98 protein-coding genes and 12 pseudogenes (2 of these 110 cut by a window edge) are annotated in these 114381 nt (G+C 63.1%); 35 read left to right on the forward strand and 75 right to left on the reverse strand.

The annotated features are described in order from the left end of the window. From ACSKB8_RS36620 to ACSKB8_RS36630, 3 genes and pseudogenes are all read right to left on the reverse strand, one after another. Nucleotides 1-2027 (reverse strand): annotated as a pseudogene (locus ACSKB8_RS36620) (peptidase domain-containing ABC transporter) (it extends 208 nt beyond the left edge of the window). 129 nt (nucleotides 2028-2156) lie between these two features. Then, the gene (locus tag ACSKB8_RS36625) at nucleotides 2157-2771 is read right to left on the reverse strand and encodes a class I SAM-dependent methyltransferase (protein ID WP_438110812.1); all 615 of its coding nucleotides are present in this window, start codon (nucleotides 2769-2771) and stop codon (nucleotides 2157-2159) included. Nucleotides 2772-2975: 204 nt separating this feature from the next. Further along, nucleotides 2976-3935, reverse strand: a complete 960-nt coding sequence (locus tag ACSKB8_RS36630; protein ID WP_249760912.1) for a calcium-binding protein — start codon at nucleotides 3933-3935, stop codon at nucleotides 2976-2978. 502 nt (nucleotides 3936-4437) lie between these two features. On the opposite strand from ACSKB8_RS36630, the pseudogene ACSKB8_RS36635 reads away from it, so the two are divergent. Continuing rightward, nucleotides 4438-5083: pseudogene (locus ACSKB8_RS36635) on the forward strand (AAA family ATPase). 99 nt (nucleotides 5084-5182) lie between these two features. Here ACSKB8_RS36635 and ACSKB8_RS36640 read toward each other — a convergent pair. Continuing rightward, the gene (locus tag ACSKB8_RS36640) at nucleotides 5183-5542 is read right to left on the reverse strand and encodes a transposase (protein WP_370986619.1); all 360 of its coding nucleotides are present in this window, start codon (nucleotides 5540-5542) and stop codon (nucleotides 5183-5185) included. 995 nt (nucleotides 5543-6537) lie between these two features. Continuing rightward, complete coding sequence (locus ACSKB8_RS36645) at nucleotides 6538-6849, reverse strand: hypothetical protein (RefSeq protein WP_438109394.1); 312 nt, start codon at nucleotides 6847-6849, stop codon at nucleotides 6538-6540. 145 nt (nucleotides 6850-6994) lie between these two features. On the opposite strand from ACSKB8_RS36645, the gene ACSKB8_RS36650 reads away from it, so the two are divergent. Further along, nucleotides 6995-7786 (forward strand): hypothetical protein, encoded by a 792-nt coding sequence (locus tag ACSKB8_RS36650; protein WP_438109395.1) that lies wholly within the window; start codon nucleotides 6995-6997, stop codon nucleotides 7784-7786. A 154-nt stretch (nucleotides 7787-7940) separates the two neighbouring features. On the opposite strand, the gene ACSKB8_RS36655 is transcribed toward ACSKB8_RS36650, so the two are convergent. The 13 genes and pseudogenes from ACSKB8_RS36655 to ACSKB8_RS36715 form a co-directional block, all read right to left on the reverse strand. Further along, on the reverse strand, nucleotides 7941-8390 hold the full coding sequence (locus ACSKB8_RS36655) for a tetratricopeptide repeat protein (RefSeq protein WP_438109396.1): 450 nt from the start codon (nucleotides 8388-8390) through the stop codon (nucleotides 7941-7943). Nucleotides 8391-8557: 167 nt separating this feature from the next. Then, nucleotides 8558-8959, reverse strand: a complete 402-nt coding sequence (locus ACSKB8_RS36660) for a hypothetical protein (RefSeq protein ID WP_438109397.1) — start codon at nucleotides 8957-8959, stop codon at nucleotides 8558-8560. A gap of 11 nt (nucleotides 8960-8970) precedes the next feature. Further along, nucleotides 8971-10592, reverse strand: a pseudogene (locus ACSKB8_RS36665) (type II and III secretion system protein family protein). A gap of 560 nt (nucleotides 10593-11152) precedes the next feature. Next, nucleotides 11153-11569 (reverse strand): TadE/TadG family type IV pilus assembly protein, encoded by a 417-nt coding sequence (locus ACSKB8_RS36670; RefSeq protein WP_438109398.1) that lies wholly within the window; start codon nucleotides 11567-11569, stop codon nucleotides 11153-11155. Beyond that, nucleotides 11569-12954: a pilus assembly protein TadG-related protein gene (locus tag ACSKB8_RS36675; protein WP_438109399.1), complete on the reverse strand. Its 1386-nt coding sequence runs from the start codon at nucleotides 12952-12954 to the stop codon at nucleotides 11569-11571. Before ACSKB8_RS36675 ends, ACSKB8_RS36670 begins: the two co-directional genes overlap by 1 nt. Before the next feature lie 532 nt (nucleotides 12955-13486). Then, nucleotides 13487-14134: a methyltransferase family protein gene (locus tag ACSKB8_RS36680; protein WP_438109400.1), complete on the reverse strand. Its 648-nt coding sequence runs from the start codon at nucleotides 14132-14134 to the stop codon at nucleotides 13487-13489. A gap of 2 nt (nucleotides 14135-14136) precedes the next feature. After that, the gene (locus tag ACSKB8_RS36685) at nucleotides 14137-15045 is read right to left on the reverse strand and encodes a type II secretion system F family protein (RefSeq protein ID WP_438109401.1); all 909 of its coding nucleotides are present in this window, start codon (nucleotides 15043-15045) and stop codon (nucleotides 14137-14139) included. Beyond that, nucleotides 15042-15761, reverse strand: a complete 720-nt coding sequence (locus ACSKB8_RS36690) for a type II secretion system F family protein (protein ID WP_438109402.1) — start codon at nucleotides 15759-15761, stop codon at nucleotides 15042-15044. The genes ACSKB8_RS36685 and ACSKB8_RS36690 overlap by 4 nt, the downstream gene beginning before the upstream one ends. A 209-nt stretch (nucleotides 15762-15970) precedes the next feature. Then, nucleotides 15971-17347: a CpaF family protein gene (locus ACSKB8_RS36695; RefSeq protein ID WP_438109403.1), complete on the reverse strand. Its 1377-nt coding sequence runs from the start codon at nucleotides 17345-17347 to the stop codon at nucleotides 15971-15973. Further along, the gene (locus tag ACSKB8_RS36700) at nucleotides 17344-18546 is read right to left on the reverse strand and encodes an AAA family ATPase (RefSeq protein ID WP_370986607.1); all 1203 of its coding nucleotides are present in this window, start codon (nucleotides 18544-18546) and stop codon (nucleotides 17344-17346) included. The genes ACSKB8_RS36695 and ACSKB8_RS36700 overlap by 4 nt, the downstream gene beginning before the upstream one ends. Further along, nucleotides 18546-19502, reverse strand: a complete 957-nt coding sequence (gene cpaB, locus ACSKB8_RS36705; protein ID WP_438109404.1) for a Flp pilus assembly protein CpaB — start codon at nucleotides 19500-19502, stop codon at nucleotides 18546-18548. Before cpaB ends, ACSKB8_RS36700 begins: the two co-directional genes overlap by 1 nt. A gap of 1 nt (nucleotide 19503) precedes the next feature. Then, nucleotides 19504-20007 (reverse strand): A24 family peptidase, encoded by a 504-nt coding sequence (locus ACSKB8_RS36710; RefSeq protein WP_370986605.1) that lies wholly within the window; start codon nucleotides 20005-20007, stop codon nucleotides 19504-19506. A 103-nt stretch (nucleotides 20008-20110) separates the two neighbouring features. Beyond that, on the reverse strand, nucleotides 20111-20320 hold the full coding sequence (locus ACSKB8_RS36715) for a hypothetical protein (RefSeq protein ID WP_370986604.1): 210 nt from the start codon (nucleotides 20318-20320) through the stop codon (nucleotides 20111-20113). A gap of 909 nt (nucleotides 20321-21229) precedes the next feature. Between ACSKB8_RS36715 and ACSKB8_RS36720 the strand changes: the two genes are divergently transcribed. The 4 genes from ACSKB8_RS36720 (at nucleotide 21230) to ACSKB8_RS36735 (ending at nucleotide 26681) form a co-directional block, all read left to right on the forward strand. Further along, a complete protein-coding gene (locus tag ACSKB8_RS36720) occupies nucleotides 21230-22624 on the forward strand; it encodes a hypothetical protein (protein WP_438109405.1) in 1395 nt (464 codons plus the stop codon). Nucleotides 22625-22875: 251 nt separating this feature from the next. Continuing rightward, nucleotides 22876-23334 (forward strand): hypothetical protein, encoded by a 459-nt coding sequence (locus ACSKB8_RS36725; RefSeq protein ID WP_091883555.1) that lies wholly within the window; start codon nucleotides 22876-22878, stop codon nucleotides 23332-23334. Nucleotides 23335-23475: 141 nt separating this feature from the next. Then, nucleotides 23476-25212, forward strand: a complete 1737-nt coding sequence (locus tag ACSKB8_RS36730; protein WP_438109406.1) for a type I secretion system permease/ATPase — start codon at nucleotides 23476-23478, stop codon at nucleotides 25210-25212. A 50-nt stretch (nucleotides 25213-25262) separates the two neighbouring features. Beyond that, the gene (locus ACSKB8_RS36735) at nucleotides 25263-26681 is read left to right on the forward strand and encodes an HlyD family type I secretion periplasmic adaptor subunit (RefSeq protein WP_438109407.1); all 1419 of its coding nucleotides are present in this window, start codon (nucleotides 25263-25265) and stop codon (nucleotides 26679-26681) included. A gap of 16 nt (nucleotides 26682-26697) precedes the next feature. Here ACSKB8_RS36735 and ACSKB8_RS36740 read toward each other — a convergent pair whose 3' ends face one another. The 5 genes from ACSKB8_RS36740 to ACSKB8_RS36760 form a co-directional block, all read right to left on the reverse strand. Continuing rightward, entirely contained in the window at nucleotides 26698-27480 is a 783-nt protein-coding gene (locus ACSKB8_RS36740) for a LuxR C-terminal-related transcriptional regulator (protein WP_438109408.1), read from the reverse strand. Nucleotides 27481-27688: 208 nt separating this feature from the next. Next, nucleotides 27689-28267: a hypothetical protein gene (locus ACSKB8_RS36745; RefSeq protein WP_438109409.1), complete on the reverse strand. Its 579-nt coding sequence runs from the start codon at nucleotides 28265-28267 to the stop codon at nucleotides 27689-27691. A gap of 254 nt (nucleotides 28268-28521) precedes the next feature. Further along, nucleotides 28522-29805, reverse strand: a complete 1284-nt coding sequence (locus ACSKB8_RS36750; RefSeq protein ID WP_438109410.1) for a hypothetical protein — start codon at nucleotides 29803-29805, stop codon at nucleotides 28522-28524. 35 nt (nucleotides 29806-29840) lie between these two features. Continuing rightward, nucleotides 29841-31895, reverse strand: a complete 2055-nt coding sequence (locus tag ACSKB8_RS36755) for an AAA family ATPase (RefSeq protein WP_438109411.1) — start codon at nucleotides 31893-31895, stop codon at nucleotides 29841-29843. A gap of 46 nt (nucleotides 31896-31941) precedes the next feature. Continuing rightward, the gene (locus ACSKB8_RS36760) at nucleotides 31942-33384 is read right to left on the reverse strand and encodes an FAD-binding oxidoreductase (RefSeq protein WP_438109412.1); all 1443 of its coding nucleotides are present in this window, start codon (nucleotides 33382-33384) and stop codon (nucleotides 31942-31944) included. Between the two features lie 658 nt (nucleotides 33385-34042). Here ACSKB8_RS36760 and ACSKB8_RS36765 point away from each other — a divergent pair. Together ACSKB8_RS36765 and ACSKB8_RS36770 are read left to right on the forward strand one after the other, a co-directional pair. Further along, nucleotides 34043-35461: a cytosine permease gene (locus ACSKB8_RS36765; protein WP_438109413.1), complete on the forward strand. Its 1419-nt coding sequence runs from the start codon at nucleotides 34043-34045 to the stop codon at nucleotides 35459-35461. A gap of 7 nt (nucleotides 35462-35468) precedes the next feature. Beyond that, a pseudogene (locus ACSKB8_RS36770) lies at nucleotides 35469-35633 on the forward strand (acetamidase/formamidase family protein); the annotation flags it as partial. A gap of 3 nt (nucleotides 35634-35636) precedes the next feature. On the opposite strand, the gene ACSKB8_RS36775 reads toward ACSKB8_RS36770, so the two are convergent. The 9 genes and pseudogenes from ACSKB8_RS36775 to ACSKB8_RS36815 form a co-directional block, all read right to left on the reverse strand. Continuing rightward, nucleotides 35637-36407, reverse strand: a complete 771-nt coding sequence (locus ACSKB8_RS36775; protein ID WP_438109414.1) for a polysaccharide deacetylase family protein — start codon at nucleotides 36405-36407, stop codon at nucleotides 35637-35639. After that, complete coding sequence (locus ACSKB8_RS36780) at nucleotides 36404-37249, reverse strand: polysaccharide deacetylase family protein (RefSeq protein WP_438109415.1); 846 nt, start codon at nucleotides 37247-37249, stop codon at nucleotides 36404-36406. The genes ACSKB8_RS36775 and ACSKB8_RS36780 overlap by 4 nt, the downstream gene beginning before the upstream one ends. Further along, nucleotides 37246-38787, reverse strand: a complete 1542-nt coding sequence (locus tag ACSKB8_RS36785; protein WP_438109416.1) for an ABC transporter substrate-binding protein — start codon at nucleotides 38785-38787, stop codon at nucleotides 37246-37248. Before ACSKB8_RS36785 ends, ACSKB8_RS36780 begins: the two co-directional genes overlap by 4 nt. Before the next feature lie 14 nt (nucleotides 38788-38801). Beyond that, nucleotides 38802-40410 (reverse strand): annotated as a pseudogene (locus tag ACSKB8_RS36790) (ABC transporter ATP-binding protein). After that, nucleotides 40407-41220: pseudogene (locus ACSKB8_RS36795) on the reverse strand (ABC transporter permease). Before ACSKB8_RS36795 ends, ACSKB8_RS36790 begins: the two co-directional pseudogenes overlap by 4 nt. Then, nucleotides 41217-42161 carry an ABC transporter permease gene (locus tag ACSKB8_RS36800; RefSeq protein ID WP_438109417.1) on the reverse strand — a complete coding sequence of 315 codons (945 nt, stop codon included), beginning with the start codon at nucleotides 42159-42161 and terminating at the stop codon, nucleotides 41217-41219. Before ACSKB8_RS36800 ends, ACSKB8_RS36795 begins: the two are co-directional and overlap by 4 nt. A 12-nt stretch (nucleotides 42162-42173) precedes the next feature. Further along, entirely contained in the window at nucleotides 42174-43121 is a 948-nt protein-coding gene (locus ACSKB8_RS36805; RefSeq protein ID WP_438110813.1) for an ABC transporter substrate-binding protein, read from the reverse strand. Then, nucleotides 43019-43738: an ABC transporter substrate-binding protein gene (locus tag ACSKB8_RS36810; protein ID WP_438109418.1), complete on the reverse strand. Its 720-nt coding sequence runs from the start codon at nucleotides 43736-43738 to the stop codon at nucleotides 43019-43021. The genes ACSKB8_RS36805 and ACSKB8_RS36810 overlap by 103 nt, the downstream gene beginning before the upstream one ends. Next, a complete protein-coding gene (locus ACSKB8_RS36815; protein WP_438109419.1) occupies nucleotides 43738-44901 on the reverse strand; it encodes a C45 family autoproteolytic acyltransferase/hydolase in 1164 nt (387 codons plus the stop codon). Before ACSKB8_RS36815 ends, ACSKB8_RS36810 begins: the two co-directional genes overlap by 1 nt. A gap of 100 nt (nucleotides 44902-45001) precedes the next feature. Here ACSKB8_RS36815 and ACSKB8_RS36820 point away from each other — a divergent pair, with 100 nt between their 5' ends. Beyond that, the gene (locus tag ACSKB8_RS36820; protein WP_370986588.1) at nucleotides 45002-45916 is read left to right on the forward strand and encodes a GntR family transcriptional regulator; all 915 of its coding nucleotides are present in this window, start codon (nucleotides 45002-45004) and stop codon (nucleotides 45914-45916) included. Nucleotides 45917-45939: 23 nt separating this feature from the next. Beyond that, nucleotides 45940-47280, forward strand: a complete 1341-nt coding sequence (locus tag ACSKB8_RS36825; RefSeq protein ID WP_438110815.1) for an aspartate aminotransferase family protein — start codon at nucleotides 45940-45942, stop codon at nucleotides 47278-47280. Between the two features lie 69 nt (nucleotides 47281-47349). Here the strand turns inward: ACSKB8_RS36825 and ACSKB8_RS36830 are convergent, their stop codons facing one another. The 11 genes from ACSKB8_RS36830 to dapA all read right to left on the reverse strand — a co-directional run bounded on the left by ACSKB8_RS36830 (nucleotide 47350) and on the right by dapA (nucleotide 56187). Further along, nucleotides 47350-48279 carry a dihydrodipicolinate synthase family protein gene (locus ACSKB8_RS36830; protein ID WP_438109420.1) on the reverse strand — a complete coding sequence of 310 codons (930 nt, stop codon included), beginning with the start codon at nucleotides 48277-48279 and terminating at the stop codon, nucleotides 47350-47352. An 18-nt stretch (nucleotides 48280-48297) separates the two neighbouring features. After that, nucleotides 48298-49089, reverse strand: a complete 792-nt coding sequence (locus ACSKB8_RS36835; protein ID WP_438109421.1) for an amino acid ABC transporter ATP-binding protein — start codon at nucleotides 49087-49089, stop codon at nucleotides 48298-48300. Then, complete coding sequence (locus tag ACSKB8_RS36840) at nucleotides 49086-49817, reverse strand: amino acid ABC transporter permease (RefSeq protein ID WP_061882212.1); 732 nt, start codon at nucleotides 49815-49817, stop codon at nucleotides 49086-49088. The genes ACSKB8_RS36835 and ACSKB8_RS36840 overlap by 4 nt, the downstream gene beginning before the upstream one ends. 19 nt (nucleotides 49818-49836) lie before the next feature. Beyond that, a complete protein-coding gene (locus tag ACSKB8_RS36845; RefSeq protein ID WP_438109422.1) occupies nucleotides 49837-50673 on the reverse strand; it encodes an ABC transporter substrate-binding protein in 837 nt (278 codons plus the stop codon). A 107-nt stretch (nucleotides 50674-50780) separates the two neighbouring features. After that, on the reverse strand, nucleotides 50781-51041 hold the full coding sequence (locus ACSKB8_RS36850) for a hypothetical protein (protein ID WP_438109423.1): 261 nt from the start codon (nucleotides 51039-51041) through the stop codon (nucleotides 50781-50783). Between the two features lie 69 nt (nucleotides 51042-51110). Then, a complete protein-coding gene (locus ACSKB8_RS36855; RefSeq protein ID WP_438109424.1) occupies nucleotides 51111-52052 on the reverse strand; it encodes a dihydrodipicolinate synthase family protein in 942 nt (313 codons plus the stop codon). Nucleotides 52053-52060: 8 nt separating this feature from the next. After that, nucleotides 52061-52492, reverse strand: a complete 432-nt coding sequence (locus ACSKB8_RS36860; RefSeq protein WP_011086090.1) for a MaoC family dehydratase — start codon at nucleotides 52490-52492, stop codon at nucleotides 52061-52063. A 3-nt stretch (nucleotides 52493-52495) separates the two neighbouring features. Then, the gene (locus tag ACSKB8_RS36865) at nucleotides 52496-52903 is read right to left on the reverse strand and encodes a MaoC/PaaZ C-terminal domain-containing protein (RefSeq protein ID WP_407112919.1); all 408 of its coding nucleotides are present in this window, start codon (nucleotides 52901-52903) and stop codon (nucleotides 52496-52498) included. A gap of 11 nt (nucleotides 52904-52914) precedes the next feature. Beyond that, nucleotides 52915-54078: an acyl-CoA dehydrogenase family protein gene (locus ACSKB8_RS36870; protein ID WP_438109425.1), complete on the reverse strand. Its 1164-nt coding sequence runs from the start codon at nucleotides 54076-54078 to the stop codon at nucleotides 52915-52917. Then, on the reverse strand, nucleotides 54075-55265 hold the full coding sequence (locus ACSKB8_RS36875; RefSeq protein ID WP_438109426.1) for a CaiB/BaiF CoA transferase family protein: 1191 nt from the start codon (nucleotides 55263-55265) through the stop codon (nucleotides 54075-54077). The genes ACSKB8_RS36870 and ACSKB8_RS36875 overlap by 4 nt, the downstream gene beginning before the upstream one ends. A 16-nt stretch (nucleotides 55266-55281) precedes the next feature. After that, nucleotides 55282-56187, reverse strand: coding sequence for a 4-hydroxy-tetrahydrodipicolinate synthase (gene dapA / locus ACSKB8_RS36880; protein WP_438109427.1), 906 nt, complete (start codon nucleotides 56185-56187; stop codon nucleotides 55282-55284). A gap of 187 nt (nucleotides 56188-56374) precedes the next feature. On the opposite strand from dapA, the gene ACSKB8_RS36885 reads away from it, so the two are divergent. The 6 genes and pseudogenes from ACSKB8_RS36885 to ACSKB8_RS36910 all read left to right on the forward strand — a co-directional run. Continuing rightward, a complete protein-coding gene (locus tag ACSKB8_RS36885; protein WP_438109428.1) occupies nucleotides 56375-57466 on the forward strand; it encodes a LacI family DNA-binding transcriptional regulator in 1092 nt (363 codons plus the stop codon). A 3-nt stretch (nucleotides 57467-57469) separates the two neighbouring features. Next, entirely contained in the window at nucleotides 57470-57838 is a 369-nt protein-coding gene (locus ACSKB8_RS36890) for a tautomerase family protein (RefSeq protein WP_438109429.1), read from the forward strand. 15 nt (nucleotides 57839-57853) lie between these two features. Further along, the gene (locus ACSKB8_RS36895; RefSeq protein WP_438109430.1) at nucleotides 57854-58996 is read left to right on the forward strand and encodes an acyl-CoA dehydrogenase family protein; all 1143 of its coding nucleotides are present in this window, start codon (nucleotides 57854-57856) and stop codon (nucleotides 58994-58996) included. Between the two features lie 4 nt (nucleotides 58997-59000). Beyond that, nucleotides 59001-60584, forward strand: a complete 1584-nt coding sequence (locus ACSKB8_RS36900) for an acyl CoA:acetate/3-ketoacid CoA transferase (protein ID WP_438109431.1) — start codon at nucleotides 59001-59003, stop codon at nucleotides 60582-60584. A 9-nt stretch (nucleotides 60585-60593) separates the two neighbouring features. Beyond that, the gene (locus ACSKB8_RS36905) at nucleotides 60594-61076 is read left to right on the forward strand and encodes a MaoC family dehydratase (protein ID WP_438109432.1); all 483 of its coding nucleotides are present in this window, start codon (nucleotides 60594-60596) and stop codon (nucleotides 61074-61076) included. A gap of 194 nt (nucleotides 61077-61270) precedes the next feature. Beyond that, nucleotides 61271-61915, forward strand: a pseudogene (locus ACSKB8_RS36910) (transporter substrate-binding domain-containing protein); the annotation flags it as partial. Nucleotides 61916-62026: 111 nt separating this feature from the next. Here ACSKB8_RS36910 and hydA (ACSKB8_RS36915) read toward each other — a convergent pair. Genes hydA (ACSKB8_RS36915) through ACSKB8_RS36935 form a run of 5 tightly spaced genes read right to left on the reverse strand, consistent with a single transcriptional unit; the run spans nucleotide 62027 to nucleotide 66805 of the window. Further along, the gene (gene hydA / locus ACSKB8_RS36915) at nucleotides 62027-63436 is read right to left on the reverse strand and encodes a dihydropyrimidinase (protein WP_438109433.1); all 1410 of its coding nucleotides are present in this window, start codon (nucleotides 63434-63436) and stop codon (nucleotides 62027-62029) included. Nucleotides 63437-63447: 11 nt separating this feature from the next. Beyond that, nucleotides 63448-64179, reverse strand: coding sequence for a maleate cis-trans isomerase family protein (locus tag ACSKB8_RS36920; protein WP_438109434.1), 732 nt, complete (start codon nucleotides 64177-64179; stop codon nucleotides 63448-63450). A gap of 10 nt (nucleotides 64180-64189) precedes the next feature. After that, nucleotides 64190-64966 carry an ABC transporter ATP-binding protein gene (locus ACSKB8_RS36925; protein WP_438109435.1) on the reverse strand — a complete coding sequence of 259 codons (777 nt, stop codon included), beginning with the start codon at nucleotides 64964-64966 and terminating at the stop codon, nucleotides 64190-64192. Next, complete coding sequence (locus tag ACSKB8_RS36930; protein WP_438109436.1) at nucleotides 64966-65817, reverse strand: ABC transporter permease; 852 nt, start codon at nucleotides 65815-65817, stop codon at nucleotides 64966-64968. The genes ACSKB8_RS36925 and ACSKB8_RS36930 overlap by 1 nt, the downstream gene beginning before the upstream one ends. Beyond that, entirely contained in the window at nucleotides 65801-66805 is a 1005-nt protein-coding gene (locus ACSKB8_RS36935) for an ABC transporter substrate-binding protein (protein WP_438109437.1), read from the reverse strand. Before ACSKB8_RS36935 ends, ACSKB8_RS36930 begins: the two co-directional genes overlap by 17 nt. Before the next feature lie 198 nt (nucleotides 66806-67003). Here ACSKB8_RS36935 and ACSKB8_RS36940 point away from each other — a divergent pair, with 198 nt between their 5' ends. The 3 genes and pseudogenes from ACSKB8_RS36940 to ACSKB8_RS36950 all read left to right on the forward strand — a co-directional run. Beyond that, nucleotides 67004-67711, forward strand: coding sequence for a GntR family transcriptional regulator (locus ACSKB8_RS36940; RefSeq protein WP_438109438.1), 708 nt, complete (start codon nucleotides 67004-67006; stop codon nucleotides 67709-67711). Nucleotides 67712-67713: 2 nt separating this feature from the next. Then, on the forward strand, nucleotides 67714-68463 hold the full coding sequence (locus ACSKB8_RS36945; protein ID WP_438110817.1) for an aspartate/glutamate racemase family protein: 750 nt from the start codon (nucleotides 67714-67716) through the stop codon (nucleotides 68461-68463). Between the two features lie 204 nt (nucleotides 68464-68667). Then, a pseudogene (locus ACSKB8_RS36950) lies at nucleotides 68668-69033 on the forward strand (amidase family protein); the annotation flags it as partial. A gap of 192 nt (nucleotides 69034-69225) precedes the next feature. Here ACSKB8_RS36950 and ACSKB8_RS36955 read toward each other — a convergent pair. Next, a complete protein-coding gene (locus tag ACSKB8_RS36955) occupies nucleotides 69226-69354 on the reverse strand; it encodes a hypothetical protein (RefSeq protein WP_370986557.1) in 129 nt (42 codons plus the stop codon). An 86-nt stretch (nucleotides 69355-69440) separates the two neighbouring features. On the opposite strand from ACSKB8_RS36955, the gene ACSKB8_RS36960 reads away from it, so the two are divergent. The 4 genes from ACSKB8_RS36960 (at nucleotide 69441) to ACSKB8_RS36975 (ending at nucleotide 74057) form a co-directional block, all read left to right on the forward strand. Further along, nucleotides 69441-69896, forward strand: coding sequence for an RbsD/FucU family protein (locus ACSKB8_RS36960; protein WP_128938430.1), 456 nt, complete (start codon nucleotides 69441-69443; stop codon nucleotides 69894-69896). Nucleotides 69897-70265: 369 nt separating this feature from the next. Next, on the forward strand, nucleotides 70266-71891 hold the full coding sequence (locus ACSKB8_RS36965; RefSeq protein WP_438110819.1) for a sugar ABC transporter substrate-binding protein: 1626 nt from the start codon (nucleotides 70266-70268) through the stop codon (nucleotides 71889-71891). Between the two features lie 83 nt (nucleotides 71892-71974). After that, nucleotides 71975-73108 (forward strand): carbohydrate ABC transporter permease, encoded by a 1134-nt coding sequence (locus ACSKB8_RS36970; protein ID WP_438109439.1) that lies wholly within the window; start codon nucleotides 71975-71977, stop codon nucleotides 73106-73108. A 43-nt stretch (nucleotides 73109-73151) separates the two neighbouring features. Beyond that, nucleotides 73152-74057: a carbohydrate ABC transporter permease gene (locus ACSKB8_RS36975; protein WP_438110821.1), complete on the forward strand. Its 906-nt coding sequence runs from the start codon at nucleotides 73152-73154 to the stop codon at nucleotides 74055-74057. A gap of 147 nt (nucleotides 74058-74204) precedes the next feature. Here the strand turns inward: ACSKB8_RS36975 and nikE are convergent, their stop codons facing one another. The 8 genes and pseudogenes from nikE to hydA (ACSKB8_RS37015) all read right to left on the reverse strand — a co-directional run bounded on the left by nikE (nucleotide 74205) and on the right by hydA (ACSKB8_RS37015) (nucleotide 84183). Next, nucleotides 74205-75866: a nickel ABC transporter ATP-binding protein NikE gene (gene nikE, locus ACSKB8_RS36980; protein WP_438109440.1), complete on the reverse strand. Its 1662-nt coding sequence runs from the start codon at nucleotides 75864-75866 to the stop codon at nucleotides 74205-74207. Next, the gene (locus ACSKB8_RS36985; RefSeq protein WP_438109441.1) at nucleotides 75863-76723 is read right to left on the reverse strand and encodes an ABC transporter permease; all 861 of its coding nucleotides are present in this window, start codon (nucleotides 76721-76723) and stop codon (nucleotides 75863-75865) included. The genes nikE and ACSKB8_RS36985 overlap by 4 nt, the downstream gene beginning before the upstream one ends. Continuing rightward, on the reverse strand, nucleotides 76720-77751 hold the full coding sequence (locus ACSKB8_RS36990) for an ABC transporter permease (protein WP_438109442.1): 1032 nt from the start codon (nucleotides 77749-77751) through the stop codon (nucleotides 76720-76722). The genes ACSKB8_RS36985 and ACSKB8_RS36990 overlap by 4 nt, the downstream gene beginning before the upstream one ends. 28 nt (nucleotides 77752-77779) lie before the next feature. Further along, nucleotides 77780-79399 (reverse strand): ABC transporter substrate-binding protein, encoded by a 1620-nt coding sequence (locus ACSKB8_RS36995; RefSeq protein WP_438109443.1) that lies wholly within the window; start codon nucleotides 79397-79399, stop codon nucleotides 77780-77782. Nucleotides 79400-79445: 46 nt separating this feature from the next. Further along, entirely contained in the window at nucleotides 79446-80963 is a 1518-nt protein-coding gene (locus tag ACSKB8_RS37000) for an NAD(P)-binding domain-containing protein (RefSeq protein ID WP_438109444.1), read from the reverse strand. Next, nucleotides 80960-81721 carry an SDR family oxidoreductase gene (locus tag ACSKB8_RS37005; protein ID WP_438110823.1) on the reverse strand — a complete coding sequence of 254 codons (762 nt, stop codon included), beginning with the start codon at nucleotides 81719-81721 and terminating at the stop codon, nucleotides 80960-80962. The genes ACSKB8_RS37000 and ACSKB8_RS37005 overlap by 4 nt, the downstream gene beginning before the upstream one ends. 1 nt (nucleotide 81722) lies before the next feature. Then, nucleotides 81723-82700, reverse strand: a complete 978-nt coding sequence (locus ACSKB8_RS37010) for an NAD-dependent epimerase/dehydratase family protein (protein ID WP_438109445.1) — start codon at nucleotides 82698-82700, stop codon at nucleotides 81723-81725. A gap of 12 nt (nucleotides 82701-82712) precedes the next feature. After that, nucleotides 82713-84183, reverse strand: a pseudogene (gene hydA / locus ACSKB8_RS37015) (dihydropyrimidinase). Nucleotides 84184-84336: 153 nt separating this feature from the next. Here hydA (ACSKB8_RS37015) and ACSKB8_RS37020 point away from each other — a divergent pair. Further along, nucleotides 84337-84999, forward strand: a complete 663-nt coding sequence (locus ACSKB8_RS37020) for an aspartate/glutamate racemase family protein (RefSeq protein WP_438109446.1) — start codon at nucleotides 84337-84339, stop codon at nucleotides 84997-84999. 16 nt (nucleotides 85000-85015) lie between these two features. Here ACSKB8_RS37020 and ACSKB8_RS37025 read toward each other — a convergent pair. The 10 genes and pseudogenes from ACSKB8_RS37025 to ACSKB8_RS37070 all read right to left on the reverse strand — a co-directional run bounded on the left by ACSKB8_RS37025 (nucleotide 85016) and on the right by ACSKB8_RS37070 (nucleotide 94724). Further along, nucleotides 85016-85661, reverse strand: a pseudogene (locus ACSKB8_RS37025) (flavin reductase family protein). An 18-nt stretch (nucleotides 85662-85679) separates the two neighbouring features. Next, nucleotides 85680-86609: pseudogene (locus ACSKB8_RS37030) on the reverse strand (N-carbamoyl-D-amino-acid hydrolase). A gap of 37 nt (nucleotides 86610-86646) precedes the next feature. Next, nucleotides 86647-88022 (reverse strand): annotated as a pseudogene (locus tag ACSKB8_RS37035) (amidohydrolase family protein). After that, nucleotides 88019-89602 (reverse strand): ABC transporter substrate-binding protein, encoded by a 1584-nt coding sequence (locus tag ACSKB8_RS37040; RefSeq protein ID WP_438110824.1) that lies wholly within the window; start codon nucleotides 89600-89602, stop codon nucleotides 88019-88021. The pseudogene ACSKB8_RS37035 and the gene ACSKB8_RS37040 overlap by 4 nt, the downstream one beginning before the upstream one ends. Nucleotides 89603-89622: 20 nt before the next feature. Next, on the reverse strand, nucleotides 89623-90513 hold the full coding sequence (locus ACSKB8_RS37045) for a polysaccharide deacetylase family protein (RefSeq protein ID WP_438109447.1): 891 nt from the start codon (nucleotides 90511-90513) through the stop codon (nucleotides 89623-89625). Next, nucleotides 90500-91315 carry an ABC transporter substrate-binding protein gene (locus ACSKB8_RS37050; protein WP_438109448.1) on the reverse strand — a complete coding sequence of 272 codons (816 nt, stop codon included), beginning with the start codon at nucleotides 91313-91315 and terminating at the stop codon, nucleotides 90500-90502. Before ACSKB8_RS37050 ends, ACSKB8_RS37045 begins: the two co-directional genes overlap by 14 nt. A 13-nt stretch (nucleotides 91316-91328) precedes the next feature. Continuing rightward, the gene (locus tag ACSKB8_RS37055; RefSeq protein WP_438109449.1) at nucleotides 91329-92093 is read right to left on the reverse strand and encodes an amino acid ABC transporter ATP-binding protein; all 765 of its coding nucleotides are present in this window, start codon (nucleotides 92091-92093) and stop codon (nucleotides 91329-91331) included. Then, nucleotides 92090-92947 (reverse strand): amino acid ABC transporter permease, encoded by an 858-nt coding sequence (locus ACSKB8_RS37060; protein WP_438109450.1) that lies wholly within the window; start codon nucleotides 92945-92947, stop codon nucleotides 92090-92092. The genes ACSKB8_RS37055 and ACSKB8_RS37060 overlap by 4 nt, the downstream gene beginning before the upstream one ends. Beyond that, the gene (locus ACSKB8_RS37065) at nucleotides 92944-93765 is read right to left on the reverse strand and encodes an ABC transporter substrate-binding protein (RefSeq protein WP_438109451.1); all 822 of its coding nucleotides are present in this window, start codon (nucleotides 93763-93765) and stop codon (nucleotides 92944-92946) included. Before ACSKB8_RS37065 ends, ACSKB8_RS37060 begins: the two co-directional genes overlap by 4 nt. A 35-nt stretch (nucleotides 93766-93800) precedes the next feature. After that, nucleotides 93801-94724 (reverse strand): N-carbamoyl-D-amino-acid hydrolase, encoded by a 924-nt coding sequence (locus ACSKB8_RS37070; RefSeq protein ID WP_438110826.1) that lies wholly within the window; start codon nucleotides 94722-94724, stop codon nucleotides 93801-93803. Nucleotides 94725-94911: 187 nt separating this feature from the next. On the opposite strand from ACSKB8_RS37070, the gene ACSKB8_RS37075 reads away from it, so the two are divergent. Beyond that, entirely contained in the window at nucleotides 94912-95799 is an 888-nt protein-coding gene (locus ACSKB8_RS37075; RefSeq protein ID WP_438109452.1) for a LysR family transcriptional regulator, read from the forward strand. A 461-nt stretch (nucleotides 95800-96260) separates the two neighbouring features. Continuing rightward, on the forward strand, nucleotides 96261-97157 hold the full coding sequence (locus tag ACSKB8_RS37080; RefSeq protein ID WP_438109453.1) for a LysR family transcriptional regulator: 897 nt from the start codon (nucleotides 96261-96263) through the stop codon (nucleotides 97155-97157). 8 nt (nucleotides 97158-97165) lie between these two features. Here ACSKB8_RS37080 and ACSKB8_RS37085 read toward each other — a convergent pair whose 3' ends face one another. The 3 genes from ACSKB8_RS37085 to ACSKB8_RS37095 form a co-directional block, all read right to left on the reverse strand. Next, complete coding sequence (locus ACSKB8_RS37085; RefSeq protein ID WP_438109454.1) at nucleotides 97166-98245, reverse strand: isocitrate/isopropylmalate dehydrogenase family protein; 1080 nt, start codon at nucleotides 98243-98245, stop codon at nucleotides 97166-97168. Nucleotides 98246-98382: 137 nt separating this feature from the next. Further along, on the reverse strand, nucleotides 98383-99864 hold the full coding sequence (locus tag ACSKB8_RS37090) for an aldehyde dehydrogenase family protein (RefSeq protein WP_438109455.1): 1482 nt from the start codon (nucleotides 99862-99864) through the stop codon (nucleotides 98383-98385). A gap of 87 nt (nucleotides 99865-99951) precedes the next feature. Next, a complete protein-coding gene (locus ACSKB8_RS37095; protein WP_438109456.1) occupies nucleotides 99952-100674 on the reverse strand; it encodes an NAD(P)-dependent oxidoreductase in 723 nt (240 codons plus the stop codon). Here ACSKB8_RS37095 and ACSKB8_RS37100 point away from each other — a divergent pair. Both ACSKB8_RS37100 and ACSKB8_RS37105 read left to right on the forward strand, forming a co-directional pair. After that, on the forward strand, nucleotides 100562-100948 hold the full coding sequence (locus ACSKB8_RS37100; protein WP_438110924.1) for a hypothetical protein: 387 nt from the start codon (nucleotides 100562-100564) through the stop codon (nucleotides 100946-100948). The genes ACSKB8_RS37095 and ACSKB8_RS37100 overlap by 113 nt on opposite strands. Before the next feature lie 502 nt (nucleotides 100949-101450). Next, nucleotides 101451-101948, forward strand: coding sequence for a hypothetical protein (locus ACSKB8_RS37105; protein WP_438109457.1), 498 nt, complete (start codon nucleotides 101451-101453; stop codon nucleotides 101946-101948). A gap of 154 nt (nucleotides 101949-102102) precedes the next feature. Here ACSKB8_RS37105 and ACSKB8_RS37110 read toward each other — a convergent pair whose 3' ends face one another. Further along, entirely contained in the window at nucleotides 102103-102615 is a 513-nt protein-coding gene (locus tag ACSKB8_RS37110; RefSeq protein ID WP_438109458.1) for an Lrp/AsnC family transcriptional regulator, read from the reverse strand. Nucleotides 102616-102751: 136 nt separating this feature from the next. Between ACSKB8_RS37110 and ACSKB8_RS37115 the strand changes: the two genes are divergently transcribed. Genes ACSKB8_RS37115 through ACSKB8_RS37140 form a run of 6 tightly spaced genes read left to right on the forward strand, consistent with a single transcriptional unit; the run spans nucleotide 102752 to nucleotide 109311 of the window. Continuing rightward, a complete protein-coding gene (locus ACSKB8_RS37115) occupies nucleotides 102752-103042 on the forward strand; it encodes a hypothetical protein (protein ID WP_438109459.1) in 291 nt (96 codons plus the stop codon). Then, a complete protein-coding gene (locus ACSKB8_RS37120) occupies nucleotides 103039-104271 on the forward strand; it encodes a 3-methyl-2-oxobutanoate dehydrogenase (2-methylpropanoyl-transferring) subunit alpha (RefSeq protein ID WP_370986530.1) in 1233 nt (410 codons plus the stop codon). The genes ACSKB8_RS37115 and ACSKB8_RS37120 overlap by 4 nt, the downstream gene beginning before the upstream one ends. 3 nt (nucleotides 104272-104274) lie before the next feature. Next, entirely contained in the window at nucleotides 104275-105288 is a 1014-nt protein-coding gene (locus tag ACSKB8_RS37125; RefSeq protein WP_249760880.1) for an alpha-ketoacid dehydrogenase subunit beta, read from the forward strand. Nucleotide 105289: 1 nt separating this feature from the next. Further along, nucleotides 105290-106561: a dihydrolipoamide acetyltransferase family protein gene (locus ACSKB8_RS37130; protein WP_438109460.1), complete on the forward strand. Its 1272-nt coding sequence runs from the start codon at nucleotides 105290-105292 to the stop codon at nucleotides 106559-106561. A gap of 4 nt (nucleotides 106562-106565) precedes the next feature. Next, entirely contained in the window at nucleotides 106566-107963 is a 1398-nt protein-coding gene (gene lpdA, locus ACSKB8_RS37135; RefSeq protein WP_438109461.1) for a dihydrolipoyl dehydrogenase, read from the forward strand. 16 nt (nucleotides 107964-107979) lie between these two features. Beyond that, nucleotides 107980-109311, forward strand: a complete 1332-nt coding sequence (locus ACSKB8_RS37140; RefSeq protein WP_438109462.1) for an MFS transporter — start codon at nucleotides 107980-107982, stop codon at nucleotides 109309-109311. A gap of 33 nt (nucleotides 109312-109344) precedes the next feature. Here the strand turns inward: ACSKB8_RS37140 and ACSKB8_RS37145 are convergent, their stop codons facing one another. Continuing rightward, on the reverse strand, nucleotides 109345-110979 hold the full coding sequence (locus ACSKB8_RS37145; protein ID WP_438109463.1) for a flavin-containing monooxygenase: 1635 nt from the start codon (nucleotides 110977-110979) through the stop codon (nucleotides 109345-109347). A gap of 43 nt (nucleotides 110980-111022) precedes the next feature. Further along, entirely contained in the window at nucleotides 111023-111553 is a 531-nt protein-coding gene (locus ACSKB8_RS37150; protein ID WP_438109464.1) for a nuclear transport factor 2 family protein, read from the reverse strand. Nucleotides 111554-111711: 158 nt separating this feature from the next. Here ACSKB8_RS37150 and ACSKB8_RS37155 point away from each other — a divergent pair, with 158 nt between their 5' ends. Further along, on the forward strand, nucleotides 111712-112512 hold the full coding sequence (locus ACSKB8_RS37155; protein ID WP_438109465.1) for an IclR family transcriptional regulator: 801 nt from the start codon (nucleotides 111712-111714) through the stop codon (nucleotides 112510-112512). A gap of 21 nt (nucleotides 112513-112533) precedes the next feature. Here ACSKB8_RS37155 and ACSKB8_RS37160 read toward each other — a convergent pair whose 3' ends face one another. Further along, nucleotides 112534-114033, reverse strand: a complete 1500-nt coding sequence (locus tag ACSKB8_RS37160; RefSeq protein WP_438109466.1) for a tripartite tricarboxylate transporter permease — start codon at nucleotides 114031-114033, stop codon at nucleotides 112534-112536. A gap of 12 nt (nucleotides 114034-114045) precedes the next feature. Then, a protein-coding gene (locus ACSKB8_RS37165) for a tripartite tricarboxylate transporter TctB family protein (protein ID WP_370988497.1) crosses the window boundary here: on the reverse strand, nucleotides 114046-114381 show its 3' portion. It continues 132 nt past the right edge of the window; 336 of the gene's 468 nt are visible here — the last part of the coding sequence; its start codon lies beyond the right edge, outside the window; it ends in the stop codon at nucleotides 114046-114048.

Genomic DNA, 114381 nt, shown 5'->3' on the forward strand with positions numbered 1-114381 from the left:
ATCAGCGTCCGGCCATGCGCGATGCGCGTTATGTTGGCGTTCACGATCGCCTCGCTGTCGGCGTCGAGCGCGCTTGTCGCCTCATCGAGAATCAGGATGGGCGGGTTGACGATCAACGCACGCGCGATCGCAAGCCGCTGCCGCTGCCCTCCCGAGAGGTTCGGCGAACCTTCATAGATATGCGTCTCGTAGCCACGCGGCAGCTTGTCGATGAATTCTTCGGCGCCCGCCAGCCTCGCCGCCCTGACCACATCATCGAATGACGCGTCCGGCTTGGCCGCGGTGATGTTTTCGCGGATGGTTCCACTGAACAGAAAATTCTCCTGGAGCACCACACCCACGTTACGACGGAGATGGTCGATGTCATACTCGCGAACGTCGATACCATCTATCTTGATCAATCCCTCATAATCGGAATGCAGCCGCTGCAGCAGACGCGTAATCGTGGTCTTGCCGGATCCGCTCTTGCCCATCACGCCCAAAGTAGTCCCCAGCGGGATTTCGAAGGAGATGTTGTTCAGCGTGGGCGATAGCGCTCCCTTGTATTTGAAGGTGACGCCGGAGAACTCCACCTTGCCCTCGAGCGGCGAACGCACGCCATGGCCGGAACGCCCCTCTTCCGCCGGCCGGTTGACGAGATTGCCGACGATTGCAACCGCACTTCGCGCCTCGTCGTATTGATTGATGAGCTGCGCCATCTGCATCAGCGGACCCGAGACGCGCTGCGACAGCAGCAGGAATGAGAACAGGGCCCCGATATAGACAGGATCGTTGCTTTCGAGCGCGAGATAGACGCCGAGCGCATAGGAGCCGCTGACGGCCAGCCGCTCCAGCGGACGCACCACCGACTGGATGGCGTTTCCAGTCATGCCTTCCACGAGCCGGGCCTTGGCAACGCGTGCGACCAGAACATCCCACATGTGGCGCTGCCGCGTATCGAGCGCGAGCGACTTGATCGTCCGGATGCCATTCAAGGTCTGAACCAAAAATGCGCCCTGCGCGCCCTCCGCGGCCAGCACCGCAGTCGACGCCTTGCGGTAATTCGGCAACATCAGGACGAGCCACGCGACGATCAATGCCGACAAGGCGAGAACCACGATCGTCATGACGGGGCTGAAGAAGAACATGACGGGCAGGAAGAATATCAGCGTCGTAGAGTTCGAGAATGGTGCCGAACAATTGCCCCATCAGGAACGAGCGAATGCGAAAGACTTCCCGAATGTCGCGCGCGACGAGGCCGACGGCCGTCTGCTCGAAATAGTCGATGGGAAGATTGAGGACCTTCTCGAAGACGTAGGTCGACAATTTGACGTCTAGCCTGGTCGTCAAGCGATGGACAAGGAACTGTCTCAAGAACGAGAAAGCCGCCTCGAAGGCTATGACCACCAGCATCGCGACGCAGAGCACATAGAACGTGTTGTACGCCTTGTAGAAGATCACCTTGTCGGACAACAAGCGCCAGAACATGATCGGCGCCAGGCCGAGAAGCCCGAGGATCACGGCGGCAATCGCGACGTCGCGGACCATGCGGCGTTCGCGGAACAACAGCGCGGCTACGAGGCCGAAACTGAACGGCTGCGCTTCGTCCGATATCTCGTAGTTGCGCTTGATCAGGACGAGATCGCCGGACCAAATATCTTCAAATCGTGGTTGGTCGATCACGAGCAGCGCGTCTTCCGCGGCATTCGGATCCCTCAGCACGATGCGCGTATTGTGTGCGCCTCCCTCGACACGCAGGAGCACCATATGGCTCCCATTGCGAAGCCGAACGATGACCGGGAGCGCCTTCTTGAGATGAGACAGTCCGCCCCAATCAGCTTGACGCACTTCGCGCGCATGCCCGCTTTCTCCGCGCAGCGGATAAGCTGATGGAGCGTGACGTTCTCGTCCGGCAGAAGGTTGTCTTGAATGAGCTGTGAGGACGTGAGGTGCAGCCCGTGCTGTCGTGCGACGATGATCAGGCACCCCAGTGCCGATGCCGGTGCTGCATCGGCAAGGTTCTGGTCATCGACACCGTGGACGGTCATGGATGTCAAGCTACCTGCCATCTATGTTAATACTTTCACATTCGACTGTGAGCATAACATTTTGTGGCAAAAAGGCCAGCAGCACTTATCGTTGAATTTGAGAAATGGTTGGCCACACTCGCAGATACGTCAGGACCGGGCTTCCTGAAAATTGAAGCCGGATTCTAACAAAGACCTCTGGATGGCCTCGCCGTCGGCCTCGGGCATGAGCGCGAGCGCACAGACCTCGAAATTTTGGGTGCTGACCGAAACGGTCGGAAAACCGGCCATCAGCAGGAGATTGCCGAGTCGCTCGGCTGTAAATCCGGTGCGGTGGGCCATGTGGACGCGCCCCTCCTCGATCGCGCGCGAATGGCCGTAGAGCATGTCGAGCGGCCTGATCGGCCCCGCCGGCGAATGATAGGCTATCGCGGCAATGCCATGCTCGACGATGAACTGAGCAACCAATTCCACATCCGGGCTCATAATTAAGGCGAATCCCCCTGGTTTCAGGACTTGGTGGAACTGACGCAGCGTCGGATAGACCTCGTGGGCATAGAGGTGTTCGAGCACGTGCGACGACCAAACCGCGTCGAAAGACTGAGACTCGAACGCACCGCTCAAACCAAGAATCGAGCCGAGCACATCTGGCTTGACGTCCGGGTCGATGTCGAACCGGGTCTCCTCCCAGCCATGGTCGACGATCATCCGGGCAATGCGCTGGGCCGTACCGGGTCCCGAGCCCGCATTGAGCAAGCGTTTCATCTTGGCAGACAAGATCTGTTCCTGGCATCGGGCGCCCGGTGAGCGCCAGGTGATAATATTAGCAAATCAGAACTTCTCCAGCATCGAAGCAAGACATGGCAATGATAAGACGACAGGAGGCGGAGGACGGCTTAACTCTCGAACTCCAAAGCAAAAGCCCCGCCGTGAGCGGGGCTTTCACACACGTAGCTTGCAGGAGCCGGATCAAAGCTTCGGCAGATGGACGTCCTGATCGGTGAAGTGGAGATCCTCGACGCCACTGACCGCGACCGTCTGGTTGTCGCTGAAGTGTAGGGTGTAGGTGCTCGTTTTCGCGTCGACGTCGATCTTCGTGACATCGAAGAAAGAGCGATTGGCAAAGTCCACGGTGTCCGTGCCGGTGCCGCCGACGATCGTATCGTTTCCGGTGTGGGTCTGGACGTGGAACGTATCGTCGCCGCTTCCGCCTTGCAGCGTCGAGTTCGCAGCAGCCCCGCCGCCGTAGACCCAGAACACGTCCTTGCCGTCACCGCCTTGGAAGACATCGCCCTGCGCGCCGACCAGCGTATCGTTGCCGTCGCCACCGGACAGCGTGCTGTGCCCCGACGCCAGATCTTTCAGGAAGTCGTTGCCACCGTCGCCTTCGAGCAACTGAGCGCCGGAGCCCGCCTCGAGACGGTCGTTGCCGGTGCCGCCGGTCAACGTATCGTTGCCAGTGCCGCCATAGATGCTGTCATTGCCGGCGCCGCCGAACAGCGAGCTATTGCCGTGCCCGCCGTGGATCGCATCGTTGCCGCTGCCGCCATAGACCGTGTCGTCGCCGCTATCGTACAGGTTCACGCTGTCGGAACCCTTGCCCATGGCGACGAACACGTCGTTATCGCCGCCGATCACGTCGAGCGTCTTGCCGCCGGCGTCATCGAGGATGATCGCCTTCAGGTTCGGCGTGGTCTCGACCGTGGTGGACTGCGAAACGTCGAGGACGTTAACGACCGGCGGAACGCTCCCTCCGGAGAACGGTCCGGACTCGAACCATGCTCTCGAAGCATCCCCGGGATCGTCACTGAATACACCGCTTTGCTCGAGCGAGTCGATCAACGCCGATCTGACGCTCGCCTCGATGTGGTTTCCGTTCTGGTGAAGAAATTGGCCCAGCTCAGTCTTCGTCAGGTACGAGACGGCCATGGTACCCCCTTTCAAGTTTTACTGATGATGATCCGACGCGCCAATCAGCGGCAAAGGTGCTTGAGGCTGAATGTGCTGCGACTTGAACGGGAGCAAACAGGTTGCATCCGCCCGGCTCACCAGCGCCTTATGTTAGAATGTTAAGGCGCCGGCTATTTTTGTTATGATGAATGTTAGTCGCGGCGCACAATCACTGTCAAGGATCAAATTCACGCGCTGTTAACTCGAATTTGAGGCAATGTCATATTGTGTTAACTATCGCCCGGCGATGCAGGGGAATCCGTGATCGAATGACGCTTTTCTCGCCATGTGCCGGCGGTTTGATCCGTACCCATACGAAATTCGTCGACGAGGCATGTGTGGAGACCATATGTACGAGCTTCGCCCGCCTCACTGCACGAGGAGCAAGCGGTCGGCAGCCCGCGAGATGAAGGGCACCGACCGAATCTGCCGAGAATACGATCACTTGTTATTGTAGCGCCGCATGAATTCTCCCCGACCGATGCGGACAACCATCACAGTCACCCAACGCAAGGGCGGGGTCGGCAAAACGACGATCGCGATCTGTATCGCCGCCGAGTTGACCCGCAGGGGTCACGATGTCGCGCTGGTCGACAGCGATCCTCAGCGCTCCGCCGCTCATTGGGCGGAGTTGGGCAATCTGGAATTCCCGGTCTACGAGATGGCCCTGGAGGACATTTCCGTATCCGCTTGGGCTCAGGAGGTCCGAAACGTTGAGGCCGGCATGGTGGTGATCGATACTGCCCCCAACGCGCGCGGAATGGGAGCATCGATCGCGGTGGCAGACTTGATCCTAGTCCCCTGCACTGCCTCAGGGCTGGATCTCGATGCAACGACGCAGACGCTGGCCATCATTGAGGCGGCGCGCGAGCGCCGGCGAGATCGAGTTCAGGTCATTCTGGTTCCGAACCGGGTCGATGGCCGTACCCTTGAGGGGCGCCAGCTTGTTCGAGGAACTGAGTGAATTCGGCGAGATCGTTGGGCCCCCGATCGCAAGCCGCCTCGCGTTCGTTCGGTCCTTCACTTACGGACAGTCGGTCGCGAGCTTCGTGGCTGGCGATCCGGCCGATCGAGAAATTCAAGCCCTGGCAGACGAAATCGAGAAAATCGTCGGAATCGCGCGATAGCAGCAGCCGACAATCGCACGACGCGCGCTCAGCACATCCACTGCATGATCCGCAGAGATGCAGGTACTCGTTCGACCAGTGAGATGAATGATATTCGAATCAGGCTTTGCGTGCCTGGCCAGCGCGGAGCGCCGGTGTCGAAGTCTCTTCAAGCCTCATCTTCTCGAGCATAAGATCCGTGACAAGCTTGCGCAGGCGCTGGTTCTCGACCGTGAGTTCTTCCAGCACACGACGCATTTCGCTCATAGTCGGGAGATCGGTGGGCGCGTTCGTGCCAGCTTCGCGAAGGTTCGAAGATTGCGCCTCGTCCTTGCCTAGCGACAGTTTCCGCCAACGATGCAGTGTCATGATGCTCACCCCAAGCGCTTTGCAAATCTCCACCTGGGAATTGCCCGCTCGGGCCAGTTCATCTGCCCGGACAAGTTTCAGCATGATTTCTTCGTGAGAATGCTTCTTCATATTCGCGCCTAGTATTCGTTGCGGCCCGTAAGCTCGCGCAGAATTCGCTGTCTGGCTTGGCCAGGGCTCGACCTGACCAGCGTCAAATAACATATACGCCGGGATTCGGAAAATGACTCAAGGTGATGCTATCATACTTATGCCAAGTTCATGAATGATATTTTTGGTTATGCAAACTAATTCCTAAGTGTTAGCTGCAGTGCAATTAACGTTTTCGGAACTTTAATTGCAATTCGGACGCCGCTTTCAGTCGGGCACCTGCCTAAGTTGCGGAGGTCGCGTGTCGCGCCGTCGACATGGGTGAAGCGAGTTGTATTGGGCTTCCTCAGCCATCCGAGCTGGACGATAGTTTGTGCTTCATGCCAGTGCCGGCCAGTCGGGCGATGTGACGTTTGCCCAAAAGATCGCGCCCGAAACATGAGAGCAAAGTGAACGCGGTCGCCACTAGGTTTACTCGAGCGGCTTTTAATTCAGATTGGCTAGGCCTCTCCGTTAGAACAGAGAATAATCGCGAAACTGAAGTCGCTGTGGTCCCGCCTGCGCTGCGTGATAGGAGCCCACTTCGCCGCCGCTCGTTCGGCAGACTTCCTTCCGACGGTCAGCAGCGCTTCGCACTTCTGGCAAATGTCCGCTTCGCGCCGCCAACAGCAGACCTCTCGCTCTAAAACGGCGAGCGAACTCGCCGCCCACGTTGCGCCGACTGGGGCGGGTATGGATCATGTCCCGTGGCATGGTGTAGCTGAGTGCGGGTCGCATTCGCCGGCATGGGGCCGGATCGGTCAGCTGGCGATTGCCGGGAAGCTGATGGCTCTCGCTCCAATCCATCATGGGCCAATTTGAGCAACCTCCAGCCAAACGACGCAAGCTAGAGCATGCCGCCAGAGCTCCTCCCAATGCGGCGAAAAAGACACCGAGCGAGAACGCCAAGATGAGGGTCCGGTTGATATCGATGCCAATTGACTACGCCATCTCGCGGTCGCTGGTGACCGCCGGGATCAGCGCCCAAGCCGGATATGGTTGATCAGGAGCCGCAGGCCGATGACGACGAGGATGGCCATCCCGACAAGCAGAATCTGGTAGCTTGGATTCATGACGCCATCAATGCTCGACGTGCAAAGCAATCGTATCGGTGCATCTTCGTAGAACGATTGCAAGCAGATCAGGCGCTCGAAGTCCTCCAGAAGGCGGCGAAGTCGTTCGTCTGTAAGGCGAACCGTTGTGCGCGCGCATAGGGCTGGTGCTACGAAACGATATCTGTGGTTCCGATGTCCTGATCCAATGCTGCCGCCGTTGTCCTCAATTGACATAAGCTTTGCCTTTCGGCACGCTTTGCGCCCACGGAAATGGTGAATGATTTACAGACCCGGCGACGTCGGCACGCAAACGCAGCGTGCAAACGACCGTTTGGTGCCCTATTCGAAGCCGCGTCGGCGCACCCGCTAAAGTTGATAGATGACTCTTTCGAGAAAAACTATCGGCCAGCCTGATCAGCCGATGGGGCGTGATCCGTTCCACACCGCCGCTCATCGGCCGGTGGAGCGTCACCTCGCCGAGAACCAAAAGCCGGAGCCACGCGCCGAGCAAAGCAACAAAGCACCTATAGTTCATCCGGCCCAGGAGGCCTCTGCTGCGTCATCCGCACATTTCGGTTCTGTACGAGGTGTGTCCGCCAGTGTGACCGCCTATACAGATTGGATGAAGCGAGGACGCCAAATTTGGCACGAGCATTTGCAGCGCGGTCAACTACCCGAGGGGCCCACAGGGTCGATGGGAAACATCGAGCGCTGGTTGCTCGGATTGCTGAGCGTTGTTGTTCTCGTGAGCTGCGTTTGCGCGACGATTGTCTTCACGCAGGTCAAGTCGCTCAAAGTGGAGATCGCCACGCTGCAACGCGAGATTATCGCGCTCAAGCTCCGCGTAGCCAGGCTTGATCAGATCGCAACCGCCAACGAGGCACGTGAGAAGCTAATCAGTGAACCGCCTAAGCCGCCGCCAGAGACCCGGCCTGATCAGGCTTCGCTCATCCTGTCGCGCGAAGAGATTCAGCTGATCCGCGACTATATCAAGCCTGCCCCGGTTGCGGGGTCCGTGACTCGAGTCGACCAAGGTCGGCGATCCCGTCTCGGGAGAAACCATCCCCTTCCCTTCTCCGATCACGGAGAAGGTGCGAAAACTGCTTGGCGCGAGATTTACCATTCGCAACGGCGTCATTGTCATTACGCGAAATGGGAGCCACTACGCTGATGCTGTGATCGGGTCCAATTGACGAGCGGCGGGCCAACGCCCTGCAACGACTGTGAAGCTTATAGAATGGCGCGCAAGGTTCGGTAACCGATCTGCACGTTCAAGGGCGAGCGCCAAAGCCCGCCTGCAATAGCTTTGCAGGTAGTTATTCGACTTATGGCTGGTTGTTCGGCGGCCGTTCAATGAACCGTCGGCTGCCGTTCAGTAGCTCAAGGTTATTGGCGATAACCGGGTTACCTGGATCGAGCGAATAGGCCTTCTCAAATTTCCGCCGCGCCGCACTCAGATTGCCACGCAGCATGTACGAATAACCCTGATCATTCAGGACTTGCACGGTTTCGCCTCCCAGCCGGATCGCCTGGGCATAGGCCTGGTCAGCCAGATCAAAACGACGTATCCGATCATAGCTCGCAGCCAACCCGATCCAAGCGGTCACGTCCTTGGGCGATTTCTCGACGCCGTCCTTGAAATAGCGCTGGGCAATCCCGTAATTGCCGCGGTTGAAATGCTCCAAGCCCAGCCGTACCGGTTCGTCCGAGGGATAATATTTGACGTCGGTTGGCTCCTGCACGGAATCCCCGCCAGGCGGCTCGACGGGAGCCACGACGGCGGCCTCCCTTAGTGTCTGGTCACAGGCTGCAAGGCCTGGTGCCAGCCAGCAACAGGTCAGCAATACAATGGCACGTCGCATAACTCTTGTCCCCCGCCCGGCCTAGCGGACTCACTGCAGCTTTGGCCAGTAGCGTCGCAAAGTTCACTTATCAAACGCCGTTACCTAGCCCCTGCCGGCGCGCCAACCGGTACCGATACTCCAGCAGTCGATCCAGCCCCCAATCCGGTTACGTTAACATTCTGGGTCACGGGAGGCTTCTCGCCCATTTGTTTCGTCGGATCGCCCATGTCGGGAAGCTGATCCACCGGCTGTTGCGTGTTGCCGTAACGCGAAACGGCTGCCCCCACGCGCCGCGCATCGTACGCGATCCTGCGATCACCGACGTTGCGCGGCCATGGATGGATTGTGTGGGTAGCGGCGTTAACCTCTTTGGCGTTGCCGGCGCTCATCGTGATGGTGTCAGAACGCTGGAAGTAGCGGTCGACCTCATCATGACCGGCGAGGCCGTAACATCCCCCGAGCAGGATGGGCGCGAACAGAATCAGATTCCTTATGGCCATCTCTCGCACCTCTAGTTGAGGGTTTTCACGACTGGCTGGTCGGTAACAGCTGCCGGTGCTGGAACGGGCACCCTGACCTCGGGAGCGATGATGTGGCCGTACGGCCCTTTCACCTCGCCGCCGGAATTGACGTAGTCATTGTAACGCTTGCGGACTTCCATCTGGCCATTGAGGAAGAAATCGACATCGTTGGCTGGAAGGCGGGAATCGAGCGGAGACGCCAGTTGCTGGCCGGGTGCAGCCGGTGCGACCAGCCGCGGCGTCACGATGATCACCAGATCCGTTTCCTGCCGCTGGTACGACTTGCTGCTAAACAAGGTTCCGATGACCGGCACCGAGCCGATCCAGGGCAATTGCGAAACGTCCTGCCGGTTGCGAGTTTGGAGCAGGCCGGCGATCGCAAAGCTCTGGCCGTCGCGCAGCTCGACCGTGGTCCGCGCGTCGCGCCGCGACAGCGCCGGGATGGTCGTCCCCGCGATCGTCACCGCGTTCTGGAAATCAAGTTCGCTGACCGTTGGCTCAACCCGAAGGTTGATCACGCCGCGCGAGAGAACGGTGGGCACGAAGGCCAACTCAACACCGAACTTCTTGAATTCTATAGTAACAGTCGGCAATGCGCCCGCAACCGCCGTAGAGGCGACCGGCACTGGAAATTCACCGCCGGCCAGGAAGCGCGCGGCGTCGCCCGATAGCGCCATCAGGTTAGGCTCCGCCAACCGGCGCAATAGGCCCTTGGTTTCCAGTGCCGACACCAGCAGATCAACCGAGGCGCCATTGCTCGTTCTCAGCACGCTGGTGAGTAAGTTACCAAACGGCACAGCTCCACTGGCCAGCGTACCTACGGTGCCAAGCAATGGTAAGGTCCCGGCCGGTGGCCCCACATTTGGTTGTGGTACACGACCACTTCCGGGACTATTGCGCCATTGACGGTACTTCTGCTGCCGAGACCGGAATTTGCTAGGTTCGATCCACTCGCATTACCCGCATAAAGGTTCATGCCGAGGTCGCGGCCCGCCTCGCGATTGACCTCGAGGAAGCGCACTTCGAGCATCACTTGTTGCGGCGCGGCGACGCTCATGGCGTTGACGACGACGCCGCCTTTCGCGACGGTGCTGGTGGCGATCGCCATGGCCCGCTCGGCTGCGACCGCGTCAGCGGCGGTTCCGCTGAGCACCACCTGTCCCTCGGAGGCCGAGACTCGAATGCCCTGCATGCCGGTGCTGGACCGGATGTTCTGCTGCAGATTCCCGGTGTCGATCACAACCTCGATGTCGAGGATTCCGATCTGCTTCATCGACGAGTCGAACAGGATGACGTTGGTGGTACCGGTCTGCTTACCCTGGATGTAGATCATGTGATCGCTCAGGGACTTCACGTCGATGATGTCGGACGAGCCCGCGACGATGGTCGAAAAAGCCGTGTCGACCTTGAAGGTGCGTGACTTGTTGACGACCACCCTGACCCGCTGGACGTCGCTCATTTCGCTGACGATCACGCCGCCGGAGGAGCCCCGCCGGTCTGCAGCCGCCGCGAGGTCTGCGGACCCAAGCAAGGCGAGCGCCGCGCCAAAACTCATCACGCTGAAGGCGAGAAGCCCCCCTACCGCCTTATCCGAAACGCGACCGCCACCCATTCGAGTCCCCCGCCGCGATCCGCGGCATCCCCGCAAATCTACGTGCTCGACGTCCCTCAACAGTTCCCCTCTGCGCACCACGTCGCAGAGCTTACAATCTGTCCCACTACAATTCGTTACTTCATGTTTCCAAGATCATCGCCCTTCATCCTGCCTCCTTGCAACAAGAGATACTTACCGCACAGCCACAAGCTGCAAAGAAAACTTTCCAATGTTGCCAGCGAGCATCATTTTCTCTGCAGCTCTGTTCAGAACTATCCGGCAGCACAACCACCTTGCGCGAGGTTCCGTCGTCGCCCCGCCATCGAACGGGGGTCGACTCGCAGTCTTGAGATGCGCTTGGCCAGGCGCGAATTGCTCTGACGCAGTTCGATGCCAAGCGTTTGGCCAGTTCCACCGGCGCCACCGCGAAGCGGCGTCCGCCCAATATGCGTCAGGTACACTGCCATATTCGGGCCTGCGGCAGGGTGGCACTTGCCATGGCATGTCTTGGCTTCGCGTCCGGCATCATCGCCATCGCCAGGGGGGCGGGTGTTCATCGGCCGATGTTCGGGAGTGCGCTAGAAGGGAATTTGCGTGGACGCGCTCGGCGCATTGAGCGCTGTGCCCCATATCGGCATCAGCATGGTGAAGCCGGCTTGAGAAGCTGTAACAGTCAAATTGTTGCCGCTAGACGCCACACTCAATGTTGGCGTGAGACCGCCGAAGTACAGGAACGGCGCCGCGTTCTGCTTGTCGGTAGTGGGCATGGGATCGCCGGTGCAGCCGGACGGCGACTGAGGCGGGCTCTGAAGCAAGGCAGGCGTATAGCAGTTGATCATGACCGCCCGGGCGCCGGCACTCGCGAGCGTCCGCAAAGACTGCATCGTGATGGCATAGCGTCCGAGATCGAAGATGGCGAAGATCAACATGAAAAGCGGCACGAAGACGAGGACGAATTCGAACGCCGCGATACCCCGCTGATCGAGCTTTCTCATCACTGCACCAAGCGGACAACTTGGGTGTAAGGGACGGTGACCGGATTACATCCATCCGTGCTCAGGAAGCCGCCACCGCCCATGGTGAGTGTTTTGGCGATCACTTGTGAACAGGTCGTATTGGAACTGCTAGTCGATCCGTTCCACGTAACGTCGACATTCGGGAAATACATCGCACCACCCAGTTTAACGGTACCACCGTTGATGTCGACTTTGTTGCTGCTCTTGCTTGGTGCCTGATCATCAATCAGAACGCCGTTCAGATCAGAAGAGAAAGGGTTGGTGTAAGGCGCGGACAGCTCAACTACAGCGCCGGCCGCGATGGAAAGGCTGGAATCCCCGAGTAGTACGAGGGTTACACCTTTACCTGTGCCCGATGGTGAAGCGGTCGGCCAGGGCGTGCAGGCGGTGCAGGTGACCGTTCCGGCAAAAGTTATCGTTGCATTGTAGAAAAAGTACGTTCCGGGAGCAAAATCTACGGTGCCTCCGGCGTTCACCTTCAGACTGCTGTACACCCCGCTAGCGCTGTTCTCGCTCAGCGAACATTTATTACCATTGGTAACATTGCCACTACCGCATGGTTTTGTTGACGGGCCAGTCCTGCTGTTGAACGATTCACTGTCCAATTTGCCGAGCGGATTGTTGGCGTACGGCATGAAATAGTTGTGCGTAACGCCGGGATTGGCGCAGGTGCTGGCTGGACTACAGCCCGTTGCACCCAAGACGGCCCATCCCGAACCTGTGAAAGTGGCAGTGCTGGCAAATTGAACACTGTAATCCGACATTATCGGGCAACCCGTTCCGTTGTTGCTGACGTTGCCGGCAATTTTAAGCGCCCCTCCGCCGCCGCTCGGATCAGGCCCAAGCGCCAAGGCGCACACTTTGCTCGGCAACTCGACCAGAGCGATTGCTTGAGCGGGGATGTTGACGGTCGTCAAACCCAGCACTCCCGACAAGTAGGCCGGCTGTTGCTGACTGACCCTGGCGCGAACAGCGTTGCCGCCTCCTGTAGCCGGCGTTGTGAACGCGCCAGCACTGTAGCTGCCGATATCGATCTGCACGGCCCGCGAGATTCCTGTCGGAAGGCTGGTCGCACAATTGGTGCCCGGATAGGCCGTGTCGCCGGAGTTACAGAACCCGTTCTGTGCCGCGAATTCCTTTGCTTGATAGTCCACTGATGTATCGCAGAGCACACCAGCATTCGAGCACGCAAGCCGCAAGGCGCCCGAGTAGGCCGCCGCGTCGGCAGCATTCTGCGCCTGTTGCCTGGTAACGTACCACGATCCGGCCTCGGCCCCGAGTGCGACCACGCCGATGAGGGGCACGAGCGCGATGACTGTTGCGAATGCGGCGGAGCCTTGTCTGGAACGGAGCAGACTACGCATGGAAACACCTACTGGAAGCGTTCAGAGTAAGGCAGCGTGTAGGTACAACCGCTGGGACACAGCACCGACGTCAACACAATCGGGGCCAAAGTGACAGTTGTCGAAAACGTAAAGTACTTTGGAGTCGAACCAAGATTGCCGGAGTTGCAGGCAGTGCTTCCGCACATGACCTGGATGTTGCCGATCGTATGCCCTGCGACTGTTGTCTGCAGCGTTGACACCCAGGTCCCCGGGTTCGCCGGGTCGGCGGATTCTTGTACTGGATATATTGCCCGAAGGAGCGCAACGCGGTCCACGCGGAGATAAAGCGGAAGCCCGCGGCGGCTACGTCGGCGAGCGGCATCAGCAGGAACGACACCAAGAATATGTAGACGAACACTGTCTCAAACGCGACGGCGCCGCGCTGATCTGCGATGAAGGACTCCCTACGGCACGCGCGCCTGACTTGACCGATACCTACGACTTCCGATCGCGGAGCCCGAGCCTTGGCGATTTGGACCATGTCCATGACAATTCGGCCACGCATGGCGGCTCACCAAACATACGGGATCACGCGCCAACGTGATGCTTCGTAGCTGGAATACTCAGGGCAATTGCGCCGAAGCAGATCTTCCTCGTAAAGAATTCGGCAGACCTGGATGCCGATATGCAGGACCAGTACGATCACCGTAACCGGTGTCAGGTATTGCAGCACGACGCCGACGACCACGATCTCTTCTGCGACATAGAGTGGGTGCTTGATCCATCGATACGGACCGGTCTGCACTACCGAACGCGCCTGCGGCACCAAACTGAACGACCGACCTAGATGTCGGATGGTGACAAGCATCATGATCGTGCCGACCAGCACACAAGCTGTCGATGCCAGGTTTGGCAGCGTTTCGTCGGTTTTGCCCAGGAAGCTGATCGTCCATGGCAAATAGCTCCCGACGAACGCAGCTATTCTCGGAAGTAGGCCGTCTGCATGCGCCTTTGCTGGAGAGCGAGTGATGATCAACAGCGCCAGGAGCATGTAGAAAATGGCAAGGCAAAAACCCGACAGAAGCGATGGCCAGGGATCGGCAAGCGATGCCCCAATCTTGACGGCCACGCAAAGCGCCAGCAACAAGAACCACATGCTGCCGAACAGTCGCATGATCCGATCGTGCGAATAGTTTTTCGAAAGGGCGATTGTGCTCATGGCTACTTACCGAAGCTTGCGAACGAACGCACGAGGTGCAAAACGGGGCTTCCTCCCATGATGACAAACATGGCTGGAAGCAGGAAAAGCACCATAGGAATGGTCAGCTTGGCGCCCAATTTGTGTGCTCTTTCCTCGAGCTTGGTAATACGTTCTCGCCGCAGGTCGACCGCTATACTGCGTAGTGCTTGGCTCAAGGGCGTTCCGTATTGCAGGCTCTGGCTGATCATGGTGCCGAACCGGCGAAGCCCCTCTGAGGTATTTGCCAAATTCTCGAATGCGTCGATGCGATTTGGCAATATCCGGAGATCATCAAGGAGACGGTGCAATACCCAAGCCATGGCAGGATTGGTCTGCTTCATTTCTTCCGCTACACGTCCCAGCGCGCTCTCCATGCCCATTCCCGCTTCGCTGCACACGACCAGCAAGTCGATCATGTCCGGCGCGCCCAGCCGAATGGCCGCATCAAAACGGCGCTTCAGCACAGTCAGAATCAATCGTGGCCCCATAATACCGATCACGACGCCCACCAGCGTGAAGACCAGCACGTCGGCAGGTCCCCTTCCCGAGAGTTGCGCAAGAAGCAGCGCAATCACCGGGAACAAGAACATGCTGACGACCTTGACGCCGATCCAGATCGGCAAGCTTCGATGATGATTGAAACCAGATGAGTGAAGGATCGTTCGCAGTTCTTCCAAATTCTCCTCGGCGTAGAAGCGCCGATACCGCACGCCGAGCCATGAAAACCAGCTGGTCACGTCTTGGAAGGTCGCTGACCGGTAAGGGATACCCATCACGGCGTTTGACACCCGCGTATCCATTGCGCGGACGTGCATTTCGCGGATGATCAACAGGCAGGCCGCAGTTCCAGCTGCTACTGCGAGGGCCACCAGACTGAGACCAAACGTCATAGTTCTGTTTCCCGTCTGACCATCCAGCTTATCACTAGGTGTCCGATAAGGACCGAGGCTATTGCGTAAGCCAGAAGCTTGTTTCCCATCGGATCAGAGAACAACAGATCGACATTTTGCGGATTGGCGGCGTAGAGCAACGCTCCGGCAATCAGGGGCGAGACCGTAAGTGCCCGCGAGGAGAAAATCACCTCTCCTGCCAGCGCCTTGGCGCGAGCAGCTAGCGCAACACGCTGACTTACTGTGTCGCCTAGCGTCTGCAAGGTTTCACCCAAGCTGCCGCCTGACTTCAATTGGACTGCAAGTGTCACCGCGAACATCGCATACTCTGCCACCTTCGTTCGCCGATAGATGGCTTCGACGGCTTCCTCCGGAGGTCTACCCAGATTCACTTCGCTGCATACGATGGCAAACTGTCCAGCCGTTGGTTGCGGCATCTCGCGCGCGATGGTACGAAATGCTTCGTGCACCGGAAGACCCGATCGAACCGTACTTGTTACCAGCTGGATCGCGTCAGGCAGCTGTCGAAAAAGTTGACCGGCGAAGCGACGTTGCTGCCATCCAAACAAACCGCGTACGACCACTATTGCGGCAATTGCAGCCGCGACAGACACGTAGAGAATGGAAAATCCCAGCAGGCTATTGGCGTAGAAGATTGCGGCTACCGTGATGGCGGAGGCCAGTAGCACATACGCCGGATGCCAGACGTGAACCATCTCAGGCCTGTAGTTCGCCAGGTGCTGGAGAAGCAGAGACCGGGACCCGGTCTCCGACCGGCGAATGGACGGAAGGCTAGCCGGATGTGAAGGTGGTAAAGCTACCGCCAGCCGGCGATGCATGCGTCGTTCTCGGGCGTCGAGCGACAACGAACCGACTGCTGCGCAGATCGCGAGCACCAGAACAGCGACGATCACGAACTCAGGTATCATATTTGCCTCATGACCTCGGCCCAAGCGCGATCAAGGCCGAAATAGACAAGACGGCTTTTGAATTTCGGGACTGCAAGGGTAGACTTGTAAGTGCCCGATATCCGCCCATGCTCATCCTCCTCCTGGTACTCGAAGGCTGCGATGTCATTGGTGGTGACCACATCCCCTTCCAGCCCCATCACCTCGGTGATCTGGATAATGCGACGTTGTCCATCGCGCATGCGTTCGACTTGCACGATGAGATCCAGCGCAGCGACGATCTGAGCTCGAATGGCCCGCGACGGCAGATTGACCTGTCCCATCTGCACCATGTTCTCGATGCGGGTCAGGGCATCGCGGGCACTATTGGCATGGACCGTGGAGATCGAACCATCATGGCCCGTGTTCATCGCCTGCAGCATGTCAAACGCTTCGGCGCCGCGCACCTCGCCCACGACGATCCGGTCAGGACGCATGCGCAGGGCATTCCACAACAGATCGCGTTGTGTCACCTGCCCAGTGCCTTCAAGGCTGGGAGGCCGGGTCTCCAGGCTGATCACGTGCGGCTGCTGAAGCTGCAACTCTGCCGCATCCTCGATGGTGACGACGCGTTCACTGTGATCAATGAACTGGCTCATGGCATTGAGCAGCGTGGTCTTGCCGGAGCCGGTGCCGCCGGAGACCAGAACATTGAGCCGAGACCGAGCGGCAATCTCCAGTAATTGTCCGATGGCTGCGGTCATTGAGCCGTTTTCGACCATTCCGGCGATGTCCAAACGGCGGCTTGGAAATTTTCGGATCGAAATACAGGGGCTGTGGATCGCTAGCGGCGGAAAAATGATGTTGACCCGGCTGCCGTCGGGCAAGCGGCAATCCACCATCGGACTGGATTCGTCAACGCGTCGCCCAACCTGACCGGCGATTTTCTGCGCCACCGACGCAATGTGATCATTGTCGCGGAATCGCACCGCGACCCGTTCCAGCCTGCCAGCTCGTTCCACGTAAACGTTACTCGGTCCATTGATCATGATATCGTTGATCGATTGATCGAGCAGAAGCGGGCGCAGCGGCCCGTAGCCGGTCATGTCATCCGCAATCTCGTCAGCCAGCTGAAGCTGCTCGCGACCTGACAGTTCGAGCCGTTCCTCATTGGCGATTCCATGAATGATTTCCTCGATCTGCCGGCGAAGGACATCGCGCGAAACAGTCGCGGCCACCGACGGCTCAATCTGCTCAATGACCCGTTCGCGGAGCGATGCTGACATCAGGGGCCGCTGAGGCAATGGCTCGTGCCTGGGCGCAGTTGCAGGCAAGCTCGGCGTCGACGCGGGCCGTGGCATCGATGCAGGCAAACGAGCTGGCGTGTCGTCGTCGCGCCGACCAAAGGTCTTCATAATCCGAGCAGCCTCCTCAGCCGTCCCTTCCGCTCGGCGCCGAGCCCTGTAATCTCGCGCACAATCGGGGCGAGGTGACGTCGCAGTCCTGATACGTGCTTCAGCGCTGGAATTCCGAGATTGACCGCCTGGGTCATCCCCTTGCCGAGATCGGGTACCACCATGTCTGGTTCTGCGCCCAAAGCCTTGACAATCGCAGCCCTGGGAAGGCCGCCGGGGCGATTGGCGCGGTTGAGCAAAGTAAAGACCCGATCTTTGCCGGCGATGTTCGTGACAGCGGTACGCAGTGCGTGGGCATTGCGAAGTCCGGTTATCTCGGCTTCCAGCAGCACCAGCACGTGACGAGAATGAGTGATCACCGGATGGATAGATGGCGGAAACGGGACCGGTACATCGACAACGATGTAATTGAACCGTTGGCGGAGCAGACCCAGCACGTGTCTCACGCCCGCTTCAGTGATGTCGAGCTGCGCATCCAGTTCCTCATCGGCGGAGATCAGGCAAACCCGTTCATTGACCTCAATTGCCGCGCGCTCCAGGAACAGTGTGTCCGCCCGCATGGGATTTTCCAGAGCGATGCGCAGCCCTGGTCCGGGCTGAACACCCAGCATCACGGCCGTCTCGCCGGCTTGCAGGTGAAGGTCGAGCAGCGCGACCTTGGCCTTGGTGGTCTCGGCCAGCTGCAGCGCGAGATTGATTGCGATACTCGTTGCGCCGGCACCGCCCTGCGCACCGCAGATCGAGATCACATGTCCGCCCCGATCAATCGAACCGGCCGTCACGTCGCCAAGCAGCTTCGGACGCAGCTGGTCCAGCACCATGTCCCGCGTGAGCGGCCTGGGCAGGTACTCGGTCAAGCCGAGTTCCATAAGCTCGCGGTAGAAGGTGATCTCCCTGCTCTCACCGATCAGAGCCACCCGGACATCGGGTGGGCAGACGCCGGCCAGCCTCTCCAGTTCGGCAAATGGATCATCGATTCCACTGATGTCCGTCACCAACGCGAATAGTTCGGTGTCGGTTTCGAGCATCCGTATGGCATTACGGATCGTGCCACGCTTGATCGATATGTTACTGCCTTCGAGGCCCTTGCGCAGAGCCGCAGCACTAAGCTCGTCATTTACAAAACAGACGATCCGGTTGCGCGCTACGACAGATGTGGCGTCTTCAGGCGAACTGACGACTGCAATGTTAGCGCTCATCAATGTTTCTCCAGCAACTTGCCTGCCTGAACCACCATCGTCGTACCCCGGCGGGAAACTTCCGACCCATCGCAGTTGACCATCGTGTCGCCGTCGCCTGAATCCTGTTTCCTGACCGAGTATTGCTTGACCTGACCGCCAGCATGAACGACCACCGCCGCTGTGCGGCCGGCAATTGCATTCTGGCGAGCAATTTCCGGCGACACATCGCAGCTGGACATGGCGCCAGTGTCCGCCGTATCCCACTGCTCGACTGCTGCCCGTACGGCCAGAGAGAGCGTTCCGAGCTGCCTTGCGACAGTGATCTTTTTGACCTGGTCTGGCGCAAGCTCCAACGACACTGTTTGCGCTTGCTTGCCAGCCACCGAGCTTATGGTTCGCCCGCCTTGCACAATCTCCTGGTCAATCGCAATGACTCGGACGTTGCCTAGGACGGTTTCACTCAGGGCCCGACGCGCGGGTTCTGCCTTTTCGAACACCTGGGTCAATAAGACATCAACATAATCACCCGGCCTGATCAGCCCCGAGACGCCAAACTCCTCGTCCACCTTGATGCTGATTGCACGGCTATCCGGTGCCAAGACGCTGGCCAGGAAACCCCGATCCCGCGGCCGCAATACGTCCTGCAAGGTGATCGGACTGCCGGCGTCGACGAACTTGCGAACCAGAGAGCCGGGAAGTCCGATCTTGGAGTTTGGCGTTTCAAGAATCGCCCCTGCTGGAAGACGTTCAGGCGGCACCGAGCGTACTGCGAAATCTTCTTCGCGGGCCAATGTACCTTTCGACAGCGGACGTGCCGCAACAAAATAGCCGACGGTCGAAGGAGGCGCCGGCGCCGGCTCCGCGACCGCCACCGGAACCTGCTTCGGCAGGTTCATGTTGTAGCCAATCAGCCCGAACGCAGCGGTTGCGAGCAATAGCACCAGGATAATTGAGAGACGCAACGCGGATGACATGTCACAATCCTTTGCTCAAGATGGCCCAGATGCCACCGCACGCTATGGCCACGCCGTAAGGGAGCGGCGCGTGTCGCACGTGGCGCCAGCGCTCGATCGCGTAGACTCGGCGTGCGAGCGATGATCCGACTGGCGCCAGCTTCGGATATGGCAGGACGCGCATCATCAGATGCACCAGGGCCAGCACGCCGCCGGCCAACGAGGTTACGGTCACCAACTGCATCAACGCTGTCGGCGGCAGACCAATGGCCAAAGCTACCAGCAATTTGACGTCGCCCCCGCCAATCCACCTCCGCTGGAAAATCATGAAAAGCAACAAGAACAGGATCGTCGCGGCAGTCAGGGATTCGATCAGTTGCATCGGGCTAGCAAGTTGCCCAGCAATCCCGAGGAGCGCCAGCACCAGACAGACGTCATTTCTGATCAAGCGGGTCGCGACATCGAGCGTTGCGACGTACAGCAACAACAAGATTTCCAGTATTGAGACTATGTAAACCCAGCCCATAGGAATGCATGCCTCAAGGAGGTGGTAGGCACACTAAAATCAAGGGAGCCCATTCAGGAGGGGGACACGTTCCAATGCCCCCCTCTGGCGTCAGTTGGTAGAATCAAACTGCCGCAGTGAAAGCGGTGGTGATGGCGGTAATCCCGCCTGTCAGCGCCGTCCCGATCGCACCACCAGCCCCAACACCGAACACCGCCGACACTGCGCCAATGATACAAACCGCGACGATGATGTACTCGAACGACACCACGCCATCCTGGTCCGTCCGCAGACGCTTCAACGCTTCCTTGGTCTCGACGTAATACTTCAACATAGGAGAAACCCCTTCTTTCAACATGGATTTGTAGACACCTCGGCAACTTTTAGCGGCTGCGGCTTTTAAATCCCAGCCGCCACCGATAAACTCTTCATTAAATATCCGCCCCAGTCAATATTTAAAATAAAATTGTCCTTAAATTAACCAATTTGAATTTTATCGCCAAAGCGAGTCATCGTTGGATCGCGCCTAGGACGAACAGAAACTCCCGTGATACGAATACGATAGCTACCCCCTCCCTTCCGGTCAGACTGTTGGCAGAGAGCCGGAAGCGTTCTCCGGAATAATACGGGGCACGTCCGAGAGATAATAATCGGAATATTGGAGAAAGACCGCCTGTTGTGCGGCGGCATTTAATTTGCGTGCCACGCCGATGTGTCAGGCTCCCACAATCGCGAGGACGCTGCGAGGAAGCACTCGGCCGGCACGCCCGGAGCAGTTTCGCAAGGACGATCGACGTGCAAGGGCGCGAAGCGGTACACCTACCCACGAGGCTCAGGCGCGATCCTTCTGAAGGCCCTGATCGCTGCGTTGCAGCCACATGATTTCGCCAGTTGTACTAGGGTGACGCAATCATCGATTCGAGCTCGCTCATCGATATCCGCACCGTCAGCCAGCAGAAGCTCGACTACCTCGTCATCATCCCGCGCTTGCGGCATAGTGCAGCGGTGTCCAGTCGCTCAATCCGCGTTGCTGCACGTCAGCACCTCGCGCGCCACATCAAACTTAGTCCGCTCTGCGCCCCAAGAGCGGCCCACTCGAACGGATGTAGCCGATGTAACGGCTGTCACCCGAAGCGCTATATCCGAACTGACGACTGGGCTTTCGATCTTCCCAGGATGACATTCCGTCCGGACTGCAGAATCCCTCCGATTGCGCGGAGCGATTGCGATGAGGGAGGTTACAATGGATTTTTCACGAGTGTCGGATGGAATCCGGCTGCATCACGCCTCCCATCACCACCATGGCTACGATGGTGACGACGACTCCGGTCCGGCACCGCGTGTCCCGCACCTGATCGACAGTGGCGTCAAGGTCCATAGTCCAAGCCCGATTGCGGGCCATGGAGCCGCTCATGCCCTGCCCCATGACTCTGGCCCAATTCAATTCGAACATCTCACCACATCGGTGGGGCACTTCGGCCACCACACCGCGGCGGGCCAGAATCCTTGGGCCACCGAGTCGGCTTCGGGCGCAGGCCATTTCGGGATGGGCGCCGCCACGGTCGAGAGCGGAACGAACACGGCTGGGAACGGCGGAGACGGCTACTTCTACGGCGGCATCGTTCACGCGTCTTTGCTGATCTATGAGCCGATCAACATCTCGGTGAGTTCAGGATACGGTTCGGTCGCCCTGGCCAACCAGTCCAACAATTTGAATGTCGACCAATCCGCCTTTCAGATGGCCGGCGTCGGCGGACATGGCGGCAGTGAAAACATTGCGTCGGGAGAGAGCGTCAATCCTTCCTCTGGGACGAATGTGATCGCCAGCGGCGACAACAGTGCCGGTAACGGCGGCAGCGGCTATTTCTCGGGTGCGTTGGTGGACGTTCCTGTGGTGATCTATCATCCGATCAACATTGCGTTGGCGAACTCGGGCGGCTCTGCTCATGCAAGTCAATCGAACACGGTCGACATCGATCAATCGGTCTCGCAGATCGCGGGCGTCGGCGGAAATGGCGGACATGGCAATGTGGCGGCCGGCGGTAGCATCCTCACGCTCGACCCTAGCTGGGGATCAAGCACCGGAGTGAGCGCCTGGGACGTTCAAACCGGCGGGAGCCAGGCCGGCAATGGCGGGGACGGCGCGTTTTACGGGGAGCTCGTCCATACCTCGTTCGTGCTGTACAACCCGATCAACATCGCGATCGCGGGCTATGGCTCCGGCGCCTACGCGGTCCAGACAAATGATGTTTCCGTGGATCAATCCGCGGTTCAGATCGCCGGCATTGGCGTACACGGCGGCAACGACAACGCCGCAACGGGCGGCCATGCAAACCTTCTCTCCCATAATCTGTGGGGCGGCTCCGATACGGTCGCGACCGGTTCGAACAGCGCAGGCAATGGCGGCAACGGCTATTTTGCCGGCAGTCTGATCGATGTCAGCGTCGCGATCTATGCGCCCATCAATATAGCCATCGCAGGTCCACATTCGACGGCCGTGGCCGATCAGGTCAACAACGTGCACATCGACCAGAGTGCGGTTCAGATCGCCGGAGTTGGCGGGGACGGCGGCTACGGCAATCTTGCGCTAGCTGACGATGCCGCGCATCTCTTGTCAGATCTTCACCTGGTGGCATAGCGACACTTCGTACCGCTTGCATGATCGATCGCATGGCGGCACGTGCAGTTGCCACTCCTCGCTTGCAAAGCCCCGCGTAGAGGCACCCTCGCCTGACGAATGGCGTACTTTCGTACGTAGGCCCACCAAGCCGGATGGTGTCCGATTTGACATCTATCGCACTCGCGCACGGGCGGATCAGACTTGCCGCGCGCGTCCGCCTGATCGGGATGGATGTTGCACGACAGCCAACAGAACGACGGAGGCCTCAAATGATGCCAAAGGCAATCAACATCACGGATACGATCGACTTCAAATCGATCAACACCGGTGGTCAAAGTGCCGGAAATGGCGGCGACGGTACTTTCAAGGGAGCCATCATCAGCAAGCCGACCCTCAACTTCGATCCAACCAACAAAGCCGACGGTGCCGATGTGCATGTGAACACCGGCGATCACGTCAAACAGACGGCGGATTGGGACGCCGGGGGCGCAAACACCAAGGCCTCATGGTTTTCCAAGGCCCATGGCGGAGACGCCGAGTCGAATGGAAGCCAGAAATCCTACAGCGGTCACGATACCTCCAAGGTATACGCCAATACGGATGCCACCCAGATCAACAAGCTCATTGTGGACCAGCACCAGGAAGTCGTGGCTGGCATCGGCGGCGATGGTGGAGACGGCAACTTCGCGTGGGGTGGAGGAGTGACCTTCCATCTCGATACGCTCTGACCAGCGGCTCGTCCGACTGGCGGGACCGGCGGCCACTGCCGCCGGTCCTGGATTTCACGTCAATGCCCCCGTGATGCCGTTGCCAGATTGCATTGGCCGTCGGGCAAGTGCGCCGGACCTCGATTTCAGGCGGTGACGATCATGCTGGTGCCGCCCACTCGATTGCCCATCCTGCCGCCAATCCGTACGCCGCTGCACGCGGCCCTCTGGTCCTGCGCGGGGCCGCTTGGTCTCGTATTCGCATATAGCTGCAGCTACAATTTGCTTCTGTTTGCGCCCCCCATCTACCTTCTTCAAATCTACGACAGGGTTTTGTCGAGCCGGAGTGCCGACACGCTGCTTCTGCTCACCCTCATTGTCGCGATCACGGTCGTGGTCGGCGGTGTGTTCGATGCACTGCGGCGTGCCGTCCTGGGCCGCCTCGGCTCCTGGCTCGACGGTCGGCTTCGTCCTTGCGTGCTTTCGGCCAGCCTCGAATTCGCGCTTCGCAGCGATTGGACGCGGGCGTCGGACGCATATCGGGATCTCACGGTCCTGCGCCAGTTCGTGGAGTCCGGCGCATGTCCGATGCTGTTCGACGCGCTCTGGGCGCCCCTGTTCCTCCTGGTCCTCTTTCTGATCCATCCCCTGCTTGGCATGGTGGGCGCCTGCTGCGTGGCGTTCCTGTTCGCTCTCACGGTTGCCGGAGATCTGCTGACCGAGAACGTTCTGCTCAAATCCAACGCCGCGCTGTCCAGAAGCTACGGCCGCCTTCAGGCTGCCGCCGGCAACGTCCACATGATCCGCGCCATGGGAATGTTCGATAGTGCAGCGCGAGCGATCTACCACGACGCGCAGGACGCCCGCAGAGAGCACGACGAGGCACTCCGCCGAGGCGAGATCGTCATGCTGGCCACCAAACCGGTCCGCGCGCTGTCGCAAGTCCTGATCATGGGAGCAGCCGCGTGGCTCGTCCTTGATCACGGGAAAAGTCCGGCGATCATCTTTGCCTCTACGCTGATGTTCAGCCGGGCGCTCGCGCCAGTCGAGAGTGCAATCGCAGGCTGGAAATCACTCGTTACGGCCGTGAGTGCCTGTCAGCGGCTCGGCGCTCTTCTCGCCGCATTCCCCGCCACCGAGCAGCAGGATACGGAGATCTCGCCGCAACAAGCGCGGAGCGGTCTCCTCGTCGATAACGTTGGCGTAAAGCTACCGGAGCCCGACCACTTTCTGCTGAAAGATGTCTCGTTCAGCCTCGCGCCCGGAGAGTGCCTTGGCATTATCGGTCCGTCCGGTTCTGGCAAGTCGCTGCTTGGCCAAGTGATCGCCGGGCTATCGATGCCAACGCATGGCGGTGTCCGCCTCGACAATACCGACGTCTCGCTGCTTCGCGAGCAACGGAGCGGCCAACATCTGGGATATCTGCCCCAGGACATCAATCTGCTCGGCGACACCATAAACGACATCATCGCAAGGCTTGATGATGCCGATCGGCGGAAGGTGGTCGATGCGGCCAAGCTCGTCGGAATCCATGAGGCGATCATGCGCCTACCGCTCGGGTACGACACGGTGGTTCACAGTGAAAAATCATTCTCGCGCGGATATCGGCAGCGCCTCGGTCTGGCCCGAGCCTTTTTCGGCAGTCCGCGTCTCGTTGTTCTAGACGAGCCGAACGCCAGCCTCGACTACGGGGGCGAGCGAATGCTGCTGGATGCCATCGAGCGCATGAAGCGCGAAAATGTCGTCCTGGTCGTCGTCACTCACCGGATGGGTCTCCTCGCAGCCACGGACAAGATCGCCATCATGGAAGACGGTGCGGTCGTCGCGTTCGGCGACAGCGAGGAAATCTTTGAACGGCACTTGGCTCGGCCCCAGGTTACGTCGCAAGTTGCGCCATGATCTGGCATTTTCCCACAAGCTGGAAGCTTCCCGCGGTTTCGCAACTTCCCATGATCTGGGGCCAGATCACGCGAACACCCGTACGCCCCCCGCTCGCCGGGCGACTTGGAGGCGTTGTTACCGCAATCGACGATTTCGAGCCTCTCGAATTTCCATGGTGCTCGCCCCCCACACCGGTCTCTCCGCGCGCCAGGCTTCGCGGGATCACCCTCGCGGGCAATCTGCTGGTGCTCGGCTTCATGCTTGGGCTTGGCACATGGGCGAGCTTCGCGCCACTTGAGAGCGCCGCAATCGCGTCTGGCGTCGTGGAATCGGAATCGAACCGCAAGACGATCCAGCATCTGGAAGGCGGTATCGTCAGGAGCATCTTGGTTTCCGACGGCGATGTCGTGCGAAGCGGGCAAACACTGATCACGCTGGACGACACCCGCGCCGATTCGGAGGTGCAAAGTCTGCAAGGCCAGTTGTGGGATGCAATTGCTCGTGCCGCACGGCTTCAGGCCGAGCAGCAGAGATTTGAGAGGATCGCAGTCCCGAGCACGCTGGACCAGGACAGCCAACAGAATGGGGCGGCGGCCGCTGCGCTATCGGCGCAGCAGTTCATTTTCCAGGCACGCCGGCAGGTTCACGAGTCGCAGCTTGCGGTCATTCGCGAGCGGAGGCATCAGGTCGAGAAGGAGATCGAAGGTCTCAAGGCTCAGGAGAGCGCCACCGGGCAGCGAAGCGACATCGTCCGGGAAGAACTCGATATGGTCACGACCCTCGTCAACAAGGGACTCGAACGGCGGCCACGGCTTCTGAATCTGCAGCGTGAACTGGCCGACGTTGAGGGACGTCGTGGTGAGATCGCGGCGCAGATTTCCCGCGCCGGGCAGGTCATCAACGAGTCGCAGGCAAATTTGTTCAAGCTCGAGAGCGAAAGGCAGAACGAGATCGCACAATCGCTTCGCGAAGCACAGAACCAGATATTCCAACTCCGCGAACGGTTGCTTGCGGCCAGGGACCAACTAACCCGAACGGAGGTCAAGGCGCCCGAGGACGGCGTGATAACTGACCTGCGGATTCATACGACCGGCGGCGTCATCGGGGCTGGTGCTCCGCTCATGGACCTCGTGCCGCGGCAAGACCGCCTCATCGTGACCGCCCGCCTGCGACCGGAGGACATTGACGTGGTTCATCCCGGTCTTAATGCCAAAGTGCATCTCGTACCGTATAATCAGCGTCGCGTACCGCGTCTGAAGGGAACCGTCGTGCACGTATCCGCTGACCGGCTTCTCGACAAGCGTACCGACCAGCCATACTACGCGACCAGGATTCGGATCGACGACGCCCAGATGGCTGCAAACGGCATCCGGATTGTTCCCGGCATGCCCGTTCAAGTGTTCATCACCACGGGGCGCGGCACCGTTGCACTTTATGCGCTGAGCCCCCTGCTCGACAGCTTCCGCGGTGCATTCAGAGAGGATTGATCCAGCTCCGCGTGATTTAGGTCTCCGGCGTTGAGGCTGCGCCCGGATCGTGATCGCGACTCTGCGCGGGCAACCGGCCGCGCCAGCGGAGGACCGCTTCCGTGCGATTGTGAGCGGCACATTTCCTCATGATATGCTGAATGTGCATTTTAACGGTGCTTTCCGAGAGGTTCATTTTGGCGGCGATCAGCTTGTTGGGCAGGCCGAGCTCCAGTTCCGCCAGAACCTGCTGCTCTCGAGGCGTGAAATCGGTCAAGCTCCTGTCGATAGCCGCCCTGGCTGCTTCGTTCGTCAGATATGCGGACGCGAACCGACGCGCATCCGGTGGCTCGAAACCCGGTATCCTGTTTATTCCAGCGACGGGCAACGGCCTGTAGCAGCCTCCGACAAGAACAAGGCGCAGGCCGGCGACGACGACCTCTATTGGCAGCGAGGTGGGGAGAAAACCGCGCACACCCCGCTGCATCGCGGCCTGCGCGGTCGGCTCGTCGTCATGGTTTGACAGGATTGCAACGGCCGCGTTGGGACAGCACTCCGCGACGAAGGCGAGATCGTCCTCAACCGAGGGATCGCCGATGGGCTTGTCCGCGATACTCAGCAACACCAGACGAACGTCGCGAGCTGACGCGCTGTCCAGGCTTTGGACCGTTGCCATGTCAAGGATGTCGAATTCGGCCAACTCCCGCCTGAAGACGTTCAGAATGCATGTGCGAGGCAATAGAAGGGGCTCGATGATCACCAGAACCGGCAAGTGAAGCGATCCATTGAGCCGTTTTGAGAAGTTGGTTAGGTCATCCATGATTTCCTCGGAATGAAAGAATCTCTGCCACAGTCCCACGATCCGTGCTGTGTATTCCCGTTGCGGCATTCATCCTGAATGCATCGTCGCGCGCGGCGCCAACATTAGGATCGTATCCACTGCGGGATAGTCTGACGCCCGGGTGGAAATTCTTTCCGCTCAAATCACATGGACGCGTGCCGCGCCGTGGCGCGGTCGACGCATCCCCTTAATTGCAGATATTTCGATACGCGGTTGACGCCGCCGACCCCGACTTGCCGTCGACGACATATGCTTCATTCTCCTTCACGAGATACAGAAACGGTCTCTCTCCAGTCTCGCCACCTGACGCATTTCTTCCCTTCACACGACCGCAAATCGTATCCACAGCGCGCCCAAACATGTTCAATCGCATTGCGCGCTTCATGTCGCTGAACTCGGCCGATCCTGGATCGTCCATCTTCGATGCGATCGTGACCTTTGCCTTGTCCAGGACAGTATCTGATCTTGCCGCCGGGCGTTCGGGCGCCGGGTCGCTGATCCTCGTGCGCGGGGTGGCCGCCTTGGCGAGATCGGCCGATCCGCGTCTCTTCGGGGATGGCCTCTTGCCGGACTTTGCCGAGGTTGCAGAATTCGATTTGACAATCGCAGGAGTTGGCGCCAATGGCGTTGGCTCTGCGGGTCGGGCGACTGCAACCCTGTCGAAACAGGGTCGCGCCGCACACCCAAGGAAATATCCTCGGGACGGCGCGAACCAGCCAAAGCCGACCAGAATTCCTGCCAGCACTCCAACAAAAAGCAGTCCCATCCGATTCCCCTCCTCGGGAGCTCGGCTCGCAATCGTAACTAGGACTAATTCCGCGCTGGTGATCTATCTGTTGCGCAAAAGCGTTAAGCGCTCATTAAGCGCGGAAGGTTGCCCGGCATCTGCCTGGGCGGGCCGGTCCGGCTCCAGGCCATGCGGAAAGCCCGTTTTGTCATCTCGCCGAGCGACAGCCGGGGGATGAAATCTTCCCCGATTGCTGCTCAACCCAGGTCAGCGCACAACCCTTACCGAACTGATCACCGCATTACCGAACGATGGACGGGGAGATGGGTCGCTATTGCGGTAACTTCGTCACAGGTCTGCCAGCAACTTGCGAGCTTCCACGAGATCGCGTGTTTCCAAGCCCTCGCTGAACCAGCTGTAGATCGGCACAAGAGCGTCGCGCGCCTCTCGCCGCATGCCGCGTGCCGCCTGGAGTCTGGCGCGCGCAACGCTTGCGCGAAGCTCGGGCAGCCTTGCTCCCTGGGCAGCGGCAATTTCAATCGCGGCCTCGAACTCCGCATCCGCTTGATTTTCGGCCTCCTCCCGCCTGCCAGCAACAGCAGTTCACCGCGCTCCCGGTGAAGCTCGACGGCGCACCAGCTCTCGAGACTTGCGTCCGCAATTGCCACCGCTTCGTCGATGACGCGAAGCCCAGCCATGGCGTTTCCAGCCTTGCGATGAAGCGCCGCGAGCAAGCCAAGATGGTGCGGAATGCGTAGTCCCGCGCTGGTTCGCCGGAGATCCTCAAGCCCAGCATCAAAGTCCGCAAGACCTTCCTCAAGCCTGCCGGATTCAGCGATCGCCCAGGCGCGAACGAGGCTGGCCCATGCACCATAGTAGTCGAAGCGGTACTCGGCGCAGATGTCGCGTGACTCTGCAGCGGCTTTCAGTGCGGCATCGGGCTCTTGCCTGAACTGATACAGCATCGCCAGATAGTTGAGCGCGAGCGCGATGCTGAATGGATGTGAAATCTCACGTGCGACGGCGAGCCCTTTCTCAGCAATCCCAAGGCTACGAACGGGATAGCCGAGATGCCAATCGCAATGACTCATGTAGGCGCGGCAGAATACGCTCATATCAATTCCGTAGACCTCGGAATAATAGCGGCCGCGGTATTCGCCGGCTTGTGCGCTTCTCTCGAACCGGTCGCGCGAGAGTTGAAACTGGCCGAGGTGGAACGAGAGCACTCCCGCAAGATGATCGGCTTCGGCTTGACGTACGGGATCACCGCTTCGTTTCGCGAGCGCCTCCGTCTCCTCAACGAGGCTTGTGACCTCGCGCAGGTTGGCGCGCACGTGATAGACGTGGCCGAGCCCCTTCAACGCGGCGGAGAGATCAACCTCGCTCTGCAGCTCGCGGCTGAGCTCCTGTGCGCGCTGGAACGCCGCTTCTGCCTCGCGTGAAGCAAATCCTTTTGTTGCAATCAGCGGGCCGCCAAGCCCAAGCTGCAGGGCAAGCTCGAAGCGCGAGCGTGATGCTCCAGGAGGAAGCGCATTGGCGCACTCGAGCCCCGATCTCAGATGGGCAATTGCCTCCATATTCGCCGATCGGGCGGCTGCGAGGCGGCCGGCCCTCAACCAGTATGGAATGGCCTTCTCGGCCAATCCCGCCTCGCCAAAGTGACGAGCGACGAGCTCCGGCTGTGCTTCGACAAGTTGCGGAAAGAGCGCTTCGCAATCCGCGCGTGCAGCTCCTGGCGGCGCCGCTTGAGCAGGCTTTCGTAGGCGGCATCGCGCACCAGGGCGTGCTTGAAGACATAGGTAGCGGCAGGCGCGAGGCCGCGCCGGAAAACGAGCTCTGCCGCTACCAGGCGGTCAAGCGCCGCGGCAAGCTCCCCTGCTGGCATCGACACGACTGCAGCAAGCAATTCGTGATCGAACTCGCGGCCGATACAGGCTCCGATCTGGGCGACCTCCTTGACTGGAGCAAGACGGTCAAGCCGCGACATCAACGAATCGTGCAGCGTCGCTGGGATCGCCAAGGACGGGAACGCGCCGGCGAGGACGTAGCGAGCGCCGGTGTAGCGGAGGATCCCGGCTTCAAGAACGGCCTTCGTGAGCTCCTCGGTAAAGAGCGGCACACCCTCGGTCCGCGCCAGAATCTGGTCGAGGACCTCGGCGGGAAGCGCTTTGCCTTCGGTGATCCGGTCAACGAGTACAACCACCTGCGCCTGCGGCAGGCGGTTTAGCATGAGCAACGTGACGTGCGGAAACCCGGTCCATGGTGGCGGGAGTTCCGGACGGAACGTGGCGACGACCAGCACCGGCAGGTTCTGAAGACGATCCACGATCTGGTCGAACAGCTCGCGCGAGGTGGGATCGAGCCAGTGCGCATCTTCAAGCACCATCAGCACCGGGCCGCGAGCGGCAAGTCGATTGAGCCGGGCCAGAAATGTGCGGAACAGGAGCGCCTTCCTTTGCTGCGGCGACATCTCTGGCTGGGTGCTCGGCCTCTCAGTTGGAATGCCGAGCAGATCGGCAAGAAGCTGGATTGCATCACTGGACAGCCCTTCGCCGTTTTCGCCGAGGAGTAATTCGAGGCGCTTGAGCCGTGTTTCCGCGGTATCCTCAGGTGCGAACCGCGCCTCCCGCTCAAGCTGCGAGATGAAGGGAAAGAGCGGGCTGTTTAGGTGATGCGGCGAACAGGCGTAGCTAACGAGCGTGATTTGTTCGGCCTGTAGCCGTTCTCGCAGCGCGAGCACCAATCGTGATTTTCCGATTCCTGGCTCGCCAAAAATCAAGACGACCTGTCCAGCCCCTCCTTTGGCAAGCTGCCACCGTGACAGCGTCAAATCGAGCTCCTCGCTGCGCCCGACGAGTGGCGTGACGTGGGCTCCGTGCAGGGCCTCGAACCTGCTTTCTGCCCGGCCTTCGCCGGTGACACTCCAAGCTTGCACCGGCTCCGCAAAGCCCTTGAGCCGAAGGGAACCGAGCTCAACAAACTCGAAGAGATCGCCGACCAGGCGGCGCGTGCTGTCGGCGATAACGACCGTACCAGGCTCCGCAACCTGTTGCAGACGGGCCGCGAGATTAGGCGTTTCCCCAGTGATTGCTTCCTCCTTCGCAGCACCTTCCCCGAGCAGATCACCCACCACGACAAGCCCGGTGGCGATGCCGACGCGTGCTGCCAGCAGGCCTCCTGCGCCTGACGACATGCCGCTGACCGCTGTTGCGACCGCAAGTCCCGCCCGGACAGCTTGTTCTGCCGCATCTTCGCTTGCGCGCGGCCAGCCGAAATAGGCCTGCACGCCGTCTCCCAGAAACTTCGCGACGTGGCCCTCCAGTCGCGCAATCTCTCCCGCCACCGTGTTCGAGTAGGCCCGCATGACCTCGCGCAGCTCCTCGGGATCGAGACGGCGGCTGAGGTCGGTCGAGCCGACGAGGTCGACGAACATGAGCGTAAGCTGACGGCGCTCCACCGACGCGGGAGGCCGCGCCGCCGCCAGGTCCGCTGGTAGCAGGCCGATTGCACCGAGAAGCTTCCGCCGGTGGCCGACAGCCAGGACTCCAATCTCCTTGAGATCTTCAACCGTCAGGTGGGGCAGGATCTCAAGGTCAATTCCGTTGTCGCGGAACGTCTGCTCATAGGATTGCAGGCCCAGGCTGCGCAGCCATTCTCCGATGTCCAACTTCGTCTCCGTAGCCCCCTCGATTACGGATCCCCTCCTCCTCTTGTCAGGCGGCCGGTCGCTGTGCAGCGGCCGGCCTGACGTTCTGGTTTAGCCGGAACAGGTTGCCAGGATCGTACTTGGCCTTCAGCGCGGCAAGACGAGCGTAGTTCGGGCCGTAGGCGCCGGCTACGCGATCGGTCTCGTCCTCCGGCATGAAGTTGACGTAGACGCCGCCGGTTGCGTGAGGCGCAGTCTCAGCAAAGAGCCTGCGCGCCCAGGCGATCGAACGTTGCTCATCCGCCGGATCGCGCCATCGCGTGTGAACGTTCATGACAAACTTCGCATCGCGGTGGGGAAACGCCGTAGCGTCGACGGCCATGCGACTGGTGGCGCCACCAAGCTGACCGATGAAAATCTCGCACTCCCCGGTCGGCAGGCTTGTCGTATGGCTCACCAGCGTATCGAGAAGACCGTCGTTGAGTTCAACGAAATTGTGCGACTTCCAGTAATTATAGGCGCCGGGCGCGAGAAGTGGGTCAAACGCGGTCTGCCAAGCCGCGAAGGGCTGCATGCCGATCACGTCTGCGATCGGCTCTCCGAGCGCGCGCAACGGCTCCAATGCGTGCTTGCCCTCGTTCTCATCTCCCGCATAGCAGACGGCGAACGCGACGATCTCCTTGCCGTGAACCTCAGCGGGCAAGAACGGCAGCGGCGGTGCCTGCCTGAGCACCACCCACACCGTCAGTTCGTCGGGCGCCTTGGCGGCGACGTCGCGATAGCCCGTCAGCAGCTCCTTCGCCCGCGAAAAGGGATGGACGATGAGTCCGGCCAGAACCATCGGACCAACAGGATGCAGGCGGAACTCGAACGAACTCACCACCCCGAAATTGGCTCCGCCTCCGCGCAGCGCCCAGAACAGGTCGGTCTTCTCGGCGATGTTTGCCCGGACGAGCTCGCCTTCGGCCGTCACCACGTCGGCCGAGATCAGGTTGTCGACGGCAAGCCCGAACTTGCGGCTAAGCCACCCGAAGCCGCCGCCCAGCGTCAATCCTGCAACGCCGGTCGTCGAGTTGATCCCGAGCGGGGTAGCAAGGCCGAAAGCTTGCGCCTCCTTGTCGAAGTCGCCAAGCGTTGCCCCCGGGTCCACGCGCGCGGTGCGGTGAAATGGATCAACCCGGACGGAGCGCATCAGCGAAAGATCGATCAAGAGCCCGCCGTCACAAACAGCATTGCCCGCGATGTTATGGCCGCCGCCGCGCACGGCGACCAAGAGGCCGTGCTCACGCGCAAGCCGTACAGCACGAATGATGTCTGCGGCCCCTCTGCAGCGCACGACCGCGCCTGGGCGGCGATCGATCATCGCATTCCAGATCGTGCGTGCTTCATCGTAGCCCGGCTCCTCGGCCAGACAGACGTTGCCTCGCAAGGTTTGGCGAAAGGCAGCAATTGCATCGCTTTCAAGCGTAATCGCCCCGCCGTGCAGCGAGGCCAGCCGGATCTCTGCCATGGCATCTCCTCCGTGACTAGCGGTCAGAATTTCGGCAGTCAGCTCTCATGCTCTTGGACGGATCAGCAGAAGGGGCGGCCACGCCCACGGCTCTTGCAACCGACGCGGCGCAGAATCGCCCCGCTGCACGCCGTTCGACATTGCGAACGGTAGATTTCCGCCTAGAGGTTAGTCCTCCGGCAAAACAAATGGTTCTGCGACAGAGTGTCTCGCGGGTGAGGAGCGCTGACAAGCCCGCGCGGGTCGCGCTTTCCGTCACCTGCAAACCAAACCAAGAAAATCCGGTCCGCAAGGGAGCTCGGAGGTCCGCTCTTGATGCTGTGGACGGCTCCTCCACGGGCACGAGCCGCCTCCCAGTCGGAGTGCAGCGGATTAAAAACCTGCGAAAACAACCCCATGCACAGTAGAACGCCGTTGTTTTCAAAGACGAATCTTGACCGCTAATCGACGCCGTCGACGGCTTTGACTCGTCGGGCAAAACAGGGGCATCATGCCATCATCGCCCTGGCTGCCGCTCCTGCACCCCGATCCAGATTTGCCCGCCCGCGATCCGCACGCCGCGGCCGGCATCGGCGCGCACCCGGCCCCAAGCGCTCTGCAACCAATGGCACGATTTATGCTGCCATGATGCGAAGCGTGCTTCGTATTGGGGGATGTCATGACGGATTCCGAACTTCGCGCTGATATTCACAGCATCGAGCCAATTCCCGATGCGGACCGGGACTCGACCGGCCCGCAGCAGATGTGGATCTGGGCCGGCGCCAATATCGCACCGGTCAACTGGGCGCTCGGTGCGCTCGGCATCATCTTGAAACTCGGTCTGATGGAGACGATCGCGGTCATCGTGCTCGGCAACATCGTGGGATGCGCGATCTTCGCGACCTTCACGGTGATGGGACACAAGACCGGCGTCAACCAGATGGTGCTGAGCCGCTCCGCCTTCGGCGTCCGCGGCGCCTACCTGCCCAGCATCCTGATGTTCCTGATGACGCTGGGCTGGATCGGCGTGAACACCTACTTCCCGGTGAAGGTGTCGATGGGCATCCTCGGCCAGTTCGGCGTGCCCGATACCTGGTTCATCGAGATCGTCGTCATCACGCTGGTGATGGCCGTGCAGGTGCTGCTCGGCATCTACGGCTTCTACGCGATCCGCACCTTCGAGAAATACACGGTGCCGCCGACCATCGCCATCATGGTGCTGATGAGCGTGCTCGCGTGGACGCGACCCGGCGTCGTCAACTGGAGCCTGACGACCTCGCTGCCGCCGGGCGCGCATCTGGCGATGCTGTCGTTGCTGATGACCGCGATCGGCGTCGGCTGGGGCATCTCCTGGGTGACTTGGGCCTCCGACTATTCGCGCTTCGTGCCGAAAAGCGTGCCGTCGAAATCAGTGTTCTGGTACAGCTATGTCGGCATGTTCGTGCCGACGGTCGGGCTTGGCATCTTAGGTGCGACCATCGCCTCGACGACGCTGGACACCGATCCTGCGAAAATGGTCAGTGCGGTATTCGGCGGACCGGTCAGCATCCTCGTGCTCTTGATGGTGCTGCACGGCCCGATCGCGACCAACATCCTCAACGTCTACTCGGCGACGCTGGCGGCGCTGAGCGCGGGACTGAAATTCTCGCGCTTCTGGCTCACCGTCATCGTCGGCGTCGCAGGCTATCTGGTCACGCTCTACTTCATCTTCGCGCCGTCCTTTGCGAAGGCGTTCGACAACTGGATGATTAGCCTGTTGCTGTGGATGAGCCCGTGGGCCGGCGTCGTGCTCGCGGACTACTTCATCAAGCGCAAATGCAAGATCGACGTCGCCGAGCTCTATCGCTCGCCGGAGACCAGCGCTTATGGCGACATCAACTGGGCCGCCATGGTCGCGTTCTTCGCGGGCCTCGTTGCGGGATGGCTGGTGGAGGACGGCCTCGTCGGCGCGCTCCAGGGTCCGATCTCGATCAACCTGCTCGGCGGCGCGGATCTGAGCTGGCTGTTCGGCATCGGGATTGCAGGCCTCGTCTATCTTGGGCTCAGCAAGCTCGTGACGTCGCCCTCCTCGGTCGTCGTGAGCAGCGCAGGCAGCTAGCGGCAAGCTCCGCGACATGATCGCGCTGCTCCGGGAAAAATGCGGTCTCAGCGCGCGGGATGCCTACACGCTCTGCTCGATCGCTGCGGACCTCAGGGTCACGCAGCTGGTCGACGGCAACAAGGGCATTCACGGCGTGCTGGCCAAATCCCGCACGCCGCAGCGAACGTAAGGTTCAAGCCCCCAACCGTTGGGCGACCTCTTCGCAGGTCAGGAAAGCAACACCATCGAGACCGCGCAGCCAGCTCAACAGGTCGTCGAGCGCGGCAATGCGGCTGGCCCGCGCGCTGCCGTAGTCGCTGCGCGGATGCAGCGTCAGCGTGATCAGGCAGCGCTCGCGATGCATCGCCTCGATCTCCTCGCGCCACATCTTCATGACGCGAGCGTGCGTCTGGCGCTGGGCGTAGAGCGTCGCGTCGATCAGGATCTCCGCATGCGGCACCTCGACCATGTCGCGGCCGCCATCGACGTCCAGCCGATACGGATGGTCGTCGTCCTGAAAGCTTGAATCATAGCGATAGCCGAGATCGGCGAGGTGCCCGAGCGTACGCTCCGTGAAGCGGCCATGCGGCGCCCGAAAGCCGCGCGGCGCGCGTCCGACGATCCGCGACAGCGTCGCATGCGTGCGCTCCAGCAGCGCTCGCTCGTCGATCCCGGCCGCGTCCATCTCCTCCATCGCCCAGCCATGCGCGGCGATCTCATGCCCGCGGCCGCCAAGCGCCGCGATATAGGCGGGATTGGCTTCCGCCTCTGCGCCGGGCACGAACACGGTGGATTTGATGCCGTGGCGATCGAGCAGTCCGAACAGCCGCTCGCAGCCGACGGCATAGGCGTATTTTCCGTAAGAAGCGCGGCCGAACAGGGCGTCCTCCCCGAGCTGGGTCAGCTCCACCGTCTTGCCCTGGAGATTGACGGTGACGACGACGGGAACGATCGGCTTGCTCATTGTCCGCTCCAGTCCCGCCGCCAGTCGGACGGACGCTTCAGGCACCATTCCGCCAGCTCCAGCATGCCGACGAAGCGAACGCCTTCGTGGCGCTTGGCATATTTAATGAGCCCTTCGACCGCCGCGACGCGCGCAGGCGAGCCCGAGCCATAGCCGACGCGCGGATGGAAGGTCAGGTTGTAGTAACCGCCCTCGGCGTAGATGGCATCGAACTCCTGCTCCCAGTGCGTCAACACTTCGGATGGTGGCGTGTAGCTGACGCGGTAGAACGGAAAGTCGTCGAGGCTCGAGGTGTTGTTGGGCAGGCAGACATAGTCGCTGCGCTCCTCGCCGTCGTAGCGCGCGAGATAAGGCAGGTCAAAATCCTTGTCGCTGGAATCGTAGACATAGCCGAGCTCACGGAGCTTGCTCAGCGTGCGCGCGGTCTTGTGTCCGGACGGCGAGCGCCATCCCCGTGGCGCGACGCCGGTGATCTCCGTGAGCAGCCGGTGCGTCCGTTCCAGCAGCTCCGGCTCGGCATCGCCGGGATCGACGCCCTCGTGAAAATAGCCGTGCGAGCCGATCTCGATGCCGGAGCGCGAGATGTCGCGGACGAGATCCGGGCTTTCCTCCGCGTCATAGCCGGAGACGTAGAACGTCCAAGGCACGCTGTGCCGCGTGAACATGTCGACGAAACGCGGGATGCCGCATTTGGCGGAGTAGCGGCCGTGCGAGCGCGCGCCGAGCGGCAACTGACCGCGGCCGCGTTCCAGCGACGTGCCGTCGAAATCGAGCGTAAGGCCGACGACGCAGCGCGCGCCATCCGGCCAGGCATGTTGCTTGCGCTGGGCAAGAGAGATCATCTGACAACCTCGACGTTCCAGAAACGGGGTTTGCGGCCGGCCCATGGCGCATACCCGCGCACCTTGGGTGAGACCGCGGAGACGTTGACGCCGGAGCTCCACACGATCATCGGCGCATCATCCACGAACAGCTTGTGGAGCGCATCGAACAGCGGCTGACGGGCCTCAGGCGCGGCCGTCTCCATCAGCCTGCCGAGCAGGTCGATCGCCTCACGATTACCCCAGACGCGGTCTGGCTGCGCGGCCTTGTCGCCGATGAAGCGATCAAGACCGAAAGCCGGATCGAGATAAGGCGTGTAATTCCACACCATGAGCTGATAATCGCCCTTGTTGTAACGGCTCAGCTGGGCCGCGAATTCGACGACCTCGACAGTGAGGTTGAGGCCGGCCTGCTGCGTCATCGCCTGCGCCAGCACGGCCACGTCGTTCATGACGGGAAAGCGCGAATTGGTGGTGATCTTGATCGGCTCGCCCTTGTAGCCCGCCTCGGTCAGCAGCTTCTTCGCACGCGCGACGTCGAGGCTGAAGCCCGCCTGCTCCACCGCGCCATAGTAGCGGCTCGACAGCGGCACCAGAGACGTACTCGGCTTGGCATAGCCGTCGGTCAGGCTGTCGCTCATACTGGGGTAATCGAGCGAGGCGGCAATGGCTTCACGGATGCGCTTGTCCTTCAGAAGCGGATCGTTCGTCTGCATCACGATCGCGTTCAGCGAGGCGACGGGCGCCGCGCTGATCACGAGACCAGCCGACTTCAACTCGCCCGCGAATTTGGGATCGGCCGACGGCCAGAGATCGAGATTGCCGGACTGGATCGCCGCTTTCGCCGCCGCCGGGTCGGGCACGATGGACAGCCTGACACCGTCAACCTTGGGCGACTTGGCCCCAGCGAGGCCGTCGGCCGGCTCGCTACGCGCGGCATAGGCCTCGTTGCGGGCAAGCTCGATGAACTGGCCGCGGCGCCATTCGGCGAGCTTGAACGGACCGGTGCCGATCGCCTTCTGCCAGGAGCCGTCGGCTCCGGCTGAGTCCGGATGCGCGATGCCGGTGCCGTCGCAATCGGCTCGCGCCATCGTGCTGAGGAAGGCGCCGCTCGGCTCAGCCAGACGGAACACGACCTGCTCCGGCGACGGCGCCGTGATCTCGGCGATCTTGATCTTGTGCGTGCCGTCGAAATTGGTCCGGCATGGCCAGCCGGATTTCGGATCGAGGAAGCGCTCCCAGGTCCATGCCACCTCCCGCGAGGTCAACGGCGCACCATTGTGGAACGTCACGCCCTCGCGCAGTGTGAAAGTGTAGGTGCGCCCATCCGCTGATGTCTCAATCGCCTTGGCCAGCATCGGGGCGACGGTCCCGTCGGCGCGCCAGGCAACGAGGCCCTCGTAGATCTGCTGCAACACGAGGCCGGTGTTGTCGTCAGGGCTGTTGCCCGGCATCAGGCCGCGGATGTCTGTGGTCACCATGCTGCGCAGGACGCTCTCGGCGCGGGCCGCGGACAGCGACGCAATGATCAGACACAACGCCACGACAGAACGCTTCATACGCATTATCCTGATTAACCCGAGGCACGCGCCGCCGCCGCACCAGCGAAGTCCAGAACGGGCGCGGCCGCGAGCAGCGCCTTGGTGTAATCATGCTGCGGGTGATCGAACACGTCGTCACGCGAGCCTTGCTCGACGATCTTGCCGCCCTGCATCACCACGACGCGGTCAGCGACCTGCTCGACGGCGGCGAGGTCATGGCTGATGAACAGGCAGGCAAAGCCGTATTGCGTCTGCAACCGCTCGAACAGTTTCAGCACCTGCGCCTGAATGGTCATATCGAGCGCCGAGACCGGCTCGTCCGCCACGACGAAGGCCGGCTCGCGCACGATGGCGCGGGCGATGGCGATCCGCTGGCGCTGTCCACCGGACAATTCATGCGGCCAGCGCTTGCCGAGACCGGCAAGCCCGACCTCGTCCAGCATCGCCTCCACCCGAGTGTCGCGCTCGGCTGTCGTCAATTGCGGGACGTGGCGCAGTGGCTCGGCGACAATCTCGCCGACGCGCATGCGTGGATCGAGCGAGGAGTAAGGATCCTGGAACACCAGTTGCGAGGCGAGACGGAAGTCGCGATCGATCGTTGCCGTGACATCCCTGCCCCGGAACCTGATCTCACCGCCCGACGTCGGGATCAGGCGCAGCATGGCCCGGCCAAGCGTGGTCTTGCCGGAGCCGCTGCCGCCGACGACGGCGACCGTTTCTCCGGCGGCGATGTCGAGATCGACGCCGTTGACGGCGGAGACGCCGGTGTCGCGGCGGAACAGCCGCTGCCGCCCGGCGAAGCCTACCTTGAGATCACGTACGCTAACGAGGGGTTCGCCGCCCCGTCGCGCTTTGGTCGTGGCGCCGCGCCGCGGCAGCGCCTCGACCAGTCGCCTGGTATAGGCTTCGCGCGGCGAGAACAGGATCTGCCGGGTCGTGCCGGTCTCGACCATCTTGCCTTGCCGCAGCACCAGCGCGCGCTGCGCGTAGCGCGAGACCAGGCCGAGATTGTGGGTGATCAGCATCACCGACGTGCCGTGGTCACGGGCGAGCCCGACCAGGAGGTCGAGCACCTCGCGCTGGGTCAGCGTATCCAGCGCCGTGGTCGGCTCGTCCGCGATCAGCAGCTTCGGCTTCAGCAGCATCACCGAGGCCAGCATGATGCGCTGGCGCATGCCGCCGGAGAATTCGTGCGGATAGGCGTCAAAAGTCCGTTCGGGATCACGGATCTGCACCCGCGCCAGCATGTTCGAGACAGCGGCGCCTGATCTCGCGCTTACCGAGCCGCTCGTGCAGGCCGATCCCTTCCGCCATCTGCGCGCCGACGCTGATGGCGGGATTGAGCGAGACCATCGGCTCCTGGAACACCATGCCGACGGTAGGCCCACGCATGGTGCGCATCTGGCGCGCCGAGACGTTGGCGAGATCGACGCCATCAAGCACGATGCGGCCGCCGGCCTTGCGCAGACCCGGCGGCAACAGGCCGAGCACGGCACGCGCCGCCGCTGTCTTGCCGCTGCCGGATTCGCCGACGACGGCGAGAAACTCGCCGCGCTCGACGGCGAAGGAGACGTTGTCGACGATCACGGCATTGCTGGCGGCAACCTCGATGCGCAGATTTTCGACCGACAGCAGCGTCATCCGTGCGCCATCCTGGGATCGAGGCGATCGCGCAGCGAATCGCCGAGCAGATTGATGCCGAGCAGCGTCAGCGCGATGCAGAGGCCCGGTGCGATCGAGAGCCAGGCCGCCGTCTCCATGAATGGACGACTTGCCGCCAGCATGTTGCCCCAGGTCGGCGCCGGCGGCGGCACGCCGAGGCCGAGGAAGCTCAGCGCGCTCTCGGCCAGCAGCACCCAGCCGAACATACTCGTCGCGAGCACCGCAACTGGCGCGACCGCGTTCGGCATCACGTGGCGGAGCATCGAATAGACCTCGGAATTGCCGATGACGCGCGAGGCCTCGACATATTCCTTCTCGCGGATCGACAGCACGGTGCCGCGCACCACCCGGACCACCGAGGGAATGTAGGCAAGACCAAGCGCCAGAATGAGCCCGACCTTGTTGGCGCCGACCACGATCATCACGGCCAGAGCCAGTAGGATGCCGGGAAATGCCAGCAGCGCGTCGTTGACGGCCATGATGATGCGGTCAACCCAGCCGCGGATGTAACCCGCCGCGCAGCCGATCACCATGCCGGCGGCTACGGCGAGCGAAACCGTAACCAGAGCGATCACCACACTGGCGCCCGCGCCGACCATGATGCGAACTCAGCACGTCACGGCCGAATTCGTCGGTGCCGAGCCAGTGCAGTGACGACGGCGCCTGAAGTCTTGCCCGCAGATTGATGCGCAGCGGATCGAACGGCGTCCAGAAAGCACCGGTGACGGCAGCGCCCAGCAGGAGCGCAATCAGGACGCCGCCGATCGCGGTATTGGCGCGCATCCTCATGCCACCGTCACCCTCGGATCGAACAGCGGATAGCAGAGATCGACGATCAGATTGACGACGACGTAGATCACGGCGGTGAACAGCAGGCAGCCCTGCACCACCGGATAGTCACGCGCGAAGATGGAATCGACCAGGAGACGGCCGAGGCCGGGCAGCGTGAACACGGTCTCGATGACCGCGATGCCGCCGAGGAGATGGCCGAGCACGAGACCGATCAGCGTCCAGGTCGGCGCGAAGGCGTTCGGCAGCACGTGGCGGGCGAGCACGCGCCATTCCGGCACGCCTTTGGCGCGTGCGTGGGTGACATATTCGAGCCTGAGCACCTCGATCGAGGCGGCTCGCGCCATGCGCGTGAGCACGCCGATCTCAACCATGGTCAGCGTCGCGATCGGCAACACGATGAAGGTCGCCGCCTGCCAGAAATTCTCGGCGAACGGCACGTAGCCGATCACCGGCAACCATTTCAGCTTGAGCCCAAAAAGAAGCAGCAGCAGAAGACCGAGCCAGAAGCTCGGGATCGACAGCAGCAGCGTGGCCCCGCCGACGACGGAGAGATCGAGCAGGCTGTTCTGCTTCCACGCGGCCACAAGGCCGGCCGGAACCGCGATGCACGCGGACGCCGCGACCGCCACCAGCACGATGACGGCGCTGACCTGGAAACGATCGAGGATCAGCGGCAGCACCGCGAGGTTGTTGGTGATGGAGTGACCGAAGTCACCGGCCGCAAGCTTGGCGATCCAGTGCATGAACTGCACCGGGATCGGCTGATCGAGGCCGAGCTGGGCGCGCAGCTGTGCGGCCTGTGCTGGATCGGCGGCATCGCCGAGCATGACCTGCACGGGGTCACCGGGGATGAGACGCACCAGCGCAAATACTGCGATCGCGACCAGCAGCAGTGTCGGGATCGTCATGGCCAGCCGTCTTGCGAGGTAACCCAACATGGTGCGCCTTGCCTACTGCACCGTGACGCCCCAGAACCGCGGCTGGGGATAAAGCCAGCCGGCATAGCCCTTGATGCTCTTGCGCAGCGCCGTCAGCTCGGCGCCGTTGAACAGCACGATCATCGGCACGTCGGCGATGAAGCGCTTGTGCATCTCGTCGAACAGCGCCTGCCGCGTCGTGGTATCGTCGATCATCATGGACTGGCGCAGCATCCCCTGCGCCTCCGGATTGTCCCAGACCTTGCGCGGCTGCGACGCCTTCGGCCCGGTCAGCATCTCGAAGCTCAGCGAGGGATCGAGTTGGGCCGAATAGACGAAGGCCATCGACTGGTAGTCGCCGCGGTTGTAGCGATCGAGCTGAGCCGCCCAATCCATCACCTCGAGCTCGATGTTGATCCCGACGGTCTGCGCCATCGCCTGCACCAGCACGGACGCATCGAACACGAAGCTGTAACGCTTGTTGGTGATCATCTTGATCGGCTGGCCGCGATAACCGGCCTCCGCCAGAAGCTTCTTCGCTTCCGCGATATTCTGCACATAGCCGTGCGACTGCGCCTCGCCGTAGAAGGGGCTGCCGAGCGGCAACGCCGAATTGTTGGGACGCGCCGTGCCCATCATCACGGCATCGACGATCTGCGCGGTGTCGATCGACAGCGCGATGGCGCGGCGGATCCGGACATCCTTCAGCAGCGGGTCCCTGGTCTGGAACAGGATGCCGGTGAGGCCGAGCGCAGGCGTGATGCTGAGCTGCACGTCGGAGCGCGACTTGAGCTCTTCGAGATCGGGGATCGACAGGCTCAGGATCACGTCGAGCGAGCCACTGAGCAACCCCGCTTTCGCGGCAGAACTATCCGGGATCACGTTGAAGCGCACGCGATCGACCTTGACGTCCTTGGCGCCGGTGTAGCCGGTGCGCGGCTCGCTGCGCGAGACATAGCCGTCGAAACGGACGATATCGATATATTGTCCCCGCTTCCACTCGGCGAGCTTGAACGGGCCGGTGCCAATAGGGCGATCCACTTGCCGTCCGCGCCGACAGAGTCGCGATGAATGATTGCGGTCTGCCCGCAATCGGGCCGCGCCAGCGTCGGAAGGAACAAGGCCGTCGGCTGATCAAGCGTGATGGCAACGGTCTGTGGATCGGGCGCCTCGACCTTCTCGATCCGCGCGATGCCGGTGGCGCTGAATTCAGACAGGCAGCGCCATTGCGTCGCCGGATCGAGCCAGCGCTTCAGCGACCAGACCACGTCATCCGCGGTCATGGTCGCGCCGTTGTGGAACTTGACGCCCTGCCGCAGGCGGAATGTATAGGTCTTTCCCTCGTTCGAAATCGTCCAGCTGTCCGCCAGCATGGGTCCGATGGACGTATCGTCGCGGAAGGCGACCAGCCCTTCCACCACATGCGCGATCACGCCATCGGTGTTGGCGTCGCGATTGGTGCCGGGATCGGTCGAGCGGATGTCCGCGTTGAGCCGGGTCCTCAGTAATGTCTCGGCGCCGGCTTTCCCCAGCATGGCCCACAGGGCGAGCGCAGCCAGACCGACCGCCCACGCCGGCGATGGCCGACGCCGCCCCATCACGCTGCCCCCGCCGCCGCGACCGACCGCTTGAACGCGGCCCGCCCGATCTCGTCGATCTCGAGCCGGTATGTGGTGAATTCGCGGTTGAGCGCCGGCAGCGGCGCCGCCTGCATCAACCCGCTCGCCGGCTCCATCAGGATCATCGCCACGGTGGCGCTGAGATTGTTGCTGAGATTGCGGCGCGGCGGGCGGCACACCGACCAAGGATAGGCGAACTCGTCGAACAGGGCGTTCTTGACGGTATCGAAGGTGATGCTGCCGATGTGCGGCTGAAGCAGATCGCGAACGCGAATGTCGCGGTAGAGACTATCAGGCGTGTTGAAGATGCCGGTGTCCTTCAACTTGCTGAGCGCGACGGGGCTGAGGAAGTTGTTGGCGTGGACCAGCAGGCCGTTCTGCGGATGCACCTGGAAGGTCTCGTCCGGGGCGCACTCGAAATCGATCGCCACGCCCTCGCGGTGGCTGACGATCATGTTGTTGGCCGCCGACTTCTTCGTGCAATAGACCGCCCGCATCGCCAGCGCCAGATGCTCGTTCTCCAGCACCTTGCGGCGGATCAGCGCCAGCGGCACGCCGACCTGGCGATAGTCGCGGTCGCTCTCGAGATAGTTGGCCGTGATCGCGATGCCGACGGCATTGAAGCCGCAGCGACCGAGCGCGCCGGCTTCGGTGAAGGTCATGAGATCAGGACCGTCGTCGCGCCGCACCTTCAGCACCACCGCGGTCTCCGCGCATTCGCGCTTCCAGTCCCAGTTCTGGGCGTGGATCAGGCGGCCGCTGGCGGCCGCCTGCGGCATCACGACGACGCCGGTGCAGCCATCGGGATCTTCCGGTGTCTTCAGGCGCGCGCGGATCGCGGGATTGGCGAGCTTGATGATCTCGGTGCGGGCATTGAGCAACACGACATCCTCGAACGGAACGTCGGCGCCTTCCGCAATGCCGCGCATCTCCTCGATATAATCAGGCTCGAACCCTTCGATGACCGGCACATAGTCGCGCACCAGCGCGGCGACACCGTTTGCGTCGAGCGAAAGCTCCTTCAGCTGCGCGAAGTAATGCGTCGTCCCCTTCTTGATGCGGCCCGCCGCCTTCTGCCCGTACTGACGTCCACGCTCGCGCGGGGGGCCGGAGATTTCGATCAGGGGAAAGGGTTCGATCATGGGACGCCAAGTTCCTTCGTGAAGTTCCTTTTGCTTTCCCGGGAAGGCTAATGTATTTTGTAATGACATGAAACAAAAATCTTCAGCCTCGAAATTGACCTTGGAAAAGGCGCCCCCAAGCCGTCTTCAGCGCGAACTGTCGGCCGGGATCATGGACCTGATCCGGAGCGAAGGGCTCGCGCCCGGCACGCGCCTTGCCGAAGTCGCGCTCGCCGAGCGCCTCCAGGTCTCGCGCACGCCGGTGCGCGCCGCGCTGAAGCTGCTGGCGCGGCGCAAGCTCGTGCATGCCGGCGCCAGTCGTGGCTATTTCGTCGCCGAGGCCGCCCCCGCCTCGCACAAGGCACCGCCAAAGCCGAACCCCGACGATACCGACCGGCTGTTCCTCGCAATCGCGCGCGACCGCCGCGCCGGCCGGCTGCCGGAGGAAGTTTCCGAGCGCGACCTGATGCAGCGCTACGATGCGACACGGCCGATCGTGCAGCGCGTGCTCACCAAGCTTGCCGAAGTTGCTGCCGTGCAGCGCAAGCCCGGCCACGGCTGGCGCTTCCAGCCGACGCTCGCGGACACGCAGGCGCGCGACGAGAGCTATCGGTACCGTCTGCTGATCGAGCCGGCCGGCCTGCTCGAGCCGGGCTTCCGGCTCGACCCGGCCTGGGCCGCCGAGATGCGCCGCCGGCATCAGGAGATGCTGGCGATGCCGTGGAGCGACACGGCCAGCATCGCGCTGTACGAAATGAACGCGGCCTTTCACGAGGGCCTCGCCGCCGCATCAGGCAACCGCTATCTGCTGGTCGCGGTCCAGCAGCAGAACCGGCTGCGTCGCTTCGGCAACTACGACTGGACCTTCGGCCATGAGCGCGTGATCGTGAACTGCCGCGAGCATCTCGCCATTCTCGACCAGCTCGAAGCCGGCCAGAACGAGGCTGCCGCCGCGCTGCTCCGCCGGCATCTCGAAGGCGCAGCAAAGCTCAAGCGCAGCCCGGCCAATTCCAACACGCCATCCAAAGCCTCCTGACGTTTGCAAGAGTTGCCATGACCATGAATGCCTTCGCTTCCTCCAACAGCCCCCTCACCCGCGAGGCCATGGAGCCGTTCTGGCTGCCGATGACGCCGAACCGGCAGTTCAAGCAGAAGCCGCGCATCTTCGTCGGCGCCGAAGGCATGCACTACATCACCGATGACAGCAGGCGCATTCTCGACGGCATGGCGGGGCTGTGGTGCGTGAACGCGGGACATGCGCAAAGGCGCATCGTCGAGGCGATCCAGGCGCAGGCGGCAAAGCTCGACTTCGTCTCCTCGTTCCAGATGAGCCATCCGGCCGCCTTCGAGCTCGCCCGCCGCATCACCGAGATCGCGCCCGCCGGCCTCGACCATGTCTTCTTCACCAATTCCGGCTCGGAATCCGTCGACACTGCCCTGAAGATCGCGCGCGGCTATCACCGCGCGCGCGGGGAAGCCAGCCGCATCCGCTTCATCTCTCGCGCCAAGGCCTATCACGGCATGGGCTGGGGCGGCCTGTCGGTGAGCGGCATCGTCCGCCACCGCCGGGATTTCGGCCCGCTGCTGCCGGAGGTCGACCACCTCCCGCATACGCACGATCCCGAGCACGCGGCGTTCTCGCGCGGGCAGCCGCAATGGGGCGCGCATCTCGCCGACGAGCTTTCAAAGCTGCTGCAGGTGCACGATCCCTCGACGATTGCCGCCGTCATCGTCGAGCCCGTGACCGGCTCCGGCGGCGTGCTGCCGCCACCTGTCGGCTATCTCGAGCGGCTGCGAAAGATCTGCGACCGGCACGGCATTCTCCTGATCTTCGACGAGGTGATCACCGGCTTCGGACGCCTCGGCGCCGCGTTCGGCGCCAACGCCTTCGGCGTGACACCCGATATCATCACCTGCGCCAAGGGCATGACCAATGCTGCCGTGCCGATGGGCGGCGTCATCACCAGCGGCAAGGTCTATGATGCGCTGATGCAAGGGCCGGATAACACGATCGAGCTGTTCCACGGCTACACCTATTCGGCCCATCCGCTCGCCTGCGCGGCCGGTCTTGCCGCACTCGACGTGTACCAGGATCTCGGCCTGTTCGAGCGTGCCCGCCGCCTCGCGCCGGCGTGGGAAACCCAAGCGCATGGCTTGCGCGACCTTCCCCATGTCGTCGACATTCGCAACATCGGCCTGCTCGCCGCGATCGACCTGAAGCCGCGTGACGGCGCAGCAGGTGCACGCGGAGTCGAATGTGCCAGCCGCTGCTATGACGATGGCGTCCTGATCCGCAGCAGCGGCGATACGCTCCTGATCTCACCGCCTCTGATCATCACCGAGGAGCAGATCGACGAGATCTTTGCCGCGATCCGCCGTGCATTGATCGCCATCAGCTGACCGCCGGCCGGGAGCATCACGGCGATCTGACAGTCGAAGGCAACCGCGCAGCCGGCGAGAACGGGTGGCTTAGAGCACGCCGGCGACGCGCAGTGCCTGCTCTAGCGCCTGCAACTCACCGCGTGTCGCCGCCGGTTGCGGCGGCCGCGCCGAGTCGCATGGCAGACGCCCGAGCAGCTTCAGGCAGGCCTTGAGCCGCACGGTCGCGCGTCCTCCCGGAGGGTCGCGGTAGATCGCGACCGCCAGTGGATACAGCTTCTCATGCGCGGCGCGTGAACGCTCCCAATCGCCGGCTTCGGCCGCAACCCAGAGGTCGACCACAAGCTCCGGTACCACACAGGCGAGGCTGACCTGGCTGCCGGCCGAGCCGATGAGATAGCTCGCCAGCAGATGTTCGTCGCCCGAGCCGAGCACGACGAAGTCCGGTCGCAGCTTCCCAATCAGCCGCAGATTCTGTTCGTAGGCCGCAACCTCCCAGCTGCCTTCCTTCACCGCAACGAAACGGGGATCGGCGACAAGCCGCATAAGCAGCGGCGGCGCGTAGGCCATCGCGCCCGCGCCGACGGGCGCGGCGTAGAGCATCAAGGGCACCGTCGTGGCGTCGCGGATGCGGCGGTGATGCTCGATCACGCAGTCGTCGGCATGGCCGAGCGCCCAGCTGTTGGGAGGGAACACCAGCAGCCCGTCCGCGCCGGCCTCTTCCAGCGCAGCCGCCTCGCGCGCGGCCTCCAGGCTCGATTCATGATTGACCCCGGAGACGATCAGGCAGTCCTTCGGCGCGTGCTGGCGCGCAAGCCCCACCACGCGCCGCTTCTCGGCCAGCGACAGCATGAAGTTCTCGCCGGCGTGGCCGTTGACGAGGATCCCATTGATGCCGCGTGTGGACGAAACCGACGCGAGATGCGCTGCGAGCTGCGCCTCGTCGACCTCGAAATCGGGAGTCATCGGCACGATGGTGGCGGCGTGAATGCCGCGCAGGCGATCGCTGAATCTCCGCATCCCGGCCGACATCGCCACCTAGTGAATGATCTGGTCGAGGAACGTCCGCGCCCGTTCGGACTTCGGATGCTTGAAGAATTCCTCGGGCGCGGCCTGCTCGACCACCTTGCCCTCGTTCATGAACACGATACGGTCGGCGACCTCGCGGGCAAAGCCCATTTCGTGGGTCACGCACAGCATGGTCATGCCCTCTTCCGCCAGCTTCTTCATGGTCTCCAACACCTCCTTGACCATTTCCGGGTCGAGCGCGGAAGTCGGCTCGTCGAACAGCATGATCTTCGGCCGCATGCACAGCGCGCGTGCGATCGCGACGCGCTGCTGCTGGCCGCCGGAGAGCTGCCCGGGAAATTTTTCGGCCTGGTCGGGAATCCGGACTTTTGTGAGGAAATACATGGCGAGGTCCTTCGCCTCCGCCTCGCTCATGCCGTTCGCGGTCATCGGCGCCAGGGTGCAGTTCTCCAGCACCGTCATGTGCGGAAACAGATTAAAGCTCTGAAACACCATGCCGGTGTCGCGCCTGACGGCGTCGATGTTCTTGCGCTGATGATCGAGCTCGACGCCGTTGACGTAGATCAGGCCCTCGTCGTGCTTCTCGATGTGGTTGATGCAGCGAATGAGCGTCGACTTGCCCGAGCCGGAGGGACCGCAGACCACGATCTTCTCGCCCTTGGCGACCTTGAGATCGACCTCGTTCAGCGCGGTGAAGTCGCCATAGTGCTTGTAGACCGCCTCCATGTGGACCGCAGGAACCTCGCGGATTTGCGGTTGCACTGTTCCACCTTCGGCCGTAGTCATCGATATCTCGCTCATGCGCGGGCCTCCACACTCGCCTGCGCAACCGGCGCGCTCGCTGCGACGCGCCTGGTTTTCGCCGCGCTCGAGCGACCGAAATGCTTCTCAAGCCGGCGTTGAACCGCGTCCCAGACCGAGGTGAGGATCAGGTAATACGCCGTTGCCGCCGCATAGACTTCCAAGATCTGGAAATGCTCCTGCATCAGCATGTCGCTGCGGCGCATGAGCTCCTCGACCGAGATCACGGAGGCGAGCGAGGTCGCCTTCAGCAGCGAGTTGATGGAGTTGCCTAGCGGCGGGATCATCAACCGGAACGCCTGCGGCAAGGTCACGCGGCGGAACGTGACCCAGGGCGACAGGCTGAGCGCCCAGGCGGCCTCGCGCTGTCCCGCCGACACCGCCATGAAGCCGCTGCGCACGATCTCGGCGAGATAGGCCGCCTCATTGAGGATCAGGCCGACGAGCGCGCAGGTGATCACGCTGAACTTGATGCCCAGCTGCGGCAAGCCGCTGTAGATCACCACCAGCTGGATCAGGAGCGGCGTGCCGCGGAAGAACCAGATGTAGAAGCGCGCTGCACCCGCGAGCACCGGATTGGACGACATGCGCAGCAACGCGATGCCCATGCCGAGGATCAATCCGCCGACGACCGCCGCCACCGTCAAGCCGATGGTGACGAGCACTCCTTTCATCAGGAAGTAATTGAAGAAATAGCTGACGGCGGCCGTCGGACTGAAATGGCTCATCGGCTCGTCTCCGTAAGAATCAGGCCGGACCGGGGCCGGCGATCGCAAGCGGCTGGTCGGCCGGCATGCTGGTCAGGCCGAACTTGTCGAACAGCGCCTGGTAGCTGCCGTCGGCCCGCATAGCGTTCAGCGCCTTGACGACGGCATCGACCACCGTCTTGTTGCGGAAGCCGAGCGTCGTGCGGGCGGTGCCGAGGCCGCTCAGCACTTCCTTGACGCGGCCGCGGCTGGTGAGGTCGCGCGCCACGCTATCGACGAGCAAGGCGTTGTCGACCTGTCCCGCCAGCAGCGCGCTGACGACGTTGGTGGCAGTGGGGAACGTCCGCATCTCGACGGCGGCTCCGCCTTTCGCGGCGCTGGCATCGCTGAGCTTCTTGAGCCAGTTCATCTGGTAACTGCTGACCTCAACGGCGGATGATTTTCCGATCAGATCGTTTTCGGTAGCAATTTTTGTGCCGCTGTCGGGAGCAACCACGACCGAAATGGCCTGAATCGCGTAAGGCACCATGTACATCAGCTTGGAACGTTCCTCGGTCCAGAACATGCCGGTGTCGATGCCGTCGATGCGGGCCGCGTTGAGCGCAGGGATCATCGCCGGAAAATCCATCCGGACGAGTTCGACCGGAAGACACAACCGCTTGCCGAGTTCGGCGGCGAGCTCGACGTTGAGGCCCTGCAGCTGGCCGTCCTTGTCGACGAATTGCTGCGGCGGATTGGTCGGGTTGATGGAGAGCTGCAATTTGCCGGGCGCAATCAGATTGTCGTCGGTGATTGCGGGCGTACAGACGGCATGCACTGCCGTGGATGCGAGAACGAGCGCGGCGGCCGCACTCAAGCGAAGCAGTGTCGAGACCATGAATTCCTCCAGTAAGACGCCAATGACCGATGCAGTTCCTCGCCCGGGATTCCCCCTCGCCGTTTCTTGGATGCGGCCTGCCGGATCTCGCGACACGGCAGGCAGCATCATCTTCGATCTGCTCCGGCCGGTCCCGACATCGGCCTCAGCTCGATGCGCATGAAATTCTTCACCAGGGATTCGAACGGACCAAAACCCTTCACCTTAAGGAACTCCGGCGTCTCGAACGCCCATCGCCCCGCGACTTCGTACATGGCGGCGTATTTGGGACCGTCGCCGATCGAGACGAAGCGCTGAGCCGAGAGCCAGCCGGGGACAGGCGAGCAGATCAGGAAAATGCCGATGCTCGTACCAGGTGTTGAACGCATCCTCGTGCTCGGGATCGATGTCGACCCGCACGATGTGGATGAAGGCTTCGTCCGGCATCGGCTCGCCCCTCATGCCAGGCGGATGTCGCCGGCCGCGCGCGCCGCGCCGACCGTCGTTGCAATGGCATCGCACAGCGCAGGCAGAACCGGCAGCAGCGGTGGCCGCGGATCGGCGTTGCCGATCAGGCCGAGCGCCTTCAGCCCGACCTTCATGCGCGTGTGCATGTCCATGATCGGCGCAGGTCCGTAGATTGCGCGGACGATCGGATAGAGCCGCTCGTTGACGGCGCGCATGGCCTTGAGGTCGTCGGCGAGCGAGGCCTGCCACAGCGCGACGAACAGATGCGGCGCGAGGCTGACGAGGCCGGAGAGAATGCCGTCGCCTCCGACGGCGAGCTGCGGCAGGAACCAGTTGAAGTTCGACGGCAGGATCGCGACGGAAGGATCGGCCTGCTTCACCGCCCGCCGGTTCTCGTCATAGGCGAAGATGGTGTCGCTGCCTTCCTTGATGGCGATAACGCTATCGATCGCCGCGATCTTCGCCAGCGTCTCCGGCGAATAGCCAAAGCCTGATGCCAGCGGATACTGGAAGATCGATACCGGGATTCGGATCGCGGAGCTGACCGCCTGCACAAAAGCCACCGGCGCGCGCGAGGTCGCCGAGGCTCCGCCGCCGAGCGGTGCGGGCGGGAACAACACGGCGCAATCGGCGCCGGCCGCTTCCGCGAGCTGGGCCTGATGGATCGCTTTCGCGGTGGAATGCGCGATGATGCCGGCCAGTAGCGGCTTGCCGCCGATCTGCCGGCGCGTCCGCTCGATTACCGCCTGGCGCTCGTCGTCCGAAAGCGATCCGCCCTCGCCCGCGTGGCCATTGACGAACACCGCCGCGATTCCATCCGGGCAGGCGCAATAGTCCAGCACGCGGGCGTAGCCGTCCCAGTCGATCGAGCTGTCGTCTTTAAAGGGCAGCACGGTCGCGACCGTGACGCCGCGCAAGTCTGGTTTTTTCATCGCCTTGCTCATGACGGTTTGCGCCGCGGAAATTTCAGGCTCGCCCGTGCCTTCAGCACTTCGAGGCCGCCCTCGTTGCGCGCGCTCGCTTCCCAGATGATGGTGCGGGTCTCGTCGTGCTGCTCGGCGATCCAGACGTCGAAGGTGAGCGTGTCGCCGTAGAACACGGGCCCGGTGAACCAGAAGCGGTCCTCCACCGACACGCCGATGGTGCCGACCAGCTCAGAGGTGAGGATGCTGGTGCAGAGGCCAGCAACCATGATCCCCGGCGCCAGCCTGCGGCCGAAGCGCGTCGCGCCGGCATAGACCTCGTCGACATGAACGGGGCCGAAATCGCCGGTCGCGGCGATATAGAGCGCGCCATCCGCCTCGGTGATGGTCTTGCTCAGGCTGACCCTGTCATTCACCTTGAGATCGTCGAAGGATTTCGGCTCGTACATGGTTCAGCCCTTCGCGAAGGGAACCAGCGTCGCGGTGCCGTCGACAACGGTCGTGCCGGATGGCGACAGGGTGCAAGTCACGCGGCAGGTTGCCTCGTCACCGGCGACCGAAACGATCTCGGCCCTCGCTTCGACGGACTCGCCGACGATCACGGGCGCAGCAAAGTTGAGCGCGATGCTGCCGATCCGCCGCGTCGGCCCGCCGAGCTGGCTGAGGCACGTCGTGGCAAGACCGCCGACGGCGAGCTCAAAGGCGACCATGTTGGAGGCGCCCGCCTTTTTTGCGCGGACGGCATCGACATAGAGACCGCCGAGATTGCCGCTGATGCCGGTGAACATCGCCTGCTCGGCCACCGTCATGGTCTTCCGAAAGGCGAAGGCGGTGCCGGGCTTGAGAGGTGCGTGAGACATCGGTCGCTTCCCTAGAGCTGCAAGCCGTTCTTGATGGTGCTGCGCGCAACCAGCATGCGGTGGATTTCGGAGGTGCCGTCGTAGATGCGGGTGACGCGAGCGTCGCGATACATGCGCTCCAGCGGCAGGTCCTTGCTGAAACCCATGCCGCCGAACACCTGGATGGCGCGGTCGACCACGCGGCCCTGCATCTCGGAGGCCGCGACCTTGATCATCGAGACCTTGTCGCGCGCATCCCTGCCCTGATCGATGTCCCAGGCGGCGTTCATCACCATCATCTTGACGCCAAAGATCTCGGTGGCGGAATCGGCGATCAGCTTCTGCACCATCTGGAAGTCGCCAATCAGCTGGCCGAACTGGCGCCGCTCGCCGGCATGCTTGCGCATCATCTCGAGCGCGCGCTGCGCCATGCCGACGGCGCGCGCGCCGATATGGGCGAGCCGGATCTGCAGCACGCTCTGCATGATCAGCTTGAAACCACCGCCGACCTCGCCGAGCACGGCCGCTTTCGGAATGCGGCAGTCCTCAAAGCTCAGCTCGGCATGGCCGTAGCCGCGATGGCCCATCATCGGCTGGGTGCGCGCGACCTTGAAGCCGGGCGTGCCGCGGTCGACCAGGAACAGGGTGATGCCGCCGCGGGCACGCTTGTCCTTGTCGGTCAGCGCCATCAGGATCACGTAGTCGGCAATGTCGCCGTCGCTGATGAAATGCTTGGTGCCGTTGAGGACCCATTCGTCGCCGTCGAGATGCGCCGTGGTGCTGATCGACGCCGCATCGGACCCGGCGCCCGGCTCAGTGATCGCCATGGCGCAGATCTTGTCGCCCTTGACCGTGGGCAGCAGATAGCGCTCGACCTGATCGCCCTTGCAGGCCATCAGCATCGGATAGACCTGGCCGAACACGCGGCGGATCAACGCATCGGAGGTCTTGCCGAACTCCTCCTCGACCAGGCAATGCTCGACGCAAGTTAGTCCACCGCCGCCGACATCCGCCGGCATGTTCATGGCGTAAAGGCCGAGCTTCTGTGCCTTGGCCTTGGTGACCGCAAGCACGTCGGCCGGCACCTTGGCCGTCAGCTCCACCTCGTCTTCGAGCGGCTGCACCTCCGTCTCGACGAAGCGGCGAACGGTATCGACCAGGAGGCGCGTCTCTTCGGGGACAGAAAAATCGATCATCGCGCCACTCCGACGGCCTTGCCGGCGACCATCGCGTCGATCTCCGCGGCGCCGTAGCCGATCTCGCCGAGCACCTCGCGCGTCTGCGCACCGAGCCGCTGCGGCACCAGCCGCACCTCCGGCATCCGGCCATCATAGCGCGCGGGATGCGCGACCATCCGGATCGGCGCGCCCCCCGCACTCTCGGCGCTCTTGAACACGCCGAGATGCTCGAGCTGGGGATCGGTCTCGAGGTCGCGATAATCCTGCACCGGCGCGTGCCAGACCCGCGCGGCTTCCAGCGCCGGCAGCCAATCGGCCGTCGACTTCTGTTTCAGCTTGGCTGCAACGATCCGCGTGATCTCCTCGCGCTTCGAAAAACTGTCGGCCTCCCCGAACGGCTTCAATGCCTCGCTCTCCAGCGCGACCGCGAGCGTCTTGGGCGACGCCATGGAAATCGCGAGATGGCCGTCCGCCGTGGCGTGAATGCCGTAAGGACCGGGGCTGAACCACGCCGCGATGCCCGCCGGACCGCGCGACGTCGGCGACGGCGCACCGTTGAGCCAGGCGGTCAGCGGCTCGACCTGGAGATCGAGCGCGGCCTGATAAAGATTGACCTCGACGATCTGCCCCTTGCCGGTTTTCGTTCGGGCAAACAGCGCCGCGAGGATGCTCATGGCATAGAGCGAGGCGGCATGCTGATCGACGATGACAGCGCCGACCGCCGTCGGTTCGCCGTCCGCCCGCCCGGTCCGCATCGCAAGGCCAGACATCGCCTGGAGCAGAAGGTCCTGGCCGGGGCGATCCTTGTAGGGCCCTTCCGACCCGAATCCGGTCGCTACCGCATAGATCAGGCCGGGATTGATTGCCTTGAGCGTGTCGTAACCAAGACCGAGCTTGGCCATGGTGCCGGGGCGAAAATTCTCCATCACGACGTCGGCGGTCGCGACCAGCTTCTTCACCGCGGCAATGCCGTCGGGATGCTTGAGATCGACGGCGAGACTGCGCTTGTTACGTCCGGTCGCCAGATGATTGACGCTGTCGCCTGCGACGAAATGATTGGCGACCGCCCAGTTGCGCTGAAACGCTCCCTCGATCGGCTCGACCGCGATGACGTCCGCGCCGAGATCGGCGAGCGTCTGCGCGGCCAGGGGACCAGCGAGATAGTGATTGAAGCTGAGGATCTTGACGCCGTCGAGCAGGTTCATCCGTTCACACCTCAATTCAAGCAACTGCAATTGGCGCGCTGCGCCACACGAGATCGAACGTCTTGACCAGGGCACGTGCGGCTGCATCCTGTGCAGCCGGCAGCGGTAGGCGCGGCGGGCGCGGATGGCCGGCTGCAAAGCCCATATGACCGAGCAGCGCCTTGCTGCCGGCGACATAGGCCTGGCCGCCGACGAATTCGATCACCGGCAGGTATTTGAGATAGAGCTCGCGCGCTTCCTTGATCGCGCCGTGGTCGGCGACGAGGCTGAAGATGCGGGCCATTTCCGCCGGGACCACGTTGGAGGCCACGGCCACCCAGCCCTGCGCTCCTTCGACGAAGGATTCGAAGCCGAGGATGCCGCCGAACACGGTCATCCTGTCGCCGCAGAGGCGGATGATGTCGCGCACCCGCGTCACCTCCAACGTTGACTCCTTGATATAGAGACAGTTGTCGATCTCGGCGATGCGCTCCACGAGCTGCGGCTTGAGGTCGACGTTGGCGGTTGCCGGATTGTTGTAGACCATGATCGGCAGCGCGATCGCGTCGGCAACCGTCTTGTAATGATGGACGAGTTCGTCGTCGGTCGGCGTCGAATAGAACGGCGGGATGATCATCACGCCGTCGGCGCCCAGTTTTTCGGCACGGCGGCTGAGGCGCACCACCTCACGCGTATCCTCTGCGCCGGTGCCGATCAGCACCGGCACGCGGCCCGCGGCCTGGCGAATGACGACCTCCGCAACCAGCGCCTTCTCGTCATCGTCCATGGACAGGAACTCACCGGTCGAGCCAAGCGGGATCAATCCATGAATACCCTGCGCGATCTGCCAGTCGACGAAGGCGCGCAAGGCCGCGACATCGACCGCCCCCGCTGCCGTGAACGGGGTGATCATTACGGTGTAGGTGCCGCGGAACGTCTTCATCGGGGAACTGCCGGGTACTCGGGTGGATTCAAGCGATAAGTGCTGCCTGCGGAATATCCGCACGCCTTATGCAATCGTTTGCATAAATGGCTCTGCATTGGGCAACACCATCCATTTTTTGAGCTTGATCCGCGTAGAATAAGCTCATAGCGTTTCTGCAATCGTTTGCAGTCTATCGGCAGGTTGGATGAGCGTCACGCTCAAAGATGTGGCACAGGCGGCCCGGGTTTCAGTCAGCACTGCTTCCCGAGCGCTGACGGGAACCGGCCTGACCAGCGAGCGCACGCAGCAGCGCCTGGTGCGCATCGCGCGCGAGCTCGGCTATCGACCGAACCCGATCGCGCGCGGCCTCAAGACCGGGCAGTCGCGGCTCGTGGCACTCCTCGTCCACAATCTCACCAACGCCTCGTTCCAGGTGATGGCCGAAGTGGTGCAGGCGCGCCTGAAGGCGCTGGGTTATCAGATGCTTCTGTGCATCGGTGGCGACGATCCGCAGCAAGAGAGCGACACCCTCACCACGCTGGTCGATCACCGCATCGACGGACTGATCGTGGTGCCGACAGGCAAGAACGGCGCGCAGCTCAAGGCACTCTCCAAGGACGTCCCCATCGTCTGCCTAGTGCGGCGCGATGACGCGACCGATCTCGAGACCGTGCTCGCCGACGATCCGCAAGGCGCTTATCTGGGCACACGCCATCTGATCGAGCTCGGGCACAAACACATCGGGCTGATCGTCGGCCGCCAGGACACGACGTCCGGCCGCGAACGGTTGTCCGGCTATGTCCGCGCCCTGCGCGAGGCCGGAATCGCCAGGGACGACACATTGATTCATGCCGGCCATTTCGTGCCCGAGACCGGCGCGACCTGCGCCCGCAAGCTGCTCGACCTTCCCCGCCCGCCCAGCGCGATCTTCGTCGCCAACCATGAGGCCACGCTCGGCGTGCTTCGCGTGACGGCGGAGCGGAACATCGCGATCCCCCAGGATCTCTCGCTGCTCTGCTATGAAGACATGCCCTGGTTCGAATGGCATCGCCCGGCCATCAGCATCGTCGACAACGGCGCGCGAGATCTTGCCAATCTTGCCGTCGACCGGCTGCTGCATCGCATGGATGCCAAAGGCAATGGCAATGACGGCGTGCGCGAATATCGCGTCGGCGCCCGTTTGGTGCAGCGCGACTCCTGCCGCCGGATCGAATCCACAGGCACCGCCAAGGCCGGCAAATCCAGGCCGTCGGCTTCCAAATCCAAATCGTCTGCGACCAAGCCCGCGAAGGTCTGATCGATGCCCTATGTCGAAGTGCTCGCCCCGCAAGTCCCAAGGCAGCGCAAGGCGGCGCTGGCGAAGTCCGTGACCGACGGCCTGATGACGGCATTCGGCGTGACCGCCGATACGGTCACTCTCTATTTTCTCCCGATCTCACCCGACGACTACGCCCATGCGGGCGAATTCGAACCGCAGGGCGCCGGCCAGCGCATCCTGCTCAAGGTGCACGCCTTCCGGCGAACCGAGGCCGAGCGCCGGGCTGCCGCCATCGCGCTGACTCGCGGGGTGTGCAGCGCCTATGGCGTGCCTGGCGACGACGTCGCCGTCGATTTCCTCGATCGCGACCGCAGCGAGGTCGCTCACGATTCCAAGCTCGCCAGCGACTGACGGGAGCCACACGCCATGGATCGCTTCTACTCCCAGGACCAGAAAGCCCTGCGCGAGACCGCCCGACGCTTCGCCGAAGCGGAGATCCTACCCCGCGCGGCCGCGATCGACCGCGAGGACCGCTTCGACCGCACGCTCTACAAGGGCATGGCTGACCTCGGCCTGTTCGGCATTTGCCTGCGCGAAGGCGCTGGCGGTGCTGGGCTTGATGCAGTGGCAGCCTGCATTGCGATGGAGGAACTGGCGCGCTGCTCCGGCGCGGTCGCCAACGCCTTCGCCATTCCGGTCGAGGCCGTACTGTTCTTCGACCATCACGGCACCGAGGCGCACAAGGCGCTGATCCCAAAAATCCTGAGCGGCGACATCATTCCCGCCACCGCCGTCTCCGAGCCCGATCACGGCTCCGACGTCGCGAGTATCCGCACCAATGCGGTGCGCGAAGGCAATGGCTGGCGGCTCACCGGCACCAAGGCCTGGGTGACGCTCGGCGGCGTCGCCGATCGCATCATGGTGTTCGCGCGAACCGGCAGCGAGGCGGGCCACCGCTCCATCTCGTGCCTTCTCGTCGACGGCGGCCTGCCCGGCATCGCGCGCGGCAAGAACGAAGAGTTGCTCGGCATGCACGGCCTCGACGACTGCCAGATCACCTTCTCCGACGTGCGCCTGCCTTCGGACAGTGTGATGGGGCCGGAGAACCAGGCCTTCAAGATGGCCATGAGCAATTTCAACTTCAGCCGGCTGATGATGGCCTCGATGGCACTCGGCATGGCGCAGGCGGCGTTCGAGGATGCCACCAAGTACGCCCGCGACCGCAAGCAGTTCGGCCAGTCCATCATCGGCTTCCAGGCGGTGCAGTTCATGCTCGCGGATATGTCGACCGACATCGCCGCTGCGCGCCTCCTTATCCACCACGCCGCGCGCCTGCACGATGCCGGCGAGCCGATCGCCAAGGAGGCGGCGCAGGCAAAGCTGTTCACCACCGACATGGCGATGAAGCATGTCTCCAACGCGCTGCAGATCCACGGCGGCAACGGTTATTCGCGCGAATACCGCATCGAGCGGATCTTCCGCGACGTGCGCCTCGCCCAGATCTACGAGGGCACCAACCAGATCCAGCGGCTGATCATCGCCCGCCAGGTCGAGAAGGAGGCCGCGTGAGGGCATGCTGAGCATCATCACGGCGAACGAGGCCGCCGGCCTGATCCGCAACGCCGACACGCTGATCGTCGGCGGCAATGGCGGCACGGGCGCGGCCGAAGCTATTCTCGACGCGCTGGAGCAGCGCTTTCTCGGCGGCCAGGGCCCACACGATCTGACGCTGATCAACATCACCGGCGTCGGCGCCGTCTCCGAGAAAGGCCTCTGCCATCTCGCCCATGAAGGCCTGATCGCGCGCGTGATCGGCGGCAATTTCGGCCTGCAGGTGCCCTTCATGCGCCTCGTCCGCGACGAGCTGATCGACGCCTACAATTTCCCGCAAGGCGTGATGAGCCAGCTCTGCCGCGCCATGGCGGCAAAGCATCCGGGCGTGCTCACCCATGTCGGCCTCAACACCTACATGGACCCGCGCCAGGACGGCGGGCGCATGAACAAGCGCACCACCGCGCCGCTGGTCGATTTGCTCGAGCTGCACGGCCAGTCCTGGCTGCTCTACCGTGTCCCCGCCCCGCCCGATGTCGCCATCATTCGCGGCACGTCGGCCGATGAGGACGGCTACATCAGCATGGAGCACGAGGGCACGACGCGCGAGGATCTTTCGATCGCGCAGGCCGTGCACAATGCGGGCGGCACCGTGATCTGCCAGGTCAAGCGCATCGTGAAGCGCGGCTCGCTCCATCCGCAGATGGTGAAGATCCCCGGCTTCCTGATTGACCACGTCGTGCTCGAGCCCGAGCAGATGCAAACCTACGGCACCGTCTACGATCCGGCGCGCTGCGGCGAGACGCGCGTGCCGGTGGCGATGATCACGCCCGATCCGCTGACCGAGCGTCGCGTGATCGCTCGCCGCGCCGCCTTCGAATTGCGCCCGCGCGACGTCGTCAATCTCGGCGTCGGCATCTCCGCGATGATCCCCAATGTCGCGGCCGAGGAAGGCATCTCCGACCTGATCACGCTGACGGTGGAATCCGGCGTCGTCGGCGGCGTGCCGGGTCATGCGCGCGAATTCGGCACCGCCATCAATCCGCGCGTCATTCTCGACCAGGCCTACCAGTTCGACTTCTACGACGGCGGCGGCCTCTCCTGCGCCTTCCTCTCCTTCGCGGAGGTGGACGAAGCTGGCAACGTCAACGTCACCCGTTTCGGCGAACGCCGCGACGGCTCCGGCGGCTTCATCGACATCACTCAGAACGCCAAGCGGCTGATCTTCAGCGGCACCATGACTGGCGGCAAGTTCGACATCGGCGTCGAGAACGGCCGCCTCGCGATCCGGCGCGACGGAGCCTTCCGCAAATTCGTTCCGCAAGTGGGCCAGATCAGCTTCAGCGCGTCGCTCGCGGCGCAGCGCGGCCAGCATGTCAGCTACGTCACCGAGCGCGCCGTGTTCGAGCTGGAGAACGGATACGTGACGTTGACCGAGATCGCGCCGGGCGTTCGCCTTGAGGAGGACATCCTCGCCCATATGGGCTTCAAGCCACGTATCAGCCCGCAGCTGAAAGACATGGATCCGCGCATCTTCCGGTCCGGGCCGATGGGGATTGCGCAGAGCTTCAAGGCGCTGCCGGCGCGGCCACGGAAGGTCGCCTGAGGGATCAGCATGAACGCCAACGGCCCGATCAATCTCCGTTACGAGGACATCGCGCTCGGTGCGGAGTTCGAGACCGCCGTGCACACCGTGACGGAGGCCGATATCGCGGCCTTCGCCGACGTCACGCGCGACCACCACCCGCTTCATGTCGATGGCGCCTATGCGCGCTCCCGCGGTTTTCCCGCGGTGATCGGCCACGGCCTGTACGGTCTGTCACTGATGGAAGGGCTGAAGTCTGAGCTGAAGCTATACGAGGAGACCTCTGTCGCCTCGCTCGGCTGGGTCGAGGTGAAGTTCAAGGCTCCCATCGTCGCCGGCGATACCTTGCGTGTGCGCTTCCGCTTCGTCGAGAAGCGCCCGACCAAAAATCCCGAGCGCGGCATCGTCATCGAGACGCTCGACCTCATCAACCAGCGCGACGAGGTGGTGACCGCTGCCCGCCACATCTCGCTGATCCTGACCCGGCAAGCCGATGGATCGGCGGCCATGTGACGAGACATTGAAGAAGACGTCGGACCGGAGAACGGCTCCTCTGCCACCCACGATTTGATCGGAGTATTCGAATGCGATTTCCCAAGACCTTCTCCGCCCTCGTCCTTCTGGTCGGCCTGACGCAGGCCGCCGGTGCCCAGACCTGCACGCCGAAAGTACCGGCGTCGAGCCTGATCGAGGCGCCGAAATGGCAGATGTCGATCAACCCGACGCTGCCGCCGCAGCAATTCGTCGACGACAAGGGCGAGTTGCAGGGCCTCAATGTCGAGCTCGCCCGCGAGATCGCCAAGCGCATCTGCGTCGAGGCAGTGTTCCTGCGCATGGATTTCCCGCCGATGATCCCGGCGCTGCGCTCGGGGCGTTTCGATGCCATCAACACCGGCCTGTTCTGGACCGAGGAGCGCTCCAAGATGCTCTACCTCGTGCCTTATGCGCAGCAGGCGATCAGCATCTACACCGATCCCTCCTCCAGCCTAAAGCTGGAGAGGTTTGAGGATCTCGCCGGCCGCGTGGTGGGCGTGGAATCGGCGACGTACACCGAGCGCAAAGCGCGCGAATTCAGCAGTGAGATGGTCGCCAAGGGCCTCAAACCAGTCGAGCTGCGCACATTTGCGACCGTCACCGCGACGTCGGCGGCGCTGCGCGCCGGCCAGCTCGAAGCGGCGCTCAACATCAACGAGACCGCCAACTCGCTCGAGCAGAAGGGCATCGCCAAGATCTGGGTCCGCGGCATTGCTGGCACCGACATCACCTTCGCCTTCCGCGACAAGCTGCTTGCCCAGGCGGCCGCCGATGCCCTGACGGCAATCCGCGCTGATGGCACCTATGACAAGCTGTTCGACAAGTTCGGCATGACCAAGCTGAAGACCAGCACGTTCGCGATCCGCGGCGATGGTCCGACAAATCGACGGCAGGCGCCGTTACGACACGCCACTTGGTGGCGTGTCGAATCAGATCAGGCTCGACCTGCCCCGGCTCAGCACTTCGCCTGCGCCCTTGGCTCCGACGATCCGTCCCTGGTCACAGACCACCCGGCCGCGGGCGATTGTGGTCACCGGCCATCCCGTGACGTCGAACCCTTCCCATGGCGTGTAGTCTGAGCCGTGATGCAGATCGGTCTGCCGGATGGGCTTCTTCAAATTGGGGTCCCAGAGAACGATATCGGCATCAAAGCCGACGCCGATCGAGCCCTTGCGCGGATAGAGGCCGTAGATGCGGGCGTGGTTGGTCGCGGTCAGTTCGACGAACTTCTGCAGCGTGATGCGTCCCTTCGAGACGCCCTCGGAGAACAGTATCGGCAGCCGCGTCTCGACGCCGGGGATGCCGTTCGGCACCCAGCGGAACGAGGTGCGGGCGTTCGGCGTCAGCTTGCCCTTGGGATCGTCGTAGCGGAACGGGCAGTGGTCGGACGAGAAGGTCTGGAACACACCGGTGGTGATGCCCTCCCAGATCGCCTGCTGGCTCTCGACGTCGCGCGGCGGCGGCGAGCAGACGTATTTCGCGCCGGTGATGTCCATGTTGAGGCCCTTCATATCGTCGGCCGTCAGCGTGATGTATTGCGGGCAGGTCTCCGCATGCACCGGCAACCCGCGCTGCTGGGCCCAGCGCACCTGCTCCATCGCCTCGCGCCCGGAGACATGGACGATCATGATGGGAACGCCGATCACCTCGGCATGGCTGATGGCGCGATGCGTCGCCTCGCGCTCGACGGCCTGGGGCCGCGAGGTGCCATGGTAATAGGGCGCGATGTGGCCCTCGCGCTCGAGCTTGGTGGTGAGGAAGCGGATCGCGTCATAGCCCTCGCAGTGGACCATCACCAGCGCCTCCTCGCGGCGCGCGACGTCAAAGACCTCGAGCAACTGCTTGTCGCTGAGCACCAGGTCGTCATAGGTCATGAACACCTTGAACGAGGTGTAGCCGTCCTTGACCAGCGCCGGCAGTTCCTGCCCGAGCACGACGGCGGTCGGATCGGAAATGATGAGGTGAAAGGCGGCGTCGATATAGCACTCGCCCTCGGCGAGCTTGCGGTAGTTCTCGACGCAGGTGCGCAGCGACGTGCCCTTCTCCTGAAGCGCGAAAGGCAGCACCATGGTGTTGCCGCCGGCCGCCGCCGCGCGCGTCGCCGAGGCAAAGTCGTCGGCCATGACCACGTCCGGACCGGAGGGTTGAGAAATGTGGACGTGGCTGTCGATGCCGCCGGGCAGCGCAAGGAGGCCCGTCGCGTCGATCTCGCGCGCCGCGCCCTCGAGATGATCGGCAATGCTGACGATACGGCCGTCGCGAATGCCGATATCGGCGCGAAACTCGTCGCTGGCCGTCACGATGGTGCCGCCGCGAATGGCGAGATCGAGCTGGGTCACAGGCATCTCCGTTACTTGATGTCCGCTGATGTCTGGAAGATCCGGCCCCACTCCGCAAGAGCCGCGATGTCGCCGCCGGCGAGCGCCAGCGTCCGCCACAGCGACACCGCCACCGAATCCAGCACAGCGATGTTCAATTCCTGTTCGAGTGAGGCCGCAAGCCCGGCTCCGGCGAGATTGGTGCAGAGAATCACGGCGGCGTCCGCCCCCTCCGCCGCCACGTCACGGATCATGCCTGCGATCGTCGCAGGCGCGACCTCCCCGAAAGAAAAATTGTCGCGCAAGCCGAGGTGCCGCTCTGCGTGCGGAGCGATGCCCTCCTCGGCCCAGACGTCGCTAATCCGCCGCTGGACGTCGTGCGTATAGGGCGAAACGAGGCCGACGCGCTTGGCTCCGAGCGCACGGGCAGCGTCGATGCAGGCGAGCGTGGACGTCGTCGCCGGGATGCCCGTGCGCGCCGTGATGGCTTCGCACAGGCTCCTGTCGCGGCCAATCCCGAGCCAACTCGCCGACGTGCCGTTCCAGGCGATGGCGTCGACCTTGGCATCTGCGAGCAGATCCGCCGCCGGCAGCATTACCGAGGCGTCGAACTGGCTCAGCGCGGCCGCGTCAAGCGCAATCTCAGTGACGCGGAAGCGCGAGAAATGCGCCGTGACGCCGGGGGCTCCGGCTAGCATGGTGCAGGTGACGGGCTCAAGTACCGAATTGGAGGACGGCGTGATCATGCCGAGACGCTTGCGCATGGCCTTAACCTTACGACGCCTGCGCAAGGCGCGTCGACTCCTCCCGGATCAAGGCCAGGATGTGGCGCTTTGCGTCGTTGAATTCGGGGCTGGTGATGTCGCGCGGGCGCGGCAGGTCGAAATTGACGGCCTCGCGGATCCGGCCCGGCCGCTTCGTCATCACCACGATCTTGTTGCCGAGGACCAGGGCCTCGTCGACGCTATGGGTAACGAACACGATGGTACAGCGCCTCTTCTGCCAGATCGCGACCAGCTCCTCCTGCATTTCGAGCTTGGTCTGGGCGTCCAGCGCCGCGAACGGCTCGTCCATCAGGATCACGCTGGGGTTCATCAGCAGCGCGCGGGCGATGCCGACGCGCTGGTTCATGCCGCCGGACATCTCGGAGGGATGGTGGTGCTCGAAGCCGCGCAGGCCCACGAGATCGATGAACTCCATGGCGCGGCCGTGGCGTTCGGCCTTGGGGATACCCTTGAGCTTGAGGTGGAAGGCGATGTTGTCGATCGCCGTCAGCCACGGCATCAGGGTCGGCTGCTGGAACACCACGCCGCGGTCTGAGCCGGGCCGCTCGACTTGCTTGCCATCCACCAGCGTGCGGCCGGAGGTCGCCTGCTCGAAGCCGGCGATGATGTTCAGGAGTGTCGACTTGCCGCAGCCGGAGGGGCCGAGCAGGCAGACGAAGTCGTTGGCCTCGATGTCGAGATTGATGTTGTCCAGCGTCAGCAGGTTGCGGCCGCGCCTCTTGTCGGAGAACACCTTGACGATGTTGCGAAGCTCGATTGCCGCCATCAGCCCGCCCTGCCCTGCACGGTGGTCGTCTGCTGCCAGCGCAGCGTGTGCGCCATGATCGCCTTGAGGCCGAGGTCGGAGAGATAGCCGAGCAGCCCGATCGAGATCATCGCCGCCAGCACGATGTCGTAGCGCAGGAAGTAATCGGAATCCCACAAGACATAGCCGAGGCCGCTCTTCACCGCGACCATCTCGGCCGTGACCGTCAGCATCCAGGCCGAGCCGACCGCGATGCGCAGGCCTGCGAAGATCGATGGCAGCGCCGCCGGCAGGACGATGTCGGTCAGCATCTGCCGTCCGTTCGCCCCCATCATCGCGCCGGCGCGCACGAGATTGTGGTCCACCGTCTTGACGCCATGGATGCTGTTCATCAGCACTGGAAAGAAGGCACCGAGGAAGACGAGGAAGATCGCCGGCTTGTCGGCAATGCCGAACCAGATGATCGCCAGCGGAATCCACGACACCGGCGGAATCGGCCGCAGCATCTGCAGCGTCGGCTCCAGCGTCTTCTCGAACAGGCGCGACCAGCCGATGGCGACGCCGGCGAGGATGCCGAGAAGGCTAGCCAGCGCAAAGCCGCCGAAGACGCGAAGAGCACTCGCAAGCGCATCGCTCAGCCAGTGGCCGGAATAGGTCTGCGTGGTCTCGTCGAAGCCGAATACCCAGTCGCCGAGCGCATGCAGCACCGCGCTCGGCGCCGGCAGCAGCGCGGGCGGAAGCATGCCGCTGCGGGCAAAGGCCTCCCAGCCTGCGATCAGCAGCGCGGGCACGATGAGGCGCTCGAGCCCCTGGAACGCCCGCGTCAGTCGGAACGCCGACTTCGCCGGCGAGACGTCAGTAACCGAGGTCATTCTTGGCCTTTCCCGTGGCCTGCTCCAGGAACGAATAGTCCATGTTCTTCTCCGCCTCCGCGGAGACGTCCTTGGAGATGTATTTGAGGTCGCGCATCATCGCGGCGATCGCCAGCGTCTGCGAGCGATGGATCGCGGGATCGGGCGAGGCATTCTTCAGCGCCTCGGTCGCCACATTCTTGTCGAGGCCGGTCAGCTTGTTGATGACGTCGATCCACGGCGCCTTGTCGGCGATCAGCTTGTTGTCGAGCTCGACCACGGCGCTGACGACGCCCTGGACGCCGGCGCGCTGACTCGCGATCACGTCTGAACGGGTGACGATAATGTTGGTCAGATTGCCGGCGGCCTGGTCGTACGGCAGCACGAAGTGCTTGCCGGTGCCGGCGAGCCGGATCTGCGAGGCGAACGGCTCGACCGAGCAGATCATGTCGACTTCGCCGCGCTGCAGCGCCGCGAGATGGTCGGACGGATTGGGGATATTGATGAACTGGATGTCCTTGTTGGGATCGACGCCCTGCTTCAGGAACGCGCCGCGCATGTGGATGTCCTGCGCGTTGCCGCGCGACGCCGCGACCTTCAGCGGCTGACCGTCGCTCTTCGCCTTCAGAGCGGTCGTCTTGAAAGTGGCCCAGTCCTCGGGCGGCAGGTTCAGCTTCGTGGAGGAGAGACATTCCGAGCCGCCGTTGATCTGGCCGGATACGGCAACGACGTCAAAACCCTTGTCGAGCGCGGTGATGTAGTGGAGGTAGGTGACCTGCGCGACGTCGATGCTCTTCGAGACCAGCGCGGTGAGCACGTCATTGCCTGAGTTGAAGCCGGTGGCCTCGACCTCGACGCCCTTCGCCATGCCTGGAATCAGCGACATCGGCAGGCAGTGCGCGCATTTGGCGTAGCCGAGCTTGATCTTCGCTGTCTGCGCGGACGCGAGATCGCTTCCCCCAAGTATTGCCGCCATCGCCAAGAGGCCCAGTCGCAATCTCGTCCGCATCGCTCACTCCGTTTCGAAGGCGCGAGATTTCGCGCGTCTTGCGCGATCATCGGTCGACCTTTGCGGCAGCGCAACGGGGATTCTGCATGCTGCATACAATTTGCGCGCTATGCCATTGTTTTCAGCTACATGCGTCAGTATTTTGGGCAAGCCAAGCAGTCGGAAACGGCTAGGATGAACTGAAGCAACGAGGCGCGCGTGCAGCAGAAGTCGGAAACCCCGAAGGGACGAAAGTCGCCCAAACTCAAGCGGATGGCCCTGCATGAGCGCGCCGCCGCGCGGATGCGGACGATGATCATTCGCGGCGAGTTGCCGCCGGGATCGCAGACCCAGGAGACCAAACTGTCGAAGGAGCTGGGCGTGTCGCGCACGCCGCTGCGCGAGGCAATGAAGGTGCTCGCGGCTGAAGGCTTGATCGAGCTCCGCCCCAACCGCAGCCCGCGCATCGCCGACATCGCGGTTGACGGCATCTCGGAGTTGTTCGAGGCGCTCGCTGGCATCGAGCGGATTGCCGCCGAGCTGGCGGCGGAGCGCGCCACCGAGCGCGACCTCGCCCGCCTGCGCACGCTGCAGACCCGCATGGAGGGTCATCACCGCAACGGCAAGCTCGACGACTATTTCGCCATCAACGGCGAGATCCACAACACCATCGTCCGTATGGCCCGCAACACGCCGCTCCGCGAGGCGCACGAGACGTTGATCTCCCGTGCCGAACGCGCGCGCTATCTGGCGCTTGGCGCCGACAAGCGCTGGAGCAATTCGGTGGACGAGCACGCCGGCATCCTCGCCGCCCTTGAGGCGCGTGACAGTGAAGCGGCCGGCCGCCTGCTCGGCGCCCATGTCCGACAGACCGGCACCGCGCTGCTCGAGACTCTTGCTCCCAAGCCCAAGCTGACGGCGGCATGACCATGAAGCTGCTGCTGCTCAACCCCAACACCAGCACCGACGTCACGCACCTGATGATGGGTGTCGGGCAGCGCGCCGCCTCCCCCGGGACCGAGCTGATCCCCTGCACCGCGACCCGCGGCGTGCCCTATATCGCGACGCGCACCGAGGCCCAGATCGGCGGCGCCATCGCACTGGAGATGCTGGCCGAGCAGCATCGGAAGGTCGACGCCGCGATCATCGCGGCGTTCGGCGATCCCGGCCTGTTCGCCGCGCGCGAGACCTTCGACATTCCCGTGGTCGGCATGGCGGAGGCGGCGATGCTGACCGCCTGCATGGCCGGACGCCGTTTTGCCATCGTCACCTTCGCGCAAGCTTTGGGCCCCTGGTACGAGGAATGCGTCCGCGCCCATGGGCTGTGGGAGCGCTGCGCCGGCATCCGCATGCTCGACACGCCGTTCCAGGCGATCTCGGAGGTCGCCACCGAGAAGGAGGATTTGCTCGTCGAACTCGCGCAGCGCGCCATCGTCGAGGACGAGGCCGATGTCCTGATCTTTGCCGGCGCCCCGCTCTCGGGCCTCGCCGAGCGCGTCGCCGACCGGATTCCGGTCCCCGTGGTCGATCAGGTCATCGCCGCGGTAAAGCAAGCCGAGGTGCTTCATGCGCTGCGCCTGCGCAAGGGAACGGCGGGCACGTTCCGCCGCCCCGCCGCGAAGCCGACAATCGGTCTTGCCGAGACGCTCGCCGCCCGGCTCGAGCACCGCGACAGCTGATCAGAGAGGCGGCCGGCGATGCGAAAACCCAATTCGTTTTCGATGGCACGGCCGAAGGCAAACAGGCGGGATTCGCAGCCCGGCGGCGCGATGATCTGGATGCCGAAGGGCAGCTCGTGCGCCTCCCGGCGCGCCGGCAAGGTCAGGACCGGGAAACCGACCAGCGACACGATGAAGGTGACCGCGAGATAGTCGATCGGCTAGATCGAACGCGGCCTGTCCTGTTCGGGCACCGAAGTCGCCGGCGCGCTTGGCGCAAGCGCCGCAATCGCCACCGCGTTTGCAGCCTTCTTCGGCGAGATCGATCTATTGCTGGCGCCAACCGTCCCATGCGTGGCGTGGCCACTGACGCGGCTCGGACCAGACATGATTGGCGGAAAGCCGGCCAGCCCGCGAGCGCACGCGGTGTTCACGCCCTTCGTCAATCACGCTCGTCTGCCGGCGATTTCGATTCCGTGCGGGACGGATCGGTACGGGCTTCCATTCGGCCTTCAGATCATCGCCACGCGCGGACAAGACCGCACGCTGCTTGAAGCAGCGCAAGAGGTTGAGGCCGTGTTGCGAACGTAAATCCTGCCGTTGGATGTCTCTTCCGAAGGCCTGCTCACGTTGGCTGTCATGAGCTTTTTCCTTGATCTCCCGGTGCACACGCCGCCTCTTAAATCATTGAGAAACTTGAAGTCTCGCTCCAATCCATCATGGACGCCGCGGAAAAGCGCAATCAGTTCGAAGATGCCAGCCATCAAGGGAGAGCAATTCCGACTACAAGGGCCGCGCCATGCTCTCAGGGACAAACAGCGATGAGGCGGCGATGGCCATCACACTGCGCGTCAGCTCCTTGCTCGTCATCATGGCTCGGAACAGCGCGATCTGGTCGGCATTGAAGGCCATGCCGAGCGGTCGATATGGACGACAGCGCGGAGACGTCAGATATTGGGCCGATCAGAGAGGCCTGAACATTTCAAGGGAGGCGCGCCATGCTGAAGTCGATCGACCCTGTTCTGAATGCTGATGTGCTTTATGCGTTGCGGTCCATGGGTCATGGCGACGACCTCGTGCTCTGCGATACGAATTTCCCGGCCGATTCCGTCGCCCGCCAGACCGCCCTCGGAAAGCTACTCCGCATTGACAACGTCAGTGCGGGCCGCGCCGCGCGCGCGATCCTGTCGGTGCTACCGCTCGATTCCTTTGTCGACAAGCCGGCGTTGCGCATGGAGATCGTTGGGCAGCCGAACGAAATCCCGGACGTGCAAGCCGAGGTGCAGAAGGAGATCGACGCCGCCGAAGGCCGCTCGCTTCCGCTGGCGTCGATCGAGCGGTTTGCCTTCTACGAGCTTGCGAAAAAGTCCTACTGCGTGGTCCAGACCGGCGAACGGCGCTTCTATGGCTGCTTCATCTTCAAGAAGGGCGTGATCCCGCCTGATGCGACTTAAGTCGCGCCAAGGCATTGGCGGCGGCACGGGCTGCGCGACACATTCGGCGCAAATGTGACGGCGACGCGACATCCCTCGCCGGAGCCAGCTCACACATGATGGGCTACTGCAGCGCGAGATCGACAGCATCGTTTGCATCGCATTCGGTCGACCGCGTCCGCTTTGCGCGGATTCGTTGACATTGATCGGTGCCGTTGCATACTCGACGCGGCTTCCCGCACCGCCGCCGCGACATGAACTTCCGCGAGCGTCACTTCTCCACGGTGCTTAGGCAGCCCAATCTGACCTGACCAAGACTTTGACATAAGCAACGTCAAAAAACGGGAGGATTTCGTGGTGAAGCAGCAAGAGCATGATCAGCATCCCGCAATGCACCCCAACAGGCGCACGGTGCTCAAGAGCGCGGCCGGAGCCGCCGCACTTGGCACGAGCGGCGCGCTTGGCACCTTCTCCGAGCTTGCATTCGCGCAAGCCAATCTGCGCGCCGAGATCACGAAAATTCCAGGCGTCGGCAAGGGTGCTCCGACCGACGCCGACTGGCAAAAGGTCGGTGAGCTCTGCCTTGGCCCGACCAAGGCCAGCATCAAGGAGGGCGAGTTCAAAGGTGTCGAACTCTCCTTCATGGGACTGAACAATCAGAATTTGCATAATCTGTTGTTCCGCGGCTTCCTGAAGCCGTGGGAGGCCTATACGGGCGCAAGGATATCCTGGATTGATCTGGCGCAGGCCGACTACAACCCACGCCTGCAACAGGCGATCGCGACCGGCACGGTCGACTTCGACATCCTCGAGATGGGAGCGCCGTTCGAGGGCGACGTCTGTGGCAAGGGACTGGCGTCGGAGATGCCGGACTGGGTCAAGAAGCAGATAGATGTTGACGATTATGTCGATTACCTGAAGCCGCCGGTTGGAACTTGGAACGGCAAGACTTATCGGGTCACCATCGACGGCGACTGCCACAACTTCAACTACCGCACCGACGTCTTCTCCGACCCAACCATTGCCAAGGCCTGGAAGGACGCGGGAAATTCGACCGACTGGGGCGTGCCAAAAACCTGGCAGCAGGTGCAGGCAGTGACGAAATTCCTCAAGGGCAAGAAGATAAAGAACCAGAACGCGTTCGGCTATCTCGACGCGCCAAAGCCCTGGGGCGGGTTCGGCTTCTATTTCCTCGGCAGCCGCGCCTCGGCCTATGCCAAGCATCCCGACGACAAGGCCTGGCTGTTCGACATCGACACGATGAAGCCGCGCATCAACAATCCGGCTTGGGTCCGCGCCATCCAGGACGTGATTGACGCGCTGCCGTTCGAACCTGCCGACCAGCTCAATGCCGATCCGAACACGACCGGCTTCCAGCAGTTCCTCGCCGGCATCGGCTCGATGATCCCCTGGTGGGGCGACATCGGCCAGGTCGCGAAGGCGAGCGACACCTCCGTCATCGGCGACGTCGTCGCCTTCGACATCCTGCCGGGCTCGGACGATGTCTACAACTCCAAGACCGGAAAGTGGGACAAGCTCTCAAGCGGCCCGAACCATGCGCCGAACTGCGCCTATCTCGGCTGGGGCGTTTACGTCATGGCGCGGGTCAATGGCGACGAGAAGAAGCATAAGGCGGCGTGGAGCGCGGCCGCGCATCTCGGTGGCAAGGATCTGTCGCTTTGGATGGTGATGTATCCTTCGGGCTTCCAGGCTCACCGCACCAGCCACTTCCAGTACGACGAATGGGTGGCGGCGGGCTATGACCGCAAATACATCACCTCCTACCTGAACTCGCAGCTCGCCTCCTACAACCATCCAAACCGCGCCGTGGAGCCGCGCATCCCCGGCATCTTCCAGTACTACAGCATCGCGGAAGACGAGCTCACCAAGATCTTCGCCGGCAAGGTTGATGCGCAAACCGGCGCGAACAACATCGCCGCCGCCTGGGAGAAGCTGACCGACCAGATCGGCCGCGAGCGGCAGATCGGGCTCTACAAGGCCTCGCTCGGCGTATAGCGGCGCTTGCGCGAAGCCATCCACCTTCGGCTGGCGCCTCCGGCGCCAGCCGAGGACTTGCCCGGCGACAGAGCCGGTACAGAATGCGGCTCATCTCGATGCAGAATTCCGTACCCGTGAGCGACGACCTGCACCACCAGCCCGCGGCGAAGCGCGCACGCGGCAGCAGGAAGATCGCCGGCCGCGCGCTCGTCCTGCTGGCGTCTCTCGGCTTCCTGCTTGTCCTCCTCATTCAGATCTTGCATACGACCGGCGCGATGACTGCCGGATTTTCCGATTGGCGGCCGATCCTCATCGCCTATCTCGTCTGGGCCGTTGCGTTTGGCATCGGACAAGTTCTGACCCGCGGCGAACGTGGCCAGCGCGCGCTGTTCCTGCTGCCGGCGGTGTTCTTCACCGTCGCCGTCGTGATCTTCCCGACGATCTTCGGGATCTATATCGCCTCTCTCGACTGGAATCTGAGCTCGATCGAAGGGCCGCGCTTCAGCGGCTTCGACAACGTCAGGGGCATGCTGAACGACACCTATTACTGGAATGCGCTCGGCAACATGGTCTTTTACACCGCCGCAGTGCTTGGCGAATACGCGATCGCGTTCGGACTGGCGCTCTTGCTCAGCGCCGAGATCCGTGCGCGAAAATTCTTCCGCGTGGTCTTCCTGCTGCCGATGATGCTCAGCCCCGTCGCCGTGAGCTGGATGATCGGCAAGTCGCTGATGGAATATCGCTTCGGACCGGCAGCGACGCTGGCGCGCTATCTCGGCTGGGACAACCCGGCCTTCTTCGCCTCGCCGTGGATGGCGCGCTTCAGCATCCAGGCGATGGACGCGTGGGTGTCGATCCCTTTCATCATGATCATCCTTCTCGCAGGTCTGCAGGCGATGCCAAAGGAGGTGCAGGAGGCGGCCAAAGTCGACGGCGCGAATGGCTGGCAGTCGTTCTGGCACGTCACGTTTCCGATCATGCTGCCGGTGAGCATCACCGTCCTCATTATCCGCATCATCTTCAAGCTGAAGCTCGCCGACCTCGTGATCAACGTCACCGCTGGCGGGCCGGGAGGCGCAACCGACACGGTCTCGAGCTTCATCTACCGCGTCTACCGCGACCGCTCGAACGTCGGATACGGCACGGCGCTCGCTATGGTTTACCTGCTTATGATCATCGTGCTCCTGACCGTCCTGTTGCGCCTGTCCAAGCGCTGGACGCAGAAGGTCGTCTAGGGCTTCAAACGGAGTTTCTCGATTGACTAGATCGACCTTGGCATTGAAGCCCGTGCAGAGGCGTCCGGCGGCCCCCCGCGCAAAGCGGACGCTAAGCCGCGTACTGATCTACGCAGCACTCCTGTTCTGGACGATTATCTGCCTGTTCCCGATCTACTGGACCGTCACGACGTCGTTCAAATCGGCGGTCGATGTGACGCAAGCCCACTTGGTTCCCTGGGTCGATTTTCAGCCGGACTGGAAGGGATGGCGCTCGCTCGGCCTGTCGCCAGATACACTGTTCGGAACCTCGACGGCACGCTCCGAATTCGCGAATCGCTTCGTCAACAGCATCATCACCTCGGTCGGCGCATCCTTGCTGGCACTGATCCTCGGATCTCTGGCGGCCTACGGCCTGAGCCGCTTCCGCTACAAGTTCGCCTGGATGCGCAACGATGACATCCTGTTCTTCTTCATGTCCCAGCTGATCCTGCCGCCGGTCGTGCTCGCGCTGCCGTTCCTCGTCCTCTACAAGGCATTGGCCCTGCTCGACACGCGATTTGGCCTTGTCTTGCTCTACACGCTGACCGTGCTTCCGATCGTCATCTGGATCATGCGCGATCAGTTCAATGCAATTCCGATCGAGCTCGACGAAGCCGCCTTCGTGGACGGCCTGTCGACCTGGGGCGCCTTTCTGCGGATCATTCTGCCGCTCGCTGTCCCCGGAATGATGGCCGCATTCATTCTCTCGCTGGTGCTGTGCTGGAACGAATATTTCTTCGCGGCGCTGCTCACGAGCACCGATGCGAAGACGCTCCCCGTTATGGTGGCGAGCCAGACTGGCTCGCAAGGCATCAATTGGTGGTCGATGGCGGCGCTGTCGACGGCGGCGATCGCACCGCTCGTCCTGGTCGGCATTTTCCTTGAGCGCTACATCGTCAGCGGCTTGACTACAGGAGCCGGAAAGTAGCCGGAGGCCGAGCCGGGGACTAATCGCGTTGCGAACTCGGTCGGAGAGGCTGATCGAAGCGGGCGACCACAGGGAACCGCGTACCATCGATGCGTGTCCCGGTCGGGTGAGCGCCAGCCCCATCAACGAAACACCGAGATCGCGAAATCAGGCGGGCAGAAGCGAAGCAGGCGAACCAATGTGTGGAATAGCTTCGATCAGCTCGCGCGTGTAATCAGTCTGCGGATTGGTAAACAGAGCGAGGCTCTCGCCCTGCTCGACGACGCCGCCGGCGCGCAGCACGATGGTACGGCTGCACATCATGCGCACCACGTTGAGGTCGTGACTAACGAACAGGAAGGCGAGATTGTCCTCGCGCCGAAGCCGGTCCAGCAGCTGCAGCACCACGGCCTGCACCGAGACATCGAGCGCCGCAGTGGGCTCATCGAGCACCAGTAAACGCGGCCGGCACGCAATGGCGCGGGCAATGCCGATACGTGCCTTCTGGCCACCCGACAATTGATGCGGGAAGCGTGACAACAACTCTCGCGGCAGACCGACGCGGTCGGCGCACTCCTCGACCCGGGAACGCAACGCGTCGCCGGGGCGCAGGCCGGTGAGTCGCAGCAGCGGATGGGCAATGCAGTCGAACGCGGTGAAGCGCGGATTGAGGCTCTCATGCGGATCCTGAAAGACGATCTGGATCTCCTTGCGCAGCGACGAGCGATGAAAATCGCGCGCCGGCAACTTTGCGATCGAATAGCCGTCGAACAGGATATCGCCCTCGCTCGGATCGATCAGCCGGCAGATCATGCGCGCGGTGGTGCTCTTGCCGGAGCCGGACTCACCGACCAGGCCGACGCTCTCGCCCGCCGCCATGGTCATCGAGAAATCCGCCACTGCGGCGGCGCCGTCGTCAAAACGCTTGACGATGTGCTGGACGTCGAGCAGCGGCGGCGTGCCCGGCGCGGGCGTCGGCCGCTCCTTCACCTCGACAACCGACAGAGCTTCGTCAGCCGGCACGAGGTCGCCGACACGCGATGTCGCGGTCGGCGATGACGCCACCAGTCGCTTGGTATAGGCGTGCTGCGGCGCGCGAAACAATGTCTGTGGCGCGCCCTCTTCCACGAGCCGCCCCTGCTCCATCACCACCACGCGTCGGCAATAGTGTGCCGCGAGACCAAGGTCGTGGGTAATGAGGATTGTTGTCATGCCGCGCTCGGCGACGACGCGCGCCAAAAGGTCCATTACCACTTTCTGTGTCGTAACATCGAGGCCGGTGGTCGGCTCGTCGGCAATCAGAAGCGATGGATTGCAGGAAATCGCGATCGCGATCATCACGCGCTGGCACATGCCGCCGGAGAGCTCGTGCGGATAGGCGTCCAGCCGTCGCTCCGGATCGCGGATCTGCACCGCGTGCAACAGCTTCAGCGCCTCGGTCCGCGCCTCCTGTTTCGAGAGCCGCCGATGCGAAAGGATGGCATCGGAGATCTGGGCACCGACGGGACGGATCGGATTGAGCGCGGCGCGCGGATTCTGGAAGATCATCGCCATGTTGGCGCCGTGCAAGTTGCGGAGCTCCGCCCCCGACGCGCGCGTGATGTCCTGGCCCTTGAACTTGACACGACCGGCCGTGATGCGGCCCGCTTTGTCGAGCAGGCCCGTGACCGCGAATCCGGTCACGGATTTGCCGGACCCGCTCTCGCCGACGAGGCCGAGCATTTCACCCGGCTGCAGCGACAGCGAGACGCCCCGCAGCGCCTCGACGAGCCCGCGTCGGGTCGAGAACGTCACGCCGAGATTATCGATTTCGAGCAGTGGCGACATCATGTGCGCATGCGCGGATCGAGGATATCGCGCAACCCGTCGCCGAGAAGATTGAAGCAGAGCACGGCCAGCATCAGGGCCAGACCCGGAAACGACACCAGCCACCAGCGGCCGGTCGAGATGAAGCGCGCGCCCTCGGCGACCATGATGCCCCACTCCGGCGTCGGCGGCTTGACGCCCAGGCCGATGAAGGAGAGGCCCGCGGCATTGAGGATCGCCCAGCCGAGATTGAGCGACATCTGCACTGCCATCGCCGGCAGCACGTTGGGTAGCAAGAAGCGCAGCACGACGGAGACATGCCCGTCGCCGCAGGCACGCGCCGCCTCGACCCATCCGAGATTGCGGCGGATGTTCACCTCCGCGCGAGCGAAGCGGATGTAGAACGGCAGATTGATGATCGCGGTCGCGATGACGATATTCTCGACCCGGTTGCCGAGCGCGGCGACCATGGCCATGGCGAGCACGAACAGCGGAAAGGCCATCAGCACGTCGACGAACCGGCCGGTCGCACGATCGAGCTTGCCGCCGACATAGCCGCAGAGCGAGCCGATCACCGCGCCGATCACGAAGGAGACACTGACGGCGGTCACGGCAATGGCAAGATCGAGCCGGGTGGCGACGATCAATCGGCTGAAGACATCGCGGCCGAGTTGGTCGGTGCCGGCCCAATGTAATGCGCTCGGCGGCTGCAGTGCGCGGGGCACGTCCGAAGCGACGGGATCATAGGGCACCAGCATGGAGCCGAAGATCGCGATCAGCGCCAGCAATATCGCCCCCGCGGCGGCGGTCGCGGTGACGAGATTGCCGCGCAGCACCCACACGGCGTGACGCAGCCCCGACGATGTTCCTGTCAGGCTCATGCGACCGTCGCCCTGGGATCGGCGATGCCGTAGAGCACATCGACCAGGAGATTGACCACGACGAAGATGCTGGCCATCAGCAGCACGAAGCCCTGCACCGGCGCATAGTCGGAGACCAACAGCGCATCGAGCGCGTAGGCCGCAACGCCCGGCCAGGAGAACACTTTCTCGACCAGCACATTGGCACCGAGCATGGTCGAGAACACGATGCCGGCGATGGTGATCACGGGCAGGATTGCATTCCGCAGCGCATAGGTCACCACGATCTGCCAGCGCGACAGGCCGATCGAACGCGCGGTGCGCACGAAATCGCTGCCGAGCGACACCAGCATCGAAGCGCGGGTGATGCGGGCGAGCGGCGCGACCACGAACAGCGCCATCGTGAAGGCCGGCAGCATCAACTGACGTGCCGCGGCCCACCAGCCCTCGAAGTCACCCGCGAGCAGGAAATCCACCATCAGGAAGCCGGTGCGCGCCGGCGGCACCGAGGCGAAGACGTCGAGCCGTCCCGTCGGATCGGGGGCAAGGCCCAGCAGATAGTAGAACACATAGATCAGCAGCAGTCCGGAGACGAAGGTCGGCACGCAGACACCGAGCGAGCAGAACAGCCGTACGCCGTGATCGATCAGCGAGTTCGGCCGCAGCGCGGCCAGCACGCCGAGCGGCACCGCCGCGATCAGCGCGATCACGAGCGCGGTCAGCGTGAGCTCGAGCGAGGCCGGCAGCCGCTGCCGCAGGTCCTTGGCGACCGGCTGCCCCGTCATCATGGACCGACCGAGATTGCCGCGGCCGACATCGTAGAGATAGATGCCAAGCTGCTCCGGCAACGACCGGTCCAGCCCGAGCTGCTTGCGGACGATCTCGATCTCCTCCTTGCCGGCACTGGGACCGGAGGCAAAGAACACGGCGGGATCGCCTGGCAACACCCGCATCAGGAGGAAGGTGAAGACCAGCACGCCGAACAGCGCCGGCAGCGACGAGAGAAACCGCCGCCCGGCCCGGATCAAAGTTGCACCGATCGTGCCCATGGTCTCCGCCGCGCTCCCAGCTCCGCTGCTATTTTCGGCTCAGGTTACGGTAATCCACCTGGCGGGTGAATTGGTAGACGTAGCCGTCGAGATTGGCGGCCATCACCGCGTCCTGCGCCGGCTGCCAGAGCGGGACCTGGAACATTTGCTCGAAATGGATGGCGTTGAGCTCCTTGCCTTCCGCCTCGTACTTCGCCTTGTCCGGCTCGAAGCGCGCCGCCTGCGCAATCTTCTCCAACTCGGCATTGTCCGTGGAGGAATAGTTCCAGCGCTGATTGCCGGTGTAGAAGTTGCGGTAGAAATAATCGGTCGACGGCAGCCAGGCGACGATGCCTTCGGTGAAGAAGGGCAGCTTCTTCTCATTGATCGCGGTCGACATCTGCGCATCCGGCAGCTTCTGGATATCGACCTTGATACCGATCTTCTCCAGCGATTCCTTAACCAGGGCGGCCATCGGCTCGGCAGTCGAGGCCTGGCCGACGTTGAAGCTGAAGGTCGTGGCAAAACCTTCGGGCACGCCAGCCTCCTTCAGATAAGCCCGCGCCTTCTCCAGATCGAGCTTGACCGGTTGCGGAATCGGATAGCCGCCGCTCGGTGGCTTGCCGTCGGCCCAGCTGGCACCGAACAGCGGCGCACCACGGCCGAACAGCGCCGCCTTGAACATGTCATCGTAGGGTAGCGCCGCGGCGACTGCCCGGCGGACGTTGACGTTGTCGAACGGTGGGATCTTGTTGTTCATCGAGATGAAGGTCACCGCATTGTATTGCGGCGTCGAAATCACCTTCAGCTTGCCTTTGGCTTCCAGCGCCTGCACGTCGCTGGCCTGCAGGTCGATCACGAGGTCGGCGTCGCCGCGCTCGACCAGATTGGCGCGCGTCGCCGGCTCCGGTACCGACTGGATGATCAGCCGCTTGAAGGACGCCGGCTTGTCCGACGAGCCGCGATTCCAGGCCTCGTTGCGCTTTGCGATCGCCTGCTCGCCCGGCTTGAAGGTTTCGACGATATAGGCGCCGCTGCCCGCCTCGTTCTCCTTCAGCCAGCTCAGCGCCCAGGGATCCTCAGGCGTCGCGTGCGACTTGGCGAGCTTGGAATTGATGATGATGGGATACACGGTCGCAAGGTTCGGCAGCGCCAGCTTGTCGGGCCGCGGCAACGTCACTTCAAAGGTCAGGGGATCGATCACCTTGAACTGGTCGGCGCTGGTCATCGAGCCCGTCAGCAATTGCGCCTTGCCGAGCACCGGCGCGGTGACGCAGCGGTCGAGCGACCATTTCACGTCTTCTGCAGTGACCGGCGAGCCGTCATGGAACTTGGCCTCGGGACGGAGCTTGAAGGTGAGCTTCAAGCCATCGGGGCTGACGCTGAAGGACTCCGCGAGCTCGCCATTCATGGTATCGAGATCGAACACCCATTTGCCGTTGAGCTGCTTGCGGCCGAACGACACCAGCCGGTCATAGCTGCTCATACTGAGCGCGAAGGCTTCGCGGGTCGAGCCGGGAATGTTGGGATCGAGCGTGTTGACCGTTGCCGCCGTCACGTAGCGCAAGGTCTCAGCGCGGCTCTGCGCATGGGCCGCGGGCGCAATCAATGTCACCGAAAGAAGAACGGCGGACGCCGAAATCAGATGCCTGGAAATCACGGGGTACATCGCTTCTGTCCTTTGTTAGGCCGCGCACGCCCGAGATGGCAGCAAATCATGTGCCAGAAACGGGCAGTTTGGCATGCTTCTTCGTCGCAGTGGAATGCATCGGCAGGATGCTCGTTTGCTTGCCGTCGTCACGCGTCCCCGCCGCAGTCGCCGGCGTGCGCCGGATCACGGCCTGAGGTACATCATAGGCTTGGAATGCCGCCCAGTACTTGTCGATATCGGCGCGGAACAGGCCGCGCGTGAGGCCGTGGATCAGCTTCGGCACCGCCGTCGTCATCGCATTGATCGAGGAGCCGGACGGACCAAAGCTCATGGTCGAGGCGATGGCGAACAGGTGAATGTCGGAGATCCACGGCGTTCGCCCAGCCGCGCGCTCGCGGAAGGCATAATCGTCCGACAGATAAGGAAAGGCGCCAAGGCGCGGGCTCTGTTCCTGCGGCGGCGGCGTATAGCAGTCGGCCCAGCGCGCGATGTTATCGGCGCACCGCTTCAGTTCGGGGCGACCGGCGAAATCCATCATGACGCCGGTGGCGCAGATAACGAAATCGACCGCGATCTCGCCACGTGGCGTGCGCAGCAGCACGTCGTCAACGGTGTCCCACGCTCCCTCGACAGGTGCGCCCTCGTGCAGATGGAATGTCGCATGTTGGGCGCAGCGATCATAGGTGGCTTGCGGAAATCCCTCGCGCAGCTCGAGGATCGCACGCATGAAGCGCCAGCGCCAGGAATCGTCGAGCTCGGAGAAATGCCTGAGGAAGCCGCGGAAGGTCAGCCATCGATAGGGCTGCACCAGCTGGATCGCAGCGCGCCGGCATAGCAAATGCACGGCGCCCGCACCTGCCTCGAGTGCCATCGCCGCGTTATCGAAGGCCGAGGCGCCTGCGCCAATCACCGCGACTCGCCTGCCGCGTAGCGCGGTAAAATCTGTCGGCGCCGCGCAGGTGACGCATCGCGACGACGGCAGATGCTGCAACGGTTCGGGAATGCCCCAACCGCCCATGCCTTCCTGTCCTGTCGCGAGCACGATCTTGCGGGCGTAAAGCATCTCCTCGCCACGAGCAGTCCTCACTATTGCCTGCAGCAGGCCGTTTACCCCGGGTGCGATATCGGTCACCTCGCAGCCATTGCGCACCGGCAAATCAAGCACCTTGCGGTACCACAACAAATAGGCCGCCCAATATTCGCGCGGGATCAGACCAAGATCGCGCCAGCTCTCCATTCCGAACTTGGCCTCATGCCAGGCCTGATAGGTCAGGCTTGGCAGGTCGAGATCAGGTCCGGTGTAATCCTTTGGACTGCGCAGGGTCGGCATCCGCGCATAGGTCAGCCAGGGGCCTCCGAAGTCCTTATCCGCCTTGTCGAGCACGAGGATGTTGGTGACCTTTGAGCGCTGCAGGCCGAAAGCCGTCGCAAGACCCGATTGACCGGCCCCAACAATGAGCACATCCAGAGCGTGGCCGCCATCGGGAGCAGTCATCGGCGTCAGCCAGGGCATGCTCGGATGCGCCGTCTTGGCAAGATCGGCGCGGACCTGAACCGCGAGTGCTGCAAGACCATCCCTCATGCCGCGAGCCACCCGCCATCGACTGGAAGCACCGTACCGGTGACGAAGGAGGAATCGTCACCGGCGAGATAGAGCGCGGCCGCGGCCACTTCGTCGGCGCTGCCGAATCGCTTCATGGCGTGACGTTGCCGCGAGGCTTCGCGCACCGGCTCGGGATCGGCATGGCGTGCAAAACTGCGGCGCAGCAGCGGCGTGTCGATCGCGCCGGGCGCCAACGCGTTGACGCGGATGCCATCGGTGGCGAAATCGACCGCCATGGTGCGGGTCAGGCTGACGATGGCCCCCTTGGCAGCAATATAGGCGCTGTTGCCCTTGCCGCCGGCGATCGCCAGCTGCGACGCCAGCGTGACGATGGCGCCCTTGCCTTGCCGCTGCATGACCGGCACGGCCGCTCGCGCCCACAACCAGGTGCCGCCGACATTGGCGCGGAATACCGCGTCCCAATCCGTTGGTGAGGTCGTGATCACGGTGCCACCGCAGGAGAAGCCGGCAGAGGTCATCAACACGTCGAGCCTGCCGCGGCTTGTTGCGACACTTTCGACGGTGGCGCTTGCAAAATCGGCGTCACCGACATCACCGACATGGACGCTGCCGCTGCCATCCTGTTGGCGAAGCATGGCCAGCGTTTCGGCGGCACCGTCAGCATCGCGATCGACCAGCGCAACGAAGGCGCCTTCGCGGGCGAACAGAACGGCGCTGGCCCGGCCGATCCCGGAGCCGCCGCCTGTAATGATGGCCACCCTGCCCGCCAGCTTCATCTCAGGCGCCTCCCCGATCATGATCATGCAACCAGCGCCGCATATGCTCCGCGGACTCCTCGCAGCCATATTTGGCGCGCCATCCGAATTCGTCGGCCATGCGCTGTACCGATAGCGGCGCCCGGGTCGGGCCGTGCACCGTCACGGTTGGTGTCTCGCCGGAGACAGCCACGCGGCAAACGAAACCGCCGTCCGGGTCAGCAAAAGCCCTGCCCCAGGCTTCGGCGGTGAAGGTTACGCCGCTCGAGATATTGTAAAGCATGTGGCGAGGCTGGGCGGCATCGAGCAGCACGCCGACGGCATCGGCGACGTCGGCTGCATAGACCCAGTCCCGCGCGCCGGGCTCGCTGAGCAACGCCGGCGCGCCCCGCCGCGCGCAATCCACGATCAGCGCCTGCGGCGACGGCGTGTCGCGGAAACCGCCGGCACGCTCGTGCGGGCCGAACACGCCCGAGAGCCGGACGCTGATCACATCAGCCTGCCACAGGTCGGAGAGCCGCGCCATCACACGCTCGGAGGCGAATTTCGTGATCGCATACAGCGATTGCGGATCGCAGGTCGTCGTCTCTTCGAGCAGCGGATAATGCCGGCCGCTCGCGCCATAGCTTGCAGCGGACGACAAGTTGATCACCCGCCGCACGTTTGCTTTGCTCGCAGCGGTCAGGATCGGCACCTGCGCCAGCAGATTGACGGCCAGGATACGCTCCGGCTCGGCGGCATCGCGCGCTGCGCCTGCCGTAATCGCGGCGCCCAGCACCACGGCATCGCATGCCGCCCCGACTGCGGCCTCAACCGCGCTGCGGTCAGTCACGTCCCCTCGCAGCACATGCAAGCGTTCCCCGTAAGGTGCAAAGGCGCAGCGCGCCTCCGCCGGCAATTCGGCCTGATCGAACAGCGTGACCTCATAGCCGCGGGCAAGCAGCAGCTCCGCGATATTGAGCCCGACAAAACCTGCGCCGCCGAAGATCACCACGTTCATCGCGCTGACCGCTCACAATAGCTTGGCGCCAAAATTCTGCTCCGGGCTCATGTCCGCGACCAATCGACCGGTCGGCTTCGCCGCCTCGCCGCCGCTGCGGGCAAGGAAGCGGCCGGAGCCCGGCGACGCGTTCAGTTTGCCACTCTCGACGATGACGCGGCCGCGGGAGAGCACCGTCACCGGCCAGCCCTGCAGCGAACGGCCGGCGAACGGCGTGTAGCCGGCCAGATCATGCATCATCGCGTCGGTGACGGTAACGCGGCGATCGGGATCCCAGATCGCGATATCGGCGTCAGCGCCAACGGCGATCGAGCCCTTGCGCGGATGCAGATTGTAGATCTTGGCCGGCGCGGTCGCGGTCAGCTCGACGAATTTCTCCAGGCCGAGCCGCCCCTTGGAAACCATCGCGTCGAACAGCAGCGGCAGCCGCATCTCGAGGCCCGGCAGGCCGTTGGCCACCTGCTTGAAGTTCAGGGTTCGGCCCGGCGCGCAGCTTGCCGGTCTCGTCGAAGCGATACGGCGCATGGTCGGAGGAGATGGTTTGCAAGTCGCCGAGCGCCAACGCCTTCCACAGCGCCTCCTGGTCGTCCTTGCGGCGCGGTGGCGGGCTGCACATCCATTTGGCCCCCTCCGCGCCCGGCTTGTCGAGATCGTCGGCGGTGAGGAACAGATATTGCGGGCAGGTCTCGGCAAACACTTTCAACCCCTGACCGCGGGCATCGCGGATTGTCTGCGCGCCCTCGGCGGTCGATACATGGAAGATCATGATCGGCTGGTCGACCAGCGCCGCCATGCCGATCAGGCGGTTGAACGCCTCGGTTTCCGAAAAGCGCGCATGGCTGATCGCGTGATATTTCGGATGAGAGTAGCCGCGCGCCAACAGCCGTTTCACCATCCAGGAGATGATGCCGTGGTTCTCGGCGTGGGCGCAGAGCATCGCGCCGCCCTCGCGCGCGGCAACGAGAATGTCGAGCAGCGGCTCGTCGTCGATCTTCAGTCGGTCATAGGTCATGAAGATCTTGATCGAGCCATGGCCCTGACGGATCAGCAGCGGAAGGTCGCGCTCCAGCGTTTCCTTGGTCGGATCAGCGATGATCATGTGAAAGGCGTAGTCGATCACCGCGCCCCTGCGTGCCAGCGCGTGATAGTCCTCCAGCACCTGCCCCAATTGCATGCCGACATGCTGCGCGGCAAAGGAGATGACCGAGGTCGTGCCGCCGAAGGCCGCCGACGTCGTGGCACTCTCGAAGGTATCGGCATTCATGATGCCGGCAGCAGACAACTGCTCGATATGACAATGGCTGTCGACGCCGCCGGGCAGCACGAGCTTGCCGCGCGCGTCGATCTCGCGTTTGGCCGGACCGAGCCCGCGCCCGACCGCGACGATGGCCTCGCCTGCGATCGCCACGTCTGCCTCGAATACGTCGGTGGTCGTGGCGACGCGCCCACCGCGGATGATCAGGTCATAGGCGGGTTCGGTCATGACGGTGTCTCCTTGCGTAACTTTCGAAATTCATCGGCGCCTGTTTTCGTCGCGGCGCGCCCTTGCGCCCTGCGCATGACCGCTTCATGCTGTCCATGGCATAGTGATTGCCTCTGTTTCGCACCGTCAACACTGCCCAAACAGGAACCTCCCATGCCCCGACCGCGCATCATGGTCATCAACCCGAACTCCAACCGCGTGGTCACTGCCGGCCTTGCCGAGGCGTTGAAGCCGCTGTCCTTTGCCGACGGTCCAGAGATCGTGTGCGAGACCTTGGCCGAAGGACCCTACGGCATCGAAAGCCAGGCCGATGCCGAAAGCGTGGTGATGCCGCTGCGGCGCACCGTCGCCGGCGACAACGAGTCGGCAGCCTTCGTGATCGCCTGCTACAGCGATCCCGGCCTGCATGTTTGCCGCGAGGCGACCACGCGGCCGGTGCTGGGCATTGCCGAATGCGGCGTGCTGACTGCACTGACCCGCGCCGAGACTTTTGGCGTGATTGCGATCGCGCAGCGCTCGATCCGCCGGCACATGCGCTATCTGCGCCAGATGGGCCTGATGGATCGGCTGGCCGGCGAGCGTCCGCTCGACATGAGCGTTGCGGAAACCGCATCGGGCGAAGGCACGCTCGCGAAGATGATCGCGGTCGGCCGCGCCCTGAAAGAAGAAGATGGTGCCGGCGCCATCGTGATGGGCTGCGCGGGCATGGCGCGCCATCGCAAGCCGCTCGAGGACGCACTCGGCATTCCCGTGATCGATCCGACCCAGGCCGCCGTCACCATGGCGCTGGGCGCCGTGCAATTCGGCGCGTCGTGACGCGGTGATTGGCGGGCTAGCGTGCTCCACGCGCCCGCCTCTCTTGCCAATCGTCGTAGCTCTCGCGGTCCATCGCGAACATGTCGCGCTGGGTCGAGATAGAGATTGCCGAACAGCCGTCCGATGGGCTGATAGGTCGCCATGTCGACATGCATCCGCGCCGGATCGAGCAGACCTTCGCGGGCATGCAGATGCAAGACCTCGCCGACCAGCAACTCGCGGCCTGGACCAAATGCGAGCGAGACCTGCCGCCGGCACTCCAGCGCAAAGGGTGCCGAGCCAGCCGCGGCACCTTGACCTCGGCACTGGCCTGCGTCGTCAGACCCACGGCCGCCACCTCGCTCTCGCCGGAGGGGAAGTCCACCGCGCAGTCGTTCATTGCTTTCGCCAGCGCCTCGTCCACCATATGCAGGACGAATTCGCCGGTGCGGTGAATGTTGCGCGTGGTGTCCTTGAACCGGCCGTCGGGATGATGCTGCAGGCCGAGCACGATCAACGGCGGGTCCTCGGAGAACACGTTGAAGAAGCTGAACGGCGCCGCGTTCAGCGAGCTGTTCTCGTCCATCGTCGTGACGAAAGGCGATCGGTCGCGGCACCACCACGCCGCACAGCAGCTTGTAGCGGTCCCGAGGCGCAAGGTCGCGAAAGGAAAGGCTCGTCATCGCTACACGACCTTCAGCTCACGGCGGCGGGATCGCGCCGGTACGGCTGGTGATCAGGCCATAATGCTCGGTGCGACGATGGGCGGCGAAATTGAAGATCGTCTCTTTGCCGAACGCGGTGGCGTCGAGATCGCAGGGATGCACCAGCAGCTCGTCATCCTCCGTCTTCGGCCTCGGCGACAATCTCGCCGTCCGGATTGACGATGATGCTGCCGCCGATCAAGCGATGACCGTCCTCGTCACCGGCCTTGGCGACCGCAATCACCCAGCAGGAATTCTGGTAGGCACCGGCCTGCGCCGAAAGGCGGTTGTGGAACAGCCGCTTCTCCGGCCCTTCGTCACCCTTCTGCGCGTTGACCGACGGCGTGTTGTAGCCGATCAGCACCATCTCGACGCCCTGCAGGCCCATCACGCGATAGGTTTCCGGCCAACGGCGGTCGTCGCAGACGGCCATGCCCATGATGCCGTCGAGATTGCGCCAGACCGGAAAGCCGAGATCGCCCGGCTCGAAATAGCGTTTCTCCAAATGTTGGTGCGTACGTTCCGGATCAAACTCGGCATGGCCGGGCAAATGGATCTTGCGGTATTTGCCAACGATATTGCCGCTGCGGTCGGTGAGGATCGCGGTGTTGAAATGATGGCCGTCCGGCGTCAGTTCGGCATAGCCAAAGCTCATCGCCATCTCGTGGCGGGCCGCGCGATCGAACAGCGGCCGCACGGCGTCATTGGGCATCTCGCGCTCGAACCAGCCATCGGCGTCGGCGCGGTTCTCCATGTACCAGCGCGGGAAAGAAAGTGGTCAGCGCGAGCTCGGGATAGACGATCAGGTCCGCGCCTTCCGCCTTGGCCTCATCCATCAGCGCGAGCATGCGCCTGACCACGACATCGCGCCCCTCCGCGCTTTGGATTCGGGCCCATCTGGGCCGCGGCGACGTTGATCATGCGCATGGTCGTCGTTCTCCTTGGCAAATCGTGCGGCGGGACCTCAGCCATTGAACGCGGCCTGCGCTTCCGGCAGGTCCCAGATCTTGCCGATCGCGGCAGCCCCCGCGGTGGTGATCGCAGCCTCGTCGCCGTGAACATAGCGCCCCGCATCGATCAGCAAGCGGCCGTCGACGATGACCTGATCGACATTGGCGCGGTTGCCGAGCGCGATCAGCGCGCGGCGCGGATCGAACAGCGGCTGCAGGTGCGGATGGGTCATGTCAATGACTGTCAGATCGGCCGTTGCGCCGGGCGCAATCGCCCCGATATCCGGACGCTTCACCAGCGCAGCCGCGGTCGCTGTCACCGCTTCGATCAGGTCAGGCGCGCTCGCGACCTCGGCCCGCTGCAGCGCAAGCTTGGAGATCATCGAGGCCGCATTGAGCTCGCCAAGCAGGTCCATGTTGTAGCCGTCGGTGCCGACCACGGTGCGCACGCCATGTTCGGCAAACCGGCCGAACGCCGCCGTGACGCCGGATCGCGCAAACACCCGCGGGCAATTCAACACCGCAGCGCCCCGCGCCGCCATCAGCTTCAGATCGCTGTCGGAGCTTGCGATGCAATGCGCTGCGAGAAGATCAGGAGCCAGCAGGCCCAGCCAATCGAGATATTCGGCCGGCGTGCGGCCGTCATAACGCTTGCCAATCGTTTCCACCTCGGCACGGCTTTGCGCCAGGTGGGTAGTGATGGGAACGCCAAGCTCGCGGGCCCGGGCCGCACAAGCACGCAGCAGATCGGGTCCGCAGGTGTCGGTCGCATGCGGGCTCATCGCGAGGCCGAATCCGTCCCTCACCACACCCGTTCCAGCGCTGATAGAGCATGTTCCAGGTGGCGAGGTCGACCGCGCCGTCGTCACCGGCGTATCTGACCACACCGTCCGGGCCGGCCTTGGCGTCCGAGGTCGAGAACAGATACGGCGCGCCAGTAGAATCGGATTCCCATCTCCTCGGCGGCGTCGAACATCTCGGGGATCGTGTTGCGGAACGGCTCCATCACCGTGGTCGCCCCGCCCTTGAGTAACTGCAATATGCCGAGCCGCGCGACCGCAAGGCGCTCCTCGGCCGAGAGCAGATCGGCGCCGCGTTTGGTCAGCGGCAGCAGCACCGTATAGACGATGCTCTGATTGTTGCGCCGGCCGTTGCCATCCTCGGTGTGGCTGCGCGCCACCGCCTCGCTGAAACAGTGATTGTGCAAGTTCATCAGGCCCGGCAGGATGAAGCGCCCGGGACGATCATGTACCTCGGCGGCGAACGGCCTGTCCTTGGTGATAGCCGCGACCTTCTTTCCTTCGATCAGCACCCAATGATCGCGAAGCACGTCCTGCGTATCGTCGCAGCGTGATAACACGTAGCTGCCGAAGATCGCGATGCTGCTCATGATGGACGCACATTCCAGAAGACTGTGGTGCCGTCGAGGATGCCGGTGATACTCTTGCGGTAAGCGGTCGGTTGCTTGTACAGGCCGATCGGGAAATACGGAATCTCTTCAAACGCCAGCGCCTGGATCTCGCGGCATATCCGCTGTTGCTCTTCGAGCGAGGAAGCCGCGAGCCACTGGCCGCGCAGGCCGCCCATCTTCTCGCTGCTATACCATCCGGCGACTTTGCCTTCGCCGCGCAGATTGGTGTTACCGGCCGGGTTGAGCCAGTCGATGCCTTGCCAATTGCCGACGGCAGCGCTCCAACCGCCCTTGTCGATTGGATCCTTCTTGAGCTGGCGCTGCAGCACGACCGCGAAGTCGAGCGCCTGATGGTCGACGTTCATCCCGGCCCTCCGCAGCATGTCGGCGGCGATCTGGCCAAGCGGCTTTTGCGCGGCCGAATTGCTCGGCGACAGCAGCACGACCCTCTCGCCATTGTAGCCAGCCGCCGCCAGATCGGCCTTCACCTTAGCCATATCGCGCGGGCCGCGGAAGACGTTGAGCCCGACGTCATTGGCCATCGGCGTTCCCGGTGCGAAGTAGCCGATCGGCGAGAGCTGGTACGCCGGATCTCCGCCCGCGACCGCGGTCATGAAGTCGGCCTGATCGATCGCGCCGAGCAGCGCACGGCGGATCGCCGGATCGTCGAACGGCGGCTGCAGGTGATTGACGCGGAGCATGCACGCATAGCCGCGGGGATCGAGCACACGCGTTTCGACCTCATCGGACTGCTTCAGCACGGGTAGCAAATCGTGCGGCGTGGTTTCCTGCCAATCCTGCTCGCCAGTCTGGAGGGCCGCCACAGCGGTCCCCGGGTCCGGCGTCGTGGTCCACACAACGCGGTCATAGTGCACGACCTTGGGACCGGCGGTCCAATCCGGCTTGCCGTCCTGGCGAGGTTGATAGCGCTCGAACCGGGCATAGGCGTTGCGTACGCCCGGCACGCGCTCATCCGCGATGAAACGGAACGGCCCGCCGCCGATCACTTCGGTGATCGGCTTGAGTGGATCCTGGCTCGCAAACCGCTCGGGCATCATGAAAGCGGCATGCACCGCGGCCTTGCCGAGCGCCTGCGGCAGCAGCGGGAACGGCCGCCGCAAGCGAAAGCGGATGGTACGGTCATCCGGCGCGGACAGCTCCTCGGTTGCCGCCATCAATTCGCCGCCGAATCCGTCGCGCGAGGCCCAGCGTCGGATACTGGCAACGCAGTCCCGCGCCAGCACTCGCTCGCCGTCATGCCAGAACAGCCCATCGCGCAGCGTTAGGTCCCATTGCTTGCCGTCATTGGAGACGACGTGGCCCGAGACCATCTGCGGCGAGACTTCCAGCGCCGAATTGATGCCATAGAGCGTGTCGTAGACCATGAAGCCATGGTTGCGCGACACCTGTGCGGTGGAATAAATCGGGTCGACGAACGCCAGATCGATCACCGGGATGAAGCGCAGCGTCGACTGCGATCGCGCGCGCACGATACCCGGAAACGACAGCGCGGGCGCCACCGCCGCAGCGCGCAACAGGGACCGGCGGGAGAGCTGCATCGACGACTTGCCCCTGCTCATCAGCGCGATTGACCCGCCGTTTCGTGGTGCTGGAAGTTTGCTGCGATCGCCTCCCCGGTCGTGATCCACACGTCCGGGCAGGATTTGGCGTAGGTCAGGAACTCGCGGAGCAGACGGAGTTGCATCGGACGGCCGCTGCATTGCGGATGCAGCACGGTGGTCACCATCGCGCCCCAGTCGCGGACCTCGTCAAGCTCGTCCTTCCAGATCGAGAGCACATGCTCCTTGGGAAAGATCGAGCGCGGGCTGAACCGCGCCGAGAGGCCGTGCATCCAGTCGTCATAGCTCGCGGTGACCGGCAGCTCGATCGTGCCGGGCTTGCCGTCGGCGAGGCGATGACGATAGGGCCGGACGTCGTCGCGGAACGAGGAGGTGTAGACGATGCCGTGCCGGACCAGCGCTCGACGCAGCTCCTCAGTGAACTCGCCATAGGGTGCGCGATAGCCGATCGGCTTGACGCCGAGCCGGCGCTTCAGCGCCTCAAACCCCCGCTCCAGCTCTTCCTCGATCCAGGGATCGCCGGGGTCGGGCAGCAGATGGTGGTAGCCATGATGGCCGATCTCATGGCCCGCCTTGAGGATGGATTCCGCCATTGCGGGATGCGCGTCGACCGACCATCCCGTAACGAAGAACGTCGCCTTCAGATCGAGCTGGTCGAGCAGCTCCAAAAGCTTCGGCGTGCCGACCCGCGCCTCATAGCCGCCATAGCTCATGGTGATCAGACGCTGCGCGTGGACGGCGTCCTTACTGGTCCAGGCGCTTTCCGCGTCGACGTCGAACGACAGGAACATGGCCGACGTCCACGGCTTCGGCCAGGGATAGTTCGGTGCCGGGTCCGCGGTGTTCGCCGGGACGAGCGGGATGCTCTGGAGTGCCTTACTGTCCAGCATTGATGGTCGCCTTCTCTACGCCGTTGTCGGTCAATTTCCACTTTGCAAGCAGGCCGCGGTAGGTGCCGTCGGCGATCAACGCATCGAGTGCCTCTACAAAGGCCTGCTGCAGTGCCTTCTCCTTGACCGGCAACGCGATCCCGGTGAACTGCGCCGCGATCGCCTGGCCAACCGGCGCATAGGCGCCGGGTTCCTGGTCCATGATGTAGGGCAGCGTCTCATTGCCCTGGACCGCCGCGTCGATCCGCCCCTGCTTCAGTTGCGTGCGCGCGTCGGCGGAGCCCTCCGTGCCGACGAATACGATCGCGTTGCTGCCGCAATGCGCCGTGCTCCACGCCGCGATCTGATCCGGAAACATAGTGCGGCGGCTGGCGCCGACCTTCTTGCCGCACAGCGCCGCCATGTCCTTGAACTCGGCCGCACGAGATTTCTGCACAAAGAACTGCGGGCCGCTGCGCAGATAATCGACGAAGGTTGCCGCCTCATGCCGCGTCGCGTAGTCGGTAAAGCCCGACAGGACCGCATCCACCCGCCCGGACGAGATCGACGGCATGAACTGCGCGAAGCTGGTCTCTTCCCACTCCAGCTTGACGCCGAGCTTGCGGCCGAGCGCCTCGCCGAGATCGACGTCGAATCCGGCCAGCGCATTGGTGGCGGGATCACGGAACTCCATCGGCGGATAGTTCGGCACGATTGCGACCTTGATGCTGCCGCGCTTCGCAATCTCCGCTGGCAGCTCGATCGCAAAGGCCTCCCCGGCCAGGACCACTCCAAGCACGCCTGCGACAATCAGTCTGATCATCAAACTCCCCCCATCAAATCACCGCCGCCAGAAATGCCTGCGTGCGCGCCTCGCGCGGCGCCCCGAGAACATCAGCGGCGCGCCCGGACTCCAGGATTGCGCCATGGTCCATGTAGACGACGCGATCAGCGACCTCGCGGGCAAAACCAAGCTCATGTGTCACCACCATCATGGTCATGCCGCTCTGCGCGAGCTCCTTCATAACCGACAGCACCTCGCCCACGAGCTCGGGATCCAGCGCGCTGGTTGGCTCGTCGAACAGCATCAGCATCGGCTTCATCGCCAGTGCGCGCGCGATCGCCACGCGCTGCTGCTGACCGCCTGAGAGCTGCGACGGATAGGAGTTTGCTTTCGTCGCAAGCTCGACCCGGCGCAGCAGCTCGATCGCCTCGGCGCGGACCTCATCCAGCGAGCGGCCCTGCACCTGCACCGGTCCTTCCGTGATGTTCTCCAGCGCCGTCTTGTGCGGAAACAGGTTGAATTGCTGGAACACCATCCCGGTTTTCAGCCGCTGGCGCGCGATCTGCCGTTCGGTCAGGCGGCGCAGCTTGCCACCCTCTTCGCGTACGCCGAGCAGTTCACCATCCAGCCAGATGCCGCCGCTATCGATCTCGGTGAGCTGGTTGATACAACGAAGCAGCGTCGTCTTGCCCGAGCCCGACGCACCGATCAGGCAAAGCACCTCGCCGGGCCACACGTCGAGCGAGACATTCTTGAGAGCCTGGAACTCTCCAAAGGCCTTGCTGACGGAGCGGATCGCGACGAGGGGCTTCGTCATCGGTTGATCCGTGCCGTTCCACGCGCAAAGCGGCGCTCGAGCAGCATCTGCAGCGGGGTCAGGATCGATACCACCAGCAGATACCAGCAGCCGGCGACGATCAGGAGTTCGATGACGCGCGAATTGGCGTAGTAGATATTCTCGGCGTTATGCAGCACCTCGGGATACTGGATCACGCTGGCGAGCGAGGTCGCCTTCACCATGCCGATGAATTCATTGCCGAGCGGCGGTATCACCACGCGCATCGCCTGCGGCAGGATGATCCGCCGCAGCGCGCGGAGCCGCCCCATCCCGATCGCCTGCGCCGCCTCATACTGCCCGGCATCGACCGACGGCATGCCGGCGCGCATCACCTCCGACGTATAGGCGCCCTGGTTGATGCCGAGTCCGAGCAGCGCTGCGAGGAAGGGCGTCATGACGTCGACGGCACGTGCCGTCCACAGGCCGGGAATGCCGATGGTCGGAAACACCAGTGCGAGATTGAACCAGAGCAGCAGTTGCAGGATCAGCGGCGTGCCACGGAACAGCCAGGTGTAGCCTGCAGCGACCGACTTCAGCACCGGATTGGGGGACAGCCGCATGATCGCCACGACCACGCCGAGGATGATGCCGAGCACCATGGCGAGCACCGCCATCACCATGGTGTTGACGATACCCTCAAGGATCACCTTCGCGGTCAGGAAGCGGCTGACATCGGACCATTCGATCTGGCCGGCGGCAAAGGCACGGGCGATGGCCGCCAGCACCACGACGATCGCGGCCGCAGCCAGCCACCGCCGCCAGTGGATCTCCCGCGCGATCTGCATCTGCGAGAGATCGGGAAAGCCTTCCGCAAGCGTCGGGGCCGCCCTCATTGCGGCGCCGCATTCATCATCGGCTTGGCGACGGCATTCGCCTCCAAACCAAATTTGTCGAGGATCTTCTTGTAGGAGCCGTCAGCGATCATCGCCGCGAGATGCTCCGTCACCACCTCGCGTAGGGCAGCATCGTCCTTGCGGAACATGATGCCCTGATAGCCGATTGCGAAGGGCTCGCCGACAACACGGTACTTGCCTGCCTCCTGCTGCTGGGCATAGGGCAGCGTCTCGCTGCCCTGCACCGCGGCGTCGATGCGGCCCTGCTTGAGCTGGTTGCGGACGTCGATCGAGTTCTCGCCCGGAACATACTGAATGGCCGCCTTGCCTGCAGCCTCGCAGTTCTGCTTGCTCCACTTCTCGATCTCGACCGGAAAGCTCGTGCTGCGCGTGGTGCCGACCTTCTTGCCGCAGAGATCGGCGGCGACCTTTGCCTCATGCCCGTCCAGAACGAAGAACTGCGGTCCGGTGGTCAGGTAGTCGATGAAGTCGGCGGTCTCGCGCCGTGAGTTACGGTCGGAAATGCCGCTGATGATGAAATCGGCGCGCTTGGTCTGCAGCGACGGGATGAGTTCAGCGAACGGCGTTTCGCTCCAGACGATTTTGACGCCGAGCCGCTTGGCAAGTTCATTGGCCAGATCGATGTCGAGGCCGACGAGTTCGTTCGTCGTGGGATCACGGTACTCCATTGGAGCATAGGTCGAATTGACCGTCAGCTTCAATGTGCCGGTCTGCTTGATCTCCGCCGGTAGTTCGCCCGCCCGCACGGAGGCGGCAGCGAATGCGGCAAGGCCGAGGAAAAGCGAGAGGCGTGTCATGTCAGCTCCTTTGCCAACGCGCGACTGGCCGCATGTCAGTCCATGTCGAGAACGGCCGGCTCGACCACGCCGGCGCGCTCAGTGATCATCCTGTATTGCTCGGGCCGCCGGTGGGCGGCAAAATTGAACATCTTGTCCTTGCCCTGGCGGCAGAGATCGAGATCGATGTCGGCAACGACGACCTCGTCCGCCAGTGTCTTCGCCTGTGCGACGATCCTGCCGTTCGGATCGACAATGCATGAGCCTCCGATCAGGCCAGAGCCATCTTCCTCGCCGGCCTTCGCTACTGCAATCGCCCAGGTCGCGTTCATGTAGGCGTTGGCCTGCGCGACCAGCGTCGAATGAAAGGTGCGCAGTGCCGCGTCCTCGGTGGCGCCGCCGTTCGGATCGTAGGCCGCCGAATTGTAGCCGATGCAGACCAGTTCGACTCCCTGCAGGCCCAGCACGCGCCAGGCTTCCGGCCAGCGGCGATCGTTGCAAATCATCATGCCCATGATGGCGTGGCTCCACGCCGATCCTGCGCGGAAGGCGGGAAAGCCGAGATCGCCATATTCGAAGTAGCGTTTTTCCAACTGCTGGTAGCGCGCGCCCGATCGCGGTTCGACCGATCCGGGCAGATGCACCTTGCGATATCGACCCATGATCTCGCCGCTGTCGCCAACCAGGATCGCACAATTGTAACGACGGCCATCCGGGGTAAGTTCGGCATAGCCGACATAGAAGCCGACGCGCAGTTCGCGGGCTCGGTCGAATAGCGCCTGGACAGCCGGATTCGGCATGCCGCGCTCGAAATACTGATCGAGCCCATCGCCTTCGAGCAGCCAGCGCGGAAAGAATGTCGTGAAGGCGAGTTCGGGAAACACCACCAGCCGCGCCCCCCGCGCGGCCGCCTCTTCGAGCAACCGGAGCATGCGATCAAGTGTGTGCGCACGGGCATCAGCTCTTTGCGTCGGCCCCATCTGGGCTGCGGCAGCACGAAGAACGCGAGTCAACATTGCCTCCAAATGATGCGGACTGCTGCCTCGATAGGCGGACCGATATTCCCTCGGCAGCGCTCATTCCGCACCGCATTACAAGAAATGAGAGCGGCGTTGGCAATCACTCGTGCTATGATATTTTCGGTCGGACTATAACGGGCACGAATAGATGAACCTGCGCCAACTCGAAATTTTGCGTGCGGTCGTTCGACACCGGACGACAGTCGCAGCAGCCGAGGAGCTGTCGCTGTCACAGCCGGCGATCAGCAACGCGTTGAAGGCGATGGAGACGCAGGCGGGCTTCGCCTTGTTCGAGCGCGTCAACAACCGCCTGTTTCCGACCGCCGAGGCGATGGCGCTCTACAAGGAAAGCGAGACGATTTTTGCGCTGCATGCCAAGCTGGAAAACCGCGTCCGTGATCTCAGGGAATGTCGCACGGGGCATCTCTCGATCGTCGCAACGCCGCCGCTGGCCTACAGCATCATCCCGCCCGCATTGTCGGACTTCCTGCGCCGGCGGCCGCAGACGCGGATGTTCTTCGACGTTCGCCGCTATGAGGGCATCATCGACGGGCTCCTGAGCCGGGTCGCCGAGCTCGGCTTCGCGCTCGGCTTCTCGCATCATCCGGGCATCGCGCATGAAGTGGTACACACCGGCGAGATGGTCTGCGTCGTGCCGCCGCGGCATCCGCTGGCGGACCGCGCGGTGATCACCGCGTCCGATCTCGCCGATCTCCCCTTCATCGGGCTCGAGCGCGGAACGCAGTTGGGTGAAGCCGTGCGTGCGAGTTTTGCTTCGGCCGGCGCTCCATTCCAGCCAACTGTCGAGGTGCGATACTGCAACACCGCCTGCGTGCTCGCCGCAGCAGGCGTCGGCGCGGCGGTGGTGGATCCGTTCTCACCGCACCAGGCTGGCAGTCAGGAGCTGGTCATACGCCCCTTCCTTCCCGAAACACCTGCGCTAGCATACATGCTGTGGTCCGAAGCGGAGCCGCTCTCGCGTCTTGCAAGAGCGTTCCTCGACGAAGTCCGCCGAGCAAGCCGACAACTGGAATGATCAGGGCACCGTACTGCCGACACGAAGAGCTCAGCGGCCGCGCCGATCGCGCTTGGCTAGGCCAACAGAACATCGAAAATAACTCCATGCACAGTAGACATGGCATTGTCAGCAAAGGGGTTTTCGCCCGCCCTTCTTCGGAGAAACTGCTGCGCACTCTTCCGGATCGTGGTCTGGATATTTGACACGTCAGGCAAAACACCGGCACTATTCCATCATGCCCGCTTCACCCCTTGGCACGCCCCCCGGCCAGCCCACGTAACGCCAGCGACGGCCAGAACTCCGCCCAGGGTTGCGCCGCCTCGAAGGCCGCAGCGATACGGAAGATCGTGGGTTCGTCGAGCCAGGGCGCGATGATCTGGTTTGATCAAGACTGCCGCCTTCTTGGCCAGATATACATGTCAATCCGCGTTGGGGTCATTCCGCATGGAGCGCATGAGCGCTGAACGAGGTATTCGGACTTGCCGAACATCAACCTGAAGCTTCTCCATACTTTCCTGCTCGCGGCCGAGCACGAAAGCTTCCGAAAGGCTGCAGAGGAATCCAACCGGTCGCCGTCTGCCATCAGCATGCAGGTTCGCGACCTGGAGGAGCAGATCGGCGTCCTGCTCTTTCGCAGGACACCGCAGAAGGTGTTGCTTACACCTGAGGGTCGGATCCTGTTCGAACAGGCAAAGCGAGCCCTCCAGGAAGTTCAGTCCGGGTTGGATCTGCTGACCGAATCAGCGCAATCCCGCAGCCGTCACATTCGAATGGCTTGCGTTCCGACACTTGCGTCCGGATGGCTGCCCAACATCCTGGCGACATTCAAGGTCCGCTATCCGCGGAGCCAGGTCCAGCTCATGGAGCTCTCCACGACACCGATGCTCGAACTGCTGAAGCGGCAAGATGTCGAGTTCGGCATTGGTCCGGAGGTCCCCGACATGGGGGATTGTGAGTTCGAGCCGATCCTTGAAGATCCCCTCTTTGCCTGTGTACCGCCGGTATTCGACGAGGGCCAATCAAGCATCGGATTCGCCGATCTCGTCGAAAAGCCGGTTATCCTGCTGTCGAAGACGACAGCGGTCCGAGGGCTGATCGACGAGACGCTGGAGATCCTCGCCGTCCGCCTCGATGTGCAATTCGAGGTCCAGGCCGCTACGACGGCGCTGGCCCTGGCAGCGTCCGGCCTCGGCATCGCAATCGTACCGCGGGTCGCTCTGGTGCAGGCCGGCGTGCAGCAGTTTCGTGTCGTCCCGATCTCGGACCACGTCAAGCTTCGCCAGATCGGCTTGATCACCCCGCGCGGCCCTGTCAGGCGCCCGAACACCGAACAACTGATTTCATTGATCCGCTCGAGCCTGGCCCAGCTGCGCTGACGCCGCGCTTAGAGCAACTTCAGAAGCGCATCGACGACCTGACTGGTCGTTGCGCTGCCGCCGATGTCACGGGTCCTCAGCGCTGCATCCTCCAGCCCGGCACGGACCGCGGCCTCGATCCTGTCGGCACCAAGCCGCAGCCGGCTGTCCCGATAGCGCTGATCGAGCCGCCGCAGCATCAGGATCGCCGCCAGGATCGTCCCATAGGGATTGGCGAGCCCCTTTCCTGCGATGTCGGGCGCCGAGCCATGCGAGGCCTGGAAGAAACCGATCCCGTCCCCAACCTCTTCCGATGGCGACATGCCCATGCCGCCGACCGTCGCCGCACCGAGATCGGAAATGATGTCGCCGAACATGTTCTCGGTGACGATGACGTCGAAATGCGAGGGCTTGTTGACCAGATGAACCGTCATCGCGTCGACAAGGACGTGCTCGGCTTCGATGTCGGGATAGTCTTTGGCGACCTCGTCGAAGACGGCACGAAAGAACGCGTAAGTGCGCAGCACATTGGCCTTGTCGCAGCAGGTCACCCGGCGCCGACCGTCCTTTGGTGAACCATTCCGTGTTCTCGCAAGCTCGAATGCGAACCGGACGATGCGTTCGATGCCCTTCCGGGTCTGGACGAGCGTGTCGACTGCGACTTCCTCCCTGAGCAGCGCGCCGGCGCCGCGCGCGGCGTAGAGGCCCTCGCTGTTCTCCCTGACGATGACGTAGTCGATCGATCCCGGCCGCCCGAGCGGGGACGGCACGCCCTTGTACAGCTTGATCGGCCTCACATTGGCGAACAGGTCGAGCTTGAAGCGAAGCGAGAGCGTGAAATCGAGTCCGGCTTCGGTTCCATCACGGTGAACCACACCGGGAATGCCGGCCGCACCATGGAGAATAGCATCGGCTGTGCGGCAGCCCTCGAACGAGGTGGCCGGAAACGAATCCCCGGTTTCGAGAAAGTGCGTGGCGCCCGCGGGATATTCCGCAAAATGGAGCGTCCCGGCCTGGACACCGGCTTGCAGCACCGCGACCGCCGCACCAGCGACTTCGGGCCCGATACCGTCTCCATGCACGACGGCGATCTTGTAAGTATCCTTCATGATGCTCGCTCGACAAATTATCCTGTGATGGTGACGTCACTTCGCCCGTGGCAGGACATGCACGATGTGGCATGGCCTCTCGCTGCTCTCGTCCGGCGGCGCGGTCACTGCCACGATCGGCCGCGCCGGACGATCGATCAATCCAGCTTGATCCAGACCCCCTTCGTGTTCAGGTATTCGTCGAGCTGTTCGGTGCCACCTTCGCGGCCATATCCGCTCATCTTGTAGCCGCCGAACGGCAACGCAGGATCGATGGCGTGATAGGTGTTCACCCACACCGACCCGGCGCGTAGGCTCCTCGAGATGACGTGGGCCTTGCTCACATCGCGCGTGAAAACACCTGCCGCAAGTCCGTATGGCGTCGCGTTGGCGCGCGTCACGGCCTCATCGAGCGTGTCGAACGGCAGCGCGGAAATGACCGGGCCAAAGATTTCATCACGGGCAATCTGCATGTTGTCGGAGACGCCGGCGAACACGGTTGGCGCGACGAAATTACCCTTCGCGAGGGCGCCTTCTCTCAGCCTGCTGCCACCGGTCACGACCTTCGCGCCCTCGTCGCGCCCGCTCCGCAGGAAGCCTTCGACCTTGTCGAGCTGGCACTCGGAGACCAGCGGTCCAATCTCCGTCGTGGGATCGGCACCATCACCGATCTTCAGGGCCGCGGCAAATTTCCCGAGCCGTTCGACCAGTTCGTCGTGGATCGCGCGCTCGACGAACAGGCGGGAGCCGGCGATGCAAATCTGGCCCGAATTGGCAAACGCCGCCATCGCGGCAATCGGCACGGCCTTGTCGAGGTCCGCGTCCGCGCAGACGATCACCGGTGACTTGCCGCCGAGTTCGAGCGACACCCGCTTGAGGTTGCCGGCCGAGGCGCGAACGATCGCCTGCCCGGTTGCGGTGGATCCGGTGAAGACGATCTTGTCGACACCGGAGTGCTCGGCCAGCGGCGCCCCGGCCTCCGGCCCGGTCCCGGTCACGACATTGACCACGCCCGGCGGCACCCCTGCCTCGCTCATTAAATCCGCGATCAGCAATGGCGTCAGCGGCGCCTCTTCGGACGGCTTGAGCACGATGGTGCAGCCGGTCGCCAGCGCGGGCCCGATCTTCCAGACCGATGCAGCCGTCGGCGCGTTCCAGGGAATGATGGCGCCAACGACGCCGACCGGCTCCTTGCGCGTGAACGAGACGATATCGCCCGGCAGCGAATTGTCGATCGTCTGCCCGTGGATCGCGGTTGCCATGCCGGCGTAGTATCTGAGCATGCCGAGCACGCGAAGCTTGTTCGCCCGCGTTCTGACGATCGGCATTCCCATGTCTGCTGTATCGGACTGGCTGATCTCCTCCCAGTGCTTCTCGAACAGGTCGGCGATCCGCAACAGCAGGGCCTGCCGCTCGAACGGCTTGAAGCGGCTCCACGGGCCCTCGAAGGCGCGGCGGGCCGCGGCGACGGCAAGACCGATGTCGGCCGCGTCTGCCCGCGGCACGCGTCCGATCACCTCGCCGGTCGCGGGGTTGCGCGTCTCGAAGACTTTACCCGAGCGGGCTTCGACCCACGCGCCGTCCACAAACATCTTTCGGGTTCGGCCGTCGATGGGAAATCGGATCTCAGCTTTTGTCATCGGTCTACTCCTGTCAGAGGCGATTGTCGGATGTCCGCCTTGTTTGATGTCGTGCTTACCTTGCAGCAATCGTCTCGGGAATGGGTTCTACGCAGCTGGCTGCTGTTTGCGGAGGAAGTGCGCCAGTTCCGGAATATAGGCCTGCCCGTGCCCGCTCTCGACCACCGCTGCCATCGCGCCGGCAACACCGTCGGCGATCGTCCGGCATGCGCCGGATGTGCCCGCCATCGTCCTGTAGTAGTTGATGTCCTTCAATGCATTGGCGATGAAGAACGGGACCGTCTCGACGTCGCCAGCCACGATGGCCGGCGCCAACCGCTGCAGCGCCACGCCGGCGCCACCGCCTTTGGCGAGAACATCGACGAAAACCGCGGGATCGACGCCTGCATCGGCCGCCTGCGCGGCTGCTTCGCTGAGAAGCGCCATGAAGCCGATTGAAACGTAGTTGTGGAGCAGCTTGAGCCGATGGCCGAAGCTCACGGGTCCGACCCGTTCGAGGCTCTCGGTGAACGCGGCAAGGACGGCACGGACGCTTTGAAAGTCTGCTTCATCGCCGCCAACCAGAAGGTTCAGCGTTCCCTCTTCCGCATGCTTCGCTGTGCGTGTCATCGGCGCGTCGAGGAAGCTTCCACCGGCGGCCCGGACCGCAGCGGCCATCCGCAACGTCGATTCCGGCAGCGCGGTCGAGCAATCGACGATGATTGTCCCCCTTCGCAGCCGGGGCAAGACGCCGGCATCGCCGGTGAGAATTGCTTCGACCTGCGGAGAGCCGGTCACGCAGAGGATGATGACATCGGACACGTCTGCCACGTCGCCCGGAGTTCTTGCAGGCTACGGCGCCGAGACCGACGAGGTCGTCCACCGGCTGATTGCCGGGATGGTCGAGAAAGGCAAGAGGATAGCCGCCCCGCACCAGAACGTTCTTCGCGATTCCGTGTCCCATCAGGCCGACACCAATAATTCCCACCTTCATTGCGATACCTCGCTGATCATTCGCATCTCTGGTTGGACTGGGCGACGTTGCCTACCCACGATCATGTTGGAAAACCATCTAGTAGACGGCGGCGTACATGCGTCAGCTTGAACGAGGGCGTTCGTCGCACCAGAGCGCTCATCGTCCGATCCAACGTTGCCGCAAGGCCGCGCTGCCGACGGCTCTGAATGCGAAGGCGCGACCGAGCCGAACCGTTGCGCAAGATTAATCGCTCGCGACCATCGTTTCCTGCCTGCAATTGGTTGTTGTTTGTGCGGCAAGATGAGCGACGCTACCCCCGCTTCGTGCAAGGCGCTTTTTCTGACCCCCTGTTTGGTTTTTCTGATGTACCGGTGTTTTGATACGAACCGCCAAGGGAAGCAAGAGACCACTCACTTGGAGCGGCCGCGCGTTTCGGCCCGCGCAAGCCTCGCGTCACCTTCCAGCCTTCAGCGATTGAGAAAAACTGACGCCCCCTTCAGAAATACTGCGCCGCTTCGGCATTGCCTTGGCGCTCTGTCCATCTAAGATCGGACCTCGATCGACGTCTCTGTCAATCAAAATGAACCAAGCTGACTTGGTCGATTAGGGAGGTACCCGCATGAAACTTCGCATGCTGCTGGCGCTTGCGGGCGTGTTCTTTGGCATGAGCACGGTTGCACTGGCTCAAGGTCAACCCGACGACGAGTGCCAAAATCCGGGAAACGACGAGCTTCTGAAGCAAGGATGCGCTTATCTCGACGAGTTCATGAAGGCGTTCAACTCGCGAGATGCGGAAGCCTGGTCCAAGACGGTTCACTATCCGCATATAAGAATCGCTGGCGGGCAGGTGCAGGTCTGGAACACGCCGGAAGAATATGCGCAATCGAACGATGCGAAACAGTTGGCGCAGGCTTCGACATGGGCTCGCTCAGCGTGGACGTCTCGCAAATTGGTGCAGAAATCCGACGACAAACTCCACTTTGTCACGAGATTCACGCGCTATGACGCCAATGACAAGCCGATACTTTCCGCCGACTCTTTCTACGTGATCGTCAAGAGGGATGGCCGCTGGGGAGCTCTGGTACGATCGAGCTACGTCGGCATCATCGGCAAGAAGACCGCCTTCTGACGAACGATATTTTCCACAGTGAACGCAAGGAGCAGACGTCCAATCGAGTGGCGTCTGCGTGTTCACACCGCCATCGGCGCGATTTGGCCTTCGCGACTGCGCCCGAGCCGAAGGGCGACCAGCCCGATACCTTCGCGCTGATGAGCCGCACACATTAGACCTGGACCGAGGTCAGCTTCTTCAGGCAGCGCAACGCGAAGGACGATCGGCTGTGGCGAATGCCGGGAATACGATAGAGCTTTTCGCGCAGGAAGCGTTCGTATCCGGCGGTGCTTTCGACGGCCACCTTCACCACGTAGTCGTAGTCGCCGGTCGTGAGATAGGCTTCGATCACCTCCGGCAGGTTCGTGAGCAGCTGGCCGAAACGTTCGAGCACCTCATCGTCATGGTGATCGAGCGTCACTTCTATGATGACCGTTTCGGGCAGGCCGAGCTTCTCCTGATTGAGCAGTGCGACATAGCCATCGATATAGCCCTGGGTTTCGAGCCGCTTCAGTCTGTTCCAGCACGGCGTGGTGGAGAGCCCGATTTCGTCGGCAAGCTGCGCCGTCGTCAGTCGCGCATCCTGCTGCAGTGCGCGGAGGATTTTGCGGTCGATCTCGTCCAGGCGAAGCGAATCCTTGCGCGGAGCCTTAGCTGGCCGCGCCGCACGTCTGACCTTCGCCATATCCAGAACTCCATTCTATTTAGCAGCACAATTACCAGAATGATTCCACGTCGAATGACCGAATTACCCAGATAATTGGAACAAAAATCCGGTTGTTGGCCAGTACAAACATACTACGTTTAGGGAGGAGCGGACGGTGTTTTTTCTGGAGCTCAGGAGCAGCGATATGCATGCCGCCCTCGGCCGGCTGCTCGATCAGGCGCGCGTCGCCGGCCTTAAGCTCGCGGCCGTCAGCGCCCAAGCCGACGCCGACGTGTACCGGATATCAGCGTCCATCGACATCACGGATCGTGACGCTGTTGATCGTCTCGCCCGCCGCGTTGGTACTGTGGTCTGCATTGGTGCCGTCGAGGTGCGCGGCGAATGCGACGTCGCGCTGCCGGGCCCGGCGCCGCATCTCTCGCTTGAAATGAGGTCGCGCCCATGACCGACAACGCGCCACTTTCCCTTCACGTCCCCGAACCGGCCGTGCGCCCGGGCGACACGCCCGATTTCTCCAACATCCGCATCCCTCGCGCAGGCCAGGTCGCACGCCCCGAAGTCGACGTCGATGCCGAGGCGATCCGCGACCTCGCCTTCTCCGTCATCCGCGTGCTCAATCGCGACGGCGAAGCCGTCGGCCCCTGGGCGGGATCGCTCTCCGATGATGAATTGCTGGAAGGCCTGCGTCACATGATGACGTTGCGCGCCTTCGATGCGCGGATGCAGATGGCGCAGCGGCAGGGCAAGACGTCCTTCTACATGCAGCACATGGGCGAGGAAGCCGTGAGCTGCGCCTTCCGCAAGGCGCTGTCGCCGGGCGACATGAACTTTCCGACCTATCGCCAGGCGGGACTGCTGATCGCGGGCGGCTATCCGCTGGTGGACATGGCCTGCCAGATCTATTCCAACACCCATGATCCCCTGAAGGGACGCCAGCTGCCGGTGATGTATTCCTCGAGGGAGCACGGCTTCTTCTCGATCTCCGGCAATCTCGCCACCCAGTACATCCAGGCGGTCGGCTGGGCGATGGCGTCCGCGATCAAGAACGATACCAAGATCGCCGTCGGCTGGATCGGCGACGGCGCCACCGCCGAGTCCGACTTCCATGCCGCGCTGGTATTCGCCTCGACCTATCGCGCGCCGGTCGTGCTCAACATCGTCAATAATCAATGGGCCATCTCGACCTTCCAGGGCATCGCGCGCGGCGGTTCCGGCACCTTCGCGGCGCGCGGCCTCGGCTTCGGCATTCCGGCGCTGCGGGTGGACGGCAACGACTATCTCGCGGTCCATGCCGTGGCGAAATGGGCCTGCGAGCGCGCCCGCCGCAATCTCGGCCCGACGCTGATCGAGCACGTGACCTATCGGGTCGGCGCGCATTCCACCTCGGATGATCCGGCGGGCTATCGGCCGAAGACGGAATCCGAAGCATGGCCGCTCGGAGATCCTGTGATCCGGCTGAAGAACCATTTGATCGTGCGCGGCGCCTGGTCGGACGAACGGCACAAGCAGACCGAGGCCGAGATCATGGACACCGTGATCGCGGCGCAGAAGGAGGCCGAGAGCTACGGCACGCTGCATTCCCCCAAGCATGCCTCTGCGCGCGACATGTTCGAGGGTGTATTCTCGCAGATGCCGCCGCACCTGCGCCGGCAGCGCCAGGAAGCAGGAGTCTAAGCCATGCCGCGGCGAACCATGATCGAGGCGATTCGCGAGGCCATGGACGTGATGATGTCGCGCGATGACGACGTCGTCGTGTTCGGCGAGGACGTCGGCTATTTTGGCGGCGTATTTCGCGCGAGCCAAGGGCTGCAGGCGAAATACGGCAAGAGCCGCTGCTTTGATACCCCGATCAGCGAGCTCGGCATCGTCGGCGCCGCGGTCGGCATGGCGGCCTACGGCCTAAAACCCTGCGTCGAGATCCAGTTCGCCGACTACATGTATCCGGCTTACGACCAGATAGTCTCCGAGGCCGCCCGACTGCGGTATCGCTCGAACGGCCAGTTCACCTGTCCGGTTGTGGTGCGCATGCCGACAGGCGGCGGCATCTTCGGTGGACAGACGCACAGCCAAAGCCCGGAAGCGCTGTTCACCCATGTCTGTGGCATCAAGACCGTGGTGCCCTCGAATCCGAGCGACGCCAAGGGCCTCCTGATCGCCGCGATCGAGGATCCCGACCCGGTCATTTTCCTTGAGCCAAAGCGGCTCTACAACGGCCCGTTCGACGGCCACCATGACCGTCCCGTGACGCCGTGGTCGAAGCACGATCTCGGCGAGGTCGCCGAGGGGTACTACACCGTGCCGCTCGGCCGCGCCGCGATCCGCCGGCAGGGCGAAGCCGTCACGATCCTGGCCTATGGCACGATGGTCCATGTCGCCGAAAGCGCGGCAGCCGAGACCGGCATCGATGCCGAGATCATCGATCTCCGCACCCTTCTGCCGCTCGACCTCGACACCATTGAGGCCTCGGTCAAGAAGACCGGACGCTGCGTGATCGTGCATGAGGCAACGTTGACGTCCGGCTTCGGCGCCGAGCTCTGCGCGCTGGTGCAGACGCGCTGCTTCTATCATCTGGAAGCGCCGATCGCGCGCGTCGCGGGCTGGGACACGCCCTACCCGCATGCCCAGGAATGGGACTACTTCCCGGGCCCGGCGCGAGTCAGTCGCGCGCTGGCCGAAACGCTGGAGGCCTGAGATGACCGAGCGTGTCGTCAGACTGCCCGACGTCGGCGAAGGCATCGCCGAAGCCGAGCTGGTGGAGTGGCAGGTACAGGTCGGCGATCTCGTGCGCGAGGATGCCGTGCTCGGCGCCGTCATGACCGACAAGGCCACGGTCGAGATTCCCTCTCCAGCCGAAGGACGTGTGGTCTGGCTTGCCGGCAAGGTTGGCGACATGCTTGCGATCGGCTCCGACTTCGTCCGGCTCGACGTGGACGGCAAGGGCGAAACGTCCACCACGACTGCGGCGCGGGCAGTGCAAACGACGAGCGCGCCAGCGCGAAAAGCGGGTCATGCGGCGCGCGCCACACCAGCGATTGCACCCGCGCATGTCGCACCCTCCCTGCAGCCTCTGGGGACACCGTCCCGTCGCGAAGGCGAACGGCCATTGGCAGCGCCCGCAGTTCGGCTCCGCGCGCGCGAGGCGGGAATCGACCTGCGTCAGTTGCACGGCTCCGGCCCGGCCGGTCGAATCACCCACGACGATCTCGACAGCTACATCGCACGTGGCTCCGACGAAGCGCCCGCGCTGCGGAGCCGACCCAAGACCGCCGTCACGGATACCAAGGTCGTCGGCCTGCGCCGCAAGATCGCCGAGAAAATGTCGATCGCAAATGCGCGGATCCCGCACATTACCTATGTCGAGGAGGTCGACGTCACCGCGCTCGAAGATCTTCGCGCAAAACTCAACGAGCAAAAGCGCACCGACTGGCCCAAGCTGACGCTGCTGCCGTTCCTGATGCAAGCTATCGTGCGTGCCGTCGCCATACAGCCCGAGCTCAATGCCCATTTCGATGACGAGGCCGGCATCGTGCACCAGCACGCCGCCGTCCACATGGGGATTGCGACGCAAACCGGGGCTGGGCTCATGGTGCCGGTCGTCCGCCACACGGAGGCGCGCGATCTCTTCGACTGCGCGGCCGAGGTGATCCGTGTCACCGAGGCGGCACGAAACGGCACGGCTACGCGCGACGAGCTCATCGGTTCGACCATCACGATCACTTCACTCGGCGCGTTAGGTGGGCTTGCGACGACGCCGATCATCAATCACCCCGAGGTCGCGATCGTCGGTGTCGATCGAATCGCAATACGTCCGCACTGGGACGGCGCAGGCTTCGTGCCGCGCAAGATGATGAACCTATCGTCGAGCTTCGATCACCGCGTGATCGACGGTTTCAACGCCGCGCTGTTCGTGCAGCGGATCAAGACGCAGCTCGAAACGCCCGCCATGATCTTCATTGACGCATAAGACTATGACCGACACCACCTGTAAGCTTCTCGTCATAGGCGCGGGCCCCGGCGGCTATACCTGTGCGATCCGGGCCGGCCAGCTCGGCATCGACACCGTGGTCGTAGAGTCCGAAAAGCCGGGAGGAACCTGCCTCAACATCGGCTGCATCCCCTCGAAGGCCCTGATCCACGCGGCCGACACTTACGAGACGGTCGCACGTGCCGCCGACGGCAAGGCCTCGCTCGGCATCTCCGCCCAAAAGCCGTCACTCGACTTCACCAAAACCATCGCCTGGAAGGACGATATCGTGCGGCGTCTCAATGGCGGCGTGAGCGGATTGTTGAAGCGCGCCGGTGTCAGATACACGGCCGGACACGCGAGCTTTCACGACGGCAAGACCGTCGAGGTTCACACGAGCAACGGCGTTCAGCTGATCCATGCCGAAACCATCGTGATCGCCACGGGCTCGGCGCCAATCGAGCTACCGTCCCTTCCTTTCGGCGGCCGCATCATCTCATCGACAGATGCCCTGGCGCTTGCTGAGGTGCCGAAGCGGCTGATCGTCGTCGGTGGCGGCTATATCGGCCTCGAACTCGGCACGGCCTTTGCTAAACTCGGCGCCGACGTCACCGTGGTCGAGGCCACGCCGCGCATCCTGCCGCAATATGACGGCGAGCTGAGCGACCCCGTTGCCAGGCGGCTCCGTGCGCTGGGCGTTACGATCCTGACAAGCGCGAAAGCCAAGGGGCTGGTCGCAGAAGGCACGGCGCTTCTGATCGAAACCGCCGACGGCGGACAGACAACGCTCGAAGCCGACAAGATCCTGGTCACGGTCGGCCGTAAGCCCGCGACGTCAGACTTCGGCCTCGAGCTGCTCGATCTCGATATGGACGGCCCCTACATCCGCATCGACGATCGATGCCGAACCTCGATGCGCGGCGTCTTCGCGATCGGCGACGTCACGGGCGAGCCGATGCTGGCGCACCGCGCCATGGCGCAAGGCGAGATGGTCGCCGAAATCGTCGCCGGCCAACGTCGCGCCTGGGACCGCGTCGCAATTCCCGCGATCTGCTTCACCGATCCCGAGATCGTCACGGTCGGCCTCTCACCAAGCGAGGCGCGGGACAAAGGTCTTGAGGTCAAGACCGATCTGTTTCCGTTCAAGGCCAGCGGTCGTGCGCTCACGCTGGATCGGGACGACGGCTTCATCCGCACCGTGGCGCGTGCCGACAATCATGTCCTGCTCGGGATTCAGGGCGTGGGCCCTGGCCTCGCCGAGCTGTCAGCGGCGTTCAGCCTGGCGCTGGAGATGGGCGCGCGCCTCGAGGACATCGCCCTGACCATCCATGCCCATCCGACTCTAAGTGAGAGCTTTCATGAGGCCGCGCTGAGATCACTAGGCCATGCAATTCATGTCTAAAACATAGGGGGGAACCATGAGCCAGACCACGACCTTTGCCGGCGCTGCAAGCGGTGCGAGAAGCAGCATCGAGACCTCGACCATCCGTGCCATCTCCTGGCGCCTGATTCCGTTCCTGGTGCTGGCCTACTTCTTCTCCTATCTCGACCGCGTCAATCTCGGCTTCGCCGCGCTGACCATGAATGCCGAGCTGAAGTTCACGCCGTTGATCTTCTCCTGGGGCGCCGGCATCTTCTTCATCGGCTACTTCATCTTCGAGGTGCCGAGCAACCTTGCGCTGGAAAAATTCGGCGCCAGCCGCTGGATCGCCCGCATCATGGTGACCTGGGGCATCATCTCGGCGCTGATGGCGCTGGTCAGCGGCGTCACGAGCTTCTACGTCTTGCGCTTCCTGCTCGGCGTCGCCGAGGCCGGCTTCTTCCCGGGCATCATCCTGTATCTGACCTACTGGTACCCGGCCGAATATCGTGCCCGCTTCCTGGCGGCCTTCGCCATTGCCGTGCCGGTCTCGACCGTGATCGGCGCGCCGGTCTCGGGCCTGCTGCTCGGGCTCGACGGCATGATGGGGCTGAAGGGCTGGCAGTGGCTGTTCATCATCGAGGGCATCCCTTCGGTGCTGCTCGGCCTCGTCACCTGGTTCTATCTCACCGACAGACCGGAGAAGGCGAATTGGCTCTCGGCCGAGCAGAAGGCCTGGCTCAAAGCCAAGCTCGATTCCGAGATCGCCGCCAAGCAGGCGGTGAAGCATCCCTCGCTCGGCCAGGCGCTGTCCTCGCCGAAGGTGATCGCGCTCAGCCTGATCTATTTCGGCTTCGTCGGCGCGCTCTATGGCATGCAGTTCTGGCTGCCACAGATCGTCAAGGCCTTCGGCCTCACCAACGCGCAGACCGGCTTCGTCACCGCGATCCCCTATCTGTTCGGCACCATCGCCATGATCCTGTGGGCGCGGCATTCGGATGCGAGCCGCGAGCGCGTGATGCATGTCGGCGCGCCGCTGCTGCTCACCGCCGTTGCGCTCGGCATCTCCTCCTATCTCACCGATCCCACCCTCACGATGGTGGTGCTGACGGTCGCCGCCATTGGGGTGTTCTGCTGCTTCGGCGTGTTTTGGACCCTGCCAACCGCCTGGCTGTCCGGCACGGCGGCGGCCGGTGCCATCGCCCTGATCAACTCGATCGGCAATCTCGCCGGGTTCGGTGGGCCCTATCTGATCGGCTGGGTCAAGGAAGCCACCGGCCAGACCTCGACCGGCTTGCTCGTCCTTGCCGTCCTACCGCTGATCGCCGGCCTCCTGGTCTTCATCGGGGGCCACGACAGCAAGCACGAGTTTGCTGAACAGGGGCGGTAAGCAGCGTGCACGCGGTCTCCTCGGTTGCGGCTGTCAGGCCGCGACCGTCGTTCGTCCGCGCTCGAACACGAAGTCGCGGTACCCGGCCTCGATCGCGGCGGCACAATACTCCCGGTATTTTGGAAAGCCGCCCGTGAACAGCGACAGCCCTTGCGCCTTGTCCTTGACATTGGTGCCGACGTACCAGGTCTTCGCCTTGGTCAGCAGCGAACGCTGGGCAAGCTTGAATACCAGCGCCATCCATTCGTCTTCCGCCTGCCTGGTCGGTTCGATGGTGTCGAGACCCTGGTCCGCCATATGCGTGATCGTGTGCGCGATCCAGTCGACGTCGTTCTCGCTGATCCTGACGATATTGGCGAGCGCGGCGGGGCCGTTGGGTCCGGTGGTCATGAAGAGGTTCGGAAACCCTTCCATCATGAGACCGAGATACGACCGTGCTCCTGCCTTCCATTTCTCATTGATTGTCCGGCCGTCGCGGCCGACGACGTCGAACGCAGTCAACGCTCCCGTCAGCCCGTCATAGCCGGTCGCGAAGATCAGCATGTCGAGTGCGGTTTCACTCGATTGCGTCCGCACGCCTTGCGCCGTGATCTCTACGATCGGATCGGTGACGCAATCGATCAGCTGGACATTCGGCCGGTTGAAGGTCTCGTAGTAGCCTGTATCCAGGCACGGACGGCGGGCGAAGATCGGATAGCCGCGCGGCTTCAGCCTCTCCGCAGTGACGGGATCGGCGACGACGCCGTTGATCTTGCCGCGCACGAACTCCGCCACGTGCTCGTTGGCTTCCTCGTTGCTCAGAAGATCCGTGAAAGTGCCGAGCATGGCCAGCCCTCCGGCCTTCCAGGCGTCTTCGAGCAATTCGCGGCGGCGCGACGGCGTCACACTGAAGAAGGCCCGCGTCGTCCACGGGCGCACGCCGCCATTCGGGCTGTTGCGGGCCGCCTCGCGAATGCCGGTATAGTTACGCTTGACCTCGGCCACGTAGTCGGGATCGAGCTTCTGGTTGCGCATCGGCATCGTGAAGCTCGGCGTGCGCTGGAACACGTAGAGCTCGCCGGCCTGCCTGCCCACCTCCTGCACGATCTGAATGCCGGTCGATCCCGTGCCGATCACGCCGACGCGCTTGCCTTCATAGCTGATGGGATGATGCGGCCATCGGCCGGCCCGCAACAACTCGCCCGCGTAGCGCGCGACGCCGGGGATCTCGGGATCCCGGGGCACCGAGAGCGGGCCGGTCGCCATCACGCAATACGTCGCTTCGACCATCTCGCCGCGATCCGACGTCACCGACCAGAGTTTTCGCGTCTCGTCCCAGACGGCGCTCACGATGCGCGTGTTGAACTGATAGTGCTTGCGCAGGTCGAGGCGATCGGCGACGAAGTTGAAGTAGGCCAAGAGCTCTGGCTGCGAGGCGAATTCTTCCGACCAGGTCCATTCCTGCTCGATCTCGGGCGAGAACGAATAGCTGTAGTCGATGCTCGGCAGGTCGACGCGCGCCCCGGGATAACGGTTCCAGTACCACACGCCCCCGACATCGCCGCCCGCTTCGTAGGCCGCGATGTTCAGACCCATCTCGCGGAACTTATAGACGGCGTAGAGACCGCCGAATCCCGCGCCAACGACGACCACGTCCAGGCGCCGCCCCCTCACATCTGCATGGCTCATATCGGCATTCCCTCAAAGGCTGGTTCGTGCAAGTCAGTGTCCACTAGCTCCGGCGGAGCAGATCGTAGATGGGATCGTCGGGATATCGCGCGCCCAACGGCAACCGCGGACCGAAGCGGACCGCCTCGGACTCGGTCGCAGCGACCTGCTCGTCCACCCAGTCGTAGGCGACGACACGGCGCGCAACTCGCCATTCGCTATCGCGCTTTGTGAAGACATCGCAGTACCGGCCGGCGATCAGAAACTGCCGAACGCCACCATCTGTTGAAGGCCCGCGCTGCAAGGCGAGGAAGTAGGTTTCGACGACAGCGTGCCCGGGCGCGGTGAATTCGATCAGGATATTGCCGACGGTATGGACGTTGCGCGCATCGGTCTTGAAGATATCCTTGGCCCATTCAAAGAAGCCTTCGATCGGCCCCGAATATGGTCCATGCTGGTCGGTGGCATCCGGCCAGTAGGCGCTGCGGAGCGCGGCTTCATCGGCGCGATCAACGCCGCGGCAATAGCGATAGATGCAATCGCGGATCGCCTCCCTGTCGAGCAGCTCCGCGATCTTCTCGTGCGTTACGGTCATTTTCGAGCCTCGAAGCTCCGGCTCGATCCGCCATCAGCGGACCGGCCCTCCCTTGACGGCAGCGACCATCTCATGTGCAGTGGGAGGCCACCAACAAATGTTCATATGTGAAGCTGAATTTCACATCCGTGAATTTACTGCGGCCAAGGGAGGGACGATTGCCATCGCAGCTGACGACCTCCGCTTCGATTTCCGCGGCCGGATCGACCGTGAAATCCGCGCTGCGCTCCATCGAAATTCTCGAATTCTTCATGCGGGAGCGCCAGCCGCGTGCGATGTCCGAAATCGGCGAGGCGCTGGGCTATCCAGCATCCAGCACAACCGTCCTGCTCAAGACCCTGGTAGGTCTCGGCTACCTGAATTTCGACCGCAGGACGAAACTCTATTTCCCAACCCCAAAAGTGACCTCACTGGGCGACTGGATTCCCAAATCCCTGTTCGGCAACAGCCGCGTGCTGGAGGCGATGCGCGACGTGCACGCCGCAACGGGCGAAGCCGTTTCAATCGGCACGACCAACGACGTGTATCTGCAATACGTCAAGATCATCCAGTCGACCCACCCGCTGCGATTCCACGTCGACGAGGGAACGCTGCGGCCGCTGACGCAGTCCGCGCTCGGCTGGCTGTTGATGTCGACGATGTCCGACGAGAAGCTCGACACGATCGTGCGCCGCGCCAATATCGCGACGCCGAACGCAGCAGACAGAGTCAAGCCTCAGGACATGATCCGGCGGATTCGGGAGATCCGGGGCAAGGGACATTGCTCGGCGGAGAACGTCCCGATGCTGGGCGGGGCGACGATCTGCGTCCTGCTCCCAATCACAATTCAGAATCAACCCGTCGCTCTCGGGCTTGGCGGCGTCGCTGAGCGGATCAAGCAAAACGCCAGTCGCTACCTGAATATTCTGCGGCAGGCCGCCAGATCGGTCAAAGCCGGCGACAGCGACACAGACGTTTGACGCCGGGCGGGCCCGCGGCACCTACTCCTGCAGCGCCTCCTCCCGCCGCGACCGGATCGTCGGCAGCATGATCATGACGATCGCGATTGCGGCTGCGGCCAGCAGCGTTGCCGACAATGGCGAGGTCACGAACACGCTGACATCGCCGCGCGACAGCACCATGGCGCGGCGGAAGTTCTCTTCGATCGCTGGTCCGAGCACCAGGCCCAGCAGCAGCGGCGCGGCCGGCAGCTGCAGCTTGATCAGGATATAGCCGAATACGCAGAACACCGCCGCTTCATACACCTCGAAGGTCCCGCTGTTGATCGAATAGACGCCGATCGAGCAAAACACCATGATCGCCGGGAACAGATAGCGATAGGGAATGGTGAGAAGTTTCACCCACAATCCAACCAGCGGCAGATTGAGGACGAGCAGCATGAGATTGCCGACCCACATCGAGGCGATCAGGCCCCAGAATAGGGTCGGGTTCTTGGTCATGACCTCCGGACCGGGCTGGATGTTGTGGATGTTCATCGCACCGACCATCAGCGCCATAACCACATTGGAGGGCACGCCAAGTGTCAGCAGCGGAATGAAGGAGGTCTGGGCGCCTGCGTTGTTGGCCGATTCCGGGCCGGCAACGCCTTCGATCGCACCCTTGCCGAACTGTTCGGGGTGCTTCGACAGCTTCTTCTCCAGCGTGTAGGAGGCAAACGACGACAGCACCGCACCGCCGCCCGGCAGCACGCCGAGCAGCGTGCCGAGCGTGGTGCCGCGCAGCATCGCCGGGATCATGCGGCGGAAATCCTCGCGCGTCGGAAACAAATTGGCGATCTTTTGCGTCACCAGCGACAGCTTGTCGTCTTGCTCGAGATTCTTCACGATCTCGGCAAAGCCATAGATGCCCATCGCCAACGGCACGAAATCGAGGCCATCGAACAGCTGCGGGATGCCGAACGCGAAGCGCTGCGTGCCCGTGCTGAGATCGGTGCCGACGAGACTCAACAACATGCCGAGTACGACCATGCCGATGCCTTCAATGAAGGGGCCACTGGATAGCACCGAGGCGAGGATGAGGCCGAGGAGCATCAGCGCGAAAAACTCCTTCGGCCCGAACAGCAACGCTGCCGCCGTCAGCGGCCCGGCCAGCGCCGCCAGCGCCAGCGTCGCCACGCAGCCGGCGAAGAACGAACCGATCGCGGCTGTCGAGAGCGCGACACCCGCCCGGCCCTGCTTGGCCATCTGATAGCCGTCTATCGTGGTGACGACGGAGGAGGATTCGCCGGGCAGATCGACCACGATGGCGGTGGTCGAGCCGCCATATTGCGCGCCGTAATAGATGCCGGCGAGCATGATCAGTGCCGAATCCGGCTGCAGCGCGTAGGTGATCGGTAGCAGCATCGCGATGGTGGCGAGTGGGCCCAGGCCCGGGAGGACGCCGATCAGCGTCCCCAACAGGCAGCCGAAGAAGGCGTAGAGCAGATTGGCCGGCTGGGCCGCGGTGGAGAATCCGATCGCCAGGTTATGAAACAGGTCCATCGTCACGGCCCGTCAATTGAGCAGCACCGGCCACACCGGCAGCTGCAGCCCGAGGCCATAGACGAATACGAGGAGACACAGCGCGATCAGGACGGCTGCATTGGCCAACGCGCCCTTCCAGGCAAACTCGGGACTAGCCCTGCTCGACACCACGATCAGGACCAGCAGCGCACCGACCAGACCGACCGGAAACAGCAGAAGCGCAAACAGGACCACCGAGCCCGTGACCCAGGCGAGGCCCTTTACGTCCCAACTCCGCAACCTCTGCCGCTCTGCCGTCCTCAGCACGGCACCCAGCATCACGGCGAGCCCGATGGCCGCAAGCACGATCGCCAGCAGCCGAGGAAA

The organism is Bradyrhizobium sp. BR 1432, from assembly GCF_051547705.1.
GTDB lineage: Bacteria > Pseudomonadota > Alphaproteobacteria > Rhizobiales > Xanthobacteraceae > Bradyrhizobium > Bradyrhizobium zhanjiangense.

Excerpts from the sequence above, each read along its gene's own strand:
- ACSKB8_RS36890 (WP_438109429.1), top strand. The coding sequence starts at position 57,470 with ATGCCCTATGTCGAAGTGCTCGCCCCGCAAGTCCCAAGGCAGCGCAAG.
- ACSKB8_RS36985 (WP_438109441.1), bottom strand. The coding sequence starts at position 76,723 with ATGAGCCTGACAGGAACATCGTCGGGGCTGCGTCACGCCGTGTGGGTG.
- ACSKB8_RS36945 (WP_438110817.1), top strand. The coding sequence starts at position 67,714 with ATGAAGCTGCTGCTGCTCAACCCCAACACCAGCACCGACGTCACGCAC.
- ACSKB8_RS37150 (WP_438109464.1), bottom strand. The coding sequence starts at position 111,553 with ATGACCGTAACGCACGAGAAGATCGCGGAGCTGCTCGACAGGGAGGCG.
- ACSKB8_RS36810 (WP_438109418.1), bottom strand. The coding sequence starts at position 43,738 with ATGGGGCGGCGTCGGCCATCGCCGGCGTGGGCGGTCGGTCTGGCTGCG.
- ACSKB8_RS37020 (WP_438109446.1), top strand. The coding sequence starts at position 84,337 with ATGCCCCGACCGCGCATCATGGTCATCAACCCGAACTCCAACCGCGTG.
- lpdA (WP_438109461.1), top strand. The coding sequence starts at position 106,566 with ATGACCGACACCACCTGTAAGCTTCTCGTCATAGGCGCGGGCCCCGGC.
- ACSKB8_RS37140 (WP_438109462.1), top strand. The coding sequence starts at position 107,980 with ATGAGCCAGACCACGACCTTTGCCGGCGCTGCAAGCGGTGCGAGAAGC.
- nikE (WP_438109440.1), bottom strand. The coding sequence starts at position 75,866 with ATGATGTCGCCACTGCTCGAAATCGATAATCTCGGCGTGACGTTCTCG.
- ACSKB8_RS37000 (WP_438109444.1), bottom strand. The coding sequence starts at position 80,963 with ATGAGGGATGGTCTTGCAGCACTCGCGGTTCAGGTCCGCGCCGATCTT.
- ACSKB8_RS37090 (WP_438109455.1), bottom strand. The coding sequence starts at position 99,864 with ATGACAAAAGCTGAGATCCGATTTCCCATCGACGGCCGAACCCGAAAG.
- ACSKB8_RS36780 (WP_438109415.1), bottom strand. The coding sequence starts at position 37,249 with ATGATCTCTCTTGCCCAGCGCAAGCAACATGCCTGGCCGGATGGCGCG.
- ACSKB8_RS37160 (WP_438109466.1), bottom strand. The coding sequence starts at position 114,033 with ATGGACCTGTTTCATAACCTGGCGATCGGATTCTCCACCGCGGCCCAG.
- ACSKB8_RS36640 (WP_370986619.1), bottom strand. The coding sequence starts at position 5,542 with ATGAAGAAGCATTCTCACGAAGAAATCATGCTGAAACTTGTCCGGGCA.
- ACSKB8_RS37045 (WP_438109447.1), bottom strand. The coding sequence starts at position 90,513 with ATGCTGGACAGTAAGGCACTCCAGAGCATCCCGCTCGTCCCGGCGAAC.
- ACSKB8_RS36700 (WP_370986607.1), bottom strand. The coding sequence starts at position 18,546 with ATGAGCGCTAACATTGCAGTCGTCAGTTCGCCTGAAGACGCCACATCT.
- ACSKB8_RS36960 (WP_128938430.1), top strand. The coding sequence starts at position 69,441 with ATGCTGAAGTCGATCGACCCTGTTCTGAATGCTGATGTGCTTTATGCG.
- ACSKB8_RS36815 (WP_438109419.1), bottom strand. The coding sequence starts at position 44,901 with ATGATCGAACCCTTTCCCCTGATCGAAATCTCCGGCCCCCCGCGCGAG.
- ACSKB8_RS36845 (WP_438109422.1), bottom strand. The coding sequence starts at position 50,673 with ATGGTCTCGACACTGCTTCGCTTGAGTGCGGCCGCCGCGCTCGTTCTC.
- ACSKB8_RS36920 (WP_438109434.1), bottom strand. The coding sequence starts at position 64,179 with ATGCGCAAGCGTCTCGGCATGATCACGCCGTCCTCCAATTCGGTACTT.
- ACSKB8_RS36830 (WP_438109420.1), bottom strand. The coding sequence starts at position 48,279 with ATGCGGAGATTCAGCGATCGCCTGCGCGGCATTCACGCCGCCACCATC.
- ACSKB8_RS36750 (WP_438109410.1), bottom strand. The coding sequence starts at position 29,805 with ATGGAGGCAATTGCCCATCTGAGATCGGGGCTCGAGTGCGCCAATGCG.
- ACSKB8_RS37070 (WP_438110826.1), bottom strand. The coding sequence starts at position 94,724 with ATGGGGCCGACGCAAAGAGCTGATGCCCGTGCGCACACACTTGATCGC.
- ACSKB8_RS36675 (WP_438109399.1), bottom strand. The coding sequence starts at position 12,954 with ATGCGTAGTCTGCTCCGTTCCAGACAAGGCTCCGCCGCATTCGCAACA.
- ACSKB8_RS37100 (WP_438110924.1), top strand. The coding sequence starts at position 100,562 with ATGATTGTCCCCCTTCGCAGCCGGGGCAAGACGCCGGCATCGCCGGTG.
- ACSKB8_RS36690 (WP_438109402.1), bottom strand. The coding sequence starts at position 15,761 with ATGGTTCACGTCTGGCATCCGGCGTATGTGCTACTGGCCTCCGCCATC.
- ACSKB8_RS36680 (WP_438109400.1), bottom strand. The coding sequence starts at position 14,134 with ATGAGCACAATCGCCCTTTCGAAAAACTATTCGCACGATCGGATCATG.
- ACSKB8_RS36965 (WP_438110819.1), top strand. The coding sequence starts at position 70,266 with ATGCACCCCAACAGGCGCACGGTGCTCAAGAGCGCGGCCGGAGCCGCC.
- ACSKB8_RS36785 (WP_438109416.1), bottom strand. The coding sequence starts at position 38,787 with ATGAAGCGTTCTGTCGTGGCGTTGTGTCTGATCATTGCGTCGCTGTCC.
- ACSKB8_RS36855 (WP_438109424.1), bottom strand. The coding sequence starts at position 52,052 with ATGAAAAAACCAGACTTGCGCGGCGTCACGGTCGCGACCGTGCTGCCC.
- ACSKB8_RS36730 (WP_438109406.1), top strand. The coding sequence starts at position 23,476 with ATGCTGGTGCCGCCCACTCGATTGCCCATCCTGCCGCCAATCCGTACG.
- ACSKB8_RS36935 (WP_438109437.1), bottom strand. The coding sequence starts at position 66,805 with ATGCGGACGAGATTGCGACTGGGCCTCTTGGCGATGGCGGCAATACTT.
- ACSKB8_RS37110 (WP_438109458.1), bottom strand. The coding sequence starts at position 102,615 with ATGGCGAAGGTCAGACGTGCGGCGCGGCCAGCTAAGGCTCCGCGCAAG.
- ACSKB8_RS36765 (WP_438109413.1), top strand. The coding sequence starts at position 34,043 with ATGACGGATTCCGAACTTCGCGCTGATATTCACAGCATCGAGCCAATT.
- ACSKB8_RS36735 (WP_438109407.1), top strand. The coding sequence starts at position 25,263 with ATGATCTGGGGCCAGATCACGCGAACACCCGTACGCCCCCCGCTCGCC.
- ACSKB8_RS36720 (WP_438109405.1), top strand. The coding sequence starts at position 21,230 with ATGGATTTTTCACGAGTGTCGGATGGAATCCGGCTGCATCACGCCTCC.
- ACSKB8_RS37105 (WP_438109457.1), top strand. The coding sequence starts at position 101,451 with ATGCTGCTGGCGCTTGCGGGCGTGTTCTTTGGCATGAGCACGGTTGCA.
- ACSKB8_RS36740 (WP_438109408.1), bottom strand. The coding sequence starts at position 27,480 with ATGGATGACCTAACCAACTTCTCAAAACGGCTCAATGGATCGCTTCAC.
- ACSKB8_RS36695 (WP_438109403.1), bottom strand. The coding sequence starts at position 17,347 with ATGAAGACCTTTGGTCGGCGCGACGACGACACGCCAGCTCGTTTGCCT.
- ACSKB8_RS37125 (WP_249760880.1), top strand. The coding sequence starts at position 104,275 with ATGCCGCGGCGAACCATGATCGAGGCGATTCGCGAGGCCATGGACGTG.
- ACSKB8_RS37075 (WP_438109452.1), top strand. The coding sequence starts at position 94,912 with ATGAACCTGCGCCAACTCGAAATTTTGCGTGCGGTCGTTCGACACCGG.
- ACSKB8_RS36825 (WP_438110815.1), top strand. The coding sequence starts at position 45,940 with ATGAATGCCTTCGCTTCCTCCAACAGCCCCCTCACCCGCGAGGCCATG.
- ACSKB8_RS37005 (WP_438110823.1), bottom strand. The coding sequence starts at position 81,721 with ATGAAGCTGGCGGGCAGGGTGGCCATCATTACAGGCGGCGGCTCCGGG.
- ACSKB8_RS36860 (WP_011086090.1), bottom strand. The coding sequence starts at position 52,492 with ATGTACGAGCCGAAATCCTTCGACGATCTCAAGGTGAATGACAGGGTC.
- ACSKB8_RS37060 (WP_438109450.1), bottom strand. The coding sequence starts at position 92,947 with ATGAGGGCGGCCCCGACGCTTGCGGAAGGCTTTCCCGATCTCTCGCAG.
- ACSKB8_RS37055 (WP_438109449.1), bottom strand. The coding sequence starts at position 92,093 with ATGACGAAGCCCCTCGTCGCGATCCGCTCCGTCAGCAAGGCCTTTGGA.
- ACSKB8_RS36900 (WP_438109431.1), top strand. The coding sequence starts at position 59,001 with ATGCTGAGCATCATCACGGCGAACGAGGCCGCCGGCCTGATCCGCAAC.
- ACSKB8_RS36650 (WP_438109395.1), top strand. The coding sequence starts at position 6,995 with ATGACTCTTTCGAGAAAAACTATCGGCCAGCCTGATCAGCCGATGGGG.
- ACSKB8_RS36745 (WP_438109409.1), bottom strand. The coding sequence starts at position 28,267 with ATGGGACTGCTTTTTGTTGGAGTGCTGGCAGGAATTCTGGTCGGCTTT.
- ACSKB8_RS37120 (WP_370986530.1), top strand. The coding sequence starts at position 103,039 with ATGACCGACAACGCGCCACTTTCCCTTCACGTCCCCGAACCGGCCGTG.
- ACSKB8_RS36670 (WP_438109398.1), bottom strand. The coding sequence starts at position 11,569 with ATGAGAAAGCTCGATCAGCGGGGTATCGCGGCGTTCGAATTCGTCCTC.
- ACSKB8_RS36865 (WP_407112919.1), bottom strand. The coding sequence starts at position 52,903 with ATGTCTCACGCACCTCTCAAGCCCGGCACCGCCTTCGCCTTTCGGAAG.
- ACSKB8_RS36990 (WP_438109442.1), bottom strand. The coding sequence starts at position 77,751 with ATGGGCACGATCGGTGCAACTTTGATCCGGGCCGGGCGGCGGTTTCTC.
- ACSKB8_RS36835 (WP_438109421.1), bottom strand. The coding sequence starts at position 49,089 with ATGAGCGAGATATCGATGACTACGGCCGAAGGTGGAACAGTGCAACCG.
- ACSKB8_RS36645 (WP_438109394.1), bottom strand. The coding sequence starts at position 6,849 with ATGTCAATTGAGGACAACGGCGGCAGCATTGGATCAGGACATCGGAAC.
- ACSKB8_RS36710 (WP_370986605.1), bottom strand. The coding sequence starts at position 20,007 with ATGGGCTGGGTTTACATAGTCTCAATACTGGAAATCTTGTTGTTGCTG.
- ACSKB8_RS36725 (WP_091883555.1), top strand. The coding sequence starts at position 22,876 with ATGATGCCAAAGGCAATCAACATCACGGATACGATCGACTTCAAATCG.
- ACSKB8_RS37085 (WP_438109454.1), bottom strand. The coding sequence starts at position 98,245 with ATGAAGGATACTTACAAGATCGCCGTCGTGCATGGAGACGGTATCGGG.
- ACSKB8_RS37145 (WP_438109463.1), bottom strand. The coding sequence starts at position 110,979 with ATGAGCCATGCAGATGTGAGGGGGCGGCGCCTGGACGTGGTCGTCGTT.
- ACSKB8_RS37040 (WP_438110824.1), bottom strand. The coding sequence starts at position 89,602 with ATGCAGCTCTCCCGCCGGTCCCTGTTGCGCGCTGCGGCGGTGGCGCCC.
- ACSKB8_RS36925 (WP_438109435.1), bottom strand. The coding sequence starts at position 64,966 with ATGGCGGCAATCGAGCTTCGCAACATCGTCAAGGTGTTCTCCGACAAG.
- ACSKB8_RS36760 (WP_438109412.1), bottom strand. The coding sequence starts at position 33,384 with ATGGCAGAGATCCGGCTGGCCTCGCTGCACGGCGGGGCGATTACGCTT.
- ACSKB8_RS36685 (WP_438109401.1), bottom strand. The coding sequence starts at position 15,045 with ATGACGTTTGGTCTCAGTCTGGTGGCCCTCGCAGTAGCAGCTGGAACT.
- ACSKB8_RS36630 (WP_249760912.1), bottom strand. The coding sequence starts at position 3,935 with ATGGCCGTCTCGTACCTGACGAAGACTGAGCTGGGCCAATTTCTTCAC.
- ACSKB8_RS37010 (WP_438109445.1), bottom strand. The coding sequence starts at position 82,700 with ATGAACGTGGTGATCTTCGGCGGCGCAGGTTTTGTCGGGCTCAATATC.
- ACSKB8_RS36875 (WP_438109426.1), bottom strand. The coding sequence starts at position 55,265 with ATGAACCTGCTCGACGGCGTCAAGATCCTCAGCTTCAATCACTATCTC.
- cpaB (WP_438109404.1), bottom strand. The coding sequence starts at position 19,502 with ATGTCATCCGCGTTGCGTCTCTCAATTATCCTGGTGCTATTGCTCGCA.
- ACSKB8_RS36800 (WP_438109417.1), bottom strand. The coding sequence starts at position 42,161 with ATGTTGGGTTACCTCGCAAGACGGCTGGCCATGACGATCCCGACACTG.
- ACSKB8_RS36775 (WP_438109414.1), bottom strand. The coding sequence starts at position 36,407 with ATGAGCAAGCCGATCGTTCCCGTCGTCGTCACCGTCAATCTCCAGGGC.
- ACSKB8_RS36995 (WP_438109443.1), bottom strand. The coding sequence starts at position 79,399 with ATGTACCCCGTGATTTCCAGGCATCTGATTTCGGCGTCCGCCGTTCTT.
- ACSKB8_RS36970 (WP_438109439.1), top strand. The coding sequence starts at position 71,975 with ATGCGGCTCATCTCGATGCAGAATTCCGTACCCGTGAGCGACGACCTG.
- ACSKB8_RS36850 (WP_438109423.1), bottom strand. The coding sequence starts at position 51,041 with ATGCGTTCAACACCTGGTACGAGCATCGGCATTTTCCTGATCTGCTCG.
- ACSKB8_RS37130 (WP_438109460.1), top strand. The coding sequence starts at position 105,290 with ATGACCGAGCGTGTCGTCAGACTGCCCGACGTCGGCGAAGGCATCGCC.
- ACSKB8_RS36870 (WP_438109425.1), bottom strand. The coding sequence starts at position 54,078 with ATGATCGATTTTTCTGTCCCCGAAGAGACGCGCCTCCTGGTCGATACC.
- ACSKB8_RS36955 (WP_370986557.1), bottom strand. The coding sequence starts at position 69,354 with ATGGCCTTCAATGCCGACCAGATCGCGCTGTTCCGAGCCATGATGACG.
- ACSKB8_RS36715 (WP_370986604.1), bottom strand. The coding sequence starts at position 20,320 with ATGTTGAAGTATTACGTCGAGACCAAGGAAGCGTTGAAGCGTCTGCGG.
- ACSKB8_RS36625 (WP_438110812.1), bottom strand. The coding sequence starts at position 2,771 with ATGAAACGCTTGCTCAATGCGGGCTCGGGACCCGGTACGGCCCAGCGC.
- ACSKB8_RS36895 (WP_438109430.1), top strand. The coding sequence starts at position 57,854 with ATGGATCGCTTCTACTCCCAGGACCAGAAAGCCCTGCGCGAGACCGCC.
- ACSKB8_RS36930 (WP_438109436.1), bottom strand. The coding sequence starts at position 65,817 with ATGACCTCGGTTACTGACGTCTCGCCGGCGAAGTCGGCGTTCCGACTG.
- ACSKB8_RS36885 (WP_438109428.1), top strand. The coding sequence starts at position 56,375 with ATGAGCGTCACGCTCAAAGATGTGGCACAGGCGGCCCGGGTTTCAGTC.
- ACSKB8_RS36905 (WP_438109432.1), top strand. The coding sequence starts at position 60,594 with ATGAACGCCAACGGCCCGATCAATCTCCGTTACGAGGACATCGCGCTC.
- ACSKB8_RS36660 (WP_438109397.1), bottom strand. The coding sequence starts at position 8,959 with ATGGCCATAAGGAATCTGATTCTGTTCGCGCCCATCCTGCTCGGGGGA.
- ACSKB8_RS36840 (WP_061882212.1), bottom strand. The coding sequence starts at position 49,817 with ATGAGCCATTTCAGTCCGACGGCCGCCGTCAGCTATTTCTTCAATTAC.
- dapA (WP_438109427.1), bottom strand. The coding sequence starts at position 56,187 with ATGAAGACGTTCCGCGGCACCTACACCGTAATGATCACCCCGTTCACG.
- ACSKB8_RS37050 (WP_438109448.1), bottom strand. The coding sequence starts at position 91,315 with ATGATCAGACTGATTGTCGCAGGCGTGCTTGGAGTGGTCCTGGCCGGG.
- ACSKB8_RS37065 (WP_438109451.1), bottom strand. The coding sequence starts at position 93,765 with ATGACACGCCTCTCGCTTTTCCTCGGCCTTGCCGCATTCGCTGCCGCC.